At 69.1% G+C, this 111,399-nt stretch carries 116 protein-coding genes and 2 riboswitches (2 of these 118 only partly in view); of the genes, 56 read left to right on the top strand and 60 right to left on the bottom strand.

Annotated elements, in window-relative coordinates:
• Nucleotides 1-116 carry the 3' portion of a response regulator transcription factor gene (locus AB0H76_RS22310; RefSeq protein WP_357327081.1) on the top strand. 535 nt of this gene lie to the left of the window's left edge, so 116 of the gene's 651 nt are visible here — the last part of the coding sequence; the start codon falls outside the window, past its left edge; the stop codon is at nt 114-116.
• Here the strand turns inward: AB0H76_RS22310 and AB0H76_RS22315 are convergent.
• The 6 genes from AB0H76_RS22315 to AB0H76_RS22340 all read right to left on the bottom strand — a co-directional run bounded on the left by AB0H76_RS22315 (nt 113) and on the right by AB0H76_RS22340 (nt 4,698).
• Entirely contained in the window at nt 113-907 is a 795-nt protein-coding gene (locus tag AB0H76_RS22315) for a class I SAM-dependent methyltransferase (RefSeq protein WP_357327083.1), read from the bottom strand. The two genes, AB0H76_RS22310 and AB0H76_RS22315, sit on opposite strands and share 4 nt — an antisense overlap.
• A complete protein-coding gene (locus tag AB0H76_RS22320) occupies nt 904-1,629 on the bottom strand; it encodes a Clp protease N-terminal domain-containing protein (protein ID WP_357327085.1) in 726 nt (241 codons plus the stop codon). Before AB0H76_RS22320 ends, AB0H76_RS22315 begins: the two co-directional genes overlap by 4 nt.
• Nucleotides 1,630-1,687: 58 nt before the next feature.
• Nucleotides 1,688-2,566, bottom strand: coding sequence for a sigma factor (locus tag AB0H76_RS22325; RefSeq protein WP_357327088.1), 879 nt, complete (start codon nt 2,564-2,566; stop codon nt 1,688-1,690).
• A gap of 114 nt (nt 2,567-2,680) precedes the next feature.
• Entirely contained in the window at nt 2,681-3,586 is a 906-nt protein-coding gene (locus tag AB0H76_RS22330; protein ID WP_357329812.1) for a phosphatidylcholine/phosphatidylserine synthase, read from the bottom strand.
• Nucleotides 3,586-4,305, bottom strand: coding sequence for a phosphatidylserine decarboxylase (locus AB0H76_RS22335; RefSeq protein ID WP_357327091.1), 720 nt, complete (start codon nt 4,303-4,305; stop codon nt 3,586-3,588). The genes AB0H76_RS22330 and AB0H76_RS22335 overlap by 1 nt, the downstream gene beginning before the upstream one ends.
• 120 nt (nt 4,306-4,425) lie before the next feature.
• A complete protein-coding gene (locus AB0H76_RS22340; protein ID WP_357327094.1) occupies nt 4,426-4,698 on the bottom strand; it encodes a GlsB/YeaQ/YmgE family stress response membrane protein in 273 nt (90 codons plus the stop codon).
• A 183-nt stretch (nt 4,699-4,881) separates the two neighbouring features.
• On the opposite strand from AB0H76_RS22340, the gene AB0H76_RS22345 reads away from it, so the two are divergent.
• Nucleotides 4,882-5,910, top strand: a complete 1,029-nt coding sequence (locus AB0H76_RS22345; protein ID WP_357327097.1) for a beta-ketoacyl-ACP synthase III — start codon at nt 4,882-4,884, stop codon at nt 5,908-5,910.
• Here the strand turns inward: AB0H76_RS22345 and AB0H76_RS22350 are convergent, their stop codons facing one another.
• Nucleotides 5,911-6,366, bottom strand: coding sequence for an SRPBCC family protein (locus AB0H76_RS22350; RefSeq protein WP_357327100.1), 456 nt, complete (start codon nt 6,364-6,366; stop codon nt 5,911-5,913).
• A gap of 187 nt (nt 6,367-6,553) precedes the next feature.
• Between AB0H76_RS22350 and AB0H76_RS22355 the strand changes: the two genes are divergently transcribed.
• The 13 genes from AB0H76_RS22355 to mnhG all read left to right on the top strand — a co-directional run bounded on the left by AB0H76_RS22355 (nt 6,554) and on the right by mnhG (nt 20,569).
• Complete coding sequence (locus tag AB0H76_RS22355; RefSeq protein ID WP_357327103.1) at nt 6,554-6,721, top strand: hypothetical protein; 168 nt, start codon at nt 6,554-6,556, stop codon at nt 6,719-6,721.
• A 52-nt stretch (nt 6,722-6,773) separates the two neighbouring features.
• A complete protein-coding gene (locus AB0H76_RS22360; RefSeq protein ID WP_357327106.1) occupies nt 6,774-8,441 on the top strand; it encodes an FAD-dependent oxidoreductase in 1,668 nt (555 codons plus the stop codon).
• A gap of 11 nt (nt 8,442-8,452) precedes the next feature.
• Nucleotides 8,453-9,928, top strand: coding sequence for an ATP-binding protein (locus AB0H76_RS22365; RefSeq protein ID WP_357327109.1), 1,476 nt, complete (start codon nt 8,453-8,455; stop codon nt 9,926-9,928).
• Nucleotides 9,921-10,274: a UBP-type zinc finger domain-containing protein gene (locus AB0H76_RS22370; RefSeq protein ID WP_357327112.1), complete on the top strand. Its 354-nt coding sequence runs from the start codon at nt 9,921-9,923 to the stop codon at nt 10,272-10,274. Before AB0H76_RS22365 ends, AB0H76_RS22370 begins: the two co-directional genes overlap by 8 nt.
• Nucleotides 10,275-10,353: 79 nt before the next feature.
• Complete coding sequence (locus AB0H76_RS22375) at nt 10,354-10,776, top strand: hypothetical protein (protein ID WP_357327115.1); 423 nt, start codon at nt 10,354-10,356, stop codon at nt 10,774-10,776.
• 45 nt (nt 10,777-10,821) lie between these two features.
• A complete protein-coding gene (locus tag AB0H76_RS22380) occupies nt 10,822-13,056 on the top strand; it encodes an AAA family ATPase (RefSeq protein ID WP_357327119.1) in 2,235 nt (744 codons plus the stop codon).
• 49 nt (nt 13,057-13,105) lie between these two features.
• Nucleotides 13,106-14,410 (top strand): hypothetical protein, encoded by a 1,305-nt coding sequence (locus tag AB0H76_RS22385; protein ID WP_357327122.1) that lies wholly within the window; start codon nt 13,106-13,108, stop codon nt 14,408-14,410.
• A gap of 60 nt (nt 14,411-14,470) precedes the next feature.
• Nucleotides 14,471-17,386, top strand: a complete 2,916-nt coding sequence (locus AB0H76_RS22390) for a Na+/H+ antiporter subunit A (protein ID WP_357327125.1) — start codon at nt 14,471-14,473, stop codon at nt 17,384-17,386.
• A gap of 73 nt (nt 17,387-17,459) precedes the next feature.
• Complete coding sequence (locus tag AB0H76_RS22395; protein WP_357327128.1) at nt 17,460-17,843, top strand: Na(+)/H(+) antiporter subunit C; 384 nt, start codon at nt 17,460-17,462, stop codon at nt 17,841-17,843.
• On the top strand, nt 17,840-19,447 hold the full coding sequence (locus AB0H76_RS22400; protein WP_357327131.1) for a Na+/H+ antiporter subunit D: 1,608 nt from the start codon (nt 17,840-17,842) through the stop codon (nt 19,445-19,447). The genes AB0H76_RS22395 and AB0H76_RS22400 overlap by 4 nt, the downstream gene beginning before the upstream one ends.
• The gene (locus AB0H76_RS22405; protein ID WP_357327134.1) at nt 19,444-19,974 is read left to right on the top strand and encodes a Na+/H+ antiporter subunit E; all 531 of its coding nucleotides are present in this window, start codon (nt 19,444-19,446) and stop codon (nt 19,972-19,974) included. The genes AB0H76_RS22400 and AB0H76_RS22405 overlap by 4 nt, the downstream gene beginning before the upstream one ends.
• On the top strand, nt 19,971-20,231 hold the full coding sequence (locus AB0H76_RS22410) for a monovalent cation/H+ antiporter complex subunit F (protein WP_357327137.1): 261 nt from the start codon (nt 19,971-19,973) through the stop codon (nt 20,229-20,231). Before AB0H76_RS22405 ends, AB0H76_RS22410 begins: the two co-directional genes overlap by 4 nt.
• The gene (gene mnhG / locus AB0H76_RS22415; protein ID WP_357327140.1) at nt 20,228-20,569 is read left to right on the top strand and encodes a monovalent cation/H(+) antiporter subunit G; all 342 of its coding nucleotides are present in this window, start codon (nt 20,228-20,230) and stop codon (nt 20,567-20,569) included. The genes AB0H76_RS22410 and mnhG overlap by 4 nt, the downstream gene beginning before the upstream one ends.
• Nucleotides 20,570-20,576: 7 nt before the next feature.
• On the opposite strand, the gene AB0H76_RS22420 is transcribed toward mnhG, so the two are convergent.
• Nucleotides 20,577-21,203, bottom strand: a complete 627-nt coding sequence (locus AB0H76_RS22420) for a TetR/AcrR family transcriptional regulator (protein WP_357327143.1) — start codon at nt 21,201-21,203, stop codon at nt 20,577-20,579.
• A 145-nt stretch (nt 21,204-21,348) separates the two neighbouring features.
• Here AB0H76_RS22420 and AB0H76_RS22425 point away from each other — a divergent pair, with 145 nt between their 5' ends.
• From AB0H76_RS22425 to AB0H76_RS22435, 3 genes are all read left to right on the top strand, one after another.
• Nucleotides 21,349-23,265 (top strand): acyl-CoA dehydrogenase family protein, encoded by a 1,917-nt coding sequence (locus AB0H76_RS22425; RefSeq protein WP_357327146.1) that lies wholly within the window; start codon nt 21,349-21,351, stop codon nt 23,263-23,265.
• A 43-nt stretch (nt 23,266-23,308) separates the two neighbouring features.
• Nucleotides 23,309-24,247 carry an oxygenase MpaB family protein gene (locus tag AB0H76_RS22430; RefSeq protein WP_357327149.1) on the top strand — a complete coding sequence of 313 codons (939 nt, stop codon included), beginning with the start codon at nt 23,309-23,311 and terminating at the stop codon, nt 24,245-24,247.
• A gap of 115 nt (nt 24,248-24,362) precedes the next feature.
• A complete protein-coding gene (locus tag AB0H76_RS22435) occupies nt 24,363-24,944 on the top strand; it encodes a Uma2 family endonuclease (RefSeq protein WP_357327152.1) in 582 nt (193 codons plus the stop codon).
• Between the two features lie 27 nt (nt 24,945-24,971).
• On the opposite strand, the gene AB0H76_RS22440 is transcribed toward AB0H76_RS22435, so the two are convergent.
• The 5 genes from AB0H76_RS22440 to AB0H76_RS22460 all read right to left on the bottom strand — a co-directional run bounded on the left by AB0H76_RS22440 (nt 24,972) and on the right by AB0H76_RS22460 (nt 29,387).
• Complete coding sequence (locus AB0H76_RS22440; protein WP_357327155.1) at nt 24,972-26,327, bottom strand: DUF5933 domain-containing protein; 1,356 nt, start codon at nt 26,325-26,327, stop codon at nt 24,972-24,974.
• A 53-nt stretch (nt 26,328-26,380) separates the two neighbouring features.
• Complete coding sequence (locus tag AB0H76_RS22445; RefSeq protein ID WP_357327158.1) at nt 26,381-27,526, bottom strand: glutamate--cysteine ligase; 1,146 nt, start codon at nt 27,524-27,526, stop codon at nt 26,381-26,383.
• A 13-nt stretch (nt 27,527-27,539) separates the two neighbouring features.
• Nucleotides 27,540-28,226 (bottom strand): superoxide dismutase family protein, encoded by a 687-nt coding sequence (locus AB0H76_RS22450; RefSeq protein ID WP_357327161.1) that lies wholly within the window; start codon nt 28,224-28,226, stop codon nt 27,540-27,542.
• A gap of 144 nt (nt 28,227-28,370) precedes the next feature.
• Nucleotides 28,371-28,961 (bottom strand): LytR C-terminal domain-containing protein, encoded by a 591-nt coding sequence (locus AB0H76_RS22455; RefSeq protein ID WP_357327163.1) that lies wholly within the window; start codon nt 28,959-28,961, stop codon nt 28,371-28,373.
• A gap of 126 nt (nt 28,962-29,087) precedes the next feature.
• Nucleotides 29,088-29,387, bottom strand: coding sequence for a DUF3263 domain-containing protein (locus tag AB0H76_RS22460; RefSeq protein WP_357327166.1), 300 nt, complete (start codon nt 29,385-29,387; stop codon nt 29,088-29,090).
• A 186-nt stretch (nt 29,388-29,573) separates the two neighbouring features.
• Between AB0H76_RS22460 and AB0H76_RS22465 the strand changes: the two genes are divergently transcribed.
• The 6 genes from AB0H76_RS22465 to AB0H76_RS22490 all read left to right on the top strand — a co-directional run bounded on the left by AB0H76_RS22465 (nt 29,574) and on the right by AB0H76_RS22490 (nt 34,785).
• Nucleotides 29,574-30,164 (top strand): peptide deformylase, encoded by a 591-nt coding sequence (locus AB0H76_RS22465; protein WP_357327169.1) that lies wholly within the window; start codon nt 29,574-29,576, stop codon nt 30,162-30,164.
• Between the two features lie 10 nt (nt 30,165-30,174).
• A complete protein-coding gene (locus AB0H76_RS22470; RefSeq protein WP_357327172.1) occupies nt 30,175-31,137 on the top strand; it encodes a GNAT family N-acetyltransferase in 963 nt (320 codons plus the stop codon).
• A 32-nt stretch (nt 31,138-31,169) separates the two neighbouring features.
• Nucleotides 31,170-31,985, top strand: coding sequence for an exodeoxyribonuclease III (locus AB0H76_RS22475; RefSeq protein ID WP_357327175.1), 816 nt, complete (start codon nt 31,170-31,172; stop codon nt 31,983-31,985).
• Between the two features lie 107 nt (nt 31,986-32,092).
• Complete coding sequence (locus AB0H76_RS22480) at nt 32,093-33,289, top strand: cupin domain-containing protein (RefSeq protein WP_357327178.1); 1,197 nt, start codon at nt 32,093-32,095, stop codon at nt 33,287-33,289.
• A complete protein-coding gene (gene fahA, locus AB0H76_RS22485; protein ID WP_357327181.1) occupies nt 33,286-34,464 on the top strand; it encodes a fumarylacetoacetase in 1,179 nt (392 codons plus the stop codon). The genes AB0H76_RS22480 and fahA overlap by 4 nt, the downstream gene beginning before the upstream one ends.
• A gap of 105 nt (nt 34,465-34,569) precedes the next feature.
• On the top strand, nt 34,570-34,785 hold the full coding sequence (locus AB0H76_RS22490) for a hypothetical protein (RefSeq protein WP_357327184.1): 216 nt from the start codon (nt 34,570-34,572) through the stop codon (nt 34,783-34,785).
• Here the strand turns inward: AB0H76_RS22490 and AB0H76_RS22495 are convergent, their stop codons facing one another.
• Nucleotides 34,786-35,472: a TetR/AcrR family transcriptional regulator gene (locus tag AB0H76_RS22495; protein ID WP_357327186.1), complete on the bottom strand. Its 687-nt coding sequence runs from the start codon at nt 35,470-35,472 to the stop codon at nt 34,786-34,788.
• 96 nt (nt 35,473-35,568) lie between these two features.
• Between AB0H76_RS22495 and AB0H76_RS22500 the strand changes: the two genes are divergently transcribed.
• The 3 genes from AB0H76_RS22500 to thiC all read left to right on the top strand — a co-directional run bounded on the left by AB0H76_RS22500 (nt 35,569) and on the right by thiC (nt 39,407).
• Nucleotides 35,569-36,966, top strand: coding sequence for a lipase family protein (locus tag AB0H76_RS22500; protein ID WP_357327189.1), 1,398 nt, complete (start codon nt 35,569-35,571; stop codon nt 36,964-36,966).
• A gap of 72 nt (nt 36,967-37,038) precedes the next feature.
• A complete protein-coding gene (locus AB0H76_RS22505; RefSeq protein WP_357327192.1) occupies nt 37,039-37,518 on the top strand; it encodes a VOC family protein in 480 nt (159 codons plus the stop codon).
• Nucleotides 37,519-37,656: 138 nt separating this feature from the next.
• Nucleotides 37,657-37,781, top strand: a riboswitch (TPP riboswitch).
• The gene (gene thiC, locus AB0H76_RS22510) at nt 37,770-39,407 is read left to right on the top strand and encodes a phosphomethylpyrimidine synthase ThiC (RefSeq protein ID WP_357327195.1); all 1,638 of its coding nucleotides are present in this window, start codon (nt 37,770-37,772) and stop codon (nt 39,405-39,407) included. It overlaps the preceding riboswitch by 12 nt.
• A gap of 84 nt (nt 39,408-39,491) precedes the next feature.
• Here thiC and AB0H76_RS22515 read toward each other — a convergent pair whose 3' ends face one another.
• The 3 genes from AB0H76_RS22515 to AB0H76_RS22525 form a co-directional block, all read right to left on the bottom strand.
• Complete coding sequence (locus AB0H76_RS22515) at nt 39,492-40,553, bottom strand: hypothetical protein (RefSeq protein WP_357327197.1); 1,062 nt, start codon at nt 40,551-40,553, stop codon at nt 39,492-39,494.
• A 178-nt stretch (nt 40,554-40,731) separates the two neighbouring features.
• Entirely contained in the window at nt 40,732-42,255 is a 1,524-nt protein-coding gene (locus AB0H76_RS22520) for an MFS transporter (protein ID WP_357327199.1), read from the bottom strand.
• Nucleotides 42,256-42,357: 102 nt separating this feature from the next.
• Nucleotides 42,358-42,915 carry a TetR/AcrR family transcriptional regulator gene (locus tag AB0H76_RS22525; protein ID WP_357327202.1) on the bottom strand — a complete coding sequence of 186 codons (558 nt, stop codon included), beginning with the start codon at nt 42,913-42,915 and terminating at the stop codon, nt 42,358-42,360.
• Between the two features lie 40 nt (nt 42,916-42,955).
• Between AB0H76_RS22525 and AB0H76_RS22530 the strand changes: the two genes are divergently transcribed.
• Entirely contained in the window at nt 42,956-44,197 is a 1,242-nt protein-coding gene (locus AB0H76_RS22530) for a KasA/KasB family beta-ketoacyl-ACP synthase (protein ID WP_357327203.1), read from the top strand.
• Nucleotide 44,198: 1 nt separating this feature from the next.
• Here the strand turns inward: AB0H76_RS22530 and thiD are convergent, their stop codons facing one another.
• A complete protein-coding gene (gene thiD / locus AB0H76_RS22535; RefSeq protein ID WP_357327204.1) occupies nt 44,199-45,044 on the bottom strand; it encodes a bifunctional hydroxymethylpyrimidine kinase/phosphomethylpyrimidine kinase in 846 nt (281 codons plus the stop codon).
• 108 nt (nt 45,045-45,152) lie between these two features.
• On the opposite strand from thiD, the gene AB0H76_RS22540 reads away from it, so the two are divergent.
• The gene (locus AB0H76_RS22540) at nt 45,153-46,295 is read left to right on the top strand and encodes a GTP-binding protein (protein WP_357327206.1); all 1,143 of its coding nucleotides are present in this window, start codon (nt 45,153-45,155) and stop codon (nt 46,293-46,295) included.
• 71 nt (nt 46,296-46,366) lie between these two features.
• Here AB0H76_RS22540 and AB0H76_RS22545 read toward each other — a convergent pair whose 3' ends face one another.
• Nucleotides 46,367-46,990 carry an SDR family oxidoreductase gene (locus tag AB0H76_RS22545; RefSeq protein ID WP_357327208.1) on the bottom strand — a complete coding sequence of 208 codons (624 nt, stop codon included), beginning with the start codon at nt 46,988-46,990 and terminating at the stop codon, nt 46,367-46,369.
• Between the two features lie 106 nt (nt 46,991-47,096).
• Entirely contained in the window at nt 47,097-48,185 is a 1,089-nt protein-coding gene (locus tag AB0H76_RS22550) for an epoxide hydrolase family protein (protein ID WP_357327210.1), read from the bottom strand.
• An 88-nt stretch (nt 48,186-48,273) separates the two neighbouring features.
• Here AB0H76_RS22550 and AB0H76_RS22555 point away from each other — a divergent pair, with 88 nt between their 5' ends.
• Nucleotides 48,274-48,957: a TetR family transcriptional regulator gene (locus AB0H76_RS22555; RefSeq protein WP_357327212.1), complete on the top strand. Its 684-nt coding sequence runs from the start codon at nt 48,274-48,276 to the stop codon at nt 48,955-48,957.
• Between the two features lie 7 nt (nt 48,958-48,964).
• On the opposite strand, the gene AB0H76_RS22560 is transcribed toward AB0H76_RS22555, so the two are convergent.
• A complete protein-coding gene (locus tag AB0H76_RS22560) occupies nt 48,965-49,711 on the bottom strand; it encodes a TetR/AcrR family transcriptional regulator (RefSeq protein ID WP_357327214.1) in 747 nt (248 codons plus the stop codon).
• Between the two features lie 48 nt (nt 49,712-49,759).
• Nucleotides 49,760-49,885, bottom strand: coding sequence for a hypothetical protein (locus AB0H76_RS22565; RefSeq protein WP_357327215.1), 126 nt, complete (start codon nt 49,883-49,885; stop codon nt 49,760-49,762).
• 191 nt (nt 49,886-50,076) lie between these two features.
• Between AB0H76_RS22565 and AB0H76_RS22570 the strand changes: the two genes are divergently transcribed.
• Together AB0H76_RS22570 and AB0H76_RS22575 are read left to right on the top strand one after the other, a co-directional pair.
• Nucleotides 50,077-50,730 (top strand): class I SAM-dependent methyltransferase, encoded by a 654-nt coding sequence (locus tag AB0H76_RS22570; RefSeq protein ID WP_357327218.1) that lies wholly within the window; start codon nt 50,077-50,079, stop codon nt 50,728-50,730.
• A 123-nt stretch (nt 50,731-50,853) separates the two neighbouring features.
• Nucleotides 50,854-51,195 (top strand): hypothetical protein, encoded by a 342-nt coding sequence (locus AB0H76_RS22575; protein WP_357327221.1) that lies wholly within the window; start codon nt 50,854-50,856, stop codon nt 51,193-51,195.
• Between the two features lie 4 nt (nt 51,196-51,199).
• Here the strand turns inward: AB0H76_RS22575 and AB0H76_RS22580 are convergent, their stop codons facing one another.
• The 7 genes from AB0H76_RS22580 to AB0H76_RS22610 are packed head-to-tail and all read right to left on the bottom strand — an operon-like array spanning nt 51,200 to nt 60,243.
• Nucleotides 51,200-51,814 carry a TetR/AcrR family transcriptional regulator gene (locus AB0H76_RS22580; RefSeq protein WP_357327224.1) on the bottom strand — a complete coding sequence of 205 codons (615 nt, stop codon included), beginning with the start codon at nt 51,812-51,814 and terminating at the stop codon, nt 51,200-51,202.
• A gap of 5 nt (nt 51,815-51,819) precedes the next feature.
• Nucleotides 51,820-52,602, bottom strand: coding sequence for an enoyl-CoA hydratase family protein (locus AB0H76_RS22585; protein ID WP_357327226.1), 783 nt, complete (start codon nt 52,600-52,602; stop codon nt 51,820-51,822).
• 27 nt (nt 52,603-52,629) lie between these two features.
• Entirely contained in the window at nt 52,630-53,790 is a 1,161-nt protein-coding gene (locus AB0H76_RS22590) for an acyl-CoA dehydrogenase family protein (protein WP_357327229.1), read from the bottom strand.
• 3 nt (nt 53,791-53,793) lie between these two features.
• On the bottom strand, nt 53,794-55,782 hold the full coding sequence (locus AB0H76_RS22595; protein WP_357327232.1) for a biotin carboxylase N-terminal domain-containing protein: 1,989 nt from the start codon (nt 55,780-55,782) through the stop codon (nt 53,794-53,796).
• Between the two features lie 8 nt (nt 55,783-55,790).
• Complete coding sequence (locus tag AB0H76_RS22600) at nt 55,791-57,389, bottom strand: carboxyl transferase domain-containing protein (protein WP_357327235.1); 1,599 nt, start codon at nt 57,387-57,389, stop codon at nt 55,791-55,793.
• Nucleotides 57,386-58,534: an acyl-CoA dehydrogenase family protein gene (locus AB0H76_RS22605; RefSeq protein WP_357327238.1), complete on the bottom strand. Its 1,149-nt coding sequence runs from the start codon at nt 58,532-58,534 to the stop codon at nt 57,386-57,388. The genes AB0H76_RS22600 and AB0H76_RS22605 overlap by 4 nt, the downstream gene beginning before the upstream one ends.
• Complete coding sequence (locus AB0H76_RS22610; protein WP_357327241.1) at nt 58,531-60,243, bottom strand: acyclic terpene utilization AtuA family protein; 1,713 nt, start codon at nt 60,241-60,243, stop codon at nt 58,531-58,533. The genes AB0H76_RS22605 and AB0H76_RS22610 overlap by 4 nt, the downstream gene beginning before the upstream one ends.
• Before the next feature lie 176 nt (nt 60,244-60,419).
• Here AB0H76_RS22610 and AB0H76_RS22615 point away from each other — a divergent pair, with 176 nt between their 5' ends.
• Nucleotides 60,420-60,578 carry a hypothetical protein gene (locus AB0H76_RS22615; protein ID WP_357327243.1) on the top strand — a complete coding sequence of 53 codons (159 nt, stop codon included), beginning with the start codon at nt 60,420-60,422 and terminating at the stop codon, nt 60,576-60,578.
• Here the strand turns inward: AB0H76_RS22615 and AB0H76_RS22620 are convergent.
• The 6 genes from AB0H76_RS22620 to thiO all read right to left on the bottom strand — a co-directional run bounded on the left by AB0H76_RS22620 (nt 60,575) and on the right by thiO (nt 65,575).
• The gene (locus AB0H76_RS22620) at nt 60,575-61,339 is read right to left on the bottom strand and encodes an adenylate/guanylate cyclase domain-containing protein (RefSeq protein WP_357329813.1); all 765 of its coding nucleotides are present in this window, start codon (nt 61,337-61,339) and stop codon (nt 60,575-60,577) included. The two genes, AB0H76_RS22615 and AB0H76_RS22620, sit on opposite strands and share 4 nt — an antisense overlap.
• 351 nt (nt 61,340-61,690) lie before the next feature.
• Nucleotides 61,691-62,464 (bottom strand): ABC transporter permease, encoded by a 774-nt coding sequence (locus tag AB0H76_RS22625; protein WP_357327246.1) that lies wholly within the window; start codon nt 62,462-62,464, stop codon nt 61,691-61,693.
• A complete protein-coding gene (locus tag AB0H76_RS22630) occupies nt 62,464-63,396 on the bottom strand; it encodes an ATP-binding cassette domain-containing protein (RefSeq protein ID WP_357327249.1) in 933 nt (310 codons plus the stop codon). The genes AB0H76_RS22625 and AB0H76_RS22630 overlap by 1 nt, the downstream gene beginning before the upstream one ends.
• A 94-nt stretch (nt 63,397-63,490) precedes the next feature.
• A complete protein-coding gene (locus AB0H76_RS22635) occupies nt 63,491-64,243 on the bottom strand; it encodes a thiazole synthase (RefSeq protein ID WP_357327251.1) in 753 nt (250 codons plus the stop codon).
• A 1-nt stretch (nt 64,244) separates the two neighbouring features.
• Nucleotides 64,245-64,463 carry a sulfur carrier protein ThiS gene (gene thiS, locus AB0H76_RS22640; RefSeq protein ID WP_357327254.1) on the bottom strand — a complete coding sequence of 73 codons (219 nt, stop codon included), beginning with the start codon at nt 64,461-64,463 and terminating at the stop codon, nt 64,245-64,247.
• The gene (thiO, locus tag AB0H76_RS22645; protein WP_357329815.1) at nt 64,460-65,575 is read right to left on the bottom strand and encodes a glycine oxidase ThiO; all 1,116 of its coding nucleotides are present in this window, start codon (nt 65,573-65,575) and stop codon (nt 64,460-64,462) included. Before thiO ends, thiS begins: the two co-directional genes overlap by 4 nt.
• Before the next feature lie 88 nt (nt 65,576-65,663).
• Here thiO and thiE point away from each other — a divergent pair, with 88 nt between their 5' ends.
• The gene (gene thiE, locus AB0H76_RS22650; protein ID WP_357327257.1) at nt 65,664-66,362 is read left to right on the top strand and encodes a thiamine phosphate synthase; all 699 of its coding nucleotides are present in this window, start codon (nt 65,664-65,666) and stop codon (nt 66,360-66,362) included.
• Between the two features lie 5 nt (nt 66,363-66,367).
• On the opposite strand, the gene AB0H76_RS22655 is transcribed toward thiE, so the two are convergent.
• Entirely contained in the window at nt 66,368-67,057 is a 690-nt protein-coding gene (locus AB0H76_RS22655) for an NUDIX hydrolase (protein WP_357327260.1), read from the bottom strand.
• A 139-nt stretch (nt 67,058-67,196) separates the two neighbouring features.
• On the opposite strand from AB0H76_RS22655, the gene AB0H76_RS22660 reads away from it, so the two are divergent.
• Genes AB0H76_RS22660 through AB0H76_RS22670 form a run of 3 tightly spaced genes read left to right on the top strand, consistent with a single transcriptional unit; the run spans nt 67,197 to nt 71,882 of the window.
• Complete coding sequence (locus AB0H76_RS22660; protein WP_357327262.1) at nt 67,197-68,543, top strand: hypothetical protein; 1,347 nt, start codon at nt 67,197-67,199, stop codon at nt 68,541-68,543.
• The gene (locus AB0H76_RS22665; protein ID WP_357327265.1) at nt 68,540-69,508 is read left to right on the top strand and encodes a glutamate ABC transporter substrate-binding protein; all 969 of its coding nucleotides are present in this window, start codon (nt 68,540-68,542) and stop codon (nt 69,506-69,508) included. Before AB0H76_RS22660 ends, AB0H76_RS22665 begins: the two co-directional genes overlap by 4 nt.
• 4 nt (nt 69,509-69,512) lie before the next feature.
• Nucleotides 69,513-71,882, top strand: coding sequence for a serine/threonine-protein kinase PknG (locus AB0H76_RS22670; RefSeq protein ID WP_357327268.1), 2,370 nt, complete (start codon nt 69,513-69,515; stop codon nt 71,880-71,882).
• A gap of 272 nt (nt 71,883-72,154) precedes the next feature.
• Here the strand turns inward: AB0H76_RS22670 and AB0H76_RS22675 are convergent, their stop codons facing one another.
• Both AB0H76_RS22675 and pta read right to left on the bottom strand, forming a co-directional pair.
• Nucleotides 72,155-73,369: an acetate kinase gene (locus AB0H76_RS22675; protein WP_357327271.1), complete on the bottom strand. Its 1,215-nt coding sequence runs from the start codon at nt 73,367-73,369 to the stop codon at nt 72,155-72,157.
• 19 nt (nt 73,370-73,388) lie between these two features.
• A complete protein-coding gene (gene pta / locus AB0H76_RS22680; protein ID WP_357327274.1) occupies nt 73,389-75,461 on the bottom strand; it encodes a phosphate acetyltransferase in 2,073 nt (690 codons plus the stop codon).
• A gap of 94 nt (nt 75,462-75,555) precedes the next feature.
• On the opposite strand from pta, the gene AB0H76_RS22685 reads away from it, so the two are divergent.
• The 3 genes from AB0H76_RS22685 (at nt 75,556) to AB0H76_RS22695 (ending at nt 77,224) form a co-directional block, all read left to right on the top strand.
• On the top strand, nt 75,556-76,062 hold the full coding sequence (locus AB0H76_RS22685) for a nitroreductase/quinone reductase family protein (RefSeq protein ID WP_357327277.1): 507 nt from the start codon (nt 75,556-75,558) through the stop codon (nt 76,060-76,062).
• Between the two features lie 80 nt (nt 76,063-76,142).
• Complete coding sequence (locus AB0H76_RS22690; protein WP_357327280.1) at nt 76,143-76,778, top strand: type 1 glutamine amidotransferase family protein; 636 nt, start codon at nt 76,143-76,145, stop codon at nt 76,776-76,778.
• Nucleotides 76,775-77,224, top strand: coding sequence for a MarR family winged helix-turn-helix transcriptional regulator (locus AB0H76_RS22695; protein WP_357327283.1), 450 nt, complete (start codon nt 76,775-76,777; stop codon nt 77,222-77,224). The genes AB0H76_RS22690 and AB0H76_RS22695 overlap by 4 nt, the downstream gene beginning before the upstream one ends.
• Here AB0H76_RS22695 and AB0H76_RS22700 read toward each other — a convergent pair.
• Nucleotides 77,217-78,014 carry an HAD-IIA family hydrolase gene (locus AB0H76_RS22700; RefSeq protein ID WP_357327285.1) on the bottom strand — a complete coding sequence of 266 codons (798 nt, stop codon included), beginning with the start codon at nt 78,012-78,014 and terminating at the stop codon, nt 77,217-77,219. The genes AB0H76_RS22695 and AB0H76_RS22700 overlap by 8 nt on opposite strands.
• Before the next feature lie 86 nt (nt 78,015-78,100).
• Here AB0H76_RS22700 and fgd point away from each other — a divergent pair, with 86 nt between their 5' ends.
• The gene (fgd, locus tag AB0H76_RS22705) at nt 78,101-79,111 is read left to right on the top strand and encodes a glucose-6-phosphate dehydrogenase (coenzyme-F420) (RefSeq protein ID WP_357327288.1); all 1,011 of its coding nucleotides are present in this window, start codon (nt 78,101-78,103) and stop codon (nt 79,109-79,111) included.
• A gap of 153 nt (nt 79,112-79,264) precedes the next feature.
• Nucleotides 79,265-79,561 carry a hypothetical protein gene (locus AB0H76_RS22710; protein ID WP_357327290.1) on the top strand — a complete coding sequence of 99 codons (297 nt, stop codon included), beginning with the start codon at nt 79,265-79,267 and terminating at the stop codon, nt 79,559-79,561.
• Nucleotides 79,562-79,569: 8 nt separating this feature from the next.
• Here AB0H76_RS22710 and AB0H76_RS22715 read toward each other — a convergent pair whose 3' ends face one another.
• The 3 genes from AB0H76_RS22715 to AB0H76_RS22725 form a co-directional block, all read right to left on the bottom strand.
• The gene (locus tag AB0H76_RS22715; protein WP_357327293.1) at nt 79,570-80,784 is read right to left on the bottom strand and encodes an O-succinylhomoserine sulfhydrylase; all 1,215 of its coding nucleotides are present in this window, start codon (nt 80,782-80,784) and stop codon (nt 79,570-79,572) included.
• A 25-nt stretch (nt 80,785-80,809) separates the two neighbouring features.
• A complete protein-coding gene (locus AB0H76_RS22720) occupies nt 80,810-81,226 on the bottom strand; it encodes a rhodanese-like domain-containing protein (RefSeq protein WP_357327296.1) in 417 nt (138 codons plus the stop codon).
• A gap of 15 nt (nt 81,227-81,241) precedes the next feature.
• A riboswitch (SAM riboswitch) is annotated at nt 81,242-81,357 on the bottom strand.
• A 51-nt stretch (nt 81,358-81,408) separates the two neighbouring features.
• Nucleotides 81,409-81,861 carry a hypothetical protein gene (locus tag AB0H76_RS22725; protein WP_357327299.1) on the bottom strand — a complete coding sequence of 151 codons (453 nt, stop codon included), beginning with the start codon at nt 81,859-81,861 and terminating at the stop codon, nt 81,409-81,411.
• Nucleotides 81,862-82,108: 247 nt separating this feature from the next.
• On the opposite strand from AB0H76_RS22725, the gene AB0H76_RS22730 reads away from it, so the two are divergent.
• On the top strand, nt 82,109-83,497 hold the full coding sequence (locus AB0H76_RS22730) for an FAD-dependent oxidoreductase (protein ID WP_357327301.1): 1,389 nt from the start codon (nt 82,109-82,111) through the stop codon (nt 83,495-83,497).
• A gap of 53 nt (nt 83,498-83,550) precedes the next feature.
• The gene (locus tag AB0H76_RS22735; RefSeq protein ID WP_357327304.1) at nt 83,551-84,408 is read left to right on the top strand and encodes an amidohydrolase family protein; all 858 of its coding nucleotides are present in this window, start codon (nt 83,551-83,553) and stop codon (nt 84,406-84,408) included.
• Between the two features lie 3 nt (nt 84,409-84,411).
• On the opposite strand, the gene AB0H76_RS22740 is transcribed toward AB0H76_RS22735, so the two are convergent.
• Nucleotides 84,412-84,885, bottom strand: coding sequence for an NUDIX domain-containing protein (locus AB0H76_RS22740; RefSeq protein ID WP_357327307.1), 474 nt, complete (start codon nt 84,883-84,885; stop codon nt 84,412-84,414).
• Entirely contained in the window at nt 84,869-85,546 is a 678-nt protein-coding gene (locus AB0H76_RS22745) for a helix-turn-helix transcriptional regulator (RefSeq protein ID WP_357327310.1), read from the bottom strand. Before AB0H76_RS22745 ends, AB0H76_RS22740 begins: the two co-directional genes overlap by 17 nt.
• A gap of 135 nt (nt 85,547-85,681) precedes the next feature.
• Between AB0H76_RS22745 and AB0H76_RS22750 the strand changes: the two genes are divergently transcribed.
• Entirely contained in the window at nt 85,682-85,957 is a 276-nt protein-coding gene (locus AB0H76_RS22750; RefSeq protein WP_357327313.1) for a hypothetical protein, read from the top strand.
• An 8-nt stretch (nt 85,958-85,965) separates the two neighbouring features.
• Entirely contained in the window at nt 85,966-86,286 is a 321-nt protein-coding gene (locus AB0H76_RS22755) for a hypothetical protein (protein WP_357327315.1), read from the top strand.
• On the opposite strand, the gene AB0H76_RS22760 is transcribed toward AB0H76_RS22755, so the two are convergent.
• Nucleotides 86,283-86,765, bottom strand: coding sequence for a DUF456 domain-containing protein (locus AB0H76_RS22760; protein ID WP_357327318.1), 483 nt, complete (start codon nt 86,763-86,765; stop codon nt 86,283-86,285). The genes AB0H76_RS22755 and AB0H76_RS22760 overlap by 4 nt on opposite strands.
• 141 nt (nt 86,766-86,906) lie before the next feature.
• Here AB0H76_RS22760 and AB0H76_RS22765 point away from each other — a divergent pair, with 141 nt between their 5' ends.
• The gene (locus tag AB0H76_RS22765; RefSeq protein WP_357327321.1) at nt 86,907-88,004 is read left to right on the top strand and encodes a CaiB/BaiF CoA-transferase family protein; all 1,098 of its coding nucleotides are present in this window, start codon (nt 86,907-86,909) and stop codon (nt 88,002-88,004) included.
• 46 nt (nt 88,005-88,050) lie between these two features.
• Here the strand turns inward: AB0H76_RS22765 and AB0H76_RS22770 are convergent, their stop codons facing one another.
• Nucleotides 88,051-89,553: a PLP-dependent aminotransferase family protein gene (locus AB0H76_RS22770; protein ID WP_357327324.1), complete on the bottom strand. Its 1,503-nt coding sequence runs from the start codon at nt 89,551-89,553 to the stop codon at nt 88,051-88,053.
• Nucleotides 89,554-89,615: 62 nt separating this feature from the next.
• Between AB0H76_RS22770 and AB0H76_RS22775 the strand changes: the two genes are divergently transcribed.
• Nucleotides 89,616-89,915, top strand: a complete 300-nt coding sequence (locus tag AB0H76_RS22775; RefSeq protein ID WP_357327327.1) for a hypothetical protein — start codon at nt 89,616-89,618, stop codon at nt 89,913-89,915.
• A gap of 50 nt (nt 89,916-89,965) precedes the next feature.
• Complete coding sequence (locus AB0H76_RS22780; RefSeq protein ID WP_357327330.1) at nt 89,966-90,532, top strand: methylated-DNA--[protein]-cysteine S-methyltransferase; 567 nt, start codon at nt 89,966-89,968, stop codon at nt 90,530-90,532.
• A 7-nt stretch (nt 90,533-90,539) separates the two neighbouring features.
• Here AB0H76_RS22780 and AB0H76_RS22785 read toward each other — a convergent pair whose 3' ends face one another.
• The 5 genes from AB0H76_RS22785 to AB0H76_RS22805 form a co-directional block, all read right to left on the bottom strand.
• Nucleotides 90,540-90,827 carry a hypothetical protein gene (locus AB0H76_RS22785; protein ID WP_357327333.1) on the bottom strand — a complete coding sequence of 96 codons (288 nt, stop codon included), beginning with the start codon at nt 90,825-90,827 and terminating at the stop codon, nt 90,540-90,542.
• Nucleotides 90,828-91,003: 176 nt separating this feature from the next.
• Nucleotides 91,004-91,849, bottom strand: a complete 846-nt coding sequence (locus AB0H76_RS22790; RefSeq protein WP_357327336.1) for a hypothetical protein — start codon at nt 91,847-91,849, stop codon at nt 91,004-91,006.
• 149 nt (nt 91,850-91,998) lie between these two features.
• Nucleotides 91,999-94,599 carry a LuxR C-terminal-related transcriptional regulator gene (locus AB0H76_RS22795; protein WP_357327339.1) on the bottom strand — a complete coding sequence of 867 codons (2,601 nt, stop codon included), beginning with the start codon at nt 94,597-94,599 and terminating at the stop codon, nt 91,999-92,001.
• 174 nt (nt 94,600-94,773) lie between these two features.
• Nucleotides 94,774-95,136 carry a hypothetical protein gene (locus tag AB0H76_RS22800; protein ID WP_357327342.1) on the bottom strand — a complete coding sequence of 121 codons (363 nt, stop codon included), beginning with the start codon at nt 95,134-95,136 and terminating at the stop codon, nt 94,774-94,776.
• Nucleotides 95,137-95,284: 148 nt separating this feature from the next.
• The gene (locus AB0H76_RS22805; protein ID WP_357327345.1) at nt 95,285-96,574 is read right to left on the bottom strand and encodes an adenylosuccinate synthase; all 1,290 of its coding nucleotides are present in this window, start codon (nt 96,572-96,574) and stop codon (nt 95,285-95,287) included.
• 221 nt (nt 96,575-96,795) lie between these two features.
• Between AB0H76_RS22805 and AB0H76_RS22810 the strand changes: the two genes are divergently transcribed.
• Both AB0H76_RS22810 and AB0H76_RS22815 read left to right on the top strand, forming a co-directional pair.
• A complete protein-coding gene (locus tag AB0H76_RS22810; protein WP_357327348.1) occupies nt 96,796-97,458 on the top strand; it encodes a hypothetical protein in 663 nt (220 codons plus the stop codon).
• Nucleotides 97,455-98,234, top strand: a complete 780-nt coding sequence (locus AB0H76_RS22815; RefSeq protein ID WP_357327350.1) for a site-2 protease family protein — start codon at nt 97,455-97,457, stop codon at nt 98,232-98,234. Before AB0H76_RS22810 ends, AB0H76_RS22815 begins: the two co-directional genes overlap by 4 nt.
• On the opposite strand, the gene AB0H76_RS22820 is transcribed toward AB0H76_RS22815, so the two are convergent.
• Both AB0H76_RS22820 and AB0H76_RS22825 read right to left on the bottom strand, forming a co-directional pair.
• On the bottom strand, nt 98,231-99,379 hold the full coding sequence (locus AB0H76_RS22820) for an FUSC family protein (protein WP_357329817.1): 1,149 nt from the start codon (nt 99,377-99,379) through the stop codon (nt 98,231-98,233). The genes AB0H76_RS22815 and AB0H76_RS22820 overlap by 4 nt on opposite strands.
• Before the next feature lie 53 nt (nt 99,380-99,432).
• On the bottom strand, nt 99,433-99,882 hold the full coding sequence (locus AB0H76_RS22825; protein WP_357327353.1) for a DUF3151 domain-containing protein: 450 nt from the start codon (nt 99,880-99,882) through the stop codon (nt 99,433-99,435).
• Nucleotides 99,883-99,966: 84 nt separating this feature from the next.
• Here AB0H76_RS22825 and AB0H76_RS22830 point away from each other — a divergent pair, with 84 nt between their 5' ends.
• Together AB0H76_RS22830 and AB0H76_RS22835 are read left to right on the top strand one after the other, a co-directional pair.
• Complete coding sequence (locus AB0H76_RS22830) at nt 99,967-101,745, top strand: hypothetical protein (RefSeq protein ID WP_357327355.1); 1,779 nt, start codon at nt 99,967-99,969, stop codon at nt 101,743-101,745.
• Nucleotides 101,746-101,888: 143 nt separating this feature from the next.
• The gene (locus tag AB0H76_RS22835; RefSeq protein WP_357327358.1) at nt 101,889-102,926 is read left to right on the top strand and encodes a fused (3R)-hydroxyacyl-ACP dehydratase subunits HadA/HadB; all 1,038 of its coding nucleotides are present in this window, start codon (nt 101,889-101,891) and stop codon (nt 102,924-102,926) included.
• On the opposite strand, the gene AB0H76_RS22840 is transcribed toward AB0H76_RS22835, so the two are convergent.
• Entirely contained in the window at nt 102,923-104,326 is a 1,404-nt protein-coding gene (locus tag AB0H76_RS22840) for a DUF4185 domain-containing protein (protein WP_357329818.1), read from the bottom strand. The genes AB0H76_RS22835 and AB0H76_RS22840 overlap by 4 nt on opposite strands.
• Before the next feature lie 164 nt (nt 104,327-104,490).
• On the opposite strand from AB0H76_RS22840, the gene AB0H76_RS22845 reads away from it, so the two are divergent.
• Nucleotides 104,491-104,796: an excalibur calcium-binding domain-containing protein gene (locus AB0H76_RS22845; protein ID WP_357327362.1), complete on the top strand. Its 306-nt coding sequence runs from the start codon at nt 104,491-104,493 to the stop codon at nt 104,794-104,796.
• A gap of 10 nt (nt 104,797-104,806) precedes the next feature.
• On the opposite strand, the gene AB0H76_RS22850 is transcribed toward AB0H76_RS22845, so the two are convergent.
• Together AB0H76_RS22850 and fbaA are read right to left on the bottom strand one after the other, a co-directional pair.
• A complete protein-coding gene (locus AB0H76_RS22850) occupies nt 104,807-105,925 on the bottom strand; it encodes a BTAD domain-containing putative transcriptional regulator (protein WP_357327364.1) in 1,119 nt (372 codons plus the stop codon).
• Nucleotides 105,926-105,984: 59 nt separating this feature from the next.
• Complete coding sequence (fbaA, locus tag AB0H76_RS22855; protein WP_357327367.1) at nt 105,985-107,061, bottom strand: class II fructose-bisphosphate aldolase; 1,077 nt, start codon at nt 107,059-107,061, stop codon at nt 105,985-105,987.
• Between the two features lie 241 nt (nt 107,062-107,302).
• Between fbaA and AB0H76_RS22860 the strand changes: the two genes are divergently transcribed.
• Both AB0H76_RS22860 and AB0H76_RS22865 read left to right on the top strand, forming a co-directional pair.
• The gene (locus AB0H76_RS22860; protein WP_357329820.1) at nt 107,303-107,989 is read left to right on the top strand and encodes a VTT domain-containing protein; all 687 of its coding nucleotides are present in this window, start codon (nt 107,303-107,305) and stop codon (nt 107,987-107,989) included.
• A 40-nt stretch (nt 107,990-108,029) separates the two neighbouring features.
• On the top strand, nt 108,030-108,692 hold the full coding sequence (locus tag AB0H76_RS22865; protein ID WP_357327370.1) for a DedA family protein: 663 nt from the start codon (nt 108,030-108,032) through the stop codon (nt 108,690-108,692).
• Nucleotides 108,693-108,695: 3 nt separating this feature from the next.
• On the opposite strand, the gene AB0H76_RS22870 is transcribed toward AB0H76_RS22865, so the two are convergent.
• From AB0H76_RS22870 to AB0H76_RS22885, 4 genes are all read right to left on the bottom strand, one after another.
• A complete protein-coding gene (locus AB0H76_RS22870; protein WP_357327373.1) occupies nt 108,696-109,784 on the bottom strand; it encodes a glycoside hydrolase family 76 protein in 1,089 nt (362 codons plus the stop codon).
• Between the two features lie 138 nt (nt 109,785-109,922).
• On the bottom strand, nt 109,923-110,606 hold the full coding sequence (locus AB0H76_RS22875) for a TrmH family RNA methyltransferase (protein ID WP_357327376.1): 684 nt from the start codon (nt 110,604-110,606) through the stop codon (nt 109,923-109,925).
• A 28-nt stretch (nt 110,607-110,634) separates the two neighbouring features.
• On the bottom strand, nt 110,635-111,168 hold the full coding sequence (locus AB0H76_RS22880; RefSeq protein ID WP_357327379.1) for a DUF4190 domain-containing protein: 534 nt from the start codon (nt 111,166-111,168) through the stop codon (nt 110,635-110,637).
• A gap of 47 nt (nt 111,169-111,215) precedes the next feature.
• Nucleotides 111,216-111,399: the 3' portion of a DUF4190 domain-containing protein gene (locus AB0H76_RS22885; protein WP_357327382.1), read on the bottom strand. It continues 140 nt past the right edge of the window; 184 of the gene's 324 nt are visible here — the last part of the coding sequence; its start codon lies beyond the right edge, outside the window; it ends in the stop codon at nt 111,216-111,218.

Consider the following 111,399-nt stretch of genomic DNA (forward strand, 5'->3'; position numbering starts at 1 on the left):
CCGCGGCGCTGCACGTCGGCGTCACCACCGTGAAGACGCACGTCACCAATCTGATGGCGAAAACCGGCGCCACCAACCGGGTACGACTGGCCGCGGTGTCCCGCGCACCCGGCTAGTCCCGGGCCGCCACCACAGCCAAGGTGGTGTAGCGCATCGTGACACCCTCGATCGGATCGATCGCCGCCCCTAGGCTGTCGAGCACCTCGGCCAGCTGATCCGGCGAAAGCTGGGTCAGCGCACCGGTGGTGGGCGCCAGGTCCAGCCATTCCGCGCGGGTGTAGGCCTGCTCCCAGTCGAAGCGCCAGTGCGCCGGTTCGCCGAACCCGCCCGCCCGGCGGATCCCGTCCGCGGCCGTGTCGAACATCGACCGGTAGCCCGCGACGACGGCCTCGGCCGACGGCGCGCTCTCGAAAGCCTTGTGCAACGGCGAATCCGGCGCCACCTCCCGAACGGCGGCCGACAACGCCGCCGCCACCGGTGCCGGCGGCGCGTAGGCGTGACCGAATACGGCCAGCCGGCCGCGCGGGCGCAGCACCCGCGCCGCTTTGGCGGCGCCTGCGACCGGATCCACCCAGTGCCAGGCCTGCGCGGCGGTGACCACGTCGAACTCCCGGCCCGCGGGATCCCAGGACTCGAAGGTGCCGTCCGCCACCTCGACGCCGGTGCCGCGCGCGAATTCCGCCATGCGCGAGTCGGGTTCGACGCCGAGCACGGTCGCGCCGGCGGCCTGGAACTGGCGGGCGGCGATACCGGTGCCGGTACCGACATCGAGTACCTCGCGGCCAGGAGCCTCGGCGAGCACCCGCGCCACCAGAGCATCGGGATAGCGCGGCCGGGCCCGGTCATAGCGCGCGGCGTCGACCCCGAACGACTCGGCCAGCTTCCGGTGCCGATGCGGCGCGGTCATGGCTGCTTCTGACTCAGGTACACCGAAAGCAGTTCTTGCAGATGGGCTTCGGACTTGGCCTTGTCCACGCCCAGGCCGGAGAGCAGGCCCGCGCCGTTCTCCTGTTCGAGCAGGGCGAGCAGCAGGTGCTCGGTGCCGATGTAGTTGTGGCCCAGGCGAAGTGCCTCGCGGAAGGTGAGCTCGAGCGCCTTTCGGGCTTCGGCGTCGAACGGGATCAGCGGCGGGAGTTCGGCGCCGTCGGGTGCGGGCAGTGCGGCCCGGGCCGCGTCGGTGACGGCTTCCAGGGTGACGCCGTTGGCGATGATCTCCTGTGCGCCCAGGCCTTCCGGCTCCGTCAGCAGGGCGAGCACGAGGTGGGCGGTGGTGATCTGGGCGTTGCCCGCGGATCGCGCCGCCTCCTGCGCGGCGACCACGACCTGGCGGGCGCGGGGCGTGAACTTGGCGAAGCCGGCATTCGGGTCCAGCGCGGCGGCGTCACCCGGATGCTTCGGCACGAAACGCTTCTGGGCCGCCTGCTTGGTGACGCCCATGCTGGCGCCGATGTCGGTCCAGGAGGCGCCGGAGTGCCGGGCCTGGTCCACGAAGTGGCCGATCAGGTGGTCGGCGAGTTCGCCGAGGTGATTGGCCGCGACGACCGCGTCGGAGAGCTGGTCCAGGGGGTTGTCGGGGCGGGCCTTCTTGATGCCGGAAATCATGTCGTCGAGACGGATCGGAGGAGTCATGTCGTCAACGATAGGTTGACGATCCGATGCCGTCAACCATGAGTTGACGATTAATTGTTCAGCTGGTCAGACCCGCGAAATAGGCCAGTTTGGCCGGGCTGAGCACGACCCGCACCGCGTGCAGCCCGCCCTCGCCCGCGTCGACATCGAGGACGAGCATCGGCCGCCGCCGCAATCGGGCGACCACCGCGAACGCCCCGTTGATCTCTTCGACGGCGACCTCCAGCCCGTCGGCCGGGGGCGGAATCAACCCCGCCAGATAGCAGGCCGCGGGTTCGGCTCCGGTGATCGGCCGCGCGGCCGCGGGCTCCCGGCCGCCGCTGTCGGCCGTCACCACGACGTCCTCGGCCAGCAGGCGGGCCACCTCGTCGGCGTCGCCGGTGCGCGCGGCCTTCAGCAGCCGCTCGGCCGGCATCCGGCTATCGCCGGGAAAGACGAAGCGCCCCTTGCTCTCTCGCACCCACGCACAGGCCCGGCGATAGGACCGCAGAATATCGGCCTCGGTGAGCGCGAGCATGTCGGCGATCTCGCGGTGCGCGTAGGCGAAACTCTCGCGCAGCACGAAGGCCGCCCGCTCCTCCGGTTCGAGCCGCTCCAGCACGGTCAGCACCGCGAGCGAAACCTGGGCGCGCTCTTCCGCGGACTCCAGCGGGCCGAGCGCACCACCCGCGGTCGGAACCGGCTCCGGCAGCCACGGCCCGGCGTAGGCCGCCCGGTGCGTGCGCGCCGAAACCAGCCGCGCGCGACACAGATTCACCACCGTGGCGGTCAGCCAGACCTCGGCGGCGCGGATCGTGCCGCGGCCGGTGCCGTTCCAGCGCAGCGCGGTCTCGCGCACCGTGTCCTCGGCCTCACGCGCCGAGCCGAGCATGCGATAGGCCAGGGCGAACAAGCGCGGGCGATGCGCCTGGAATTCGTGCAGCCCGTCGGATTCCACCGCCACCCCTCCTGTGCTCGTCGCCGGATGCGGCTCGATCGCCAGGTGTGACAGTACCTTTCGGGGCTTGCGGAAACCTGCGGAGAACCTCGGGCAGGGGCCGAGGTCGTCCGGTTACGGGCGCTTCGCGCCGGGGCGGCGCAGGCGCAGGCGCGCGCTGGAGCCGCGAATCGCGGGACGCCGCAGCGGCAGTCGCCGCCGCTGCGCCCGGCGCTGGGCCCGGCGTTCGGCCGGCTTGTGCTGCCAGGTCTCCGGCCGCGCCGCCACCCAGCGCTGGGAATGCCAGGCGAACGGGATGTGGCACAGGTAGAGCCCCACCAGAATCAGCAGCAGCACAATCGGATACGTCACCAGCAGCGCCGCGGCGACCGCGACCAGCACCAGCAGCCCGGCGGCGGCCTGCGGCGCCACCGACACCGACTTCATGGCCAGCGTCGGAATCGTGCTGACCGCCAACGCGGCCGCAAACACCGTCCAGGCCGCGACCGGCCAGAACCCGATCCACCAGGGATCATCGAACTGCACGAACAACGCGATCGGCACCAGCGCGATCAAGGCGGCGGCGGGCGCGGGCACACCGACGAAGTACTCCCGCGACCACTCCGGGCGGGTGTCGTCGTCGAGCAGGGTGTTGAACCGGGCCAGGCGCAGCACCAGGCTGACCGCGTACAGCAGGGCGACGATCCAGCCGATGCTGCTCTCGTCCAGCAGGGTGATGTAGAGGACCAGGGCCGGCGCCACACCGAAGGAGATGGCGTCGGAGAGCGAATCCAGCTCCGCGCCGATCTTGGTGGTGGCGTCCAGCATCCGGGCCAGCCGTCCGTCCAGGGTGTCCAGCACGGCCGCCGCGCCGATCATGGCCAGCGAGATGTCGAGCCGGCCGTCCAGCGCGAACTTCACCGCCGACAGCCCGGCGCACAGCGCCAGGATCGTGACGACGCTCGGCAGCAGCCGGATGGAGCGCCGGCGCTGCTTGGGCGCCGGCGTGGACCGAGAGGAACTGGACAGGACGGCCTCCATCATGAACCGGCCAGCACGGCCAGGACGGTTTCGCCCCCGATCGTGCGCTGCCCGGGCTGCACGAGCAGCTCGGTGCCGGCCGGGAAGTAGGTGTCGACCCGAGATCCGAAGCGGATCAGGCCGTAGGTGTCACCGATGGTGAGCACATCGCCCTTCTGGGCGTCGCAGATGATGCGGCGCGCGAGCAGACCGGCGATCTGCACCACGACCAGCTGCGCGCCGGACGGCGTGTCCAGCACCAGGCTGTTGCGCTCGTTGACGGCGCTGGCGTCGGCCAGATCGGCCGATTTGAACTGACCGGGCTGGTGCAGGACCTCGCGCACGGTGCCGGAGACCGGTACCCGCTGCACGTGTACATCCAGGACGGACAGGAAGATGCTGACCCGGGGCACCGGCTGATCGCCCAGACCCAGTTCGGCGGGCGGCGCGGCGGTGTCGACCAGGGCGATCTCACCGTCGGCGGGCGCTACGACCACGCCCGGCCGATTCGGCGGCACCCGGTGCGGGTGACGGAAGAATCCGGCGATCGCGGCCGCGCTCAGCAGACCGGTACGGCGGACCCACTTGCGCTTGCCGCCGAGCACCGCGACCGCGAGCGGAACGGCGACGAACGGCAGCCCGGCGGGGTGCAGCGGGGGAATCGCGGACCGAACCAGGTCGACCACATGGCCGACGGCGGTGGTATCGGGCGTGCCGGGCGGGGTAGGACGGCGTGCCACAGGCTCCTCTTTCGTGCTCGGTGCAAAGGTTACAGCCGCCCTCAACGATAGGGCCGACGCAAGCGATCACACCTTACGGGAAGCGGAGCCTGTGGCACGTGCCAACGGTTGTCGCGCCGGTCAGCGCACTGATCGTCGACCGGTCACGAGCTTCACCAGGAACAGCAGGATTGCCGCGCCGGCGAGGCAGGTCAGGAAACTGAAGATGAGGCCGCCGCCTTCGACGTCGACGCCCACCAGCTTGAGGAGGAATCCGCCGAGGAGACCTCCGACGATCCCAACGACGATATTGAGGACGATGCCCTGCTGGGCGTCCGTCCCCATGAACTTGCTCGCGATCCATCCGGCAAGACCGCCGATGATGATCCATCCGATAATCCCAAGACCCAGCATGGAAACCTCGCATCCACTAGTTGGGGTACGCACGTCTGTACCAAATGACGTGCTCAGCTCGGTATACCCGGGGATTGTCGGAATACGCGCTTCCGCCACGCCGAATTCCGGCTAATATGAGGGGGCCTCATGTCTGTGCAGGGGCATTTTGGATGAGGCAGCGCCAGGTACAAGGAGACGCATATGTCTGCTCGATTCGCCCAGACCACTGGAGCAGAGCACACCGCGATTCTCGGGCTCGGCGTATATCGCCCCGCTCGAGTCGTGACCAACGAGGAAGTCGCGGGGCCGATCAATTCCAGCGATGAGTGGATCCGTACCCGATCGGGCATCAAGACCAGGCGCTTCGCCGACGACACCGAGACCATCCAGTCGATGAGCGTCGCCGCCGCGCGCGCGGCCATCGAGGCCGCCGAGATCGAGGTCGACCAGGTCGACTGCGTCATCGTGGCGACCTCCACGCACCTGTTACTCACCCCGGCGGCCGCCCCGCGCATCGCCACCGAGCTCGGCATGAACGGCGCCGCGGCCTTCGATATCTCGGCCGGCTGCGCCGGTTTCTGCCACGCGCTGGCCGTGGCCTCGGATCTGGTGCGCTGCGGCACCGCCAAGAACGTGCTGGTGATCGGCGTCGAAAAGCTGACCGACGCGATCAACCCGGCCGACCGCTCCACCGCCTTCCTGTTCGCCGACGGCGCGGGCGCGGTGGTGGTCGGCCCCGCCGCGGAGCCCGGCATCGGCCCCACGGTGTGGGGTTCGGACGGCACCCAGCATCACGCGATCCGCCAGGACAAGGACTGGGTCGAGTTCTTCACCGAGATCGAGGAGAAGGGCCTGGACGCGGTCCGCCCCTACCTGGCGATGGAGGGCACGGCGGTCTTCCGCTGGGCCGCGCACTCACTGGAGAAGGTGTGCCGCGACGCGATCGATCGCGCGGGGCTGTCCACCGACGACATGGAGGCGATGATCCCGCACCAGGCCAACGGCCGGATCATCGAGATCATGGCGCGGGTGCTCAAGCTGCCGGAGAACTGCGCGCTGGCCAACGACATCGAGGAGACCGGCAATACGTCGGCCGCCTCGATCCCGCTGGCGATGGAGGCGATGCTGCGCAAGGGCGAGGCCAAGCCCGGCGCCACCGCGCTGCTGATCGCGTTCGGCGCGGGGCTGTCCTATGCGGCGCAGGTCGTCACGCTCCCGAACTGGAAATAGCTAGCGGCCGGCTTCGACGGCGGTCTTGATGCCCTGCAACGTGCGGTTCATGCCGTCGACCAGGACACCGTCGAAGCGGTCGTAGCCACCCATCCCGAGCTCGATGGCCTTGCGGGAGAACGTGGTGGTGCCGTTCGGGGAATCCCGGCGCTGGATCAGCCGCGTGCCGGTGCCGGCGGGCTCCAGGGTGAAGCTCCAGACCGCGCGGTTCTCGAGCACCTTGAACGCGAAGGCGGAATTGGGCTCGAAACGCACGACACGGGCGGTGGTGGGCCAGAACAATTTGCCGTCGCGGTTCAGGCTCAGGGCGAAGGTGCCGACCTTGACCTTGCCGAACGGGATCGTGCGCACGGTCTGCGGACTGAACTCCGGAATACGCTTGAGATCGGCGACAACGCGCCAGACCTGCTCGGGGGCAGCGGCGATGTCGATCGACGCTTCGAGATTCTTCGGCAACGTTGCCTCCGTATTGTGAGTGACGAGATGTCACACATAGTAGTGGGAGCCAATTGGAATACAACCGGGTCACATTTTGGCCTTCTGATCACCGTCCGATGTAATCCCGGGCGCAGAATGGCGGATAGACGTAGCACCAACAGACGCACTGCCACCAACTTTCCCATCCAGCGTGAGGTGATCGGCTGTGAAACTGCGCTCGCTCCTACCCCGTCGCCGTACCAACGAACTTCCGCTGCTGCCTTCGATCGAACCGGAGGATGGACGACCGGTGAAGGCACGGCCGACCGAGGAGAAGCTCGAACGCCTGCTGACACCCACCGAACTCGATCTGGTCCTGCACCATCAGCTCTGATCGCACGCCACCGGGCACGACAGCCGGTCGCCAGGCGCGAGATACTGACCAGGTGACTGCTCCAGCTGCTTCGAAGCCGGCCATTCTCAGCGTCGACGACGACCCGGGTGTTTCCCGGGCGGTCGTCCGCGACCTGCGCCGCCGCTACGGCGCCGACTACCGGATCCTGCGCGCCGAGTCCGGCCCCGCCGCGCTGGATGCCCTGCGCGAGATGAAACTGCGCGGCCAGCCCGTCGCGGTGCTGATCGCCGACTTCCGGATGCCCGGCATGGACGGCATCGAATTCCTCGAGCAGGCCATGGACCTGCATCCCTACGCCCGGCGCGTACTGCTGACCGCCTACGCCGACACCTCGGCCGCCATCGACGCGATCAACGTCGTCGACCTGGACCACTATCTGCTCAAGCCCTGGGATCCGCCGGAGGAGAAGCTCTACCCGGTGCTGGACGGCCTGCTGGAAGCCTGGCGCAGCAGCGCGAACCGGCCGGTCACCGAGACCAAGGTGATCGGCAACCGCTGGTCCCCGCGATGTTCGGAGCTGCGCGAGTTCCTGGCCCGCAACCAGCTGCCCTACCGCTGGTACCTGGCCGAGGAGGCCGAGGGCGGGCGCCTGCTGGAAGCCGCGGGTGTCGGGCCCGATCGCTGCCCGGTCGTGATCACCTCCGACGGGCAGGCGCTGATCGAGCCGACCGACAGCGAGCTGGCCGAGCACGTCGGCCTGACGGTCAACCCAGCGGGCGATTTCTACGACCTCATCGTGGTCGGCGGCGGCCCGGCCGGCCTGGGCGCGGCGGTCTACGGCGCGTCCGAGGGCCTGCGCACCGTGCTGGTGGAGCGCACCGCGACCGGCGGGCAGGCCGGGCAGAGCTCCCGGATCGAGAACTACCTGGGCTTTCCGGACGGTGTGTCCGGCGGGCAGCTGGCCGACCGCGCGCGCCGCCAGGCCGCGAAGTTCGGGGCCGAGGTCATCACCACCCGCGAGGTGGTGAGCCTGGAGGTGAACGGGTCGGCGCGCACCGTCACCTTCGCCGACGGCGGGCGGCTGTGCGCGCACACGGTGATCATCGCGACCGGCGTCGACTACCGCCGCCATCCCGCCGCGGGCGTGGACGAATTCACCGGGCGCGGCGTGTATTACGGCTCGGCGATGACCGAGGCCACCGAATGCGCCGACCACGACGTCTACATCGTCGGCGGCGCCAATTCGGCGGGTCAGGCGGCGGTGTTCCTGTCCCGCAACGCCCGCGCGGTGCACCTGGTGGTGCGGGGCGATTCGCTGGACAAGTCGATGTCGCACTATCTGGTCCAGCAGATCGCGCAGATCCCGAATATCGAGGTGCACACCGAGACCGAGGTGGTCGGCGCCGACGGCGAGGACCATCTGCAGTACATCGTGCTGCGCAACAACGCGACCGGCGTCGAGGAGAAGGCCGAGGCCGAGCGGCTGTTCCTGTTCATCGGCGCCGCACCGCAGACCGACTGGCTCGACGGCGTCGTCAAACGCGACCCGGCGGGCTATGTGCTGGCCGGCCCGGATCTGACCGTGGACGGCGCGCGCCCCGGCGGCTGGGAGCTACCCCGCCCGCCCCATCATCTGGAGACCAACGTGCCCGGTGTGTTCGTGGCCGGTGACGTGCACGCCGAATCGGCCAAGCGGGTGGCGTCCGCGGTCGGTGAGGGCGCCATGGCCGTCATGTTCGTGCACCGGTACCTCGCGTAGGAGCAAGGAAAATGACCGAAGAAACCGCGACCCGCACCAGCCACGGCGTCTGTGATCCCGCCGAGCTGCGCACCCTGTTCCTGTTCGAGAGCCTGAACGACGAGCAGCTGGCCTGGCTGTGCGCCGACGGCCGGATCGAATACCTCGACCCCGGCCCGGTTTTCCACGAGGGCGAGCCGGCCACCTGCTTCTACGTGCTGATGGACGGCGAGGTGCGCATCACCAAGATGTCCGGCGGCACCGAACTCGAGGTGAACCGGACCGATCACAAGGGCGTCTACTCCGGCGCCTGGACCGCCTATCTGGGCGACGCGGTCGAGCAGAACTACACCGGCTCGATGTATGTGACCCGCAAGTCCCGGTTCTTCGTGCTGGACGCGGGCACCTTCGCGCGGATGATGCGCGAGTGGTTCCCGATGGCGGTGCATCTGCTGGAGGGCGCGTTCTACGGCAACCGCACCACCAATCAGCGGGTGGCCGAACGGGAACGGCTGCTCGCGCTCGGTTCGCTGTCGGCGGGCCTGACCCACGAGCTGAACAATCCGGCGGCGGCCGCCGTGCGCGCCACCGTCGGGCTGCGCGACCGGGTCGCGGGGATGCGGCACAAGCTGGCGATGCTGGCCCAGGGCAAGTTCTCCCCGGAGGTCCTGCTCACCCTGGTGCGTTTGCAGGAGGAGGCGGCCGACAAGGTGGCCAAGGCCCCGGAGCTGACCACCATGGAGGCCAGCGATCGGGAGGACACGCTCGGCGAGTGGTTCGAGAACCACGACATCTCCGGCGGCTGGGATCTGGCGCCCAACTTCGTGCAGGCCGGTATCGACGAGGACTGGCTGGAGACGGTGCACGGCACCCTGGAGGGCTGCGAGGACAAGGTCTTCGAGGGCGCGATCCGCTGGCTCAACTACACCATCGAGACCGAGCTGCTGATGAACGAGATCGCCGACTCGACCACGCGCATCTCCACGCTCGTCGGTGCGGCCAAACAGTATTCGCAGATGGACCGGGCGCCGTTCCAGGTGGTGGATCTGCACGAGCTGCTGGACAGCACGCTGGTGATGATGGGCCGCAAGATCGGCGACTCGATCAAGGTGGTCAAGGACTACGACCGCACCCTCCCCCAGATCCCCTGCTACGCGGCGGAACTGAACCAGGTGTGGACCAACCTGATCGACAACGCGGTCTACGCCATGGGCGGCGAGGGCACGCTCACCGTGCGCACCTACAAGGAAAGCGACTGCGCCGCAATCGAGATCGGCGACACCGGCCCCGGGGTGCCGGACGAGGTGCTGCGCCGTATCTTCGAACCGTTCTTCACCACCAAGCCGGTGGGTGAAGGCACCGGCCTCGGCCTGGACATCTCGTTCCGGATCGTGGTGAACAAGCACAACGGCGACATCCGCGTCGAATCCGAGCCGGGCAACACCCGATTCATCGTCCGGCTACCGTTGCACAGCGACAATCCAGCACCGGAGGCAACTGATGTCTGAGGCAATCGAAGGTATCGATCCCACCGCCGCGCCGAGTGGTCCCGGCTGCGTGGAATGCGAAGCGGACCAGGGCTGGTGGGTGCATCTGCGGCGCTGCGCGCAGTGCGGGCACATCGGCTGCTGTGATTCCTCGCCCGCCCAGCACGCGTCCAAGCACGCGACCCAGGGCGGTCACCCGTTCATCCAGAGTTACGAGCCGGGCGAGGACTGGTTCTGGAACTACGAGACCGAGGAAATGTACGGTGACGGCCCGGAATTGGCCGCGCCGCACAGTCATCCGGCCGATCAGGGCGTGCCCGGACCGCGCGGTCGGGTACCGGCCGACTGGCAGTCGCACGTGCACTGACAGGCTCTTGATCACACCCGGTACGCTGCACCGAACGCGCCGGAGGTTCCGGCGCCCGGAGCACCGGGGAAAGCAAGGCATGAAGCGAATTTCCGTCATGGTTCTGACCGCCGGCGCGGTGGCACTGACACTGACCGCCTGTGGCGGGTCCGACGATTCCAGCGATGCGAGCGGCCTGCGCAAGGGCGGCTCCGTGACGTCGGCGGCGAGCACCAGCGCGTCGTCCGGCAATGCGAGCGCGCCGACCAGCGCCGCGGCCCCGACCAGCGCGATCGACACCTCCAAGCTGGGTACCGCCTCGCGCACCACCTGCGGCGACTTCAAGCTGCTCGACGCCGAGTCGCAGAAGTCGCTGGTGGAGGAGATCCTGTCGGAGAATCCGGAGAGCAGCTTCGCGGGCAGCCCGAATGTCGCGCTGGGCACCGCGAAGCTGGTGTGCCTGGCGGGCAGCAACGCGAACAAGCCGGTCGCCGTCGCCGCGAACATCGTCACCCAGAAGTAGACGAAGTCAGCGGCAGATAGGCGGCGGCGCGGGCAGAATGGCACGGTGGCCGAACTTCCGCTCACCGCGCGCCTGAATCCGTCCGCCGCCGATGCCCGGCGCGGGGTGGTGCGGCTGCATCCGGAAGCGCTGGCCGCCCTCGGTCTCCGGGAGTGGGACGGCATCGCCCTGTTCGGTTCCCGGCGCACCGCCGCCGTGGCGGGGATCGCGCCGGCCGGCACGCCCGCCGGGGTGGCCCTGCTCGACGATGTCACGCTGTCCAACGCCGGTCTGCGGGAGAGCACCACCGTGGTGGTCTCCCCCGCGACCGTGTATGGCGCCAAGCAGATTTCGGTGAGCGGATCGGTGCACGCCACCCGGACCATTCCGGCGGCGACGCTGCGGCAGGCGCTGCTCGGCAAGGTCGTCACGATCGGCGACACGGTCTCGCTGCTGCCCCGCGACCTCGGCCCCGATCTGCCGTCTTCGGCTGCCAGCCAAGCCCTTTCGCGCACCTTCGGGATCGCCTGGACCACCGAGTTGCTCACCGTGACCGCGACCGATCCCGGGCCCGGCCCGGTGAGCGTGCAGCCGAATACCGCGGTGGTGTGGGGTGCGGGCGCGGTCTCCCGGCTCGATATCGCCGATGTCGGCACGCCGTTGCCCGTCGGCGCCGCACCGGGTTCGGTCGCCACCACGGACGGTGGCCGGCTGGGCCGCAGCGCCGTCGGCGGCTCGGTCCCGGCTGTCCCGGTCGAGGAGCTGGCGGGCGTGCACACCCAGGCGGCCAAACTCGACGAGTGGCTCACCCTGGCGCTGGACGAGCCGGAACTGCTCAAGGTCCTCGGGGCCGCACCGCATCTCGGCGTGCTGATCACCGGCCCCGCCGGTGTCGGCAAGTCCACACTGGCCCGCGCGGTGGCCGCGCCGCGGCGGGTGGTGGAGCTCGACGGCCCGACCGTCGGCGCCGAGGAGGGCGGTAACCGGCTGCGCCACGTCGCGGCCGCGGTCGCGGAGGTGGGCTCGGGGCAAGGCGGGATCCTGCTGATCACCGATATCGACGCGTTGCTGCCGGTGCAGGCCGAGCCGGTCGCCACCCTCATCCTCGATCAGCTGCGGGCCGCGGTGGCCTCGCCGTGTATCGCGTTCCTGGCGACCACCGCGCATCCGAGCCGGGTGGACGCCCGGCTGCGCGCCCCGGATCTGTGCGACCGCGAGCTCGCCGTCGCCCTGCCGACCGCGGCGGTGCGCCGGGCACTGCTGGAGCAGTTGCTGCGCAAGGTGCCCACCGGCGTGCTGAAGCTCGACGAAGTCGCCGCGCGCACACCGGGTTTCGTGGTCGCCGATCTCGCGGCGCTGTGCCGGGAGGCGGCGCTGCGCGCGGCCTCGCGCAGCACCAAGGAGCAGACGCCGCCGCAGTTGTCCCAGGAGGATCTGCTGGGCGCGCTGAAAGTGATCCGGCCGCTGTCCCGTTCGGGCATGGAGGAACTGGCCATCGGCAGCCTCGGCCTCGACGACGTCGGCGATATGGTCGAAACCAAGCAGGCGCTGACCGAATCGGTGCTGTGGCCGCTGCGCCATCCGGATTCCTTCGCCCGCCTGGGCGTCGAGCCGCCGCGCGGTGTGCTGCTCTACGGTCCGCCCGGCTGCGGCAAGACCTTCCTGGTGCGGGCGCTCGCGGGCAGCGGCCAGCTCAGCGTGCACGCGGTGAAGGGCGCCGAGCTGATGGACAAGTGGGTCGGCTCCTCGGAGCGCGCGGTCCGCGAATTGTTCCAGCGCGCCCGGGATTCGGCGCCGTCGCTGATCTTCCTGGACGAGGTGGACGCGCTCGCCCCGCGCCGCGGCCAGAGCAGCGACTCCGGCGTCGGTGACCGGGTGGTGGCGGCGCTGCTCACCGAACTGGACGGCGTCGAGCCGCTGCGCGATGTGGTGGTGCTGGCCGCGACGAACCGGCCGGAGCTGATCGATCCGGCGCTGCTGCGGCCGGGCCGGCTGGAGCGTTCGATCTTCGTGCCGCCGCCGGATGGTGCGGCGCGGCTGGAGATCCTGCGCACGGCCGGTCGCTCGGTGCCGCTGGCCGCCGATGTCGACCTGAGCACGCTGGCCAAGGAACTGGACGGCTACTCCGCGGCCGATTGCGCGGCACTGCTGCGCGAGGCCGCGCTCTCGGCGATGCGCCGGGATGTCGACGCGGCCGATGTCAGCGCCGCGGATGTCGCCGCGGCGCGCGCGGTGGTGCGCCCGTCCCTGGATCCGGTTCAGGTGGAAGCGCTGCGGCGCTACGCCGACACCAGTAGCTAACTAGCAGCAATCAGCTGTAACCAGCACTATCGGGGGTATGTTCGGCTGCGTGCGAAGGCGCGGCGAACTATTGGACGCGACCACGGCCTATGTCGGGGCCGCGGTCGCGGGTGTCACGCTGTTCCTGCCGATCACCTTCTCCTGGACCCTGAACAGCACGCCCTACCGCATCGCCAGCCTGATCAACAGCGTCCCGCGGGGAGCCGCCATCGGCGTGATCGTGGCCGTGGCCGTCGCGGTCTTGATGCGGACCTTCGCCGGACCGGCCGCCGCCTGGTGGTGGGCCTTCGGCGGGGCGATCGCGCTGCTCGTGAACCACTTTGTCGGCCGCCAGGTTTCCGCGCCGGAGTTGCTCACCACCCAGAACTATGTGGACGCGGTGTGCGGCGGCATCCTGCTGGGCGCGCTCGGCGCGGCGGCCCTGCGCTGCTGGCAATCCGGCCGCCAAGGGCCGGGATTCGGTTTCGCGCTAGGTGGTGCGGGCACCTTCGTGATCGGCGACCTCGCCGAGGTCCTCGACATCCGCGACCATGATCCCTACGCGGTGCTGGAAACCCCGCCGCGCACCCTCATCGCCCTCGCGGTCGTACTCCTGTTCTTCAGCGCGTGGCGCCATCGCACCCGGATCGGCAGCACGCCGCCGCCCGGCATCGCGGTGGAACTGCCGATCACCCCGATCCTCGGGGCCACGCTGCTCGCACTGGTCGTGCTCGCCATGACCGAGTGGCTCTCACGGCAGTACACCGACGTCGCGAACGCCGAAGGGCACGGCACCGAGATCGGCATGGCGATCGTCGTGATCGGAGTGGCGGCGACGGCCGCGGCCATGCTGCTGCCCGGCCGGGATGGAGTGGGCGTCTTCCTGGCGGTGGCGCTGGTCGCCGCCGCGGACGCGCTGGGTGCGACGCCGAGACCGGCGTGGCTGGTACTGACCCTGCTCGCGGTGACCGCCGCGGGCATTCTGCTGGGCGCCCGGCTACCGTCGGCCGCGCTGGCCATCCTGGCGATCCTCGGGCTGTCGTTGTTCGGCTTGTTCAGCGCGAACGACGACAGCTCGCTGCTGTATGCGATCGGCAGCGTCGCACTGGGTTTGATCACCGGATACTGCTGCGGCACCGCGCATCCGCACTACCCGCCGAGCGGGGTGCTGGCCGTCGCGGCGCTGTTCCTGCCGTCGCTGATCACCGCGCTGCCGGATCAGGATCCGACCTGGCCGGACCGGCCGGGCCTGCCCGATCCGGCGACTCCCGGGCGGGTCGCGGTCTTCACGGCGATCTGCTGTGCGGGCGGGTTGCTGGTGCTGCACCGCGTGCGCCCGCGGCACAGACACAGACCCGAGCCGGCGGCGGCTTAGCCGACCGCCGGACCGCACCCGTACCGCCCACCGCCTCGCCGACCTTCTGGAGCCCCCGGCTTGCTCGCCATCCTGATCGCACACGCCTTCGCCGCGCTGCTGGCGCCGGCGTGCGTACGCGTCTGGGGGCGCAACGCTTTCCTGGGACTCGCGCTGGTGCCGTTCGGCTCGCTGCTGTGGGTGATCTCGAATTGGGGTGTCACCCAGGAGGTCCGGCTCGCGTGGGCGCCCTCGATCGAGATGAACATCGATCTGCGCCTGGACACCCTGGCGGCGATCATGGCGCTGCTGGTGCTCGGCATCGGCGCGCTGATCCTGGTCTATTGCGCTCGATACTTCGCCGACGACGAACCCCGGCTCGGCGTGTTCGCGGCCCAGCTGGTCGGCTTCGCGGGCGCCATGTTCGGGCTGATCACCAGCGATAACATGCTGCTGCTCTTCGTCTTCTGGGAAACCACGACGGTGCTGTCGTTCCTGCTGGTCGGCCACAACGGGGAGCGCCCCGCGAGCCGGCGCGCCGCGATCCAGGCGCTGCTGGTGACCGCCGCGGGCGGGCTGAGCATGCTGGTCGGGATCATCATCCTGGGGCAACGCACCGGCAGCTATCTGCTCTCGGATCTCTTGGCCGCCGAGCATCCGCCCGAGGGGATCGCGGTGCAGGTGGCGGTGGTGCTGGTGCTGATCGGGGCGCTGAGCAAGTCGGCCATTGTGCCGCTGCACTTCTGGTTGCCCGGCGCGATGGCCGCGCCGACGCCGGTCAGCGCGTATCTGCATGCCGCGGCCATGGTCAAGGCCGGGGTCTATCTCGTGGCGCGGCTGTCGCCGGTGTTCGCGTCGAGTCCGGTGTGGCATCCGCTGGTGCTCACGCTCGGGGTGTTCTCGATGCTGCTGGCCGGCCTGCGCGCGCTGCAGGTGACGGACCTGAAGCTGGTGCTGGCCTTCGGGACGGTGAGCCAGCTGGGCTTCCTGATCGTGCTGGTCGGGCTCGGCTCGCCGGACGCGGCGCTGGCCGGCGTGGCGATGATCATCGCGCACGCGCTGTTCAAGGGGTGCCTGTTCATGGTGGTCGGGATCGTCGACCACTGTTCCGGCACCAGGGATTTGCGCCGGCTGTCCGGCCTGGGCCGCAAGGCGCCGGTGCTGGCCGGCATCGCCGGACTCGCCGCGGCCAGCATGGCGGGGCTGCCGCCGCTGCTCGGGTTCGCGGGCAAGGAGAGCGCGCTGACCGCGATCATGCACGCGGACCTACCCGGGCCGGCGCGCAACGCTCTGCTGGTCGGCGTGGTCGTCGCCTCCGCCCTGACGGTCGCCTACAGTGCCCGGTTCGTCTGGGGCGCGTTCGGCGAAAAACCTTGGCGGCCAACGCAGGAGCCCGTCGCGGATACCGGGCCGGTGCTGTGGCATCCGATCGATGTGTCGCGGCATCTGGACGAACCGCGGGAAAAACCCCGGCGCGTGCGCATTCCCGCGAACGGGGACGATCGGATCGGGGTGCACTGGCACGAGCCCGGCACCCTGTTCGTCGCCGCGCCCGCGATTCTCGCGATCGCCGGTGTGGTGGGCGGGTGCACCACACCGTGGCTGGGGCACGCGATCGAGCCGTACGCGCTGACGCTGCCGGGAGTCCAGTCCACGAGCCTGGCGCTGTGGCACGGCGTGAACATCGAATTGATCCTCACCGCGGGCATTCTGCTCGCGGGCGCGACACTGTTCGCGTTCCGGCACGAGATCGCCGCCGCGGCGCACCACCGCCTCGGCAACGCCGACCGCGCCTACGACGCCACCCTGCGCGCCATGGATCGGCTGTCGCGGCGGATGACAGCGACGGTGCAGCGCGGTTCGCTGCCGCTGAGCCAGGCCACCATTCTCGGCACGCTCATCGTCCTGCCGATCGCGATGCTGGTGCTGGGCGCGCGGCAGGAGGTGCGGCTGCGGATCTGGGACACCCCGCTGCAACTGGCCGTCGGCGCGATCATGGCGGCGATGGCGCTGGGCGCCACCGTATTACGCAATCGCCTGGCCAGCGTGCTGGTCGTCGGCGTCACCGGCTACGGCTGCGGCGTGATCTTCGCGCTGCACGGCGCGCCCGATCTGGCGCTCACCCAATTTCTGGTCGAGACCCTGACCCTGGTCATCTTCGTGCTGGTGCTGCGGGCCTTCCCGGCCGAGATCGAGGACAGCCGGACCGCCGCGTATCGCCCGCACCGCGCGGTGTTCGCGGTCGCCGTCGGCGCGACCGTGGCGGTGCTCGCGGCCTTCGCGACCGCCGCCCGCAGCACCGAGCCGATCTGGCAGCTGATCCCGGAGGCCGCCTACACCTTCGGCGGCGGCAAGAACGCGGTCAACGTGCTGCTGGTGGACATCCGCGCCTGGGACACCCTGGGCGAGATCTCGGTGCTCATCGTCGCCGCCACCGGTGTCGCGTCGCTGGTGTTCCGCACCCGCCGTTTCGGCAGCGCGCCGCGCGCGGTGGACGCGCCGAACTACGACCCGGACGCGGTGAGCTGGCTGCCGGCCGGACGACTGGTGGACCGGCGCGAGCGCTCCATGGTCTTGCAGATCACCACCCGGCTGGTGTTCCCGACCATCATGGTGCTGTCGGTGTACTTCTTCTTCGCCGGTCACAACGCGCCCGGCGGCGGCTTCGCGGGCGGCCTCACCGCGGGGCTCGCGCTGACCCTGCGCTATTTGGCCGGTGGCCCTTACGAACTCGGCGAGGCGCTGCCGGTGGACGCCGGGCACCTGCTGGGCGCGGGGCTCACCCTGGCCGCGGGCACCGCCGTCGGCTCGCTGCTGCTGGGCGCGCCGCCGCTGTCCTCGGCGATCCTCGAGGTGACGCTGCCGGAGCTGGGCCACATCAAGCTGGTCACCGCGATGTTCTTCGACCTCGGCGTCTACCTGATCGTGGTGGGTCTGGTGCTGGACGTGCTGCGCAGTCTCGGTGCGCGCCTGGATAAGGAGCTCGAGGAGGCGTGAGCGAGCGCAGCGAGCGAATCATGTGCCAGCCCGCCGAGGGCATGCCGGAGCCGAGCGCCAGCGAGGCGCAGGCATGACCTCCAATCTGACTCTGCTGGTTCTTATAGGCGTGCTCGTCGCGTGCGGGGTGTATCTGATCCTGGAGCGCGCCGTGTCGAAGATGCTGCTCGGCCTGATCCTGTTCGGCAACGCGGTGAACCTGCTCATCCTCACCGTCGGCGGGCGGGACGGCGCGCCACCGATCCTGGGCGCCAAGGATGTTCAGCATTCGGAGATGGCCGATCCACTCGCGCAGGCGATGGTGCTCACCGCGATCGTGATCACCATGGGGCTGGCCGCTTTCGTGCTCGCGCTCGCCTACCGGTCCTACATCCTGACCACCTCCGAAGAGGTGGAAAACGATCCGGACGACATCCAGGTGGCCACGCGCCGCGAGGTCGAGGAGCCGGAAGAATGAACGATCATCTGTCGCCCGGCCTGCTGCCTGTGCTGATTCCGCTGCCCGTGCTGATCCCCTTGCTGGGCGCGGCCGGGACGCTGATCTTCGGGCAGCATCGCCGGATCCAGGGCTATCTCACGCTGCTCGCGCTGACCTCGGGCGTGGTGATCAGCGCGCTGATGCTGTACCTGACCGACCACCACGGCACCGCGGCGCTGCAGGTCGGCGGTTGGCAGACGCCGATCGGGATCAGCCTGGTGGCGGATCGGCTCTCGGCGGCGATGCTGCTGGTCTCCTACATCGTGCTGCTGTGCGTCTCGGTCTACGGCTCCGGCCAGAACATCCGCGACGGCGGCGACAAGCAGCCGACCTCGATCTTCCGGCCGACGTATCTCGTACTGACGGCCGGGGTTTCGGCGGCGTTCCTGGCCGGTGACCTGTTCAACCTGTTCGTGGGCTTCGAGTTGCTACTGGCCGCGTCGTTCGTGCTGCTCACCATCGGCGCGACCGCGGAGCGCATCCGGGCGGGCGTCTCCTACGTCATGGTGTCGATGCTGTCCTCGCTGATCTTCCTGACCGGCATCGCGCTGGCCTACGCGACTACCGGGACCTTGAATCTCGCGCAGCTGTCCGTGCGGCTCGGTGACGCGCCGGAGGGTGTCCGCACCGCGATCTACGCGGTGCTGCTGGTGGCGTTCGGGATCAAGGCCGCGGTGTTCCCGCTGTCGAACTGGCTGCCCGACTCCTATCCCACCGCACCCGCGCCGGTGACCGCGGTGTTCGCCGGCCTGCTGACGAAAGTCGGTGTGTACGCGATCATCCGGACCCATTCGCTGCTCGCGCCGGACGGCCGGTTCGACACCGTGCTGCTGGTCTGCGGCCTGCTCACCATGCTGATCGGCATCTTCGGTGCAGTCGCGCAGAGCGACCTGCGCCGGTTGCTCTCCTTCACCCTGGTCAGCCACATCGGGTACATGGTGTTCGGCATCGGGCTGGCCAGCGCGGCCGGGCTGGCGGGCGCGGTGTTCTATGTGGCGCACCACATTCTGGTGCAGACCACGCTGTTCCTGGTGGTCGGCATCATCGAACGACAAGCCGGGTCGACCTCGATGCGCCGGCTCGGCGGGCTGGCCGCGGCGAGTCCGCTGCTGGGCGTCCTGTTCCTGATACCGGCCCTGAATCTCGCTGGTATTCCACCGTTCTCGGGGTTCATCGGGAAGGTGGCGCTGCTCCAGGCGGGCGCGATGGACGGCAGCGCGCTGGCCTGGATCCTGGTCGGCGGCGCGGTGCTGACCAGCCTGCTGACGCTGTACGTGGTGGCGATCGTGTGGGCGAAAGCGTTCTGGCGGGACCGATCCGACGCGCCGGAGGGGCATCTGGCCGCCGCGAAGCCGCCGTCGCTGATCGAGGAGGACGACGACGTGCTCTACGACGAGCGCAGCGATCCCGGCCGGATCCCGGTGCTGATGGTCGGCGCGACCGTGGTGCTGGGCGTGGCGGGGCTGGCGCTCACCGTGTTCGCCGGGCCGATCCTGGGCATCGCCGATCGCGCGGCGGCCGATCTGTACGACTCGGCCATCTATGTCGGTGCGGTGCTGGGTGATCCGGCGGCCTTCCGATGAACTCCTGGGCGCTGCGGATCCGCCGGTCCACCACGCTGCGGGGTGCGCTGCTGGTCTGGCTGGCGCTGGTCTACACGGCGCTGTGGGGCGACCTCAGTGTCGCCAATCTGCTTGCGGGACTGGTGATCGGCGCGATCATCATCTTCGCGCTGCCGCTGCCGCGCATCCCGGTCAACGGCCGGCTCTATCTGCCCGCGCTGGCCGAATTGTTCGTGACGAGTGTGTATTACGCGCTGGAGTCGAGTTTCCAGATCGCCTGGTTCGCCGTCCGGCCCGCGCCGCCGCCGGTGTCGGGTGTGCTGCGGGTGAATCTGAGCACCCGCTCGGATCTGGTGCTGGTGCTGTGCACCGATCTGCTGAACCTGATCCCGGGCACCATGGTGCTCGAGATCAATCGACCGCGCTGCGTGGTGTACGTGCACGTCCTGGACGTGAGCAGCGATCGCGCGGTGGAGAAGTTCTACCTGACCACGCGGCGGCTGGAACGGCTGCTGATCTCGGCATTCGAACGGGAGGTGCCACGATGATGGTCGTCTTCGTGATCGCGGGCGTGCTGCTCGTCGCGGCCGCCGGCATCACCAGTTTCCGCATCCTGGCGGGCCCGAGCACGCTGGACCGGGTCGTCGGGATCGACTCGCTCACCGCCATCGCCGCCTCCGGCCTGGCGGTCTGGGCGGCCTACGACCTGGACACCACCGATGTGCCCGCGATCGTCGCGCTGGCGCTGGTCGGCTTCCTCGGGTCGGCGGCCGTGACCCGCTTCCGAGTCCGGGACGACCGATGACCGTTGTCTACGAGGTACTTTCGGCCGTGCTCATCCTCACGGGCGCGCTGCTGGCGTGCACCGCGGCCATCGCCATCGTGCGCTTCCCCGACACCCTGACCCGCATGCACGCCGCCACCAAGCCGCAGGTGATCGGCCTGATCCTGATCCTGACCGGCACCGCCATCGAACTGCGCGACGACGGCCAGGCCTGGATGCTGGCCCTGACCGCGCTGTTCACCATGCTGACCGCGCCGGTGATCGCGCACCTGCTCGGGCGCACCGCCTATCGCGAGCAGAGCACGCGCGACGGCCTGCTCCGCATCGACGAGCTCGGCGACGAAATCGAACACCCCTGAGGGCTTTTCAGGCCTGGCGCAGCGCGCGGTAGACGGCGGCCCCGACGAACGCGCCGAGCGTCTGCGGAGTCCAGGTGCCGTCGTCGGCCAGCTGGGTGCGCACCGCACCCTCACCGGCCGATACCCACAGCTCGACGAGCACCGGCAGTTTGCGCTCGGCGTCCGCGGTGCCCCAGGCCCGCAGCGTCGGCCGCAGCAATTCGGTGCAGCGGGTGACGGCCAGATCGCGGCCGCGCCCGAACGAATCCGCCACGGCCGGATCGGGATTGCCGTACAGCAGCCGCCAGGCGTCCGGCCGGTCGGCGGCGATCTCCAGCAGCGCCTGGAAGCCCTCGACGAAGACGGTCTCCCCGGCGTCGACCGCGCGCCGCGGCGTGGCTTGCAGCAGGCCGCTGATGAGGTGGTCTTCCTCGCGCTGGATGAGTTCGTGGATCAGCTCGACCCGATCGGCGAAGCAGGCGTAGACCACCGGCCGGGTGACCTGCATCCGCTCGGCGACGGCGGCGATGGTCACCGCGGCGATGCCGTGCTCGACGGCGATCCGCAGCGCGGTGTCGAGCACCTGCGGGCGGCGCCGCTGCGGCCCGAGATGCTGCGCCCGCTGCCGCGGCGCCACGGCCTGATCGCTACCCATGCGGACCAACATAGCAGCGTCGTAGCCGGGTTCTCCCAGGTCGTGCCAGGCCTGGTGCGATTTCCTACAGAGGTGAACAATAATGCTACAGTCGCGAATGAAGTCGCTCCCGGAGCGGCTGGACGACGCACCAGGGAGGCCACCGATGACCTTGTTCAACCCCAAGACCTGTGAGTTCGGCGAGTTCGACGCCGAGACCCGCCGCCTGCTGCGCGCCACGGTCGACTGGTTCGAAACCCGCGGCAAGGCGGCGCTCAAGGCCGACGACCGGGACCGCGTCTGGTACTCCGACTTCCTCGATTTCGTGAAGCGCGAGCGGGTGTTCGCCACCTTCCTCACCCCGGCCGCGCAGGCCGCCGGCGATCCGAACAAGCGCTGGGACACCGGCCGGATCGCGATGCTGAGCAAGATCCTCGGCTTCTACGGCATGTCCTACTGGTACGTCTGGCAGGTCACCATCCTGGGCCTCGGCCCGATCTGGCAGAGCGAGAACGCCACCGCCAAGGCCAAGGCCGCGGCCCTGCTCGATTCCGGCGAGATCTTCGCCTTCGGCCTGTCCGAGAAGGAGCACGGCGCCGACGTCTACTCCACCGACATGGTGCTCGAACCCCAGGAGACCGGCGGATACACCGCCACCGGCGCCAAGCACTACATCGGCAACGGCAACCTGGCCGCCATGGTCTCGGTGTTCGGCCGGCGCGCCGACAAGCCGATCATCGACAGCGCGACCGCACTGGACAGCAAGCCGACGCAGGAAGATTACGAGGGGTATCTGTTCTTCGTCGCCGACAGCCGGCACCAGAACTACAAGCTGGGCCGCAACGTCGTGGATGCCCAGATGTATGTCGCCGCTTTCGATCTGGAGCAGTACCCGGTCGCCGAGGACGACATCCTGCACCGCGGCGAGGCCGCGTTCCACGCCGCGATGAACACCGTCAACGTGGGCAAGTTCAACCTCGGCTTCGGCGCGATCGGCGCCTGCGAGCACGCCTTCCACGAGGCCATCAACCACGCCGAGAACCGAGTCCTGTTCGGGCACAAGGTCACCGAGTTCCCGCAGGTGCAGTCGCTGGTCACCGACTCATACGCGCGCCTGATCGCGATGAAGCTCTACAGCGAGCGGGCCATCGACTACCTGCGCACCGCCTCCCCCGAAGACCGGCGCTACCTGCTGTTCAACGCGATCGAGAAGATGAGCGTCACCCGGCAGGGCCAGCGCATCATCGAGGATCTCGCGGACGTGATCGCCGCGCGCGGATTCGAGAACGACATGTACTTCCCGATGGCGATGCTCGGCCTGTTCGGCCTGCCGCGGCTCGAGGGCACGGTGCACGTGAACATGGCGCTGTCGCTGAAGTTCATGGCCAACTACATGTTCCATCCCAGCGACGCCGGCCTGGCCGCGCTGCGCTACCTGCCCGGCGCCGGCGCCGCGCCCAAGGGTGCGGTGCGCGCGGTGTCCGGTGCGCTGAGCTGGTCCAGCCGCAAGCTCACCCCGCGCGCGAGTGCCGCTGTGCCGCAGCTGCGTTCGGAGTTCGCGGGGGCGCGGTACCCGGCCGTGCCGACGCGCCGCGACGCCGCCGACGACGAGTTCCTGTTCCGGCAGGGGCCGAGCAGCGGCCTGGGCCGGATCCGGTTCCAGGACTGGCGGCCGGTTTTCGAGCAGTTCGCGCACGTGCCGAACGTGGCGGTCTTCCTGGAGCAGGCGCAGGCCTTCCAGACGCTGCTGGCCGCCGCGGCCCCGACCGCCGCGCAGCAGCGCGACGTCGACTTCCTGTTCGCGATCGGCGAGCTGTTCACCGCGCTGCCCTACGCGCAGCTGGTGCTCGAGCAGGCCGCGATCGAGCACACCGATATCGCGGTGCTGGATCAGATCTTCGACGGCTTCGTGCGCGAGTTCTCCAAGAACGCGTTGACCTTGCACACCAAGCCCGCCGCCACCAAGGCCCAGCAGACCCGTGCCCTGGACCTGGTGCGCCGCCCCGCGGTCTCGCGGGTCCGCTTCGAGCAGGTGCTCGAGCAGGCCCGGGCGCACGCGGGCGCGTACCAGATGAACCCCTGATTCCCCCGGCTCGGCCGGACCCATCGGTGCAAAGGAGCAGACGATGACGCGTCCACAGTTCGACGCACCCGCCCGGACCATCCGGGAGGTCGACTACGGGTTCTTCGGGCCCGACTCGCCCACCTGGAAGGTCTGGACCGCGCCGACCGCGGTGATCGGTTTCCAGCGGGCCGTGGTGCTCGAGCACTTCGACCCCGACCTGACCGCCGCCGTCGCCGACGTCCAGGGCATCTACAAAGATCCCAAGGGCCGTCTCGATCACACCTTCGCCTACTTCCTGATCGCGGCCGTCGCGGACAGCCGCATGGCGATCGAGGCCTCCGAGCATCTGATGCAGGTGCACGCGCAGGCCACCGGTATCGAGCCGATCAGCGGGAAGCGCTACAGCGCCAACAATCCCGCCTCCCAGCTCTGGATCCACGTCACCGGCTGGCATTCGGTGCTCAAGTGCTACGAGAGGTACGGCCCCGGCCCGCTCAGCCCCGCGGAGGAGCGGCGCTACTGGGCCGAGTGCGTCATCGCGGCCGAATTGCAGACCTGCAAACCAGCCGACGTGCCGTCCTCGCGCGCCGAGGTCCGCGAGTACTTCGCGGCCGTACGCCCGAAGCTGTGCACCTCCGAACGCGCGCACCGGGGCATGCACTACCTTCTGCACACCCCGCGCGACCGGGGCGTCAAACTCTGGGCCGGCAGCCGCCTGGTCGCACCCGCCGCCATCGCCACCCTTCCCCGATGGATGCGCGTCACCGGCGGTTTCGACCACCCGTCCCTCGTCGACACCGCCTACCGCCTCCCCGTCCGCCTGGCAGTCGAATCCCTCACCAACGAGACCGCCAAAACCGCCGTCCTCGGCAACTTCCTGGGCCCCATGACCGCCCGCCTCTACGCCGAGCACATCGCCGCGGGCACCCCCGAGAACCCGATCACCGTCACCCCCGGCGAAGCCCGCGCCCGCTACGGCCGCGCCACCCGCACCGGCTGAGCAACAATTCGGGCACCACAGACCCTCGCCGGGCGTCCGGCGGGGGTCTCGGTCGTACCCTCGAGGTGTCTGTTGATCTCTTTTGCCGACCCGAATCTATTGATACCGTAAGGACATGACTGCTGTGAGTGAGTCGCTCATGACGACTGAGGAGTTCGAGGAACTCGCTCGCGCGGCCGATCGTGTCGGAGAAGGTGTGCGGCTGGAGTTCATCGACGGGCAACTGGGGGCCAAAGCAATGCCGGACGGGGATCATGGCTGCATCATCCAGTGGCTGATTCGCACATTCCTCTTGGTCCGACCGGAGCTGTTTCTAACCCCCGAGCAAGGCTTGAAAGTCGGGCAGTACCGAAAAGGCAGAGCCCGTCCGGACGGCGTACTAGCCGCCGCCACAGCCTTTGCTGGTCATGGCGAATGGGCCGATCCCGGCCTGGTGCTACTCGCAGTCGAAGTGACGTCGAGCGATCAAGACACCGAACGGCGTGACCGCCAAGAGAAGCCCCTTGCCTACGCGGCGACTGGAATACCGATCTACCTTTTGATCGATCGTGAACTCGGGGAGCTTACGGTTTACAGCGAACCGACGCCGAGTCGCTACACCAAGAAACTCACGATCCCGTTCGGCGCAACGGTCACGCTGCCTGCCCCGGTGAATGTCGAGCTGGATACCGAGCCCCTGAAAGACTGGGTGCGTTAGCCGACTCCCGGCCTGACGAACGATGGTTCAGCTCGCGACAGCATCCGTTGTCACTGGGGTCTCGCGGTGGGCGAACCAGGTGGCGTGGAAGGCGGCGGCTATGCCGGCGAGGGCGGCCAGGACGACGGTGCCGGCCAGGACCGGGTACTGGGCCATGGGGACGGCCAGGAAGCGGTAGGACAGGAGCAGGGCGGCGAAGACGGTGGTGCCGGCGGCGACCAGGCGGATGCGGAACCAGGCCCAGCCGCGCTCGGGCTCGCGCAGGGCGGATTCGACAGTCAGGCACAGGACGGCGCCGGCGACCAGATCGACGCCGTAGTGGTAGCCGAAGCCGAGGGTGGCGGCGAGAGTGCCGAACAGCCAGAACGTGCCCATCCAGCGCAACCAGGCGGGTGCCCGCGCGCCGCTGAGATCGCGGCGGGTATGCAGGAAGACCGACAGTGCCCAGGCGGTGTGCATCGACGGCATGCAGTTGCGGGGGGTGTAGTTGTCGAAGGGCAGTGCCGCGGGATTGCGATCGATCGGCGGGAGCACGCCGGGCCAGTAGTTGCCGAGCTGCAAGCCGTGGCCGTCGGCGCCGAACGCGAACATCGGCCCGACCACCGGAAACAGGACGTAGAACAGCGGCCCGACGAGACCGAGCACGAGGAAAGTCCGCACGAGATAGTGCGACGGCCAGCTCCCGCTGCCGGCCACCCGGCGCAACTGCCACACCGCGACCACGATCGCCGCGACCGGCAATTCGATGTAGACCCAGTGCAATACGGCCGAGACGGCGGGCCCGAGCGTGTCCAGCACCCGGCCCATCACCCAGGACGGATCGCCCAGCGCGTGGTCGGCCAGGATGACGTACTCATCCAGCACCGAGGGCTGGGCCATGGTCGTGACGTGCAGCCAGACATCCCCGACCTTGGTGGCGAGAATGAGCAGCGCGCCCAGCGCCGCGGCATGCAGCGCGTTGCGCTTGACCACCCCGTCCCAGCGCCAGAACGCCAGCACCGCGATCGCGGTGAGCACGATCACCGGCCCGTTCCCGATGCCGAACGGCGAACCGGCGAGCAGCCGCACCCCCGCGCATACGGCGTCGATGGCGACGGCGGCGCCGACCGCGATGATCCGGCGGCGCGTCGGCAACCCGACCAGCGCCAGCACCAGACCGGCCCACGGCAGGGTCATCGACTTGGGCGTCCCGGCGTAGTCCTGCCAGATGCTCTGCAACGGCCCCTGGAAACCCTGCCGCGACGCGATCACCTGCAATGTGATCAGCAACACGGGAACGGCGAAAACGCCTGCGGTGACCCAGATCCGGGTCAGCGGCACAGCAGACCGCTGCGCCACACTTCCCGCACCGGAACCTGGATCTTCGACTAGCACGTCGACCATAGTAAACGGCGGATGAACGCCGCCCCCCTGGCCGACTGAACGGGAGGCCCGAGTTAGGTGTCCAGCTCCTTGACGAGCGAGTCGACGACCGCCACCAGATCGCCCTGCGCGGCGGCCGCGACCTTGCGCTGCCGCTGGTAGGACGCCCCGCGTGCGGGGATCTCGGCGACCGAGGCCAGCTCGGCCGAGCAGCCCAGCTGCTTGGCGGTCGGCTCCAGCCGGTTCAGCAGTTCGTTCAGATCGTCGGTGACCAACCGCTCATTGCTGTCCGAGTCCACGATGATGATCGCGTCCAGCCCGTAGCGCGCGGCCCGCCACTTGTTCTCCTGCACATGCCACGGCGGCAGGGTGGGTAGCTCCTCGCCGGCCTCGACGCGCCGGTCCAGGTCGACGATCAGGCAGTGGATCAGCGCGGCCATCGCGGCCAGCTCGGTCTTGGTGGAGATGCCGTCGCAGACCCGGACCTCGATGGTGCCCCACTTGGGCGCGGGCCGGATGTCCCAGTGCATGCCGCCGAGCTGTTCGAACACCCCGGTCTTGAGCTGGTCGGCCACGAAACCCTCGAACTGCGGCCAGTTCTCGAACTGGAACGGCAGCCCGGCGGTGGGCAGCTGCTGGAACATCAGCGTCCGATTACTGGCGTAGCCGGTATCGGAGCCCGCCCACATGGGCGAGGACGCGGACAGCGCGAGCAGATGCGGATACGACAGCAGCAGCGAGTTCAGGATCGGCAGCACCTTGTCCCGGTGCGAGACCCCGACGTGCACGTGCACGCCCCAGATCATCATCTGCCGGCCCCACCACTGGGTGCGCTCGATCAGCTCGTCGTAGTGCTCGGAGCGGGTCAGCTGCTGGGCCGACCACTGCGCGAACGGATGGGTGCCCGCGCAGAACAGATCGACGCCGAGCGGGTCGGCGGCGCGGCGCACGGCATCCATGGTGCCGCGCAGATCGTCCACCGCGCTCGCCACGTTCTCGTGCACACCGGTGACGAGTTCGACGGTGTTGCGCAGCAACTCCTTGGTGATCTGCGGGGTCCCGTCGTGGGCATGCAGTTCACCGACCGCGTCGAACACATCCGCGGCGGTGTTGGAGAGATCGCGCGTCACCTTGTCGACGAGGGCGATCTCCCATTCGATCCCGATCGTCGGCCGGGGTGAACCTTTGAACGGTACGTTCGCGCCCTGTGCCCCGGCCATAGTGCCACCTTCGTTACTGGATCACGCCGCAGGCGACGCGGTCGCCCGCATCGCCGGTGGCGAGCGTGGTCTGGTCCGGTCCAGCGGCGCCGTTGGCCTGGAGATAACGGTTGGGGATGTTCCCGAAGTTGTCGGCGTCGGCGTGGATCATCAGGGCCTTGCCCTTGATGTCTTCCAGCGTGACGGCGTCGGTGGTGGTGACGAGCTTGGCCGAGCCATCCGAGCGCACCTCGAGCGAGGTGAGGTCGCCGCTGGCCGGGTGCGAGTTCGCGCTGCCGACCTGCAGGTGGCCGCCCGCGGACAGGAACGCGCCCGCCGGGCCGCCGGTCGGGGCGACCGAGTTCGGCTCGCACTTGCCGACCGAGTGGATGTGCAGGCCGTGGAAGCCGGGCTTCAGGCCGCGGGCCTCGATGGTGATCTGCAGGTGGTTCCCGTCCTTGGCGATGGACGCGGTGCCGACCGAGGCGCCCGAGGCGTCCTTCAGGTCGATCTTGGAACCCGGGTTCGCGTGCGCGCTACCGGTTTCCTCGCCCGGGTCGCCCTGCGCCGGGGCGTCCGCACCGGTCCACACCGGCGGGGTCGTGCCCTTGACGTCACTCGATTCCTGGCTGTTCGTACAGGCAGCGAGGCCGAAGACCGCGACCGCAAGCACCGGGGTCACAGTCCGCCAGGACGGGCGACGAGTTGTGGACGGGGCCATTGGGGGAACTCCTTTACGAGTACCGAAATTTTACGAGTAAAGCTGGGTGGACACGTTCGTTACCGGACAAGATGATGCCACGCCCGTCGTGTCTTGCCGTGCAGGGGCCGTGTCACCCGCGCTTCGTCTTTGCTGCCTGCTTGTTCAGTTACCCGTCAGGATGACGACCACACCCGCGTCGGAGATTCCCCCCGATTTGGGCTCGGCGCTGACGCCCAGCTCGTTCGCGATCTGCAGGGCGGCTTCTTTCTCGCCGGCCGTATTGCCGTAGTACACGGTGCTTTTGGCGATGGTCCCGCCCGCGTAGTTGGCGGCCGAGACGTTCGTCCACCCGTTGGCGGTGAGCTCCGCGGCGGTCTTGGAGGCCAAGCCCGCGACCATGCTGTTGTTCAGAACTTGCACGGGCACAGCGCGATTCACCGTGGCGGCGGGCGCGGGGGCCGGCGTCTCGGGGGGCGGGGTCGTGCTGGCCGGCGCGCTGCTGGTCGGCACTGTGGTGGAAATCGCACCGGTGGTCGGGACCGGCGGTGCGGACGGCGCGGTCGTGCGCGGCGCCGCCGAGGTGGCGGGCGGCACCGGTTTCGGTGTGCTGGACGGCGTTTCGGCCACGGTGCCGGAGTCGGAATTCGACAGCGACATCGCCCCGAGCCCGGCGAACACGATGGCCAACGCGATCAACACCATCGCCAGCGCGCGCAACGGCGGCCCGCCGGAGGTGGGACTGGGGGAACTCACGCCGCCACCTCGCTGACGCTCGGCGCCGGCGCGCGTTCCGCACACTGGCACACGGTTCGGTCGCTGCGCTCTCTCACGCCACCGACCCTAGCCGCAGTTCACCTTTGACGAACGCAACTGGGAGTGTCATACCTGAAATCCGAGGCGGCGGGCGGCTCTGGCCTTCTGCCGGCTCGCTCGCAAGCGGCGCAGACGCTTCACCAGCATGGGGTCGGCGGCCAGCGCCTCGGGGCGATCCACGACCGCGTTGAGCACCTGGTAGTAGCGGGTCGGCGAGAGCGAGAACAGCTCGCGGATGGCCTCTTCCTTGGCGCCCGCGTACTTCCACCACTGCCGCTCGAAAGCCAGGATGTCCAGCTCACGGCGGCTCAGGCCGCTGCTTTCCTCGGTTACCGTCTCGATATTCCGAGCCGCTGCGCCGTCCATCTTGCTCCCTCGCCGAGTTGTCACCAGACGAAAAATGGTGCCTGTACGTCGCGGATCATTCAACCACGCATGAGTGGGCTGGTTCAGCTCCAGCTCGGCGTGTTTCGGTTACTGCAGATTAGCGGCGTGTCATGGACCGGCCTCCGGACCGGAGTGGGCGCGGCGCACACGTTAGGCTTGTTTCTCATGGCTGTCCTCCCCATCGTGATCGTCGGTGACCCCGTTCTGCACAACCGGACCGAACCGGTAACCCAGACACCGGAGGAACTGGCGCAACTGATCGCGGACATGTACGAGACCCTCGAGGTCTCCAACGGTGTCGGGCTGGCCGCGAACCAGGTCGGCGTGCCGCTGCGGCTGTTCGTCTACGACTGCCCCGACATCGCCCCGGACGGCACCGCCACCCGGCGCAAGGGCGCGGTGCTCAATCCGGTGCTGGAGACCTCCGCGATTCCCGAGACCATGCCGGACCCGGATGACGACGACGAGGGCTGCCTGTCGGTCCCGGGCTACCAGTACCCGACCGGCCGCGCGGAGTGGGCCCGGGTCACCGGCACCGATGAGCACGGCGAGCCCGTCGACATCGAGGGCAAGGATTTCTTCGCCCGCATGCTGCAGCACGAGGTCGGCCACCTCGACGGCTTCCTGTACCTGGATGTGCTGATCGGCCGGCACGCGCGGGCCGCCAAGAAGGCGGTCAAGCGCGAGGGCTGGGGCACTCCGGGCCTCAGCTGGGTCCCCGGCACCGTGCCGGATCCGTTCGGCCACGACGACTGAATATGGGTAGATGACAACTGAACCTTCGATCCCGCTCGGCGCCCGGGTGGTCATGCGCTACCAGCTGCCCGCCGGATCGACGCCGCCACTGACCGACGTGATCGGCGAGCTGGTGTCACTGGCGCCGCCGACCGTGCGGGTCGGCGGCGAACAGCTGGTCTCGGTCGAGGCCGACCAGGTGGTGGCGCTGAAGGCGCTGGGCCCCAGGCCGATTCGCACCCGCGACATCCGCGCGCTGGAGACGGCCGCGGCCGACGGCTGGCCGGGCGTGGAGCAGGCCTGGCTGGACGGCTGGCTGCTGCGAGCCGGGCACGGTTACACCAATCGCGCCAATTCCGCTGTGCCGCTCGGTCGTTCCGGGGAGCCGGCGGTGCTGGCGGCGGAGCCGTTGCAGCGCATCGCCGCCTGGTACGCCGAGCGCGGCCTGCCGTTCCAGCTGCTGCTGCCCGATCGGCTGGCGCCGGTGCCGCAGGGCTGGCGCACCTGGAACGAGACCGTGGTGCTCGGCCTGGATATCGACAATTTCGTCCTCCCCCAGGGCCCGCCGATGGTGCGGACGGCGGCCGAACCGGACGCCGCCTGGCTGCAGTTGCACCGCTATCGCGGCGAGAACCCGGCCTTGCTGGCGGTACCGCAGCCGCCGGTGCCCGGGGTGCTGACCGCCGTGCGGGACGGAAAAGTGGGTTTCGCCTCGCTCGGCGTGCCGGAGCCGATCGCCATCGGCCGTGCCGCCCTGACCACCGCGCCGGATCTGCGCCGCTGGGTCGGGCTGAGCTGCATCGCTGTGCAGGCGGCGCACCGGCGCCACGGGCTCGGCGCGCTCGTCTGCGCGGAGCTGATCCGCTGGGGCCACGCCCGCGGCGCGACCCACGCCTACGTCCAGGTGGAGGCCGCCAACGCCGCGGCGCTGGAGCTGTATCGCGATCTGGGCTTCCTCGACCACCACTCCTACCGCTACGCGGCACCCAGCTGATTCCCGAATCCGATTCCGAAAGAAGGCATTTCGTGCGTCTGGCGACCTGGAACGTCAACTCCATCCGCTCCCGCATCGATCGGGTGGCGCAGTTCCTGGACCGCCAGGACATCGACGTGCTCGCGATGCAGGAAACCAAATGCCGCGATGACCAGTTCCCGTTCGAACGGTTCGACGAACTCGGCTACGAGGTCGCGCACCTGGGCGTGAACCAGTGGAACGGGGTGGCGATCGCCTCCCGGGTCGGGCTCGACGATGTCGAGTCGGCCTTCCCCGGTCAGCCCGGCTTCGACAAGGAGGCGGGCGAGTCGCTGATCAGCGCGCCGGTGGTGGAATCGCGCGCGCTCGGCGCCACCTGCGGCGGCGTGCGGGTGTGGAGCCTCTACGTGCCCAACGGGCGCGCGCTGGCCGATCCGCACTACGTCTACAAGCTGGAATGGCTTGCCGCCCTGCGCACTACCGCCACCGACTGGCTGGCCGCGGATCCACAGGCCAAGGTCGCCCTGGTCGGCGACTGGAATATCGCGCCGCAGGACGAGGACGTCTGGTCGATGGATTTCTTCGCGGGCAAAACCCATGTCTCGCCACCGGAACGCGAGGCCTTCCAGTCCTTCCTGGACGGCGGCTTCGCCGATGTCATGCGACCCTTCGCGCCCGGGCCCGGGGTGTACACCTACTGGGATTACACCCAGTTGCGCTTCCCGCGCCGCGAAGGCATGCGCATCGATTTCATCCTGGCCTCGCAGGCGCTGGCCGCGGCGGCCAAGGACGCGTCCGTCGACCGCGAGGAGCGCAAGGGCAAGGCGCCGAGCGACCACGCGCCGGTCATCGCGGAGTTCACTCTGTAGACAAATTGCTCGGTCATATCGCCGGTCGACCGGCCGATCACCGTGCAGAATGCCTACCATCCGACAGCTTTGCTTCCATTCGCCGCGCTGCGGATTAGCATGCGGACATGGCGTTCTATCGGCAGGTCGGCGCGGTGCCGCCGAAGCGGCACACCCAGCACCGAGATGAGTACGGCGCCCTCTATTACGAGGAGCTGATGGGCGAGGAGGGCTTCTCCGGGGACTCCTCGCTGCTCTATCACCGCGGCCTGCCACCGGCCATCGTCGATTCGACGGTGTGGGAGCTGCCGGACCAGCGCACGACGCCGAATCATCCGCTGCGGCACCGGCATCTGCGCCTGCACGAGCTGTTCCCGGCGGACACCCCCGCCGTGACCGACGCGGTGACCGGGCGGCGGCTCGTCCTCGGCAACGCCGACGTGCGGATCTCCTACGTGGTCGCCGGGCAGCCATCGCCGCTGTACCGCAACGCGATCGGCGACGAGCTGGTCTATGTGGAGTCCGGCGCGGCGGTGGTGGAAACGGTCTTCGGACCGGTGCCGGCCCGGCCGGGTGATCAGGTGCTCATTCCCCGCGCCACCACGCACCGGTGGCGGCCCACCGGGCCGGAACCGTTGCGGGCGTACATGATCGAAGCTTCCGGCCACATCACGCCGCCGAAGCGCTACCTCTCCAAATTCGGTCAGCTGCTGGAACACTCGCCGTACTGCGAGCGAGATCTGCACGGGCCCGGCGAGGTTCTGCTCGAGACCGGCACCGAGGTTGAGGTGCTGGTCAAGCATCGCCCCGGCGGGCAGGTCGCGGGCACCCGGATGGTGTACGCGACCCATCCCTTCGACGTGGTCGGCTGGGACGGGTGCCTGTACCCGCTCACCTTCAACATCGCGGATTTCGAACCGCTCACCGGGCGCGTGCATCAGCCGCCGCCCGCGCACCAGGCTTTCGAGGGAAGCAACTTCGTGATCTGTAACTTCGTGCCGCGCAAGGTGGATTACCACCCGCTGTCCATCCCGGTGCCCTACTACCACTCCAATGTCGACTCCGACGAGATCATGTTCTACTGCGGCGGAAACTACGAGGCGCGCAAGGGATCCGGGATCGGGCAGGGTTCGGTGTCGGTACATCCGGGCGGTTACGCGCACGGTCCGCAGCCGGGCGCCTACGAGCGCAGCATCGGGCTGGAGTACTTCGACGAACTGGCCGTCATGGTCGACACCTTCCGGCCGCTCGAACTCGGGGAGGGCGCGCTGGCCTGCGAAGACCCGGCCTACGCGTGGACCTGGTCGGGCCGGGGCCCCGCATGAGGACGCGGATCGAGGTGGCGCCGGATTCCCTGTTCGGGCCGGACAATCTGCCCTACGGTGTCTTCGCCCCGCAGCGCGGCCCCTATCGCGTCGGCGTGCGGCTCGGCGAGGCCGTCATCGATCTTGCGGTGGCGCTGGACGATCCGATCTTCGCCGCGCCGAGCCTGAATCCGTTCCTGGCGCAGGGCCCGGCCCGCTGGCGCGAAGTGCGCGAACGAGTACGGCAGCTCGCCGACACCGAAATACCGGACGAGGCAGTGCATTCGCTGGCCGAAGTGGACCTGCGGCTGCCGATCGAGGTGGGCGACTACGTCGACTTCTACGCCAGCATCGACCACGCGACGAATCTGGGCCGGCTGTTCCGCCCCGATGCCGAACCGCTGCTGCCGAATTGGCGGCATCTGCCGGTCGGCTACCACGGCCGCGCGGGCACCGTCGTGGTGTCCGGCACCGATATCGTCCGGCCCCGGGGTCAGCGCCGGACCGATTCGGGGGCACCGGATTTCGGTCCGTCCAAGCGCCTGGACATCGAGGCCGAGCTGGGTTTCGTGGTAGGCGTCGGCTCCGATCTCGCGCACCCGATCGAGATCGACGACTTCGCCGAGCACGTCTTCGGCGTCGCCCTGGTCAACGACTGGTCGGCCCGCGACATCCAGGCCTGGGAGTATCAGCCGCTCGGCCCGTTCCTGGGCAAGTCCTTCGCCACCTCGCTGTCGGCGTGGATAACCCCCATGGCCGCACTGGAATCCGCGCGGATCGCGCTGCCCGCCCAGGACCCGGAACCACTCCCCTATCTGCGCGCGGCGGATCCCTGGGGGCTGGATGTCGCCCTGACCGTGCACTGGGACGGCGCGGCGGTCTCCTACCCGCCGTACTCGCGCATGTACTGGTCACCGGCGCAGATGCTGGCCCACCTCACCGCCAACGGCGCCGCCACCCGCACCGGCGATCTCTACGCCTCGGGCACCATCTCCGGCCCCGACCCGGACCAGCGCGGCTCCTTCATCGAACTGTCCTGGGGCGGCAGCGAACCCATCCACGTCAACGGCCAGAAGCGCACCTTCCTGGAAGACGGCGACGAGATCGTCATCACCGCCTCCTCCCCCGGCCGCCCGGACGTGCGGCGTATCGGCCTGGGCGAGGTGCGTGGCCGCGTCTGGCCCGCCCGCGACTGAGCACCCCACGACGCTGCGGGCCCCGTAACCAGGGGCTGTCGCTGATCATTCGCCGGCCGTAGCGTCCCTGGGGCGCGGGGGGCCGATTCAAGGAGAGACCGAATTATGAAACGTCGTATCGCCGCCGCTGCCTTCGCGAGCGCCCTGCTGATCTCGGGCCCGGTGGCCGCTACCGCGAACGCCGCGCCGACGACAGGCTCCTCGGACATCGGCTGCACAAGTACCCCGAACCCCTCCTGCCCGGCGCCGGTGAAGTTGCTCCTGGACCTGCTGACCGCGCTCACCACCGGTTCCGCCGGCGGCGGCAAGCCTGCCGCCTGATCACCCGCCGGTCGCGGTGCGACCGGCTGCCACGACGGCGACGAATCGGATCAGATCCGCGATCAGCAGATCGACCTCATCCGGTTCGTCGCCGTCGTCGTGATGGTGCAGCCAGTCGGCGACCAGTTCGAACATGCCGCCGATGGTGGCCAGCGCGAGGGTCTCGCGGGCGCGGTCGGGGGGTGTCCCCGGCGACCACTGCCGATCCAGGAAGGCGGCGGCCCAGCGGCGGTTGCCGCGCCGCTGTTTCTCCACGGCCGGTGAGATGCCACCGGCCTCACCGAAGGTGACCTTGGCCAGGCGCGGATCGTCGGCGATGGCGTGCACGAATTCGGCCAGCACCGCCGCGATGCGCTCCGGCAGCGGGCGGTCCGCGACCGCGTCGGCCGCGGCGGCGACGCGCTGCTGGATCTGGACGGTGATCTGCTCGAGCAGGGCCGTGTAGCACGCTTCCTTGCTGTCGAAATGATCGTAGAAGCCCTTGGTCCCGACGAACGCGTGCTGGCAGATCTGTTCGATCGAGGTACCGGAAAAGCTCTGGGTCGCAAAGAGTTCGGTGGCGGCGTCGAGTAGTTGACTGCGCCGTTGCGCGCTGCGCTGATCGGCGTCGAGGCCGCGGATCCGGCGCCGCGCCGGGGCGGGGGCCGGGCTGGGGTCGGGCCGCGCGGCGGGTTTGCTGCGGGTCATGGCTTCGAGATTAGCGGGCGCATTTCAACAAGGCATCTTGTTCCTAACTGGCCACCGTGCTGTAATCACTGGCACGTTGATGAGAAGAGGGACAACGTGTCGGTGATCAAGGGAGATCAGGCGCGGCGCGGGCGATCCCGCGTCGTCGCGGCCATGCTGGGGGTGGCCGTGACCGTGGCGGCGACATTGCTCACCGGCGGGATCACCGCCGCGCCCGCCGCGGCGGTGCCGCCGCCGTCGCAGGACGCGTTCTATCAGCCACCGGATGGCTTCGAGGCCAGCGCGCCGGGCACGGTGTTGAAGTCCCGGGAAGTGCGGCTGGCGGTGGTCACCGTGCTGCCGCTGAACGTGCGCTCCTGGCAGCTGATGTACCGCACGACAGACCTTTTCGAGCAGCCGGCGGTCGCGGTCAGCACCGTGGTCCTGCCCGCGGGCGCCGATCCGAACCGGTCCCGGCCCCTGGTCTCGCTCCAGTTCTATTACGACAGCGCCAATCCCGATTGCTCGCCCTCGTTCGTCCTGCGACAGGGGGCGGGGCTGCCCGGCCTCGAGGGCATCCACTCCCAGAGCGAACTGATCGCCCTGGCCGCGCTGATCAGCCAGGGCTGGGCCGTCTCGATCCCGGATTACGAAGGGCTGCAAGGACATCTGGCGGTCGAGAAAGAGCCCGGATATCTGACGCTGGACGGGATCCGGGCCGCCCAGCGGTTCGAGCCGCTCGGCTTGGACGGCGCGAACACGCCGGTCGCGATGTGGGGCTACTCGGGCGGCGGCATGGGCTCGGGCTGGGCCGCCGAGATGCAGCCGTCCTACGCGCCGGAGCTGAACGTCAAGGGCATCGCGCTCGGGGCGCCGACCTCGGATGTGGTCTCGCTGCTGCACGTCAACGGTTCGATGTTCTCCAGCCTGGTCGGCATCGGCATGGCCTCGCTGGCCAAGGCCTACCCGAAATTCAAAGAGGTCACCTACCGGCACCTGACGCCCGAGGGCGAGGCCTACATGGACCGGGTTAATGCCCAGTGCCTGCCGCGCAACGCCCTGACCTCGATGTTCATCGACTATCAGCGGATGCTCGACCTGCCGATCGCGGACTTCCTGGCCCTGCCGGAGATCAAGGAGGTCTTCGACTCCACGGTGCTGGGCCGCCACATCCCCACCGCGCCGATCTTCCTGTACCAGGGCGTCTTCGACGAGGCCGTGCCGGTCTGGAGCAATGACCGGCTGGCCCAGCAGTGGTGCGCCGGCGGCGCCGCGGTGACCTACAAGCGCGATCACCTCAGCGAACACCTGTCGCTGCCCACGCTGGGCATGCCGGACACGGTCAACTGGTTGAAGGCCCGGCTCGCCCCGAACGCGCCCGACCAGGCCGGGTGCCGCACCGAGAACGTGGTGTCCATGCTGGCCGACGTCAACGCGCTGATCACCCAGATCGAGATCAACCTGAACGCCGGTTTCGGCGCGCTCGGCTTCCCGATCGGGCCACGCGAGCGGTAAGCCGATCATTTCCTCCGGGCCGTGCCGTCAGTACCGTTACAGGCACATGCACTCGACCGGGAGGACCCCGTCATGCAGAAAATCGTCACCAATCTCTGGTACGACACCCAGGCCGAAGAGGCCGCCGAGTTCTACTGTTCGCTGTTTCCCGATTCCAAGATCACCGATGTGCAGCGCTACCGCGAGGCCGGGCCCCGCGAGGCCGGCCTCGTCATGACCGTCGACTTCGAACTGGCCGGTCAGCGCTTCACCGCCATCAACGGCGGCGGCGACTACAGCTACACCCACGCCATGTCGCTGCTGATCAACTGCGACAGCCAGGCCGAGGTCGACCGGCTCTGGGCGGCCCTGCTCGCCGACGGCGGCCAAGAGGTCGAATGTGGCTGGCTCAACGACAAATACGGCGTGCCGTGGCAGGTCTGGCCCGCCGAGGCCAACGAGTTGCTGGTCGGCGAGCCGGACGCCGTCAACCGCGCCATGCAGGCCATGCTCGGCATGCGCAAGATCGATGTCGGCGGCATGCGCGACGCCTACGAGAACAAGCCGAGCTGACCCGGTAGCCGAGATGGCGGATCCTCCGAGTGGCCCTCGGGGATCCGCCGGCGTGGTTGTGTGGATCGACCGGAATCCGGCATTCGGTGCCTGCCGGGCGGTAGCGGACAGGTATGGTCGGGCCGAAAACTGCACAGCACACCGAACGGGGGCTCGCACCAGCGGGCTGAGAGGACGGCTAGCCCATTTCCGGGCGTTCAGGGCCGTCGACCGTATGAACCTGACCGGGTAATGCCGGCGTAGGGAGAATCATGGGCACAACCAGGTCCGAAACCGTCGACACCGTCACCACGGGGCCGATCGAAGGCAGCGTCAAGCACTATCTCGAGGTCGATGACCTGCGGGTTCCGGTGCGGCGCATCAACCTCACCAATGGTGAGCACTTCGATGTGTACGACACCTCCGGCCCGTACACCGACGACAACGCCACCATCGATCTGGAGGCGGGACTCGCGAAGCTGCGCGACACCTGGACCAAGCCCGACATCGCGGGACCGCCCACCCAGCTGGCCTGGGCGCGGCAGGGCATCACCACCCCAGAAATGCGTTTTATCGCTGCGCGCGAAGGGGTTTCGGCGGAACTGGTGCGCACGGAAGTCGCCGCCGGCCGCGCGGTCATCCCGGCCAACCACCGCCACCCCGAGCTCGAGCCGACCATCATCGGCAAGAAGTTCCTGGTGAAGATCAACGCCAATATCGGCAACTCGGCGGTGTCCTCCTCGATCGCCGAGGAGGTGGAGAAGATGGTGTGGGCGACCCGCTGGGGCGCGGACACCATCATGGACCTGTCCACCGGCAAGAACATCCACGAAACCCGCGAGTGGATCCTGCGCAACTCCCCGGTGCCGGTCGGCACCGTGCCGATCTATCAGGCGCTGGAGAAGGTGAACGGCGATCCGACCGCGCTCACCTGGGAGATCTACCGCGACACCGTGATCGAGCAGGCCGAGCAGGGTGTGGACTACATGACCGTGCACGCCGGCGTGCTGCTGCGCTACGTGCCGCTCACCGCCAAGCGGGTCACCGGCATCGTCTCGCGCGGCGGCTCCATCATGGCCGCGTGGTGCCTGGCCCATCACCAGGAATCGTTCCTGTACACGCACTTCGAGGAACTCTGCGAGATCCTGGCGCGCTACGACATCACCTTCTCCCTGGGTGACGGCCTGCGCCCCGGCTCCATCGCCGACGCCAACGACGCGGCCCAGTTCGCCGAACTCCGCACCCTCGGCGAGCTCACCAAGATCGCGAAATCCCATGGCGTGCAGGTGATGATCGAGGGCCCCGGCCACGTGCCGATGCACAAGATCGTGGAGAACGTGCGCCTGGAGGAGGAACTCTGCGAGGAGGCCCCGTTCTACACCCTGGGCCCGCTCGCCACCGATATCGCCCCGGCCTACGACCACATCACCTCGGCCATCGGCGCCGCCATCATCGCCCAGGCCGGCACCGCGATGCTCTGCTACGTCACCCCGAAAGAGCATCTGGGACTGCCGAATCGGGACGACGTGAAGGTCGGCGTCATCACCTACAAGATCGCCGCGCACGCCGCCGACCTGGCCAAGGCACACCCGCACGCGCAGGACCGGGACAACGAATTGTCCAAGGCCCGTTTCGAATTCCGCTGGCGCGACCAGTTCGCGCTGTCGCTGGATCCGGACACCGCGCGTGAGTACCACGACGAGACGATGCCCGCCGAACCCGCCAAGACGGCGCACTTCTGCTCCATGTGCGGCCCCAAGTTCTGCTCCATGCGCATCTCCGCGGATGTGCGGGAATACGCTGAGCGGCAGGGGCTTACCGATGTCGAGGCGATCGAGGCGGGGATGGCGGAGAAGTCCGCCGAGTTCGCCGACGCCGGGGCCAAGGTGTATCTGCCGATCGTTTCCTGACCGCGGCGGCGCGCGACACCAGGGGGCGGTGGCGATTCCGAGGGGCGCCGGAATGCGCCACCGCCGTCGGTGACCCGGCGCAGGCTAGCGTGCGCGCCTGCGCCGGTCGTTCTCGTCGATCCAGTAGTCGCCGTCCCAGGGTTCCGGGACGCCGAGCGGGCTGCCCAGCAGTCCGCCCAGCGGCGGCTCGGCCGGGCGGTCGTGGTGGCCGACCATGGGCTCCACCGCCTGTTCCACGACGGGAGCGGCCGGACGCGGCACGGTCTGCTCGAGCGGGTTGCTCCGGGTGGCGCGCCGCACGGCGCGCGGCCGCTCGACCAGCTTGTCGACCACCCAGTCGACATTGCTGGTGACGGTCCGCTCCTTGATCCGCGGCTTGTCCACCAGCTTGTGCACCACGTGCTCGACCGGGCGCGAGATCACCTTCTCCTTGATCCGGGGCTTCTCGACGATCTTGTCGACTTCCCAGTTCACGGACTTGGTGATGGTCTTCTGCACGATCTTCGGCTGCTCGACCACCTTGTCGACGGTCTTGGTGACGACCTTCACGACCGGCTTGATCACGACCTTCTCGTGCACCACCCGGCGCGGCACCTTCACAATCTTGATGACCGGCTTGTCCTCGTAGATCGTGATGACCTTCTCCACCGGCCGCCGCACGACCTTGTAGACGATCTTCTCGACCGGCACCTCGATGATCTTCTCGACGATCTTGATCACCGGTTTCTGCACGACCTTCTCGACCACCTGCTGCACCGGCTTGGTGACCACGCGCTCCCGGATCTGCTGCACCGGCACCTCGACGACCTTGTCGACGATCTTCACCACCGGCTTGTGCGTGCGGCGCTCCACGGTGACGTGCTTGCGAATCACCTTGTCCTGGATCTCCACGACCGGCTTCTCGACCATGCGCTGCACCCGAATCGGCTTGCGCTCGATCCGGTCCACGATCCGGACGACGGGCTGCCGCACCCGCCGGGGGATCTCCACGACCCGCGGTTCGACCTTGTCCACGATTCTGATGTCCGGCTGCGGTGTCACCCGTTCGCGGGTGACCGGCTGCTCCACCACCTCGTCCACGACCTTCAACTTGCGCTGCGCTGTGGTTGTTCTGCGGTGGGACTTTCCGTTCGCACTGCTGGCCATCATGCCTCCAATGGAATTGATCGCTCCCTGTCCCCCATTCGAATTACTGGCTGGAACCCCTGGCCATTCAACCAGGAATAAAATGGCATGCGGAAACAATTCGGCAAATACTCGATAACCGTTGACAATTATTCCGCGCGTTACCGGGGAAATTACACCGGCGAAATTCATCGATTTATCAATGACCGCCGGTGATCCGGAAACCACGCGGCACCAGATAGACCGCGACCACGGCGACCACCGCGACAATCGCCGCGGAGACATAGGAGGTGACGGTGAGCGCGACATCGAAGGCGTGCCCGGCCTCGGTGAGCACCTGGGAGCGCGCCGCCGGGTCCAGCTCGGAGGCCACCTCCACCGCCCCGCCGACCGACCCCCGCGCTTGCTCGAGCAGGTCGCCGCGCAGCGGGATCTCGGTCATGTTCTCGCTGAAGATGCGCGCGTGGATGCTGCCGAGCAGTGCCACACCCAGGCCGATACCCAGCTCGTAGTTGGTCTCCGAGACCGCGCCCGCCTGTCCCGCCCGCTCCGGCGGCACCGCCGAGACCAGCACCGCCGCCGCGGCGGTGACCGCGAGCCCGTCGCCGAGGCCGAAGGTGGCCAGCACCAGCGCCACCACCGGATAGGTGGTGGGTTCCGGGCTCAGCGCCAGAGCGAGAAAACCCAGGGCGAGTGCGCCCAGGCCGATGGCCAGGACCGCGCGCACCCCGAGGCGCTGCATCAGCCAGGGCGTGGACAGCGAGGCGGCGAGCAGGGTGATGGCCGAGGGCATGGTGCGCAGGCCGGCCTCGGACGGCGAATAGCCGTGAATGTATTGCAGCCACAGGGAGATCAGGAACAGCGCGGCGCCGATGGCGAGCATGGCCAGCAGGGTGGCCAGCGCGGCGGCCAGGAACGGGCCGTTGCGGAACAGCCGGACATCCAGCAGCGGGTCGGCCGAGCGCAATTGGCGGCGCGCGAACCAGGCCAGCAGCGCCAGTCCGAGCAAGAAGACGGCCCAATCCAGGGCGCCCGCGGAACCTTTCGCGATGTGCTTGATCCCCCACGCCAGACCGACGATGCCCGCGATGGACAGGGCGGCCGACAGCCAATCCAAGGCCCCGGATTGCGGCGACCGGTATTCGGGCAGCAACCACGCGCCCGCCACGACGGTGATCAGGACGACCGGCACATTCAGCCAGAAGGCCGACGCCCAGCCGAAGGATTCCACCATGATGCCGCCCACGATCGGGCCGATGGTGGCGCCCGCGCCGGCCACCGCCGCCCAGATGCCGATAGCGAGGGTGCGTTCCTTCGGATCGGCGAAGATGTTGCGGATCAGCGAGAGCGTGGAGGGCATCACCATGGCGCCGCCCAGTGCGAGCAGGACTCGCCCCGCGATCAGCTGGCCCGAACTCTGCGCGGTCGCCGCCACCACCGAGGCGATGCCGAAGAGTACGAAACCGCTGAGGAACAGCAGTTTCCGGCCTACTCGGTCGCCGACCGCGCCGGTGGTGATGAGCAGGCCGCCCAGCACCAGGCCGTAGATGTCGATGATCCAGAGTTGTTCGAGCTGGCCGACATGCAGATCGTCGATCAGCGAGGGTAGGGCGACATTGAGAATGGTGGCGTCCATGGCGACCAGGAGCAGGCTCGCGCACAGCACGGCGAGCATCAACCACCGCGTGGCCCCGAAGGTGCGCTCTGGCAGATCCGCAGTCACATCGACCCTTCCCTAGCCCGGTTGCGTCGATGCCAGCATTGACCCAGTCTCAGCAAACGGCAAGTTACCCACGCGCCAGGTCGGCCGCCGCGCGGCCGGGGTCTAGATGTTCTGCGCGATCAGACGCCGCGCCGCCCGGGCGGTGCGGTCGATGTCGCCGGTGATCAGCCGATCCTGGATGATGCCGCGCAGTCCGGAGATCAGCAGTGTCGCAACGGCTTCCGGATCCTCGACGGTGTCGATCCGGCCCAGCGCGGCGGCCAGCGTGCCGACGAAGACCGCGATCGCCTCGTTGGCGTAGCGCGCGTACGGGCCGGCGGGTGCGCAGGCCGCGCCGAGCACCTGCAGCAGCACGCGCACGCTGCGCGAGCCCTCCCGGTCGAGCACATTGGCCTCGAAGAAGGCGGTCAGCCGGGCGCGCAGCGCCGCGGCGTCGGACACGCCGGCGAAGACCGCCGCGATGTCCGGGCGCTGCGTCGCCAGCGCCTGGACCAGCAGCTCCTCCTTGGTCCCGAAATAGTGGATGAGCATCCGGGAGCTGGTGCCGAGCTCGGCGGCGAGCGGGCGCAGCGACAGCTCGGCGAGGCCGTGGTCGGCGATGTAGGCGACGACGCCGGCCAGCAGCTCGGCGCGTTTGTCGTGATCGAGAGGGCGGGCCATGGGGTTGACTGTAGCGAGTGCTACAGGTATCCATGTCCTCGTGACTGTAACAATCGCTTCAGAAACTCGGGATGTCGTCGTCACCGGCTACGCCGCGACCACCGCCCTGGCCGACAATGCCGCGGCGACCTGGGCCGGATTGCTCGCCGGGCGCAGCGGAATCGGCCCGCTGCACGGCGATTTCGTCGCCGAATACGACCTCCCGGTGCGGATCGGCGGCACCCTGACCGCGCATCCCGGCGCGGGGCTGACGCGGATCGAGCAGCGCCGGCTGTCCTACGTCGAACAGCTGGCACTGATGCTCGGCCGCCAGGTGTGGCAGCACGCGGGCACACCCGAACTGGACGGCGAACGGCTCGCGGTGGCTATCGGCACCGGCCTCGGCGGGGCCGACGCGCTGATCACCGCGGTGGACGCGATGCGCGCGGGCGGCTACCGGAAGGTGTCACCGATGGCCGTGCCGATGGTGATGCCGAACGGCCCGGCCGCCACCGTCGGCCTCGAAATCGGCGCCGAGGCCGGGGTTTTCGCGCCGGTGTCGGCGTGCTCGTCGGGTTCGGAGGCGATCGCGCACGCCTGGCGGCTGATCCGCACCGGCGAGGCGGACGTGGTGGTCGCCGGCGGCGTGGAGGGCCACATCGACGCTGTGCCGATCGCGAGTTTCGCCATGATGCGGGCCATGAGCACCCACAACGACGAGCCCGAACGCGCCTCGCGGCCCTTCGATCGGGACCGCGACGGTTTCGTCTTCGGCGAGGCGGGCGCGCTGCTGGTGCTGGAATCCGAGGCACACGCCAAGGCCCGCGGCGCGGCGATCCACGGCCGGGTGCTGGGCGCGGGAATCACCTCGGACGCCTATCACATCGTGGCCTCCGAGCCCGGCGGCCGCGGTGCCGCGCGGGCCATGCGCAAGGCGATACACACGGCGGGACTTCAGATTTCGGAGATCCAGCACGTCAACGCGCACGCCACCTCGACCTCGATCGGCGACGCCTCCGAGGCCGCGGCCATCGCCGCGACCACCCCGCACGCCTCGGTCTACGCACCGAAATCGGCACTGGGGCACTCGATCGGCGCGGTCGGCGCGCTGGAATCGATCCTGACCCTGCTCACGCTGCGCGACCAGATCGTCCCGCCCACACTGAATCTCGACAACCTGGATCCGGCGATCGAGCTCGACATCGTCGCGGGAACAGCCCGCGCCCAGCGCATCGACTACGCGGTGAACAACTCCTTCGGCTTCGGCGGCCACAATGTCGCGCTCGCCTTCGGAAAAGCCTGAATCAGGAGAAGTTCAACCGCCACAGCGGGGACACCGGGCCGTGGCCCGCACCCAGATCGTAGGACGCCTCGAGGCAGCGGCGAGTCCACTCCTTGGCGAACTCGACAGCGTCGGGCACCTCGTAGCCGTTGGCCAGGGCGCAGGCGATGGCCGCGGCCATGGTGTCGCCGCCACCGTGATCGTTGCCGGTCTCGATGCGCGGCGCGGTGAACTCCAGGAACCGCTCGCCGTCGAAGAGCAGGTCGGTGCTCACCCGCGAGGTGCGCAGGTGGCCGCCCTTGACGATGGCCCAGCGCGGGCCGAACGCGTGCAGCGCCTCGGCGGCGCGGCGCGCGGTGGCGTCGTCGACGACCTCGATGCCGGTCAGCAGCCGGACTTCGTCCAAGTTCGGGGTGACCACGGTGGCCAGCGGGAACAGCGTGTGCCGCAACGCGTCCAGAGCCGATTCGTGCAGCAGCGGGTCGCCGTGCATGGAGGCCGCGACCGGGTCCACCACCAGCGGAATGCCGCCGTCACGGCCGATGCCGACCTCGCGGCACACCCCGGCCACCGCCTCGATGATGGCGGTGGAGGCGAGCATGCCGGTCTTGACCGCGCCGACGCCGATATCGCCGGCCACCGAACGCACCTGGTCGGCCACGATATTCGGCGGGATCTCGTGGAAGCCGCTCACACCCACCGAGTTCTGCACCGTCACCGCGGCCACCGCCACCAAGGCGTGCACGCCGCACAGGGCCATGGTCCGGGTGTCGGCCTGGATGCCGGCGCCGCCGCCGGAGTCGGTGCCGGCAATGGTGAGTACTCGAACAGGGGTCTGCCCGTCGGCGGGAATCGGCAGCAATTTCACATATCAGACCCTACGACCAGATGCCGGGGCCGACACCCCCGCGTCCCCCGATTTCCGCCGGTTCCTGGCCGGGTGCGCCGCCTAAATGAAAACGATTATCATTACGGTATGACTGCTTCCCTCGACACCCGCCTGCCCGTCACCGTGCTGTCCGGCTTCCTCGGCGCCGGCAAGACCACGCTGCTCAACCACATCCTGGCCAACCGGGCAGGCCGCCGGGTGGCGGTGATCGTCAACGACATGAGCGAGATCAACATCGATGCCGCGCTGGTCGCCGGACAGGGCCACCTCGATCGGACCGAGGAGAAGCTGGTCGAACTCACCAACGGCTGCATCTGCTGCACGCTGCGCGAGGACCTGATGGAGGCGGTCGCGCGGCTGGCCCGCGCGGGCCGATTCGACCAGCTGGTCATCGAGTCGACCGGGATCTCCGAGCCGATGCCGGTCGCGGCCACCTTCGACTGGGAATTCGAGGACGGGTTCTCCCTCGGCGATATCGCCCGGCTCGACACCATGGTCACCGTGATCGACGCGTCCACCTTCCTGGCCGAGGTGGTGCGGGGCGAGGCGCTGGCCGACCGCGCGCTACAGGCCGGCGCGGGCGACGAGCGCGGCATCGCGGACCTGCTGGTCGATCAGGTCGAATTCGCCGACGTGCTGCTGATCAACAAGACGGACCTGGTGAGCGCGAACGCGGCCGGGACCGTGGAAGCGACAGTGCGGCGGCTCAATCCGCGCGCGCACATACTGCGCACCAGCAAGGGCGCGGTCGATCTGGCCGAGGTCCTCGAGACCGGGCGCTACGACCCCGTGCTGGCGGCGACGGCCGAGGGGTGGGCCGAGGAGCTCGCGGGCGGACATGTTCCCGAGACCGAGGAGTACGGCATCCGCAGCATCGCCTACACCGCGGATCGCCCGTTCCATCCCGAACGGCTCGCCGCGGCGCTGAACGAACTCCGGGGCATGTTGCGCAGCAAAGGTTTCTGCTGGCTCGCCAGCCGGCCTGACCTCGCCGCGGTGTGGTCCCAGGCCGGTCCGAACCTCACCTTCGAGCCCGCCGCCTGGTGGTCCGCACTGGAAGTGCCCGCGGGACAGGAGATCGTCTTCATCGGCGTGCATCTGGACGGCGGCAAGGTCCGCGCACTCCTCGACGACGCCCTGCTCTCCGATCCGGAATTCGCCGCGGGGCCATCGGAATGGACCACCTACCCGGATCCGTTTCCCGCCTGGGCGGCACTGCACGAGCACTGAAAACACCTGTGACCCACACCCTTCCGGGTCGTGGGTCACAGGTGGTCCGTGTGCGGTCACGGCCGTGCCGCTCAGTTCGAGATGCTCACGGCGCGGCGCACGTAGGTCGGGTCGGTCAGCTGCTCGAGGTAGAAGGCCGCGATGTCGGCGCGGGCGATCTTCAACTTCAGGCCCTTCTCGTTCGGCCCGAACCCGCGGCGGTAGGCGCCGGTGCGCGGGCCGTCGGCGAAGGCGCCGGGCCGCACGATGGTCCAGTCGACCGCGCTGGCCTGCACCAGCTCCTCCTGCCGGCCGTGGTCGATGTAGGCCTTGCGCAGCACGATCCCGAACAGGATGTACTTCCACAGGAAGTTCAGATTCGGCCGGCTGTCGCCGACACCCAGGCTGGACTGCACGATCAGGCGCTTGACCCCGGTCCGGTTCATCGCCTCGATGACCGACTTGGTGCCGCCGAACCGGACCTGACCCGTGCGGTCGTCGCCGAGCGCGACGATCACCGCGTCCTGCCCGGCGACCGCCCGCTCGGCCGAGTTCGTGTCGTAGACATCGCCTTCGACGACGCGCAGCCGGTCGTGCTGCTGGGTGACATTCGCCGCGTTCCGGGTGAACGCGGTGACCTCGTGGCCCTGTTCCAGCGCCTGCTCGACGACGACCCGGCCGACGGTTCCGGTGGCTCCGAAGACTGCGATTCGCATTTCGTTTCTCCTTGTGTTGAAAGCTGTTGTGCTGTTGATGAATTAATTACAACAGCGGAGAACGAGACGAACCATGGTCCGGAGTCTCGGCTACATAAGCGACTGTCTACCGGTATTGCCCGAAGAATTCGGTGATCTCGCCGGCCATCAGATCGGGTGCGACGTGGTGCAGGTAGTGGGTGTACACATCGTGGGTCCGCCAGGACACGATGTCGCGGTGATCGCGGTCGGCGAAGCGCCGGATGCCGTGGAAATCGCCGTTCGAACCGGAGAGCCCCAGCGGCACGGTGGTCGGCTCGGCCGGCTGCTCGGCCTGGGCCTTCTCGAAATAGTGCCGGATGGCCGAGCCGGCGGTGCCGGTGAGCCAGTGGATCGCGATATTGGTGAGCACGAAATCGTCGTCCAGGTCCGGGCCGAGCAGCTGACTGTTCCAGCCGAGCAGGCCGGCCGGGGAATCCATCAGCGCGTGCGCCAGGGTCTGCGGCTGCTGGGACTGCAGGATATTGAAGCCCATCTTGTTCTTCACGAACCAGTCCAGCGTGGCCAGTGACTGCTGCTCGTCGGCGGTCAGATCGGCGAATTCGCTCGGATCACCCGAGGGGAACGAGTACACCTGCGAGACCTGCACGGCGACAACGCTGTCCGGTGCGACCCGGCCCAGCTCCGGGGAGATCTGCGCGCCGCCGTCGTTGCCGACCGCGCCGTACTTCGCGTACCCCAGCCGCGCCATCAGCTCGGCCCAGGCCTTGGCGATGCGCTGATCGTTCCAACCGGATTCGGTGGTCACACCGGAGAATCCGTAACCTGGCACGGACGGGATCACCAGGTCGTACCCCGCGGCGGTGAGCGGCTCGATGACGCCGAGGAATTCGACGAAGGTGCCCGGCCAGCCGTGCGTGAGGATCAGCGGGAAGCTGTCCGCCCGTTGCGACTTCACGTGCAGGAAGTGAATGTTCTGCCCGTCGATCTCGGTGGTGAACTGCGGGTAGGCGTTGAGCTGCTCTTCGACCTTGCGCCAGTCGAACCCGTCGCGCCAGTAGTCGGCCAGGTGGCGCACCCGGTCGACGCTCACGCCGTAGGCATCACCCGAACCGGGAATCTGATCGGCCCAGCGGGTGCGAGCCAGGCGGGCTTGCAGGTCGTCGAGGTCGGCCTGGTCGATGGCGATCCGGAAGGGGGTGATGGTGAAGGTCATCGGAGTGCTCCTTTTGAAACGGAATGCTTCGTTCTGTTTTGAACAGTATCAGAACGGATTGTTCCGTTTCAAGTGGTAGCCTGAAGTCATGCCGAACACCACCGACACCCCCGCCCCCAAGGGCCTGCCCGGCCGCAAGGCACAGGCCGCCCGCAACGACGGACTCATCCTGGAGGCCGCCCGCACCGTCTTCCTCGCCGACGCCACCGCCCCGATCGCCGCCGTGGCCACCGCGGCCGGCGTGGGTATCAGCGCCCTCTATCGCCGCTATCCCAGCAAGGACGCACTGCTGCGCAAGCTCTGTCACGACGGGCTGCGCCGCTACAACGCCGAAGCCGATGCCGCGCTGGCGGATTCGGACGGGTGGCGGGCCCTGGTCGGGTTCCTGGAGCGCGTTGTCGAGGCCGACGTGCACTCGCTGACGGTGCATCTGGCGGGCACCTTCACCCCCGACGAGGCGATGCTGCCCGACGTCACCCACTCCGGCGAGGTCACCACCGAACTGGTGCGCCGCGCGCACGAAGCCGGGCGGCTGCGCCCGGAGGTGAATGCACTGGATCTCGGCCTGGTGCTGGAGGCCTGCTCGGCGATCACCATGCCGGATGCCGAGCGCACCGCGCAGTTGCGTCAGCGCACGCTGGCCATGCTCATCGCCGGTATCGCGGTCCCCCGCACCGACAACGAACTTCCCGGCCCGGCACCGCAACCCGGCGAATTCGCCTGGCGCTGGCAGCGCGAGCGCAACGCCCGCGGCCGTATCGTCGAGGCCTGAACCGGAGCTAGCCGGCCGAGAAAGCCTGGTGCAAAGGCAGATCGGCGTTGATGGTGATGCCGTTCAGGCGCGCGTTGGCCTCGGCGAGTGCGGAGATGCTCTCGGCGAGGTAGGCGACGAAGTTCTCGACCGGCATGGATTGTTCCTGGGCGCGGCTCGCGCCGATCCACCAGTCGGTGGCCGAGGCGACCGCCCCGAAGATCGAATAGGTGACCAGTTCGATGCCGGCCACGTCGATCCGGTCGTCGAGCAGGCCCGCGAACAGCTCGGCCGCGCGCCGGGCCGACTGCCGCGCGGATTGCAGCGCCCGCTCGGATTCGTCGGCCTGCTGGGTGAAGTGGCTGTGCAACATGAAGCGGAAGACGTTGGGGTGCTCGGTCACCACCCGCATGTACTCGTCCGCCCCGCGGCGCACCAGCTCGCGCGCCGAATCGTGGGTCAGGTCGATGCCGGCGGTGATCCGCTCCCAGAGCAGGTCGCGCACGCGGTCGACGATCGCGTTGTAGAGATCGGTCTTGTCCTCGAAATGCCGGTACAGCTTGGGTTTCGCCGCACCGGCCTCCTTGGCGATATCGCCCATGCTGACCTCGGGCCCGAACTTGCCGAGCGCGCGGAAGGCCGCGTCCACGAACTCCGCGCGCACCTTCAGCCGGTGCGCGCGCCACCGCTCGGTCCGGGCGTCGACCCGCTTGGGCACCGCACCCGGGGCGGAACCGCTCGCCCGGTCGCTACGCTGCTGCCCGCCGTGTCTCACGAATCCGACCGTACCAAGCAGGAGCCCAGGCTCGGTCGGCTGCGCTCATCACCGCTTCTTCGGTGCGACTTCCAGCACCGGATCGGCCGGCTTGGACCGCTTCTCCGCTCGCTTTTCCTTCAGGGACTTCCCGGATTTCTTGGACATGGCGCTGCGCGGAGATTTATCGGACATACGCGTCCTTTGCTTGGAGACCTGAACGGTCCCGTTGCCACGACCGTACGCTACGGCCGGGGCACAGGGACCCGAACCGGCAGGTCGGGGCCGACCTGCGTTGCTGAAACAGCAAGAAAAGTGGCGCGATCGTGCGGAGTCGGCGCACCATGGCCGGGCACACCGACGATCACCGGTGATAGGAGAACCGCATGACCGACAGCACCGAGCCCCAGTCCGCACAGGACTTCTGGGAGAGCTTCTACCAGGAGCGCGACCAGATCTGGACCGGCGACCCCAATCCCCTGCTGGTCCGTGAGGCCGCGGGCCTGACTCCCGGCACCGCCCTGGACCTGGGCTCCGGCGAGGGCGGCGACGCGATCTGGCTGGCCCAGCAGGGCTGGACCGTCACCGCCGCCGACATTTCCGCGACCGCGCTCGGACGCGCCGCGGGCCACGCCGCGTCCGCCGGTGTCGGCGACCGCATCACCTGGACGAAACACGATCTGTCGCAATCGTTTCCGGACGGCGCCTTCGATCTGGTCTCGGCCCAGTTCCTGCATTCGCCGGTCGAGCTGGAGGGCGAGCGCAACGGCATCCTGCGCCGCGCCGCCGAGGCGGTCGCACCGGGCGGCGTCCTGCTGATCGGCAGCCACGCGGGCTGGGCCTCGAACCAGCATGAGCACCAGCACAAGCACGCCGATGTGCACTTCCCGACGCTGGCGGAGATGCTCGAGGCGATCGCGCCCGCACCCGGTGAATGGCAGGTCGAGACCAAGGACGAGGTCAGCCGGGAGTGGACCGGTCCCGACGGCAGCACCGGCGTCCGCACCGACACCGTGCTGCGGGTGCGCCGCCTGAGCTAGCGGCGTTCCGCTGCCCGGTCGGAAATATTCGAAATCGAAGACTACTCAAACGAATTGGGTAAGGATGGTGCGCGCATCGGAATCTCCGGTGCGCACAACGCTTTCGAATGATCAGGGACCTGCGTGAACACGATCAAGAGATTGGCCTGCACCCTGCTCGGCGCCGTTGTCGCCGTGCTGCTCATCGTCGGGGTCGGGGGCATCGCCGCGGCCGAACCGCTGCCCGCGCCCACCCCGGTGACCGCACCGGCCGCGCCCATCGCGGCCTGCATGGCGCCGGGTGACAGCATCGAACTGCGGACGGGGCTGGGCGTGGTGCTGGGCACGACGCTGGGCGCCATCGCCGGTCTGCCGATCTTCCTGTTCGGCGCGATTCCGGGCGCGGTCATCGGCGGGCTGGTCGGCGCCATGGTCGGGTCGACCTCCTACGGGCTCGACGCCGGCCGGGCGCCGCAGGACTGCTGAGCGGTCAGCGCGCCGCGTGCAACGCGTAATGCAAAGTGGCCGACCACTGTTCGACGATCTGCTTGCGCCGCGCCGAGTCGTCGGTGAGCACGTCGGCCAGGCCGAGGCCGCGGGCCAGGTCGAGCGTGGCCTGAACGAGGTGATGGGTAACGGGATCGGAGTCGTCGACGCCGAGCGCCTCCACGGCGCGGCGATGCGCGATCCGGCCGAACTTGGCCTCCAGCGGCACTATTCGCTCCCGGAGCACCGGATCGGCGGCGGCGTGCGTCCACACCTGTAGCGCCGCCTTGAACAGCACCGTGGTGTAGGAGTCGACCAGGCCCGCCACCACCGCCTGGGTGCGGGTCGCGCCCTCGGCGACCTCGGCCAGCGCGATCGCCTCGGACTTGGACAGCGCCATCCGGGTGTCGAACATGTACTCCAGGGCCGCGGTGATCAGATCTTCCCGGGTCGGAAAGTGATGCTGGGCCGCGCCGCGCGACACCCCGGCCCGTTCGGCGACCACCGACACGGTGGCTGCTGCCCAGCCGCGCTCGGCCAGGCAGTCGATGGTCGCCTCGAGCAGCCGCTGCCGGGTGGCCCGGCTGCGGTCCTGCTTGGGTTCGTGCGGTGTCGCCATAGTCCTTATTGTGCCCAGCTCGGCGGACGGCGCTGCAGGAAGGCCAGCATGCCCTCCTGCACCTCGGGGGTGCCGAAGAAGCTCGCCGAACGCTTGGCCAGTTCCTCGGCCGAGTCGTCGAACGCCGCGAGGATGCCGCCGTTCACCAGGCTCTTGGCCTCGGCCAAGCCCTGCGGCGCGCCCTTGCGGAGCTCGCCGCACAGGCGCGCGACCTCGGCCGCGGGATCCTCGGCGGTGATCGAGACGAGCCCGATCTCCCGTGCGGTGGCCGCGTCGAACTTCTCGCCGGTGAGATAGAACCGGCTGGCCGCGCGCGGATCCAGGCGCGGCAGCAGGGTCAGCGAGATCATGAACGGCGCCAACCCGATGCGCACCTCGGTGAGGGCGAACGAGCTGGCCGGACCCGCGACCACGAGATCGCAGGCGGCGACGATGCCCATGCCGCCGGCCCGGACATTGCCGTCGATCTGCGCGATCACCGGCTTCGGGATCTCCACCAGGCGGCGCAGCACACCGATCATGACGCGGGTGCGCTCGTCGGCGGCCGCGGCCGGGTCGGCGTTGCTGGCCTCGCTGAGGTCGGCGCCCGCGCAGAAGGTGTTGCCGGTGTGGGTCAGGACGATGCCGCGGACCGCGGCATCCTCCCAGGCCCGGTCTAAGCCCTGAAGCAGCTCGGCCACCAAGCGCGCGGACAGGGCGTTGCGGTTGTGCGGCGAGTCCAAGGTGAGGACCGCGAAACCGTCGCGCAGTTCATAGCGCACGTAGGGTGCGGGCGAGGACTCGCTCATCACGCCTCCTTTGTTGCTCTGGGTTGGTCAGTAGGACTTCGGCAGGCCCAGCGAGAACTGGGCGACGAAGTTGAGCACCATCTCCCGGCTGACCGGGGCGATCCGGCCGATGCGCGCGGCGGCGAGCATGGCGGCCAGGCCGACCTCGCGGGTCAGGCCCGCACCACCGTGGGTCTGGATGGCCTGATCGAGCGCCTTGATATTCGCCTCGGCCGCAGCGTATTTCGCCATGTTCGCGGCCTCGGCCGCGCCCATCTCGTCGCCCGCGTCGTAGAGGGTGGCGGCCTTCTGCATCATCAGCCGGGCCAGTTCGGTCTCGATCTTGACCTGGGCCAGCGGATGCGAGAGGCCCTGGTGCGCACCGATCGGCGTCTTCCAGACGGTGCGCTCCTTGGCGTACTCGACCGCGCGATCGATGGCGTAGCGCGCCCCGCCGACGGCCATCGCGGCGCCCATGATGCGCTCGGGGTTCAGACCCGCGAACAACTGCATCAGCGCGGCGTCCTCGGAACCGACCAGGGCGGTCGAGGGCAGCCGGACATCGTCGAGGAACAGCGTGTACTGATGATCCGGCTCGATGATGTCCATTTCCTGGGCGGTCTTCTGGAAGCCCTCGGCATCGGTCGGCACGATGAACAGCGCCGGCTTGAGCTTGCCGGACTTGTGATCCTCGGTCCGGCCGACGATGAGCACCGCCTCGGCCTGATCCACGCCGGAGATGAAGATCTTGCGGCCGTTGAGGATCCAGTCGTCACCGTCGCGGCGCGCGGTGGTGGTGATCTGGTGCGAGTTGGAGCCGGCGTCGGGCTCGGTGATGCCGAAGACCATCTTGCCGGTGCCGTCGGCCAGCTTGGTCAGCCACTCCGACTTCTGCGCGTCGGTGCCGTACTTGGTGATGATGGTGCCGCAGATAGCCGGGGACACCACCATGAGCAGCAGGCCCGCGCCCTGGGCGGAGAGCTCCTCCTGCACCAGCGCGAGCTCGTACATGCCGGCGCCACCGCCGCCGTACTCCTCCGGCAGATTCACCCCGAGGAAGCCGAGTTTGCCCGCCTCGTCCCACAATTCGTCGAGCGGCTCGCCCTTGCGGGCCTTGGGCAGCACATAGTCGCGGTAGTTGTACTTGGCCGCCAGCGCGGCCACCGCCGCGCGCAGTGCCTTCTGCTCTTCGGTTTCGATGAAACTCATGACCTACTCCTGCTCTTCCGCGGGCTCGACCACCGCGAGAACGGTTCCGACGTCGACCTGCTGGCCGACGCTGACGTTGAGGGCGCTCAGCACACCGGCGGCGGGGGCGGCGATGGTGTGCTCCATCTTCATCGCCTCCAGCCACAGGATCGGCTGACCTTGCACGACCTGGCTGCCGACCTCGGCGCCGAGCCGGATCACGCTGCCCGGCATGGGCGCCAGCAGCGAGCCGGTGGCCACCTGGTCGGCCGGGTCGCTGAAGCGCGGCAGTCTGCGCACGGCGACCGGGCCCAGCGGCGAGTCGACGCAGATCAGATCGCCGTAGCGGGCGACGGAGAACTGCCGGCGCACCGGGCCGCGTTCGCCCGGGATCGCCAGCACCACCCGGTCCGGGGTGACCTCGAGGACGCCGAGCCCGTCGTGGCCCTCGACGGTGACGCTGTTGCGCCCGAATCGGTAGGCGACCTCGTGGATTCCGCTGATCCGGCTCTCGTAGGACTTGCGCTGCGACTGCGCGGGCAGATTGCGCCACCCGCTGGGCAGGCCACCGGCGACCTTGGCGGCCTTGCGATTCGCGGCCGCGTCGGCGAGGGCCGCGGCCACGATGGACAGCGCCTCGTCCGCCTCGGACGCCAACGGCGCGGCGAGGGTGTCCAAGCCGTGCGTCGCGAAGAACGCCGTGTCGGTGTCACCGGCCAGGAACGCCGGGTGCCGCAGCACCCGCACCAGCAGATCACGGTTGGTCACCAGGCCGTGGATCTCGGCCCGCTGTAGCGCGGCGGCGAGCAAACGCGCTGCCTCACCGCGGTTTTCGCCGTAGGAGATGACCTTGGCCAGCATCGGGTCGTAGTGCACGCCGACGACCGAACCGTCGACCACGCCGGTGTCCAGCCGTACGCCCGGACGGACCAGCAGGTCGAATTCCGCGGCCACCGAAGGGATGTCGATGCGGTGCACCGGACCGCTCTGCGGCTGCCAGTCCTGCGCCGGATCCTCGGCGTAGAGCCGGACCTCGATCGAATGCCCGTGCATGAGCGGCGGTTCGGCCGCGAGGTGGCCGCCCGCGGCGACATCCAGTTGCAGCCGGACCAGATCCAGGCCGGTGGTCTGCTCGGTGACCGGATGCTCCACCTGCAGACGGGTGTTCATCTCCAGGAAGAAGAACTCGCCGGCCTCGTCGGCCAGGAATTCCACGGTGCCCGCGCCGGTGTAACCGATCGCGCCCGCGGCCAGCCGCGAAGCCTCGAACAGGCGCTTGCGCATGCCCGGAATCCGTTGCACCAGTGGCGAAGGCGCCTCTTCGACGACCTTCTGATGCCGCCGCTGAATCGAGCACTCGCGCTCGCCGACCGCCCAGATGACGCCGTGCTCGTCGGCCATCACCTGCACTTCGATGTGGCGGCCGGTCTCCAGGTAGCGCTCGCAGAACACGGTCGGATCGCCGAAGGCCGACTCGGCCTCGCGCCGCGCCGCCTCGATCTGCGGTTGCAGGTCGGCCAGCTCGCGCACCACCCGCATGCCGCGACCGCCGCCACCGGCGGAGGCCTTGATCAGCACCGGCAGGTGCGCGTCGGTGACCTCGGCCGGGTCCAGCTCGGCCAGCACCGGGACCCCGGCGGCGTCCATCAGCTTCTTGGACGCGACCTTGGAGCCCATCTGCTCGATCGCCTCGACCGGCGGACCGATCCAGACCAGGCCCGCGGCCAGCACGGCCTGGGCGAAATCGGCGTTCTCGGAGAGGAATCCGTAGCCGGGGTGCACGGCGTCGGCACCGGCGGCCAGGGCGGCCTCGATGATCAGCTCGCTGCGCAGGTAGGTCTCGGCGGGCGTATTGCCCGGCAGGCGCACCGCCGCATCGGCCTCGGCCACATGCGGAGCGGCGGCGTCGGCATCGGAGTACACGGCGACCGTGCCCAGGCCCATGCGCCGGCAGGTGGCGAAGACGCGGCGGGCGATCTCGCCACGGTTTGCGACCAGAACATTCGTAACCACGGGCGGCCTCACATCCGGAAGACGCCGAAGCCCTCGGCGCCCTTGATCGGGGCATTGTGGATGGCGGACAACGCCATTCCCAACACCGTGCGGGTATCGCGCGGATCGATCACGCCGTCGTCGTAGAGCCGGCCGGACATGAACATCGGCAGCGACTCGGCCTCGATCTGCGCCTCCACCATGGCGCGCATCCCGGCGTCGGCCTCCTCGTTGAACGGCATGCCCTTGGCCTCGGCCGAGGCCCGCCCCACGATGGAGATGACACCGGCCAGCTGCGCACCGCCCATGACGGCGGATTTCGCACTCGGCCAGGCGAACACGAAGCGCGGATCGTAGGCGCGCCCGCACATGCCGTAGTGCCCGGCACCGTAGGAGGCGCCCATCAGCAGCGAGATATGCGGCACCTTCGAATTGGAGACCGCGTTGATCATCATCGCGCCGTGCTTGATGATGCCCTTCTGCTCGAACTCCTTGCCGACCATGTAGCCGGTGGTGTTGTGCAGGAACAGCAGTGGCGTGTTCTTCTGGTTCGCCAGCTGGATGAACTGGGTCGCCTTCTGCGACTCCTCGGAGAACAGCACGCCGCGCGCGTTGGCGAGGATGCCGACCGGGTAGCCGTGCAGCTCGGCCCAGCCGGTGACCAGGCTGCCGCCGTAGAGCGGCTTGAACTCGTCGAAATCGGAGCCGTCGACCACGCGGGCGATGACCTCGCGCGGATCGAACGGGATCTTCAGATCCGAGGGCACGATGCCGAGTAGTTCCTCGGTGTCGAACAGCGGCTCGATGACCTCCGCACGCGCCCGCGGGCCCTTCTTCTCCCAGTTCAGCCGCTTGATGATGGAGCGGCCGATACGGATCGCGTCCTGCTCGTCGGCGGCCAAGTAGTCGGCCAGGCCCGAGACCCGGGCGTGCATGTCGGCGCCGCCCAGGGATTCGTCGTCGGATTCCTCACCGGTGGCCATCTTCACCAGCGGCGGTCCGCCGAGGAACACCTTGGAGCGCTCCTTGATCATCACCGTGTAGTCGGACATGCCGGGGATGTAGGCGCCGCCCGCGGTGGAGTTACCGAAAACCAGGGCGATGGTGGGGATTCCGGCGGCGGAGAGCCGGGTCAGATCCCGGAACATGCGCCCGCCGGGCACGAAGACTTCCTTCTGCGTGGGCAGATCGGCGCCGCCGGACTCGACCAGGCCGATCACCGGCAGCCGGTTCTCCATCGCGATGTCGTTGATGCGCAGGTTCTTGCGCAGCGTCCACGGGTTGGAGGTACCACCGCGGACCGTGGGATCCGGTGCCACGATGATGCATTCGACGCCCTCGACCACGCCGATCCCGGCGATGACGCTCGCGCCGACGTGGAAGTCGCTGCCCCACGCGGCAAGTGGGCACAGCTCCAGGAACGGCGAGTCCTCGTCGATGAGCAGTTCGATGCGCTCGCGCGCGGTCAACTTGCCGCGCTTGCGATGCCGGGCCAGCTTGTCCGGGCCGCCGCCGTCGATCGCCTTGGCGAACTCGGCTTCGATCTCGGTGAGCTTGCCGCTCATGGCCGCCGCGGCCGCGGCGTACTCCGGCGAACCGCTGTCGAGGGTGCTGCGCAATGTGGTCAAGACTGGTACCCCAATCGTTTCGCCGCCAATCCGGTCAGAATTTCGGTGGTGCCGCCGCCGATGCCGATGATCCGGATGTCGCGGTACTGCCGCTCCACCTCGGATTCGCGCATGTAGCCCAGGCCGCCGAAGAGCTGCACGGCCTGATTGGCCACCCACTCGCCCGCTTCCACGGCGGTGTTCTTGGCGAAACACACCTCCGCGATCAGATCGGGATCGCCGGCGGCCGCGCGCTCCACCACATTCCGGGTGTAGACCCGGGCCACATCGGTGCGGCGGTGCATCTCGGTGACGGTGTTCTGCACGGCTTGGCGGCTGATCAGCGGGCGGCCGAAGGTTTCCCGGTTGCGCACCCACTCCAGGGTGAGATCCAGGCAGCGCTGCGCCTGCGCGTAGGCCTGCACGGCCAGGCCGACGCGCTCGCTGACGAACGCGCCCGCGATCTGGAAGAAGCCCGAGTTCTCCGGCCCCACCAGGTTTTCCACCGGCACCCGGACATCCACATAGGACAGTTCGGCGGTGTCGGAGGCCAGCCAGCCCATCTTCTCCAGCTTGCGGCTGACCGTGAAGCCCGGCGTGCCCTTCTCCACCACCAGCAGCGAAATGCCGCTCGCGCCGGGGCCGCCCGTGCGGACCGCGGTGACCACGAAGTCGGCGCGCACGCCGGAGGTGATGAAGGTCTTCGCGCCGTTGACGATGTAGTGATCGCCGTCGCGGCGGGCGGTCGTGGTCAGGTGGCCGACATCGGAGCCGCCGCCCGGCTCGGTGATCGCCAGCGACCCGATCTTCTCCCCCGCCAGCGTCGGCCGGGCGAAACGCTCGATCAGATCCTCGTTGCCCGAGGCGATGATGTGCGGCACCGCGATACCGCAGGTGAACAGCGAGGCGAACAGGCCACCGGAGGCGCCGGCCTGATGCAGCTCCTCGCAGACGATCATCGCGTCGATGCCGTCACCGCCGGAACCGCCGACGGCCTCGGGGAATTGGATGCCGAGCAGGCCGAGCGCGCCCGCCTTCTTGTGCAGCTCGCGCGGCAGCTCGCCGTCGCGCTCCCAGGCGTCCATATTGGGCAGGATCTCGCGCTCGACGAAACCGCGTACGGTGGCGCGCAATTCGCGCCGCTCGGGTGAATTCCACGGACTCACAGCAACTCCACGGGGATCTCGACGTGACGGGAGCGCAGCCATTCGCCGAGCCCCTTGGCCTGCGGGTCGAAACGGGCCTGATAGGCCACGCCCTTGCCGAGCAGACCGGAAATGATGAAGTTCACGGCGCGCAGGTTCGGCAGCACATGGCGGCTGACCTCGAACGACGCGGTTTCCGGCAGTAGTTCCCGCAACCGGTCGGCGGTCAGCGTGTGCACCAGCCAGCGCCACTGCTCCGCGGTGCGCACCCAGACGCCGATGTTCGCGTCGCCGCCCTTGTCACCGCTGCGCGCCAGCGCGATCGTGCCGAGCGGTGCGGTGCGAGTTGCACCGGCGGGCCACGCTTCCGGCAGTCCCGGCTCCGGAACCTGCGCCAGCGCAAGGGTTTCCGAGGCCGGGTCGACCTCGGTCCGGGTGCCGTCCGGCAGCACCGCGACGTGCGGCACCTCGGCGGCGTCGACGAAACCGGGCGTGTACACGCCGTAGGGCGATCCATTGCCCGGCAGCGTCGTAAAGCTGCAACCCGGGTAGCTGGCCAGCGCCAGCTCGACCGCGACGCTGGAGAACGCGCGCCCGACCTTGTTCGGATCCGGATCCCGCACCACGCAGCGCAGCAGCGCGCTGGCCCGCTCCTCGGTCTCGGCATCCGGCCGGTCCAGGCGGGCCAGGGTCCAGTCCAGCTCGGCGGGCCGCTCCGGCAGCCAGGACTCCAGCTGTCGTTGCGCCAGCGCGGCTTTCGCCTCGATGTCGAGGCCGGTCAGAATGAATTCCATCTCGTTGCGGAACCCGCCGAGGGTGTTCAGCGACACCTTCAACCGCGGCGGCGGCGCCTCACCGGTCACCCCGCTGATCAGCACCCGGTCCGGCGCCTCCTGGCGCAGCACGATGCTGTCGAGCCGGGTCGTGACGTCGGGGCCCGCGTAGCGCGTGCCCTGGATCTCGTACATGAGCTGGGCCTGCACCGTGTCCACGGTGACCGCGCCGCCGGTGCCGTCGTGCTTGGTGATGACGCTGCTGCCGTCGGCCCGGATCTCGGCGATCGGGAAGCCGGGCCGGCCGAGATCGGCGAGTTCGGTGAAGAACGCGAAGTTGCCGCCGGTGGCCTGGGTGCTGCATTCGATGACGTGCCCCGCCGCCACGGCGCCGGCCAGCCGGTCGTAATCGGTACGGGCCCAGCCGAAGTGGGCCGCCGCGGGGCCGACGACCACCGAGGCGTCGGTGACCCGGCCGGTGACCACGATGTCCGCGCCCGCGTTCAGGCACTCCACGATGCCCCAGGCACCGAGGTAGGCGTTGGCGGTCAGCGGCTGACCCAGGCCGAGCTCGCCGGCCCGGCCGAGCAGATCATCGCCCTCGACGTGCGCGATCTTCGCGTCCAAGCCGAGATCGGCGGCGACCTTGCGCAGTTTCGCGGCCAGCCCGGCGGGGTTGAGCCCGCCGGCGTTGGTGACGATCTGCACGTTGCGCTCCAGCGCCAGCCCCAGACACTCCTGCACCTGGCGCACGAAGGTCTTGGCGTAGCCGAGGTCCGGATCCTTCATCCGGTCCCGGCCCAGGATCAGCATGGTCAGCTCGGCGAGATAGTCGCCGGTGAGCACATCGAGCTGCCCGCCCTCGAGCATCTCGCGCATGGCGCCGAGCCGATCACCGTAGAACCCGGAACAGTTGCCGATCCGGATGACCTCCGGACTCGCGGCCAGCATTCCCATCTCCGCAGGAGCCTCCTCGCTCGGCGAACCCCGCCCGGTTCGCTGTCGCAAACCAGCATCACATCCGATCAAGAAAAAAGCAAGCACGCGTGCTTGTTAACGATCTACGCAGGTCGGAGCATGGTTATCCGACCCCTCGCGCGGCCCATTCCGGCGAACCGGGCAGAATCGGAGCAATGTCCACCGACGTCACCGTGATCCTGCTGCTCGCCCTGTCCGGGTTCCTCGCCGGCGGGGCCTACTCGCTCTGGAAGACCACCCGTCCCCTGGCCATCTCGCTGGGCGTGCTGGCCGTGCTGGCGGCGGGCGGCGCGATCGCCTGGGGCCTGGGCTAGCTGCCCGACAACCGATAGATGCGCAGGTCCTCGGGCACGCCGCTGAGCGGCGCCGCGAAGAAACTGCGCCGGTAGGGCTTCACCGCGAAACCCAGCTCGGCCAGCGTCTCCGGGTGCAGCGACTTCAGGGTCGCCTCCGAGAGCATGGTGTTGCCGTTGCCGCCGGCCTCCATCACCCGGGCCGCGATCGTCACATCGACACCGAGCCAGTCGCCGCCGATCTCGCGCGGCGAACCGGTGTGCAGACCGATCCGCATCTGCGGGCGGTAGCCGTGAATGCTGACGTTCTCCAGATTTCGCTTGGCCTGCACCGACGCCCGCAGGGCGCGGTCGGCGGAGGTGAACACGGCCATCACGCCGTCACCCATGCGCTTGACCACCTGACCGCCGCGATCCGCGATCGGCGGCTCGATGGCCTTGGCCACGCCGCGCAGCAGCTCCAGGGTGGCCTCGTCGCCGGCCGAAAGCGACCAGCGCGAGAACGCGACCAGGTCGGTGAACATGACGGTCACCTCGGCGTTGCCCTTGCCGCGCCCGACCCGCTCCAGCATCGCCTGCCAGACCTGCAGGGCGCCGAAGCCGATCTCGCGAGCCGCGCTGGGGGTGTCGCCCACCAGCTTGTCCGCGGCCCGGGCCACCGCGCGCGCACCACCGGGACCCGAAACCGACAGCGGGTCACCGAAAGACGGGTCACCGGGCAGCTGCTCGCGGGCCCGGCGCAGCGCCCCGATGAAATCCGGGCGCTGATTCGCGGCGGTCATCAGCGTGGACAGCTGCGCCTTGCGCACGCCACGGCGCGGGGGGCGCGGCGAACTGGACGGCTCGAGCGGTATGACGACCTCGGGCGGCACGTTCCGCTTGGCTTCCCGCTCCGGCACGGGTTCGCGACCGCCGGAAGGTGTATCCCTCACGCCCCGAGCGTAGCCCAGGAGATCAGGCGTCGGCAGGTCCGGAAAACACCACGACCCGGGGCGGGGAATCCCGCACCGGGTCGTGATAGGCACATCGGCCACCGGGCAGTGGCAGCCGATGTGATCGGAGTTCGCGGACCTCCCGACAAGGTCGCGAACCCCTACCCGAGTGGCGAGGGAAGCTACCCGGGTGGAATCTGGTCAGGCGTCGCGCTTGTTCACCATGAACAGCGCGGCCGCGAACACCACCGCGACGAACGCGGTGAAGTAGATCAGGCTGCCCCACGGGCCCCAGTGGTAGTTGGCGTTGGTCTCCCCCAGCTCGGAGAAGAACCGCTGGCCGTTGCCGAAGGGCAGAAACGGAGCCACGTGCTCCGAGACCCAGGGCAGACTGCCGATCAAGCCCTCGATCAGCAGCGGCCACAGCACCAGCAGCGAGATCGCCGCGGCGGACTGCCGGACCAGCACACCCACCGCGATGGCGAGCACCACACAGAGCAGCGCGTAGATCGGCACGCCGTAGAGCTGGCGCCAGGAATCGGCGTCCGGCATCGAAAGCAGCGGCTTGAGTTCCGGTTTGGCGATCGCCTTCACCAGCACGTAGGCCAGCGCCACCAGCACCGCGGTCAGCACCGCGCCGTACACGCCGAGCAGGCCGGCCTTGGTGAAGATCACCCGGCCCCGATGCGGCGTGGCCTGGAAGGTGGTGCGGATGATGCCGAACCGGTACTCGTTGGTCACCGCGAGCGCCGCCATGATGGTCAGCACCATGACGCCAAGTCCGGCGACACCGCTGGCCGCCAGCGACGGGGACATCCCGGGCGCGCCCTCGTTGCCCTCCTTGCCGTAGGTCGCGTTGGTGATCAGCGTGAACAGCAGGGGCAGGCCCAGGCCGATCGCGACGATGATCACCGTGCACCACCACGGCGAGCGGGTGGAGGTGAGTTTGATGCGTTCCGCTGTCAACACGCCCATCAGAGCGCACCTCCCATCACTTCGTCGAAGCCTTCACCGTGGTACTGCACCGCACCGCCGGTCATCCGCATGAACGCCTCCTCCAGCGAGGCACGCTGCGGCGAGAGCTCGTAGAGCGTGATCTCGTTCGCGGCGGCCAGCTTTCCGACGGCGTCACTGATCACGTCCACCGCGATCAGCGCGTCCGACCCTTCCTCCCGCACGGTCATGCCGTTGGAGGTGAGCAGGCTGCGCAACTGATCCAGCTGCGGGCTGCGCACGCGCACCGTCGATTCCGAGGCCTTCTCGATGAATTCCTTGGTGCTGGAATCCGAGATGAGCTGGCCCCGGCCGATCACCACGAGTTGCTCGGCGGTCTGCGCCATTTCGGAGAGCAGATGGCTCGACACCAGCACGGTGCGGCCCTCGCCGGCCAGCCGCTGCATGAAGCGCCGGATCCACAGGATGCCCTCCGGGTCCAGCCCGTTGACCGGCTCGTCGAACAGCAGCACCTGCGGATCGCCGAGCAGCGCGCCGGCCAGGCCGAGCCGCTGCGACATGCCCAGCGAGAAGCCGCCCGCGGGCTTGCCGGAGACCTCGGCCAGGCCGACCAGCTTGAGCACCTCGTCGACCCGGGACACCGGGATGTTGTTGGTCGCGGCCATCCAGCGCAGATGCGAACGCGCCGAACGATTGGGATGCACCCACTTCGCGTCCAGCAGCGCGCCGACCTCGGTCAGCGGCTTGTCCAGTTCGTGGTACGGCTTGCCGTTGATCAGCGCCGTTCCCGCGGTGGGCGTGTCCAAGCCCAGGATCATCCGCATGGTGGTGGATTTACCAGCGCCGTTCGGTCCGAGGAAGCCGGTCACCTGTCCTGGTTGGACGGTGAACGAGAGATCCTGAACCGCGACGGTCTGGCCATAGTGTTTGGTCAGGCCCCTCAGTTCGATCATGGGCCCAAGTTTTCCGCAAAAAGCCCGCGACCGCGTCAGCAGAAGGTGCCGACTCGTCTCATCCCTGAGGATGAGATAAACCCTGGGTGCGGGCTCAGCGGGCTGGGGAAGAAGCCTGAGCCCAGAAGCGCTTCGGGATGCGGCCCGCGTGCCGGGCCCCGTAACCGGCGCGCACCGCGTCGGCCATGGCGGCCGCCATCAGGGCCGGCTGCTGGGCGCGGGTGACCGCGGTGGCCAGCAGGACCGCCGAGCAGCCGAGCTCCATCGCCAGGGCCGCGTCGCTGGCGGTGCCGATGCCCGCGTCCAGGATGACCGGGACGCCCGCGGCGGCCACGATCATCTCGATATTGTGCGGATTGCCGATGCCGAGACCGGTGCCGATCGGGGCGCCCAGCGGCATGACCGCGACGCAGCCCGCGTCCTCCAGGCGGCGCGCCAGCACCGGATCGTCGTTGGTGTAGGGCAGCACGTGGAAGCCGTCGTCCACCAGTTGCTCGGCGGCGGTGAGCAGTTCGATCGGGTCGGGCAGCAGGGTGCGCTCGTCGAACACCACCTCGAGCTTCACCCAGTTGGTGTCCAGGGCCTCCCGGGCCAGCTGCGCGGTGAGCACCGCCTCGGCGCCGGTGCGGCAGCCCGCGGTGTTCGGCAGCGGCATGATCTTCAGGCGCTCGAGCAGATCCAGCACCCCGGTGCCGCCCGCCGCGTCCACCCGGCGCATCGCGACCGTGGTCAGCTCGGTACCGGAGGCCAGCAGCGCCTCCTCCAGCACCGACAGGCTCTCCGCCCCACCGGTGCCCATGATCAGGCGGGAACCGAACTCGCGGCCGGCAATGCGTAAGGGCTCCATCTCAGCCACCCTGAACCGCCGTGAGCACCTCGATATTCCAGCCGCGCCCGACCGGCTCGTCCCAGCGGGACTTCGGGAACACGGCGCCGTCGACCGCCAGTGCCACGCCCTGACACGGCAACTCCAGCCGGGCCAGCAGCTCGCGCACCGTGAGCGAAGCGGCGAACTCGTGGTCCTGCCCGTTCACGGTGACGCCGATCGGGACCGAGGTCACGCTCATCGAATACCTCCTGGAGATGATGGGACAGCCGGCGCGGCCGGCGTCGAGAAGCGCCGCGGGTCCGCGGATCGCGCGGCCGGCAGCGGGGTTCCGGCCAGCTCGCCCAGCACCGCGTCGACGGTGAGCGGCGTGGTGAGCATGCCGTTGCGGCCGTGGCCGGTGGCGACCACGATCCGGTCGGTGTGCCTGCCGATCAGCGGCAGGTTGTCCGGGGTGCCCGGCCGGGAGCCGGCGCTCGCCTCGGACAGTTCGTATTCGGCGATGCCGGGCAGGATCGCCTCGGCGTCGGCGATCAGGTCGCGCACGCCGCCGACGGTCACGGTGGTGTCGAACCCGGCCTCGTACTGGGTCGCCCCGACCACGAGGCCGTCGCCGCGCGGCACCAGGTAGACGGCCCGGCCGTGCACCCGGGCGCGAATCACCCGGTGCGGCACCGGCGTCGCGCCCGGCCGATGGCGCAGCCGCAGGATCTCACCCTTGACCGGGCGGACCGGAAGCCCCGGCAGCAGGCGCGCGGAGGCGGCGCCCGCGGCCAGCACGATCTGATCGAAGTCGAGGTCGTCGAGGTGCGCGACGGCTTCGGAACGCAGCCGGACCCCGGCCTCGGCACCGGCCTTGCGCAGTCCATCGAGTAGACGGCGGTTGTCGATGGCGGGTTCCGCGGCGGCGAGCAAGCCCGCGCGCACGGTGCGGGCCAGGGCGGGTTCCAGGGCGCGCACTCCGGCCCGGTCCAGCACCCGCAGGTCGTGGTCGACCGCGGTCGCCAGCGCGCGGCCGCCGACCCAGTCGGCGATGGTGCGCAGATCCGCGGCGTCGGCGGCGTCCAGGGCGACGGTCAGCGTCTCGGCGGCGACCAGCACGTCGACACCGGTCGCGGCCTGCAAGCGGGCGGCGAATTCGGGCCAGCGGGCCAGCGCGGCCGCACCGAACTCCAGCACCCGATCCTCACCGGGCCAGCCCTCCGACAGCGGCGCGAGCATCCCACCGGCCACCCAGGAGGCGCCGGAACCGGGAGCGGGATCGAACAGGGTGACCGACCAGCCCGCCTCGGCGGCCCGCCAGGCCACCCCCTGCCCGATGGCGCCGCCACCAACGACGGCCAGCGTGCCCATGCCGTTCACCGCCTCCTGTGCCTTTCCCTGTGCTTTTTCAACCCCCACCATCTCGCATCCCAACGGTAGCGCGGCTACGGTCGGAGGAGTGCAACCCTCCCATCAGAAAAGATCACTTTCCCCTAGAGAAAGGCTGGCGAGCGCGCGGCTGTATCTGTGCACCGACGCCCGCCGGGAGAAAGGGGATCTGGCCAAGTTCGCCGACGCGGCGCTGGCCGGTGGGGTCGACATCATCCAGCTCCGGGACAAAGGCTCACCGGGCGAAGCGAAGTACGGGCCGCTCGAGGCCAAAGCCGAATTGGGTGCGCTGGCCGAGCTGAAGGCCGCGGCCCGCCGGCACGGCGCGCTGTTCGCGGTCAACGACCGCGCCGATATCGCGCTGGCCGCGGGGGCTGACGTCCTGCACCTAGGCCAGGGCGACCTACCGCCCTGGTACGCACGGAGAATTCTCGGCCCCGACGTAGTGATCGGGCGCTCCACCCACAATCGGGCGCAGGCCGGACTGGCCGCGATCGACGAGCACATCGACTACTTCTGCACCGGGCCGGTCTGGGCCACACCGACCAAGCCGGGCCGCACCCCCTCCAGCATCGACCTGATCCGTTCCACCTACGACGCGCATCCGACGCGCCCGTGGTTCGCGATCGGCGGCATCGACGCGCCCCGCATCCCGGAACTGCTCGACGCGGGCGCCGACCGCGTCGTCGTGGTCCGCGCAATCACCGACGCCCGGGATCCCGAGGCCGCGGCCCGCGAACTGAAGGCCGCGCTGCTCGCCAACGTGTGACGCAATCAGTTCAGCAGCTGCCCGCGCGTGAGTGCCAGGACCGCGTCGGCCACTTCGCCGTTCGCATGCTGCTCCGCCGAATTCGTGCCGACGATGCGGGCATGCGTGCCCGGGCCGTCCGGCTCGGTGTGCAACCAGTAGAAGCCCTGGTCGGCCAGGTCGACGGTGCGTGGAAGAGCCGCGGCGACCTGCCGGGCCTCGTCGAGGTCGGGCAGGTCGTCCAGGCTGACCCGCGCCGGGGCGGCCCGCAGCGCGGGCCAGGACAGCGCGAAACCGGGATGCAGGGGACGCGCGTCGACCTCGGCCTCGGGGACCCACGCCAGGGCGGTGCTCTCCCGGTTGAGGCTGGTCGGCAGCGCCATCACGGCGTCGGCGACGACCGTCGTGTAGGTCCAGCCGCCGACAGTCGATGCGGTCACGCGTTCGCTGCGTACTCGCACGTCGGCCGGATTGATGCCGGCCTCCTCCCAGGCCTCGCGTACCGCCGCGTGCACGGGTGTCTCGTGGCTGTCCCGGGCGCCGCCGGGCAGCGCCCAGGTGCCGCCCTGATGACTCCACAGCGCGCGGTGCTGCAGCAGGACCGCCGAGCCGCCGCCGGGCAGCGGGGCGCGCAACAGCAGTCCGGCGGCGCCGAAACGGCCCCAGTGCTTAACGCCGCTGGGGTCTTTGGACCACCCGTCACCGTCACCACGCATCGCCAACCATCCTCGCGCCACCGCCGGTGACCTGCGTCTCCCACTGGTTTTCCAGGGTCGTTTCACATCCATGGCACCGGTACGCCCACAATAAACTGCGAGACAGGCGCACAGGAGGCGCGGACCCGGGGAGGTGAACATGGCTCGGACCGAGCAGTTGTCCGTACGCCGGCAGCTCCGCGGTGTCCCGGTCGCCAAGGTCCGCGAGCAGCTGGACCCGGCGAACGTGCGGTCCTTCGCCGAGTCCTCCCCCGGTCGCCTGATCGCCTTCGGGCTGTTGCTGATCGCGCTGTGCCTGTCGGCCGGGTGGGTCACCGCGAGCGCGGTCGGCGACCGGCAGCACGCCCTGGACGTGCTGCTCGACGACACCGAACCCGACGCGCATTCCGCGCACCGCCTCTACACCTCGCTCTCGATCGCCGACGCCGCCGCGGCCACCGCGTTCATCGCGGGCGGGCTGGAGCCGGAACCGGTGCGCAACCGCTACAACCAGGCAGTGAACGCGGCCGCCGCGGAACTGGTGACCCAGTCGGGGCAGGGCGCGGGGCCCGCCGCTGACGGCGCGCCCGACACCCGGCTGCGCACCGGCATCGCGACCGGGCTGCCGGTCTATACAGGCGTGATCGAGACCGCGCGCACCAACAACCGCATCGGCTATCCGGTCGGCGCGGCGTATCTGAGCGAGGCGTCGCACCAGATGCAGACCTCACTGCTGCCGATGGCCCAGGAATTACAGAGCCATCGCTCCGACGCGGTCGACGCCGCGCAGAGCCGGCACGTGCGGCCGCCGTGGCTGTCCATCGCGCTGCTGCTGGTGACGCTGGGCGTGCTCGGCTGGGTGCAGCGGGATCTGGCGCGGCGCTGGCGGCGCACCCTCAACGCCGGACTGCTGCTGGCCACGGGTTCGGTGCTGATCCTGCTGGCCTGGACGGTGATCGCCGGTTCGATCTCCGCCGCGGCGGTGATCCAGGGTCGCGACGAGGGCGCGGGGCCCGGCTCCCGGCTCACCGAGACCCGCATCCTGGCCCAGCAGGCCCGCTCCGCCGAAACGCTCAAGCTGGTGAACCGCGACGCCACCGGCGACTACGACCGGACCTACAACAACGGCATGACCCGGATGAACGAACTGCTCACCGGCTACCCGAAGGACGCGCCCGCCGCCGACCACCTCGCCGAAGCCCGGTCGGCCCTGGACCGCTGGCGGGTGGCCCATCAGCGGATGAACGAAACCCTGGACCGCGGCGACTTCACCGGGGCCGCCGTGGTGGCCACCGGCGCGGGCGCCGCCGACGTCGCCGCCCAGGTCGATGCCTTGGATCGGGCCCTGGAGCTGAGCCTGAACGAGACCCGGAGCGCGTTGCGCGGCAACATCTCCCAGTCCGCCCGGGTGCTCGACTTCCTGGGGCCCGGCGCGCTGGCATTGAGCATCGCGGCGGCCGGGTATGTGGGACTGGGCATTTGGCCCCGACTACGGGAGTACCGATGAGAACCCGACCGGGCCTGCTGGCGGCCCTGCTCGCGGCCACCACCCTGCTCGGCGGCTGCGTCAGCGACAACGAACCCGCACCGCCCAGCCGCTCCAGCAGCTATGCCGAACCGCCTCTGCCCGCCAAAGCCGTTCCCGTGCACACGGATACGCCGGTCGCCCCCGAACCCGGGCAGAAGTGCGGCGATCCCACCGCGAGCCTGCGCCCCGACGGCGCCCGCGGCGCCACCCTGGACGCGATCCGGGCCCGCGGCCGCCTGGTCGTCGGATTGGACACCGGCAGTAATCTTTTCAGCTTCCGCGACCCGATCACCGGCAGCATCGTCGGCTTCGACGCCGATATCGCCCGCGAGGTCGCCAAGGATCTGCTCGGCAGTCCCGAGCTCGTCGAGTTCCGCAGTCTCAGCTCCGCCGACCGGGAACGGGCGCTGCAGAACCACACCGTCGACCTGGTGGTCAAAACCATGACGATCACCTGCGAGCGCCGCCAGAAGGTCGACTTCTCCACCGTCTACCTGCTGGCCAACCAGCGGGTCCTGACGATGAAGGCCTCCGGCATCACCGGTCTGTCCGATCTGGCGGGCAAGCGGGTGTGCGTGGTCAGCGGCACCACCTCGCTGGATCGCATCCGCCGCGAACAGCCCGCCGCCACCATCCTGTCCGTGCCCACCTGGGCCGACTGCCTGGTGGTGCTGCAGCAGCGGCAGGTGGACGCGGTGAGCACCGACGACTCCATCCTGGCCGGGCTGGCCGCGCAGGACCCCTACACCCAGGTGGTCGGCGAGAGCATCAGCGTCGAGCCCTACGGCATCGGAATCCCCAAGGGCGCCGAGGATCTGGTGCGTTTCGTGAACGGCACCCTGGACCGGATCCGCGGCGACGGCAGCTGGGAGCGGCTGTACCGGCAATGGCTCCCGGGGCTCGGCGCCTCCCCCGGCCCACCGGCCCCGACCTATCAGGACTGAGCCGATGATCGACGACCAGTCCGACCACGAGCGCACCCAGCCGATCTTCGCCCCGCAGACCTTCGAGCCGACGGTCGCGGTGCCGCAGGCGCCACCGCCGCCACCGCCGGAACCGGAGCAGCCGGGAACCATGGCGGCCGCGCGCGCCGACACCGGGCAGCCCGATTCCGGCGTGCAGACCGGCGCGCAGTCCGGCATCGACACCGGCGCGAATTCCGGTGCGGCGCATCGCACCTCGGGGCGCAGCGTGCGAACGGCGCGGTCCCGGCCCGCGGTGCGGCGGCTCGGCGCCGGACTGGTACCGATCCCGAATGTGCCGCCCGCGGATCCGCTCGCGGCCGTCCTGTCCGATCCCGTCGTCGCCGAGGCGAAACGGTTCTGCTGGCGCTGCGGCGACCCGGTCGGCCGGGCCACCGGCGGCCGGGCCGCCTCCACCACCGGGGTCTGCCACACCTGCGAGGCCCCGTACGACTTCCGGCCCTCGCTGCACCCCGGCGACATGGTCTCCAACCAGTACGAGATCCAGGGCTGTCTCGCACACGGCGGCCTCGGCTGGATCTATCTGGCCATCGACCGCAATGTCAGCGACCGCTGGGTGGTGCTCAAGGGCCTGCTGCACTCGGGTGACGCCGAGGCGCAGGCCGTGGCGGTGGCCGAACGCCAATTCCTCGCCGAGGTAGCGCAGCCCAGCATCGTCAAGATCCACAACTTCGTCGAGCATCCGGGCCCGGACGGCGACGCCATCGGCTACATCGTGATGGAGTACGTGGGCGGGCGCTCACTGCGCACCATCCTCGATTCCTACGAGCGACCGCAGCGGATGCCGGTGGCCGAGGCGATCGCCTATGTGCTGGAAGTGCTTCCGGCCCTGGAGTATCTGCATTCGATCGGGCTCACCTACAACGACCTCAAGCCAGACAACGTCATGATCACCGAGGACCAGGTCAAACTGATCGACCTCGGTGCCGTGGCGACCATCGAGGCCTACGGAAATCTATACGGCACCAGGGGTTTCCAGGCGCCCGAGATCGCCAAGACCGGCCCGACCGTGGCCTCGGACATCTACACCGTCGGCCGCACCCTGGCCGTGCTGACCCTGAACATGCGCATGGAGCAGGGCCGCTACGCCGACGGCATCCCGGACCCGGCCGAGCATCCGGTGCTGGCCCGCTACGAGTTCTTCCATCGCCTGCTGCTGTGCGCGACCGAACCCGATCCGGCACAGCGGTTTCCGTCGGCCCGCGCGATGTACGCGCAGCTGGCCGGGGTGCTGCGGGAGATCCTGGCGCTGGACACCGGTGTGGAACATCCCCAGTTGTCCACAGTGTTCAGTCCACAGCGGGCCAGCTTCGGCACCGAGGAACTGCTCAGCCAGACCGACGCCTACGCCGACGGCATCGGCCGCAGCAAACTGCTGCAAGCGCGCGATATCGCGGCGGCGCTGCCGATTCCGGTGATCGACCCCGCGGATCCCTCCGCGCCGATGCTCGCCGCGGCCATGCAACCGGATCCACGCCAGGCGCTGGAGGCCTTGCAGGAGGCGCGGGAGCGGGCCACCAATGATCCCGGCAACGCCCCGGAGACCTTGCCGACGGAGCTGGCGCTGGCCGAAGCCCGGGCCCGGCTCGATCTCGGCGAAACCGCGGCGGCCCGGCACCTGCTGGGCCAGCTGCCCGGCACGGACTGGCGCATCGACTGGTACCTCGGGCGCACCGAGCTGGTGGAGCAGAACTTCGAGCAGGCCTTCGGGCATTTCGACGCCGTGCTGCGGCACCTGCCCGGCGAGATCGCCCCCAAACTGGCCCTCGCCGCGACCGCGGAACTGGTGCTGCACCACTGGGACGCACAGGATCCCGGGCAGTGGCGGTCCTACGCCGAGCGGATGTACGCCACGGTGTGGCGCACCGACCGCGCGGTGGTGAGCGCCGCGTTCGGCCTGGCCCGGCAGCTGGCCGAGGCGGGGCGCGTCGAGGAGGCCGTGCGCGCCCTGGACGAGGTTCCCGCCACCTCGCGCGGATACACCGTGGCCCGGATGACGGCGGTACTCCTGCTGCTCACCGCGGCGCCGGTCGACCGGCTCGACGAGGCGACCCTGCACATCGCCGCCGCCCGGGTGCAGGCCGTGCCCGCGGGCGAGCGCCGGGCGGTGCAGTTGCGCGTCCTGGTACTCGGCTCCGCGCTGGCCTGGCTGCAGGCGGGCAACCGGCCACGACTCTCCGATGCCACCCTGTTCGGCCGGCCGTTCACCGAGCGCGAGCTGCGCGACGGAACCGAGGCGGGCCTGCGCACCCTGGCTCGTTCCGCCCCGGGCCGCGGGCACCGCTACGCGCTGATCGACCTGGCCAACACCATTCGCGCGAAATCCTGGTTCTGACCCCGCAAAAGCAGAGCCCGGCCGGGGAAGGCTCCGGCCGGGCGCGGATCAGGTCACTGGTAATCGGCACCGCCGGACCTCGGCCACGCGGTGCCGCGCCCGGGGGCAGCCGGGAGCGGCGCTTCGGGGTTCGCGGCGAGGGAGGCGGCGACCCGATCGTCAACGTGGTCCGAGTCCGGCGGTGCCGGCTGAAACCTGATCCGCCACACATACTGCCGTGCGAATCATGAGGATTCCGTGAGGTTTCCTTGGAGTCTCCTGGGAATGCGGCGCTAGGCGGCCGATTCCACGACCACCTCGTGTGCCGCGCGGGCGATGGCCAGCTCCTCGTTGGTCGGGACCACCAGCACCGCGACCTCGGCATCATCCGGCGAAATCCGCCGGGCCGCAAGATCTTTCGCGGTATTGCGAGCCGGGTCGACCTGGATGCCGAAGCGCTCCAGACCGGCCAGCGCGTCGGCGCGCACCTGCGGGCTGTTCTCCCCCACACCCGCGGTGAAGGTGATGGCGTCGACCCGGCCGAGTTCGACCAGGTAGGCGCCGAGGTAGCGACGCAGCCGGTGGATGTAGACGTCGTAGGCGAGCTGCGCCGCCGCGTCACCCGCGTCGATGAGGCGCTGCAATTCCCGGAAATCGTTCACCCCGGACAGGCCCTTGATCCCGGAGTTGCGATTGAGCAGCTGGTCGACGCCGTCGACGTCGAGCTGGGCCGAGCGCATCAGATGCAGCAGGATGCCCGGATCGATATCGCCGCCCCGGGTGCCCATGACCAGGCCCTCCAGCGGGGTCAGGCCCATCGTCGTGTCGACCGGCCGGCCGCCACGCACGGCCGAGGCCGAAGCACCGTTGCCCAGGTGGAACACGATCTGGTTCACCTCGGCCGGAGCACGGCCGAGCACCTCGGCGACCCGGGCGGACACGTATTCGTGCGAGGTGCCGTGGAAGCCGTAGCGCCGGATGCCATGCGCCGCCGCCACTTCTGCGTCGATCGCGTAGGTCTTGGCGGCGGCGGGCAGGCCGTGGAAGAACGCGGTATCGAAGACCGCGACCTGCGGCACCCCGGGCAGCAGCTCCCGGGTGCTCTCGATGCCGGTGACGTTCGCCGGATTGTGCAGCGGCGCCAGCTCGGACAGGCTCGCGATGGCCGCGACCACCTCGTCGGTGATCAGCGTCGGCCGGTAGAAGACCTCACCGCCGTGCACCACCCGGTGCCCGACCGCGCGCAGGCCGGCGCCGGCCAGGTCGTAGCCGGTGTCGGCGAACATCTCGAAGACCAGTCGCAGCCCGGCCTTGTGATCGGCGATCGGCCCCTCGTGCTCGACCACCCGATCGCCGGCCTTGTGCTCGATGGCGCCGTTGGCCTCGCCGATCCGCTCCACCAGGCCGGACGCGGCCACCGCGCCCGAATCCGGGTCCACCAGCTGGTATTTGATCGAGGACGACCCCGAATTGAGTACCAGCACCAGCTCGCTCGTCTGGCCGGACATCATGCCTCCTGATCGATTGTCACTGGCCCTGGGCCTGGATCGCGGTGATGGCGACGGTGTTCACGATGTCGGCGACCAGCGCACCGCGCGACAGATCGTTGACCGGCTTGCGCAGACCCTGCAGCACCGGCCCGATCGCGATGGCGCCGGCGCTGCGCTGCACCGCCTTGTAGGTGTTGTTGCCGGTGTTGAGATCCGGGAAGATGAAAACCGTTGCGCGCCCGGCCACCTCGGAATCGGGCAGCTTGGTGTCGGCGACGGTGGGCTCGATCGCCGCGTCGTACTGGATCGGGCCCTCCACCAGCAGCTCCGGCTCGCGGTCGCGCACCAGCCGGGTGGCCACCCGCACCTTGTCCACATCGGCGCCGCTGCCCGACTCCCCTGTGGAGTACGACAGCATGGCGATCCGCGGATCGATGCCGAACTGGGCCGCGGTGCGGGCCGAGGAGATCGCGATATCGGCCAGCTGCTCCGAGCTCGGGTCCGGCACCACCGCGCAGTCGCCGTAGGCCAGCACCCGATCGGACAGGCACATCAGGAACACACTCGACACCGTGGAGACCCCGGGCACGGTCTTGATGATCTCGAAGGACGGGCGGATGGTGTGCGCCGTGGTGTGCGCGGCGCCGGAGACCATGCCGTCGGCGATTCCCTTGTACACCATCATGGTTCCGAAGTAGGAGATGTCGGACATGGTCTCGCGGGCCCGCTCGACGGTCATGCCCTTGTGCTTGCGCAGCTCGGTGTACTCGGCGGCGAAATCGTCGAGGTAGCCGGAGGTGCGCGGATCCAGCACCTGCGCGTCGGTGATGTCGACGCCCAGTTCGGTGGCGCGGGCCCGGATGCTCGTCTCGTCGCCGAGGATGACCAGATCGGCGATCTTGCGCTGCAACACCCGGCCGGCGGCGCGCAGGATGCGGTCGTCGGTGCCCTCGGGCAGCACGATCCGCTTGCGATTGTCGCGCGCCCGCTCGATCAGCTGGTATTCGAACATCTGCGGCGTGATCACCGCGGTGCGCTCGACCTTGATGCGCTGCAACAGTTCCGGAGCGTCCACATGGTCTTCCATGAGCGCGAGCGCGGTGTCGACCTTGCGCGGATTGCCCGCCGACATCCGGCCGCGGGTGTGGTGCACGGCGTTGGCGGTGTCGTAGGTGCCCAGCTCGGTGGCCAGGATCGGCAGCCGCGGCTTCAGGCCCGCCATCAGCCGCGCCACCGCCGGATGCGGCAGCATGCCGCCGTTCATGATGATGCCCGCCAGCGACGGAAAGCCTTCCGCCTCATGCGCGTTCACCAGGCTGAGCAGCACCTCGGACCGGTCGCCCGGCGCGATCACCACGACACCGTCGGACAGGCGCTCCAGGATGTGCTCGGCCGTCATGCCGCCGACCATCACCGACAGCGCCTCGCGCTGCAGCAATTCCGGGTCACCGCTGTACATTTCGCCGTCGATCGAGCCGCACAGCTCGGCCATGGTCGGCGCGATCAGCAGCGGCACCTCCGGCAGCGTCCAGGACGGGACGTGGAAGCCCTTGAGCTCCGCGGCAATATCCGCCAGGCGCGCCGGATCGCAGCGGTTCGCGACGATCGCCGCCAGCTGCGCGTGCTCGGTGGCGAGTTCGCTGGCGCACAGCTCGGCCAGCTGGCGCACCTCGTCGGGGGTGCGCTCGGAGCCGCGGACCACCAGCAGCACCGGCGCGCCCAGATTCACCGCGATGCGCGCGTTGAACCGCAGCTCGCTGGGGCTGGCGACATCGGTGTAGTCGGTACCGACCACGACCACGGCGTCACAGGCCCGCGCGACCTCGTGGAACCGCATCACGATCTCGCTGATCGCGGCGTCCGGATCGGCGTGCACCTGCTCGTAGGTGACGCCGACGGCCTGCTCGTAGTCGATATCGGCGGTGCTGTGCTCGAGCAGCAGCTCCAGGATGTAATCGGGCTCGGCGGTCGACCGGGTGATCGGGCGGAACACCCCGACGCGGGCGGTGGTGGCGCACAGCATCTGCAGTACGCCCAACGCCACCGTCGACTTACCAGTGTCGCCCTCGGGCGAGGCGATGTAGACGGTGCTCGGCGCGGTTTCGACCATGATCAGAGCTTAGTGAATCCGGGGCAATTGCAGCCGTTGGCGAGACAGTCATCACCGAAGGGGGTAACTCGCCCAGGTAGATATAGTCGCCCCTATGGCTGAGCAGTTCCCGGACCGGCAGTGGGGTTCGCGCACGAATGTCCTTTCCCGAGCCGCGAATCGGTTCGCCGCCACCAAACCCGGGTCGTGGTTCATCCGCACGATCACGCCGCTGGACCGCGCCGTCCTGGAGCGCACCGACGCCAAGTACACCGTGCTCGGCCCGATCGGCGCGCCGGTCATCCTGCTGACCACCACGGGGCGCAAGTCCGGTCAGCCGCGCACCCAGCCGCTGCTGTACGTGCACGACGGCGACGTCCTCTACGTGATCGGCAGTAATTTCGGCCAGGCCAAGCATCCGGCGTGGACGGCGAACCTGCTGGCCCAGCCGGCGGCCACGGTCGCCATCGCGGGCGAGCGCCTCCCGGTAACCGCCGCCCCGGTCCCCGACGCCGACAAGGAGCGCGTCTTCGCCCGCTTCGTCGAGGTCACCGGCGCCTACGCCGCCTACCGCGACCGCACCACCCGCGACCTGCGCATCTTCGCCCTGCGGCGGACGTAAAGCCCTAGCTCTCGACGTAGCGGCGGTCGCTGCCGATCCAGGTATTGACAGTATCCTGTCAAATATGACAGGATACTGTCATGACCACGAAGACAGTTCACGCAGCCGTTTACGACACCCTCGCCGACTGGGAGATCGGTGCGGCCACCGCGCACATCAACAATCCGGAATGGCAGCTCGCACCCGGCACGTTCGAGGTCCGCACGGTCGGCCTGACCAAGGATCCGATCGTCACCAAGGGCGGGATGCGGATCGTGCCGGACCTCGCGATCGCGGAGCTCTCCCCCGCCGAGAGCGCGATGCTGATCCTGCCGGGCGCCGATACCTGGATGGGCGATGAACTCGAGCCGTTCGCCCGCAAGGCGAGCGAGTTCGTCGCCGCCGGGGTGCCCGTCGCGGCGATCTGCGGCGCCACCTTCGGGCTGGCCAAGGCGGGTCTGCTCGACGACCGCAAGCACACCAGCAATGTCGCGGAATTCCTTGTCTACAGCGGCTATTCGGGCGCAGACCACTATGTGGAGCAGCCCGCGGTGACCGACGGGCAGGTCGTCACGGCCTCGGGCACCGCGCCGTTCGAGTTCGCACGCGAGGTGCTCGGCGTGCTCGGCGTCTACGAACCGCACATCCTCGACGCCTGGTACCGGCTCTTCGCGTACCGCGAGCCCGCGGCCTACGCCGAACTCGATGCCTACGAGCAGACAAAATCGCAGGCATGACTCCGGAACAGGAACTCTTCAGCACGGCGGCGATCACGTCATTTCGGCTGAACGGCCAATTCCTCGCCATCGCCGAGGAATTGGCCGCACCCGCCGGGCTGACCGCGGCTTGGTGGCAGGTGCTGGGCGCGGTGCTGCGGGAGCCGCTCCCGGTGTCGGGCATCGCGCGCGCGATGGGCATTACTCGCCAGAGTGTGCAGCGCATCGCGGATCTGCTGGTGGACAAGGGGCTTGCCGAATACCGGCCGAACCCGGCGCATCGGCGCGCGAAGCTCGTCGCGGTCACCGCGGCGGGCCGGGCCGCCGTCGAACGGATCGGCCCCCGGCACGAGGTGATCGCGGACCGGCTGATCAGCGAATTGGGTCAGGCGGAGTTCGCCCGCACCGTCGAGGCGCTGACCCGGCTCTCGGCGGTGCTCGACAAACTCGCCGGCGACGCTAGCTGAACGGCTTGTCGGTCCGGCCGACCAGCTCGGCCACCGAATCCAGCACCGCGGTCGGGCGGTACGGGTACTGCTCCACCGACTTGCGGGTGGAGATACCGGTGGTCACCAGGATGGTGCGCATGCCCGCCTCCAGCCCGGCGATCACATCGGTGTCCATCCGATCGCCGATCATCACCGTCGACTGCGAGTGCGCGCCGATCCGGCGCAGCGCCGACCGCATCATCAGCGGATTCGGCTTGCCCACGTAGTACGGCTCCTTGCCGGTGGCCCGCGTGATCAGCGCGGCCACCGACCCGGTGGCGGGCAGCAGGCCGTCGCGGGACGGGCCGGTGGCGTCCGGATTGGTGGCGATGAACCGCGCGCCCTTCTCCACCAGGCGGATCGCGGTGGTGATCGCCTCGAACGAGTAGGTGCGGGTCTCACCGAGCACCACGTAGTCGGGGGCGCTGTCGGTCAGCACGTAGCCGATCTCGTGCAGGGCGGTGGTCAGGCCGGATTCGCCGACCACGTACGCGGTGCCGCCCGGGCGCTGATCGTTGAGGAAGGTGGCGGTGGCCAGGGCGGAGGTCCAGATCGCCTCCTCCGGGATGTCGAGGCCGGTGTGGCGCAGCCGGGCCTGCAGATCGCGCGGGGTGCGGATGGAGTTGTTGGTGAGCACCAGGAACGGCGTGTTGTTGGCGCGCAGCTCCGCGAGGAACTCGTCGGCGCCGGGAATCAACTGATCCTCGTGCACCAGCACCCCGTCCATATCGGTGAGGTAGGAGAGGATCGGCTCGTTGTCTTGGGTCACGGAGCCAATTATCCGCTACCGCTCGCCCGCGCGCGCCGTTGAGACACTTCGCACACGATCCAATCCTCGTGACTATGGTCGGAACAATGGGTGATCTAAAGCTCGGATACAAAGCGTCGGCCGAACAGTTCGGACCGCGCGAACTCGTAGAAATCGCGGTGCTCGCCGAGGAGCACGGTCTCGACAGCGCGACTGTCAGCGACCATTTCCAGCCGTGGCGGCACAAGGGCGGGCACGCGCCGTTCTCGCTGGCCTGGATGGCGGCCGTCGGTGAGCGCACCAAGCGCATCCAGCTCGGCACGTCGGTGCTCACCCCGACCTTCCGGTACAACCCGGCGGTGATCGCGCAGGCGTTCGCCACCATGGGCTGCCTGTACCCCGATCGGATCATGCTCGGCGTCGGCACCGGTGAGGCGCTCAACGAGATCGCCACGGGTTACACCGGCGAGTGGCCCGAGTTCAAGGAGCGCTTCGCCCGGCTCCGCGAATCCGTCGATCTGATGCGCGCGCTGTGGAGCGGTGACCGCACCGACTTCGAGGGCCAGTACTACAAGACCGTCGGCGCCTCCATCTACGACGTGCCCAAGGGCGGCATCCCGATCTACGTCGCCGCCGGCGGGCCGCTGGTCGCGCGGTACGCGGGCCGCGCGGGTGACGGTTTCATCTGCACCTCGGGCAAGGGCATGGAGCTCTACACCGACAAGCTGATGCCCGCCGTCGCCGAGGGCGCCGCCAAGGCCGGCCGCACCGTCGAGGACATCGACCGGATGATCGAGATCAAGATCTCCTACGACACCGATCCCGAACTGGCGCTGGAGAACACGCGCTTCTGGGCACCGCTGTCGCTGACGCCGGAGCAGAAGCACTCCATCACCGATCCGATCGAGATGGAGACCGCCGCCGACGAACTGCCGATCGAGCAGATCGCCAAGCGCTGGATCGTGGCCAGCGACCCGGACCAGGCCGTCGACCTGATCAAGCCGTACCTGGACGCGGGCCTGAACCACCTGGTCTTCCACGCCCCCGGGCACGACCAGCGCCGCTTCCTGGACCTGTTCCAGCGCGACCTGGCCCCGCGCCTGCGCGCCCTCGCCTAGGTCCCCCGGCCAGAAGTTATCCACACCCCCCGACTTATCCACATTCGGAGCCTCGGGGGGTGTTTTCTGTCCTGGGAACGGCCAAGATCGGCGGAGAAGTCAGCGCCTCGGGGCTGTTCCGCTTGTACGATCAGGGAAAGGAATCTCGACATCATGGCCGACCTCGAAGACCGCGTAGCAACCCTGGAGTCGCAAATGGAAATCCAAGGCGCTAGAGATTCCGCGACCCTGACCGTGGTCTCCGGCAAACTGGTGAAGCTGGATCGTCGGCTCGGCCGCGTCCAGGAGGCTGTCACGAATCTCGCGCTGAAGCACGAGGAGTTGGCCGCCACCGTTGAACAACTCGGCACCACCGTCGAGCAACTCGGCACCACCGTCGAGCAAGGCTTCGAACGCGTCGATACCAAACTCGACGAGGTCCTGCGGCGGTTGCCGCCGCCGCAGGAGTAGCCAGCCGGTCAGCTGAGGGCGTGGTCCAAATCGTCGAGGAGGTCTTCGACGTCTTCGAGGCCGATGGAGATGCGGACTACGCCGTCGGTGAGGCCGATGGTGGCGCGGCCTTCGGGGCCCATGGCGCGGTGGGTGGTGGTGGCGGGGTGGGTGATCAGGGTTTTGGCGTCGCCGAGGTTGTTGGAGATGTCGACGATGCGCAGGCGGTTCAGTACTTCGAAGGCGCGCTTCTTGGCTTCGTCGGCGGGTGCGTTCAGTTCGAAGGTGACGACGGTGCCGCCCGCGCTCATCTGGCTCTTGGCCAGGTCGAACTGCGGGTGTGATTCGAGGTACGGGAAGCGCACCCAGTTCACGGACTTGTTGTCCTCCAGGAACTTCGCGACGCGCAGGGCCGAGGCGGCCGAGTGGTTCACTCGCAGCGGCATCGTTTCCAGGCCCTTGAGCAGGGTCCAGGCGTTGAACGGGCTCAGCGCGGGGCCGGTGTGGCGCATCAGGTTCTTCACCGGGCCGTCGATGTAGTCCTGCGGGCCGAGGATGGCGCCGCCGAGCACCCGGCCCTGCCCGTCGATGTGCTTGGTGCCCGAGTAGACGAGCACGTCGGCGCCGAGCTCGAAGCCGCGCTGCAGCAGCGGAGTGGCGAAGACGTTGTCCAGCACCACCTTCGCGCCCGCGGCGTGCGCGAGCTCGGTGACGCGGCGCACGTCGACCAGGGTCTGCATGGGGTTGGCTGGTGTCTCGAAGAACACCGCCTGGGTCGGCACCGACAGCGCCTGCTCCCACTGGTCCAGGTCGTCGCCGTCGACGAAGACGGTCTCCACGCCCCAGCGCGGCAGGATCTCGTTGCACACCACGAAACAGGACCCGAACAGGCTGCGCGCGGCCACCAGTCGATCCCCGGCGCCCAGCAGCGCGCCGAGCGCGGTGAACACCGCGGACATGCCGCTGGCCGTCGCGAAGCAGGCTTCGGCGCCGTCGAGCAGCCGCATCCGCTCCTCGAACATGGCCACCGTCGGGTTGCCGTAGCGGGAGTAGACGAAGTGCTCGATCTCGCCGGTGAAGGAGGCCTCGGCCGCCTCGGCGCTCTCGTAGACGAAGCCGGAGCTCAGGTACAGCGCCTCGGAGGTTTCCTCGAAACCGCTGCGCCGCAGGCCACCGCGCACGCCGAGGGTTGCCGGGCCGACGCCCTCGGGCAGCGGCTTGTCGAACGCGCCACCGGTGATCATGACTGCTCCTTCACAGAAGTCGGGCTCACGACTGCTTCCACGGCAACCCGCGGGCGCGCCAGCCGGAGCCGCCGCGGTGACCGTCCGCGTCGAGCGGGCCTTCGAAGCCCTCGTCCACGTTGTAGGCCGGCGCGATGCCGAGCTGGGTGGCCACCGTCGCGGCGTGCGCGGAGCGCTGACCGGAGCGGCACAGGAACACCACGGGTGCTTCCGGCGCGCGGCCGTCGAGGGCCTTGCTCAGCTGGTCGGCGAAGGCTTGATTGCGCGTGCCGGTGCCGTCGACCCATTCGATGAGCACGGTGGGGCGCTCGATCGCGGTGGTGTCGGGGACGCCGACGAAGCGCCATTCGGCTTCGGTGCGCACGTCGATCAGCACGGCTTCGGGGTTGTCGCGCAACAGGTCCCACGCTTGCTGCGGGGTGATGTCACCGGCGTAAGTCATGTCGATCCTCCTGAGAATCCGCACTTGCCGCATCGGGGTTCGGATGCGTGCCAGGTCGTCACCCGGAGCACCCCACCGCGGAGGAGGGTTGCCGACCAGCGAGCCGGGGCTTGGCGCTGGTGCTCATGACCTGGACTGAGATTGCCTGGACAGGGGCCGGGCTGTCAAACACCGAAATCGGGTCAGTTGCAGACCAGCCATTTGCCGTCGGTCCGGACCAGATTCCAGGTTTCGGTGGTCTCTTTGCCGTCGGCCTCGGTGGTGACGGTGGCCTTGGCGCGGTCCCCGTTCACGGTCTGCCCCTCGATCCTGGCGAGTTCCACCGACTTTCGGCCGCCGGCCCCGAACTGGGCGCCCAGCGGGGTTTTGGCCTCGTCGAATCCGGTGCACGCGGTGCCCGGCGCGGGCACCGCGTCGCTCTGCGCGCGGCCGCCGACGTAATTGCTGACGGCCGCGGAGATCCGGTCGGCTTCTGTGACATTTTTCTCAGCCGGGGACAGCAGCCCGCCCGCGAACACCGCGACCAGCACAATCGCGGCGAAGATCGCCGCGGCGATGAACGGGGTCATCGATCGCTTGTCGGTCTGGTCGACCAGGATCGGCTCGTCCTCTGGCGTGGGCTGCTGCTCGGTCATGGTGTCGATGATTCCTTATGCCTGGTGGACGGCACCCGTGCAGGCGGCCGAGGGCGTCCCGATAGAATCGCGAGACCGTGGTCGGCCGCCATCACCATGTGGCAGTGCGGCACGGAGCGACCTGGGGGCTTTGCAGTTACGAGCCAGCAGCACCAGCCGCATCGTCAGGGGCAACCGCAGCGGCCGCTCGACTTAGCCTAGGCTAAGAAGGACGCCATTATTTTTCGACCGAAGGTGCGCGTAAGAGATGACCGAACAGAGTGCAGCCACTCGCCCGCTCCGCATCGCGATCGTGGGCGCAGGACCGGCCGGTATCTACGCCGCCGACGCGTTGATGAAATCCGACGCCGAGGTGAGCATCGACCTGTATGAGCGCATGCCCGCGCCGTTCGGTCTGATCCGCTACGGCGTCGCGCCGGACCATCCGCGCATCAAGGGCATCATCACCGCCCTGCACAAGGTGCTCGACAAGGAGCAGGTGCGCCTGCTCGGCAATATCGACTACGGCACCGACATCACCCTGGACGACCTGCGGCGCTTCTACGACGCGGTGATCTTCTCCACCGGCGCGAACGCCGACCGCGCGCTCGACATCCCGGGCATCGATCTGGACGGCTCCTACGGCGCCGCCGACTTCGTCTCCTGGTACGACGGCCACCCGGACGTGCCGCGCGAATGGCCGCTGCACGCGGAGAAGGTCGCGGTGCTCGGCGTCGGCAACGTCGCCCTCGATGTCGCGCGCGTGCTCGCCAAGACCGGCGACGAACTGCTGCCGACCGAGATCCCGCCGAACGTCTACAACGGCCTCAAGGAGAACAAGGCCGTCGAGGTGCACGTCTTCGGCCGCCGCGGCCCGGCGCAGGCCAAGTTCACGCCGCTGGAGCTGCGCGAACTGGACCACTCGCCGACCATCGAGGTCATCGTCGACCCCGAGGACATCGACTACGACGCCGGTTCCGAGGCCGCGCGCCGCCACTCCAAGCAGGTCGACATGGTCGCCAACACCTTGGAGCAGTGGGCGATTCGCGATCAGGGCACCCGCCCGCACAAGCTGTTCCTGCACTTCTTCGAGTCGCCGTCCGAGGTGCTCGGCGCGGACGGCAAGGTCGTCGGCCTGCGCACCGAGCGCACCCAGCTCGACGGCACCGGAAACGTCAAGGGCACCGGCACCTTCCGCGAGTGGGACGTGCAGTCGATCTACCGCGCGGTGGGTTACCTCTCGCAGAACATCAACAACCTGCCCTTCGACGAGCAGGCCGGCACCGTGCCGAACGAGGCCGGCCGCGTGCTGGCCGACGAGGACGCCGACGGTCCCGCCCGCTACCTGCCGGCCACCTATGTCACCGGCTGGATCAAGCGCGGCCCGGTCGGCCTGATCGGCCACACCAAGGGCGACGCCAACGAGACCGTGGCCTGCCTGCTCGACGACAGCACGAACTTCACCCCGGCCCCGGAGCCGGAACTGGACGCCGTCACCACCTTCCTGGAGGGCAAGGGCATCCCGTTCACCACCTGGCAGGGCTGGTACCGCCTGGACGCGCACGAGCGCGCCCTGGGCGAGCCGGAGGGCCGCGAGCGGGTCAAGGTTGTCGAGCGCGAGGACATGTTGCGCGCCAGCGAACCCAACAAGGTGTAGTTCTTGGTCCTGCGACGGCAGCGAAAACTCGCTAACTGAGGCATTCTGTACAAGTGTTCGATGCCCATGTCCACATCATCGATCCGCGGTTCCCGCTGATCGAGAACGAGGGCTACCTGCCCGACCCCTACACCATCGCCGATTATCGAAAGCGCATGGCGCGCTTCGATGTCGGCGGTGGCGCGGTGGTCAGCGCGTCCTTCCAGGGCACCGACCAGACCTGGATGAAGGCGGCCCTGGCCGAGCTCGGCCCGGGCTGGGTCGGCGTGACGACGCTGAACCTGGAGACCTCCGACGCCGACATCGTCGAATTGGATCGAATCGGCGTGCGCGCCTTGCGTTTCAATCTCAAGCGCGCCGCCGCCGACATCACCGGCATGACCCTGCAGGCGCTGCGGGCGCACGATCTGGTCGGCTGGCATGTCGAGGTCTATATCGACGGTTCGATGCTGGCCTCGCTGCAACCGGTGATCTCCAAGCTGCCCGCGCTGTCCATCGACCATCTCGGCATGTCCGAGGAGAGCCTGCCGTATCTGCTGGATCTGGTGGATCGCGGCGCCCGGGTCAAGGCCACCGGTTTCGGCCGGGTGTCGATGCACGTCGCCGACACCATCCGCCGCATCCACGCGGTGAACCCGCGCGCCCTGATGTTCGGCTCCGATCTGCCGGGTACCCGCGCCGGTCGCCCCTTCCAGGACCCCGACGTCGACCTGATCTGCGACGTCGTCGGCACCGACATGTTCGCCGTCCTGGAGGACAACGCCCGCGAGTTCTACCGCCTGCCCTCGCACGCCCGCTCGGCCCTGCCGCCGCTCCCCCGCACCGAGCAGCCCACCCTGCCCCTGCACCGCGACCAGCTCCCCCGCCTGGACCCCAACGCCACGCTCCCGCTCCCCATCATCGAGCGCTAGGAATCAGCCCAGATACGGATGTGCACGACCTGCGGCGTGATGCCCTAGGCGTAATCGCACTGTGTCGTGCACGGGCAATTCTTCCAGTTCGTCCAGCTGGATGAACCGGACCTCGGTCGACTCCGAGCTGACCTCTAATTGGCCGGCACAGACCCGGCCATAGAAGGTGATGTTGAATTCCTGACGGACTTCACCGTCGGCGTATTCGATGATGTGCTCCGGATCGGTATAGATGCCGAGCAGCCCGGTGATCTCGATGTCCAGTCCGGTCTCCTCTCTCGTTTCCCGAATCACGCACTCTTCGAGCGTTTCCCCGATCTCCATGACACCGCCCGGGAACGACCAATTGCCCGAGTCGCTGCGGCGCTGCATGAGAACAGCACCCCACTCATCCACGACCAGGGCGGATCCACCCGGAACGAGACTGTTCGCCCTGGGGGCCGTCGGATCTCGGTAGTAGTCACGCCGTTTTCCCATGAGTAACCCCTTGCTGATAGGGAGCCACACTGCCCCAAAGTTGCTCAACCTGGTCTGCGAACGACGAAAAGATGCCGTGCGAGGAAAGTCGCCGTAGATGAAAAGCCGTGTGCTGGTATCCACGGGCGCGAATGAGGTACGGGGTGACGATCATCTGATCGTCGAACCGAAACACCGAGTTGTAGAGGTGAACAGAATGCAATCCGACCTGACAGCCGGAGACGCTGTCCAGCTCACCCAACATGCTGAGAGCGTTCTGGATTCGACCGGCAAGCGTGCCGTTCATCTGCTCCAGGGCATCGCGCTCAGCGACGTGTGCGCTGTCGGGATCGGCAAATGCCAAACGAACTTGGGCACCGTTCCGACATTTTTGAGCGATGATCTCCGCGGCGTCAGGGAGCAGCTCGAAGACGAACGGATATGCATACCCGACGATGTCTATCTTCTCTTTCGCGCCGGCCGCAAGGTCGGGGCGGGTCTGCGGCCACAACGCCTCCTCGGACTCGTTCAATACCCGCGCCACTTCGAGTCTCGTCCGTCGGTGCGGAACGCGCCCAGCACGCCAACGATTCACTGTCTTCACGTCTACGCCGACGGCGGCGGCAAGCATCGCGGAGTCCAGTTGTGCACGCAGCATTGCCGATTCGAGGCGCTGGCTCATACCGCAACACTACGAGACAAACGCGGGACGTTTTGGGGATTCACGGTGTCCGTAGAAACGTCCCCTGCGCAGTTCAAGCGTCCAAAGCTTGGTCATAGCGTCATTGCAGTCCAACAACGAAAGCAGGGAGCGGCAATGGCGATCACCTTTACCCGGGCCAAGGTGCTCGCCGCGCTGGCGGCCCTCGAGCCGACGGAGACCCTCACGGTCGAACAGCTGGGCGCGAAAACAGGTTTCGCCAAAGGAACGATCCGACAGGGCCTGCAAGAGAGTGCGTACGAGGGCTTCGCGGCTCTTGTGCACCAGCACCCGCCGCGCTGGAGATTGACCCGAGAGGGCAGATGCCTAATGCATACGAGCGGGCTCCGGGACTTGATTCCCGCCATACCCGACAGCGGCGCAGTGCTGTGATGGCCCGGGTGACCGCGATCGGGTTTCTGCGCCGGGACATTTCGGGCATCTCACAAGGCTGGGATGAGACTCAGATGCGGAGTCTCGCGAAGCGACTCGGGTATGACCTGGCAAAGATCGTAGTGTTCGGCTCAGCGACGCACGACCCATTGGGGCGGTTACTCGGTGTCATCCACCGAACCGACGCGGTTGCCATATTCGTGCCGAAGGCAACGCATTTCGATGATGCCGACATACCGGCCGCGCTCGTCCGGGTGTGCGACGTGATCACCGTGACACCAGAGGCGACCTACGCTAGGCCGGTGGCGCCACGCACCATCGAGCGTTAGGCGACGAAGGCGCCGATCAGCCAGATGCCGGTGGCGAGCAGGGCGCCGAACAGTTCGATCAGCATGGACAGGCCGACGCCCTTGAGGGCGTGTTTGGTTGTCTGCCAGGCGGGTTCGCCCTGCTTCAGGCGCTGGTACTCCGAAAGGTAGACGCCGAGCACGAAGCCGATGATCAGGCCGACGATCGGGATGATGAAGAAGCCGGCGATGCCCAGGATGGCGCCGATGATCAGGGCGCGGTTGGAGACGCCCGCTTCTTTCATCTTGCGGCCGGGCCAGGTGTATTTGATGACGCCGGACAGGACCAGAAAGACCGTGGCGATCGCGAAGACGATCCAGGCGGTGGCGCCGCCGGTGATGATCGCCCAGGTCAGGATGGCGGCGAAGATCAGGATGACGCCGGGCAGGATCGGGACGATGATCCCGAGTAGGCCGATCAGAATTGCGAGGCCGACGAGAACCTCACCCCACACAGTCACGCAACGGCCCTCCGGCTCTTGTTCAGTTGCTTCGAATTCTCGCCTACTTGCTGGTTACGTGCACAGGGGAGGTTACGAGAACGGCACCGGGAGTTATTGTCGTACTGTCAATACTGCATCAACGAAGAACCGAGGTAGGGCGTGAGCACTCCATCCACCGCCAAGCAGGGTCCGCTCGCGGGCGTCAAGGTTGTCGAGCTGGCCGGTATCGGCCCGGGGCCGCACGCGGCGCTGCTGCTGGCCGACCTCGGCGCCGACGTGGTGCGCGTGCAGCGCCCGAACCTGCTGCCGGGATTCATGGAGCGCCCGCAGTGGCGTGGCCGCACCATTGTCGAGGCGAACCTGAAGGATCCCGCCGACATCGAGAAGGTGCTCGGCCTGATCGAGAAGGCCGACGTGCTGCTCGAGGGCTTCCGGCCGGGCGTCACCGAGCGGATGGGCCTGGGCCCGGACGCCGCGCTGGCGCGTAATCCGCGGCTGGTCTACGGCCGGATGACCGGCTGGGGGCAGGACGGCCCGCTGGCCGAGCGCGCCGGCCACGACATCAACTACATCTCCCTCACCGGCGTGCTGAACGCGATCGGCCGCAAGGGCGAGCGCCCGGTGCCGCCGCTGAACATGGTCGGCGACTTCGGCGGCGGTTCGATGTTCCTGGTGTTCGGCGTGCTCGCCGCGCTGGTGGAGCGGCAGAACTCGGGCAAGGGTCAGGTCATCGACGCGGCCATGGTCGATGGCGCACTGGCGCTCTCGCACATGATCTGGGGCATGCGCGGCGTGGGCCTGTGGTCCGACGAGCGCGGCACCAACCTGCTCGACACCGGCATGGCCTTCTACGACACCTACGAGACCTCCGACGGCAAGTACATGGCGGTCGGCGCGATCGAGCCGCAGTTCTACGCCGAGTTGCTGAAGGGCCTGGAGATCGATCCGGCGGGCCTGCCGATGCAGATCGACCCGAACGGCCAGGACCAGCTGAAGAAGCTGTTCACCGAGAAGTTCAAGTCCAAGACCCGGGACGAGTGGACCGCGATCTTCGACGGCACCGACGCCTGCACCACCCCGGTGCTCACCCTCACCGAGGCCACCGCGAACGAGCACATCGTGGCCCGCACCGGGCTCATCGACATCGACGGCGTCGTCCAGCACGCGCCGGCGCCGCGCTTCTCGCGCACCCCGGCCGGCACCCCGACCCCGCCGCCGAACGAGGCGACCCCGATCGAATCCGTCTGGGCCGACTAGCTTTTCGATGAAAGGCCGTGCCCCGCCGGGCACGGCCTTTCGCGTGTCAGTAGAGGGTGAGCGACTGCAACGGCTCCGCGGCCCGCGGCGTGAGCGCCTCGTAGGTCGCGGCCAGTCCCTTGACCGCCAAGCGCAGGTCCGCCTCCGGATGGGTGAACGGCAGGCGGAGGAAACGCTCGAACGCGCCCTGCACACCGAAACGCGGTCCGGCGGCGAGCAAGACGCCGTGGTTGGGCGCGGTGGCGGCGAGCGCGGTGGAGACCGGGGCCGGCAGCTGCGCCCACAGCGACATCCCGCCCGCACCCGGACTGACCCGCCACTCGGGCAGTTCGTCCGCCAGCGCGGTGATGAGTGTCGCGCGCTGGGAACGCAATTGGTCGCGGCGACGGTCCAGGATGACCCCCGCGTTCTCGAGCAGGTGCACGGTGGCCAGCTGATCCATCACCGGCGTGCCGAGGTCGACGGTGGAGCGGATGCCGAGCAGCTTGGTGATCAGCGCCTGGTTGGTGCGGACCCAGCCGACGCGCAGGCCACCCCAGAACGACTTGGAAGCCGAACCGATGGTGACGATTTCGCTGCCCTTGGCGAAGGCGGCCACCGGCGGCGGCATGGACGCGCCGGTCAGGCTCAGATCGACCATGGATTCGTCCACCACGATGGTCATCCGGGTCTCCCGGGCGATGGCGGCGAGTTCGGCGCGGCCCTCGGCGTCGAGCAGCTGGCCGGTCGGGTTGTTGAAGTCGGGCACCAGGTAGGCCAGGGTGGCCGCGGTTTGCCGTGCGGCACTGCGGATCCCGTCGAGATCCCAGCCGCCGCCCACCGGTTCGGGCAGCAGCGGCACCGGGACCGGGCGCGCGCCGACATCGCGGATCGCCTCGATCGCGTTCGGGTAGGTGGGGTGGTCGATGAGCACCCGGGCGGCGGGCGCGGTGAGCACGTTGAGCAGCAGGCGCAGCCCGTGCTGGGCGCCGAGGGTGATCAGGATCTGGTCCGGATCGGTGGGCAGGCCACGTTCGGTGTACCGGCGGGCCACCGCTTCGCGCAGCGCGAGCACGCCGACCGGATCCATGCCGTGCGTGCCCAGGTAGGGCGCGATCCCTTCCAGCGCGGTCGCATACGCCTCCTGCATCTCCAGCGGGGCGGCCATCGCGGCGTAGGTCATGTCGACGGTGGCCAGTTCCGGCTGCGCCATCATCGCCAGGATGCTGCGGGCCGGCCGGGTGCCGTCGTGCGGCACCGTCGGCGGCAGGGCCACGGTGCTGCGGGAGCCCTGCCGGCTGATCAGGTAGCCGTGCTCGCGCAGCAGCGTGTAGGTGGAGGTGATGGTGGTGCGGCTGACGCCGAGCGTGGTGGCCAGATCGCGTTCACTGGGCAGCGCGACGCCCAGCGGGGCGCGGCCGTCGTGGATGAGCAGGCGGATGCCCTCGGCGAGGGCCAGATACGCCGGGCGGGCCGAGCGGCGGCTGCCCGCCTCCTCGTCCGTGCCCACACTGCGCCAGTTGCCCAGATCCCGGGCCAGGCTGCCCGCGCCGATCACTCTCGTAGCCATACAGGCCAGTATTCCCGAATTGGCTCTTTCTTGGCAAGGCCAGTTGGGCGCACTCTTGGCCTATGACCGCCTTGCTGACCGTCCTCGTCGTCGCCGCCTTCTCGTACTCGATCTACCACTTCGCACCCCAGCGCCGGAAGGACCTGTTCCGGCTCGAACGCTTCACCGGACCCGGGCCGCTCTTCGAATCCACCCTGGTCACCGACTATGAAGCGCAGCGCCAGTATTCGGATCTCGCCGCGATCTACGGCCGCCGCGACGTCCCGGACGCCGACGCGCCGGCCTTGGCCGGAGCGCCGCGGGTGCTGCGCATGACCAACCCGAATCCGAGCTGCGGCACGGTCCAGGCCAGTTTTCGGTGACTGGACTGGTCTGTACTGACTTGTCGCACCCCGGGTGCACACTGAACGCCATGAGTGCGTCCACTCGGCTGCCCGGCGAGGCAGCGCTTTTCGAGACCGCCATCGGCATCTGCGCCATCGCGTGGAGCGGCGGCCGGGTCATCCGGTTCCAACTACCCGAATCGAGCCCGGCCGCCACCCGCGCCCGCATCACGCGTGCCCGCACCGCCGATACCGGTGATCTGCCCGAGTCCGACCCGGCCGACGCCATCGCCGAGGCGGTCGCGGGCATCCGCGCCCACCTGGCCGGCGAGCTGGACGACCTGTGCTGGATCCCGGTGGATCTCGGCGGGCTGCCGGAATTCCACCGGGCCGTCTACGAGGTCACCCGCGCCATCGGCCCCGGCCACACCCTGAGCTACGGCCAGGTCGCCGATCGCATCGGCGCACCGGGCGCCGCCCAGGCCGTCGGGCAGGCGCTGGGCCGCAATCCCATTCCGCTGATCATCCCCTGCCACCGCGTGCTCGCGGCCGACCACGCGCTGCACGGCTTCTCCGCTCCGGGCGGCCTCGTCACCAAGCAGCGACTGCTGGAGATCGAGCGGACCCCCGGCTTCGGTGAGCCCACCCTGTTCTGAGTGCCGCTCAGCTCAGTGGATGCTTGTGGAAGAACTCGCAGGGCTCGCCGGTGATCTGGCCGTCCATGCACGCGAAGTAGGTCTGGATGCAGCTGTTGCTGTCGCAGCCGAGTTCCAGCAGCTGCTTGTGGATCCGGATATTGCGCTCCTGTTCGGGGCTGAGCGTCGCCGTGCGCACCGCGGAGGTCAGCTGCCCGGTGCTCGACTTCTCCGACCCCGGCTCCGACCCGCACCCGGCCAGCATGCCGAGCGCCACCAGCGCCGCACCAACCCGAACCGGCCACCTCAAATCCATCCACAACCTTCCACATCAACAGTTTTCGACGGTATTCGAGCACGTCAACCAGTCCACGAGCACCGGACCAGCGGCGTCATGTCCAGGGTGCACCGACGGTAACGCACGCCGCCGTTTGTTGACGGTCCGACCTGTTGCCCGGTCCAGTCACGACCGCGCCGACCCCCGATTCGGAGCTAGAGCGTGCTGGCGGCGAGACCACCCACGACGGCGCCCGCGGCCGCGGCCGGGATACCGATGACAGCGGCACCGGCGGCGGCACCGATGGCGCCGCCGATCAGCGCGCCGGCGCCCGTGCTGGCGGCCGCGATCGGCCAGCCCGCCACGAAGCCGCCGACGATCGCCGGGATCGCGGCCGCGCCGGCGGTGGGAACGGCGGTAACGCCGGAGATGATCGCGGTCGCCGCGGCGGTGCCCGCGACGCCGACGGCGAAGCCGGCCGCGGCGCCGACGCCCGCACCGAGGAGTCCGCCGCCCACGCCACCGGCCACCGCGCCGGGGACACCGGCCAGGACGGCGCCGCCGAGCGCGCCCGCGGCGATCTTGTCCGAGCGGCTCGGGTTGATGCCGACCGAGCGGCCCTGAGTGGCGAGGAAGGCCTCCGCGTCGGCCGCGAAGGTATTCACACCGTGCAGCACCTCGCGCGGCAGCTCATCGGGGACGGTCGTGCTGAAGTCGCCGACCCGGAGCATGTCCGGCGGCGGCGCGATCGGCGCGACCGGCTCGACCGGAGCGGGCCAGTGCAGTTCGGTGTCGACCGGCGGGGCGGCGGAGGTGTCCGGGGCCGGGCGCCGGCGCTGCATCATCAGGTCGTCGTCGGCCGGCGGGGTGTTCCGGGTGAGGGCGCTCTGGCCCTCGTCGGCGACACCGGGCTGCGCGGGCCGGACGACGCCGGGCTGGACGGGTGCGGCGAAGGCCGGGGCGGCACAGGCCAGCGCGACGGCCAGCGGCAGGAGACCGGCGACCGGGCGGGCCAACCGTCGCGCCGTCGAATTGTTCGTTGCACCGTTTCGACGTGCCACGTCGAACCACCCCCATCAGGAATTGACCACAGCGCGGCACTTCCATCCGTACCGGCGCACGCACAATATCCGTTGCCGAACAGTTGCTGTCAATTCGAGGTGATCATCCATCGATGTAAATCGGTAGCTGAAAGGTCACCAGTGCGGGCTCAGTTCGGGGATTCCCCGCGGATCAGCGCGCCGAGCGATTCGCGATCGGTGACATCCATCTTGCTGCACGCGCGGTACAGGTGGCCCTCGACGGTGCGCACCGAGACGGTGAGGCGATCGGCGATCTGCCGGTTGGACAGCCCTGCCGCGACCAGGTTCGCGATCTCGCGCTCGCGCACGGTGAGCGGCAACGGCTGCGCGGCCTGCCGCAGCGACGGGGTGTTGGCGCCGCCGCAGGCCGCGGCGAGCCGGTTCGCGGTCGCGGCGGATTCGTGCAGGCGCCGGCGATCGCCCGCGCGGTCGTGCGCCAGCGCGGCCTGGGCGGCGGCGTCGGCGGCCGAGAGCAGCGCCCCGATCTGCTCGAATTCGGCTGCGGCGGCGTCCAACCCGGGCCCGTCGTGTGCCGCCAGCGCGACCGCGTGCCGGGACTGGACCTGCACCAGCCGCCCGTCCACCCGGGCCGCGAGATCGGCGAGCCGGCCGGCCACCGACTGCTCGCCGAAGCGGGCGGCGGCGTGCAAGGCCATCGCCTCGATGGCGTGCTGCTGCGAGCGCGCGGCGGCGTCGGCGGCGCCCATGGCCAGCCGGATGGCCGGGGTGACAGCGCCTTCCGCGGCCGCCAGGCAGGCGCGGGCGATCTCCAGCTGGGGGTCGTAGATCGCGCTGTGCCGGCCACCGCGCCGGATGGTCTCGGCGATCGTCTCCGCGGCCTCGGCGGTGCGGCCGAGCGCCGAATAGGCCTCGGCCAGGCGGATTCTCGCCGGGGTCATCCAGGCCGCCGCGCCTTCGGCGGCGAGTGCGGCCAGCGCCTGTTCCAGGTGCTCGATCCCGTCGTGGAAACGGCCCTGCGCGACGTCGACGGTGCCCTGCAGAATCTTCGACATGCCCCAGGCCAGGTACTGGCCGGGCGCGGAATAGCCGAAATACGCTGCGGCGCAGCGCCGCGCGGCGTCGAACTCACCGGTGAAGGTCAGCGCGAGCACTTCCGCGTGCGTCGACATGAACCGGTTCAGCCCGTCGATCTCGCCCTCGACCTGCCGGCCGCGCGCCGCGTACTGCCCGGCGGCCTCGCTCTTGCCCATCAGCGCCAGCGCGAGCCCGCCGCCGAACGCGGCCCACCACACCGCCCACGGCGGCGCGTTCTTGGCCGACATCACGCCGTCGGCGGCGGTGATGGCATCTTCGATCCGGTTCTCGTTGACCGCGACGGCGGAGGACAACCCGGTCAGCGTGGCCGCGCAGGCCGGATGCGACACCTTGCCCTGCACCAGCGCGAGCACCTCGTCGGCACGATCGGCATCGCCGGTGGCCCACAACAGATTCGACACCCGGGTGCTGCCCCAGCGCACCAGCTGCACCTCGTTCAGCTCGTCCGGGTCGAAGCTGGCGAGTGTGCGTTCGGCCTCGATGGGATGGCCCTGCCACAGCAGTGCGCGCGCGAGTAGATCGGCGGCCTCCACGCCGCCGCGGCGTTCCACCGCCGCCCGGGCGAAGCGCTCGCCCAGGGGCAGGTTGGCCAGCGCGATGGCATCGGCCGCGGCCGCCTCGAACAGCTCCAGATCCGCGGATTTGTCGCTGTCCAAAGCCAATTCGGCCAGCCGGATCCGGTCGGCGGCGGACTTGATGGGCCGTTCCTTCAACGCCGAGTAGAGCTTTCCGCGTAATCGGCGCGCCGAGGCGATCCCGAGCCGGCGCCGGATCACCTCACCGAAGAGCGGATGGTTGTAGCGCACGATCAACTGGTGCGCGTTCTCGACAACCCGGATGACGCCCCGGGTTTCGGCCGCCTCCACCGCTTCCTCACCGGTGATCTCGGCGAGCACGTCGAGATCGATCGGCTCGCAGAAGGTGAGCAGCTCCAGGACCCGCAGCACCTCCTCGGGCAGCTGCTCGACCCGATCCTCCAGCAGCGCAGCCAGTTCCGAGGTGACGGCGGCGCGCCCGCGCAGCTGCCAGACCCCGTTCACCTGGCGCAGCGTGCCCGCCTCCAGCGCGCCCTCGACCAAATGCCGTAGGAACAAGGCGTTTCCGCCCGAGGACTCCCACATCAGGTTGGCGGTGAAGCCCTCGAGCTGCCCGCCGAGCATGGATTCGACCAGATCGACGCTCTGGCGCTGGGTGAACGGATTCAGATCGATGCGCAGCAGGTGCCCGTCTTTCCAGAGCGAGGTCACCGCGTCGGGCACCGAGACGCCGCTGCGCACGGTCGCGACGATGTGCGCGGCCTTGTCGATGGCCAGTTGCAGCAGCAGGGTGGCCGAAAGCTGGTCCAGCAGATGGGCGTCGTCGACGCCGATGATGGTGTGCCCGTCGGCGAGCAGGGCTTCGCGCGCCGCCGACATGAACGTCACCGGGTCGTGCGCGGTGTAGACGCCGACCATGTGGGCGAACACCCCCAGCGGGATGCTGCGCGCCGATTCCGTGCCCGCGACCCAGCGAATATTGCCGCCCACCGCCGCCGTCGCCTGGCGGGCCAGCGTCGTCTTGCCCACCCCGGCGTCGCCGGTAAGCACGGTACCGACATATGTGGAGCCAGTGAGCGCGGACCGGATCGCCTCGAACTCGGTCTCGCGCTCGATCATCGGCCAATTCCGAGCCATAGTACTAACTGTAGTTCTTTACAAGAACACGATCGAACCCAACCCGTGAACTGGCATGCGCGCCACTCGGATTGAGAGATTCACACAAATATCGTGGGCACAGCACTGGGCGCGGCGTACCTCGTAGACGGTCGCCGCCGCTGAGGAGAAGCGATAGAGCCGAGTCTACGCGGCTCAGGGTCGCGGTTGGCCGCCGTTGAGCGCCGAGTTCACCGAATCGACGACGTCGGCGGGCACCTCGGTGGGGACCGGGACCGTGACGTCGCCGAACTGCACGGCATGCGGCTTGGGTTCCGGGGCCGGTTCCGGCTTCGGGCTGGTCCGGGGCGCGCGCGGCGGCGGAGCGGCCTGCGGATTGGCCGCCTTCAGATCCGCCGGTTCCTCGACAGCGGGCGGCGCCGGGTCCGCGGGTTCCGCGCGCGGGGTGGGCGAGGTCACGCCGGGTTGCGCGGGCTGCGCCAGCGCCACACCGGCCAGACCGGTCGCGAGTGCGATCGACACCGCGCCGAGCGCGATCCGGAACGTGCTCCGCGACAACCCATTCCGTAATTTCAGGTTTCGAGCCGACACGTCGACAACACCATCCTCATGAAAAACCGCCCACCGCACACCGATTCCGGACATGTGCTCGCCACATGTTATCCGGAACCGGTGCCCAGGCCCAGTGGAAGATGGTGCGAAATGCTCAGCCGAGGACGTCGTGCCGGACAATCGTCTGATCGCGGCCCGGGCCGACGCCGATGCAGGAGATCCGCGCGCCCGAAAGTTCTTCCAGCCGAAGCACATACGCCTGCGCGTTCGCCGGGAGTTCCTCGAAGGTCTTGGCGGCGGAGATGTCCTCCCACCAGCCCGGCATCTCCTCGTAGATGGGCTTGGCGTGATGGAAGTCGGTCTGGGTGGTCGGCATCTGCTCGACCCGCTTGCCGTCGACCTCGTAGGCCACGCAGATCGGCACCGTGTCCAGCCCGGACAGCACGTCCAGCTTGGTGAGGAAGTAGTCGGTGACGCCGTTCACCCGGGTCGCGTAGCGGGCGATGACCGCGTCGAACCAGCCGCAGCGGCGGGCGCGACCGGTGGTGACGCCGACCTCGCCGCCGTTCTTGGCCAGGAACTCACCGAAATTGTCGAACAGCTCGGTCGGGAACGGGCCGGAGCCGACGCGGGTGGTGTAGCACTTGAGGATGCCGAGCACCGTAGCGATCTTGTTCGGGCCGACGCCCGAGCCCACCGCCGCGCCGCCCGAGGTCGGGTTGGACGAGGTGACGTACGGGTAGGTGCCGTGATCGACATCGAGCAGCGTGCCCTGCGAACCCTCGAGCAGCACGGTCTCGCCGCGCTCCAGGGCCTCGTTGAGCTGCAGGCGGGTGTCGGCGATGCGGTGCTTGAAGCCCTCGGCCTTCTCCAGCACCTCGTCCACCACCTGCTGCGGATCCAGCGCGCGGCGGTTGTAGATCTTGACCAGCACCTGGTTCTTGAATTCCAGTGCGGCCTCGACCTTCTGGGTGAGGATCTTCTCGTCCAGCACGTCGGCCACGCGGACGCCGACGCGGGCGACCTTGTCCTGGTAGCAGGGGCCGATACCGCGGCCGGTGGTGCCGATCTTCTTGTTGCCGAGGAAGCGCTCGGTGACCTTATCGATGGCCACGTGGTACGGCATGATCAGGTGCGCGTCGGCGGAGAGCAGCAGGCCGGAGGTGTCCACGCCACGCTCTTCCAGGCCGGCCAGCTCCGCGAGCAGCACACCGGGATCGACGACGACGCCGTTGCCGATGACATTGGTGACGCCCGGGGTGAGGATGCCGGAGGGGATGAGGTGCAAGGCGAACTTGTCGCCGTTGGGCAGCACGACGGTATGACCGGCGTTGTTTCCACCCTGGTAGCGGACCACCCATTGCAACCGGCCACCCAGTAGATCGGTGGCCTTGCCCTTACCTTCGTCGCCCCACTGGGCGCCGATCAGGACGATCGCCGGCATCGTTGTCTCCTACGGTTCGAGGCGCGACACACACGTGTCGCAGCTACCTGCCCGTCTGGAGGAGGTGGCCGGTAACTCATTTTAGCCGACGCCCTATCGCCAGCCTGGTCGCAGGGCAGGACAAACCGGAATCGGCCGGTATGGTTGGGCGGAATGCGGCCACTGTCGTCCACCTGTCCCCCGGGTGTGTCGGCCCGGAACGAGGAGGGGTGTACGGCAGTTTGAGTACCCACGTTCTCCGCTGCGACGGCGCACCGGTTCCCATCGCGCTCGCGGCACTGCCCACTACCCCGACGGCCGCCCTGCCGGCCACCACCGTCATCGACGAACTGCTGCCGGTGCTGGCCGCCGACAGTCTCCCCCGCCTGATCGTGCTCGGTGAGGACGCCGCGCTGGCCGCGGTGCTGACCCACCTGATGAAGACCGAGCGGCTGCACGTCGAGATCGGCTACGTGCCGATCGACAAGACCTACGGTTCCCGCGCTTACCAAACCGGCACCGGCAATGCCGCGGCCAAGCGCGCGATCGAGGGCCGGGCCACCGAAACGCCCCTGATCCGCGACGACACCGGCACCGTGCTGGTCGGCCGCGCGACCATCACCGGCGTGGACGGCGCGAAACTGGAGGGCGAGGCGTACGTGGACGAGAACCAGCTGTTCTCCGGCATCGTCGCCGCCATGCAGATCTCACCCAGCCTGCACCTGCCCGGTGTCCGCGCGACGGTCAAGCGCGGCCGCTTCCGCAGACGGCTCTGGTTGCAGGGGCGGGCCGCACAGCTCGGCACCCCCGGCGCGGTCGTGACGCGGGACGGCATCCGCTCGGAGCGGACCGTGCCGCGTTCGAGTTTCTACCGCCATGCCGACCCGTGGCTGCTGGTCCGATGACGTACTCGTTCCCGCGCAAGCGGACCGGTGCGGTGCGCCCGAGCCCGGTGTTCCTGGGCGTGGTGGCGCTGGCCGTCGCGGGCGGCGTCCTGGCCTGGATCTCGGATTTCGACTCCAATATGGCCAAGCTCGGCGTCTTCGTGCTGGTGGTGGCCGGGTGGGTGGTCACGCTGTGCCTGCACGAGTTCGCGCACGCCTTCACCGCGTGGCGAGCCGGCGACCAAGACGTGGAGATGCGTGGCTACCTGACGCTGAACCCGCTGAAGTACTCCCATCCGCTGCTGTCGATCGTGCTGCCGATGGTGTTCATCGCCCTGGGCGGCATCGGCCTGCCCGGCGGCGCGGTGTACGTGCACAGCCACAACTTCAGCCCGCGGATCCAGCGGCTGATCAGCTTCGCGGGCCCGGCGGTGAACCTGCTCTGCGGCATCGTGCTGCTGCTGGTCATCCGCGTGTTCGCCGATATCGAGGCGCACCCGGCGTTCTGGTTCGGGCTCAGCTTCCTGGCGTTCCTGCAGATCACCGCGTTCCTGCTGAACATCCTGCCGATTCCGGGCCTGGACGGCTACGGGATTCTGGAGCCGTCGCTGAGCTACAAGACCCGCCAGATGCTCGATCAGTTCAAGCCGTTCGGCATGCTGATCCTGTTCGCGCTCATCTTCACCCCGCAGCTGAACCGGGTGTTCTTCGACGCGGTGTACTGGATCTACGAGCTGTCCGGCGTGCCCCAGAGTTGGAGCCAGTGGGGCTCCAGCCTGACTCGCTTCTGGACCTAATCCGCGGGCTTCACATACGGGTGCGGCACCGTCGGCGGTAGCAGCGCCATCGCCGAGATCCGCTGCATGCCGCAGGCCTGCATGAGATCGACCACGATGGAGCGCACCTGCGCGAACACCACGTGCGCGGACAGCCCCGCGCCCTGCACCATTTCCGGTTTCGCGCCCTTGGCCACCACGCGCAGCACCCGGGTCGCCTCGACCTGATCCGGCGGGTCGCCGGGGTCGGCGAGCATCATCTGGCGCACCACCTCGACCGCCTCGGCCAGCTTGCGCACCTCCTCGACCAGGCGCGCGTCCAGGATCTCGTCGTCGCGGACCAGGGTCAGCGAACGGCGCAGCAGGACACGGGTATTGCGGATGGCGTTGTCGAGCGGATCGGCGGTGGCGCGGATGTTCTCCAGCCGGGCCCGCGAGTTCCAGTACAGCGGGGAGATCCGGCTGATCTCGCGGCCGCCCTCCAGCGAGGCCCGCAACCCGTCGATCTGGGCCTGGGTGGCGCGCGCGGAATCGAGCGCGGCCTGGATCTTGTCCTGATCCTGTTCCAGCAGGCCGTCGGCGCAGTCGGCCAGCGATTTACCCATCACCGCAAGCACTTCCGCGGCCTGCTCGCGCGCCCGGCGCACCGGATGCAACGGGATCGCGGCCACGATCACCACCCCGACCAGGCCGCCGACCAGGGCGTCGATCATGCGGGGGAAACCGCTGCCGGTCGAGGGCGGCATCAGGGTCGCGACCAGCACCGCCGAGCCCGCGGCCTGCATGGTGATGATCGAGCCGCCGTCGACGAAGACCGCCAGCGCCATCGCCACCACGACAACGAGCGCGATCTGCCAGATGCCGGTTCCGGCACGGGAAATGAAGAGGTCACCGATGCCGATGCCGACCGCGACGCCGACCACGAGCTCCACCGAACGGCGCAGCCGCGCGCCGAAGGAGACGCCGATGGACACCACCGCGGCCGTCGGCGCGAAGAACGGCTGCGGGTGCCCGATGATGTAGTGCGCCACCGACCAGGCCAGTGCGGCGCCGAGCGCGCACTGCACGATCGGCAACCAGGACAACCGCAACCGCGCCCAGGATTTCCGCAGCCGATCCGCGCTGCTGTCCCGGGCGGTGACGATCCGCGCGCCCGGGTCCAGCATGGTCACCCGGCGCCCGAGGGCCGCGCCGAGAGGTAGCGCGTCGCGACGCCGGATCAATTAAGACCGAGCTCCGCCGCGGCCCGCGGGTCGCAGTCCTCGAGCAGATCCAGGCAGCGGGCGTACTCCTCGGTCTCGCCGATCACCTGGGCCGCACGGGCCAGCGCGCCGACGCAGCGCAGGAAACCCTGGTTCGGCTCGTGGCTCCACGGCACCGGGCCGAAACCCTTCCAGCCGTTGCGGCGCAACAGGTCCAGGCCGCGGTGGTAGCCGGTGCGCGCGAAGGCGTAGGCGGCGACGATGTCGTGACTCACCGCGGCATCGGCGCCGTCGGCGCCGCCGCTGGTCAGCGCGGCCTCGGCGAGGTAGGCCCAGGCGATCGAGGCCGCCGGGTGATCGGCCGCCACCTGCACCGGATCGGCCTTGTTGAGCAGGGCCTCCTCCGCTTCCAAGTTTTCCGGCAGGAGTACCGGCTGCGGTCCGAGCAAGTCACCGAAGGAGGTCATGCGGTTCATTCTGCATGTAGGACCGATATGCCCACTAGGCTGGCCGTCGAGTTCCACATGTTCCGCCTGAGCGAGGGGTATTAGGTGTCCGACCCGAACGACGAGAAGAAGCCGGCCCCGGAATCCGCCGGTCCGCAGGACGCGCGCCCCGACGCCGCCGTGGAACCGGCCGCCGACGCACCCACCGTCAAGCACGCGACCGCCGCGCCGACGGTGCCGATGGCCGCGGCCGAGCCGAAGGACGACCGGCCCGCCGCCGTGAGCTCGCAGGCGCCGACGACCGAGATCGCCACCGGTGGCGCCGAGAGCGCGCCGCCCGCGCCGAAGACGAGCGAGTGGAAGACCGAGGAGCCCGCGGCCGAAAAGCCCAGTGCCCCGGCGATCAGCCGGCCGGGCGCAAAGCCCAGCGCGCCCGCGATCAGTCAGCCGTCCGGCAAGGGCGAGGCGGCGACCCCCGCCGTCAGCCAGGCACCGGGTAAGGGCAACGCGGCCACCTCCGCCGTCAGCCAGGAACCAAGCAAGGACGAGGCGGCGGCCCCGGCCGACAGCCAGGCACCGGGGAAGACCGACGCGGCGACTCCGGCCGCCGCGAAAGCCGACAGGCCTGCCGCGGCAGCCCCCGCCGTCGATCCGGCCTCCGACAAGTCCACTCCGGACCAGGCATCCGGCAAAACCGATCAGCCCGCCACCGCAGCTCCGGCCGTCGATCAGGCACCGGCCGACCAGCCCGGCGCAGCGGCGGACGCCCCCGCACCGGTCGACGCCGAGCCGGGCGCGACCGCCGTCATCCGCCGGGATACGCCCGCCGATCAACCGGTCAAGACCGAAACCGGCGGCGACACAGCGAAATCCGACGATCCGCCCGCCGGCGCGGACGCGCAGACCGTCGTCATGAAGGTGCAGCAACGCCCGAAGCCGACCGGGCAGTCCGACGCCGACGTGGACACCGTCGCGATGCGCAACGACGAACCGGCCGACGTGCCACCGCCGCCGCCCGCGCCGAATGTGGCCGCCGACGACGCCGCGACCGTCGCCATGAAGATCGTGCCGAAACCGCAGGAAGACGACGCGAAGACCGCCGTGTTCCCGGTGCAGCGGCCGGATCCGCAAGCCACCCAGAAGTTCCGGACCGAGGCCCCGAAGCCGGAGGGCGGCGACCGGGTCGCTCCCCCGCGCGCGGCCCCGATGAGCAAGCCGCCGATGACCCCGCGTCCCGCGCCGGGCCCGAAGCAGCCCGGTAAGCAGGGCCCCGCGCCGCAGCAGCAGCAACCGCGCCGGGTGCCGCAGGCGCAGTCCCCGGCCGATGTGCAGATGACGCTGCCGGTGCAGTCGGTGTTCCAGCCCGCGGGCCAGCAGCAGCGGCCGCAGCCGATGGCCGCGCCGCAGCGGGTGGAACCCACCGCACCGGACGCCGCGGCGGACGCGGGCAAGTCCAAGCGCCTGCTGATCGGTGTCGGAGCCGGGGCGGTGCTGCTGCTCGCGCTGGTCGCGGGCGGCATCGCCTTCAGCAATCGCGGGGACAGTTCGCCGCAGGCCCAGGTCCGCTCGGCCATCGGCGATTACACCAGCGCGCTGCGCGACGGTGATCTCGCGGCGCTGCGCGACAGCACCTGCGGCGCGCTGCACGACTACTACGCGGGTATCCCCGAGGCCGACTTCTCGGGTGTGCACAAACTGTCGGTGGATCAGAAGACCATCCCGGTGATCGATGACGTGGACGCCATCCAGATCACCGATGGGACGGCGCTGGCGCAGGCCACCGTCTACACCGCGGCGGACCCGTCGAAGAAGTCGGCGCGCACCTTCGATCTGGAGCGCACCGGCGACGGCTGGAAGGTCTGCGACAAGCCCGCCGGCAGCTGATCAGCGGCGCCGCCGGCCTCCGTCAATCGGGATAAATACCCGGTCGGCGGAGGCCCAGGTCACCCGTAGCCCGCATCACACTCACCTGGTCATCGGTCCGGTCCGCCAGTAGCATGGCCCGGATCATGATGAGGGAACAAACGATGGCGCAGCCGGAAACCGCCGCCGTCGCACAGCAGACCGAGCTGGCCGGACGGCGCTTCCAGGTCCGCGACCACTACGAGGTCGGCCGCGAGAAGGTGCGCGAATTCGCCCGGGCCATCCAGAACGATCATCCCGCGCATCGGCGCGAAACCGAGGCACGCAGGCTCGGCTACGAGGGCCTGATCGCACCGCCGACCTTCTCCTCGGTGATCGGCATGACGAGCACCCAGGCCCTGCTGGATTCGGTACTCACCGACTACGACCTATCCCAGGTGCTGCAGACCGACCAGGTCTTCGAGCTACATCAGCCGATTCTGGCGGGCGACCGGATCCAGACCGAGATCGTCATCGATTCGCTCCGCCAGTTCGGCGACAACGACTTCATCCACATCAAGTTCGTGCTGCGCAACCAGCGCGGCGAGATCGTGCAGATCGGCTCCAGCACCATCGTGGCGCGCCGCGGCGCCGAGGTCGACTCGAACCTGGTGCAGGCGGTGGACAGCATCTTCATGTACGTCCGGCCCGCCGACCTGGACGAGACCTCCGCGCTGATCGAGCTGCCCGCCGACCCGAACGCGCTGACCGTCCCGCCGCGCGAGACCGTCCCGGTGCACACCGTGCTCGACTTCGACGCCCTCACCCCCGGCACCGCGCTCCCCGCCGGCTCGGCCCGGCTGACCCGCGGCGACCTGGCCAACTACGCCGGCGTCTCGGGCGACCCGAACCCGATCCACTTCAGCGACCGCGCCGCCGAGCTGGTCGGCCTGCCGACCGTGGTCGCGCACGGCATGCTCACCATGGGCCTGGCCGCCGAATACCTGACCTCCTGGCTGGGCGATCCGACCGCCATCGAGAAGTTCAGCGTGCGGTTCTCCGGTTTCGTCCCGGTCGCCGCAGATGCCGCGACCACCGTCGAGTTCAGCGGCAAGCTCAAGTCGCTGGATGCCGAAACCCGCACCGGGACAATCATGTTGAGCGGTTCCGCCGAGGGCCGCAAACTGTTCGGCCGGGCGCTGGCCGAGGTCCGCTTCGCCTAATCGCCCAGCGTCGCCCGCATCAGGTAGACGTTGTAGTCGTTCCAGGTGGACAGCGTGAAGTAGAGCTCGCGCCCGCTCGACCAGGGATGGATGAATCCGCCGTAGAGCTCGGCGTGGTCGGCCACCGACACCGTCGGCGTGCCGCCGGACCACACCCCCTGCGGCGAATCCGCTTCGCGCACAACCAGTGCCGCCTGTGCCGTGTCCAGGTAGCTGAGCTGCCAGACCTTGCGCCCGGCGTCGTAGCGCACCGACAGCTCCGCGGCGGGCGCGTCCACGATCGGCGTGGCCTGTGCCGAACCCACCGGGCGCCAGCTGCCCTCACTCCAATACTGGTAGGCGCTGGTGTTGAGCAGCTGATCCGTGGCCACCCGCGCCAACCCCACCGCGCCGAGCCGGGTGTTGGGCGTACCGAACATATAGACGTGCTCACCGTGCGGAACCATCGCCGACACTTGGAAATTCGCGAGCCCGAAGATGTTGTCCCAGCGGGCGTGCGGGTCCTTGGTCCAGGTCTGGCCGTGGTCCTCGGAGTAGGCGATGCCGCCGTAGTTGGTATAGAAGGTGCCGGGCACGCTGTTCCAGGTGCGAATCGACATGTAGCTCATGTACTGCCGGTCGCCGAGCGCGAAACCCGAAGTGGGAATGGTGGTTATCTCGACATTGTCGAGTTTGCGGCTGGAGAGCACCTCCGCGGCGTGGCAGCGATCGTCGGTGACCATGGCGTCGTAGGTGACGCCGTCGGACAGGTCGCGGTCGGTGCTGAAGGCCAGCACATTGCTGCGCCAGTCCCCACCCATGCCGCCCGGCGGATGGAAACCGCGCCCGACCGTGTCACCGAAGGCGGTGATGATCTCCCCCGGCGCGCTCTCCCACATGATGCCGAGGTCGGTGCCGTCGACCTGCCAGCGCTTGTCGGTGCGATTGATCGAGTGCGCACCGGTCAGCTTGGCCACCTCGCGGACCTCGGTGATGCGCGGCGCGGCCCGGCCCGGCGCCTGCGGGGCGCGCTCGGTGGGCGGCTCGACGCGCGGCGGCGGGGGCGGCACCGGTCCGGGATCCGGGCCGGGCCCGGGTACGCCGAAGTGAAAAGGCTGGGGGCTCAACCGGATTTCCGGGACGCCGAGCTGGTTCGCCGCACTCGGCGGCGGCGCCGGAACGTCGGTCAGGTCCGGGCATGGATTCACGCAGGGATCGAGCGGCAACTGCATGCGGGTGCGCACCGGCGCCGGCTCGGCCCGCGGCGGCAGCACGGTGACCACCGGATACGGGATCGGCACCTCGAGGGTCTTCGGGACCAGCCCCTCGTGCACCGGCTCCGGGTCGCTCGGGCACGGGCCGACGCCCGGGAGCACCTGCGCCGGTTCGGGTTTCGGCGCCGCGGCGGCCCCCGGGTGCACAGCGCTGCACAGCACCGCGGCACCCGCCGCGGCCAGCAGTTGCCTGGCCTTGGACACAGCGGTCGACCATACCCGGCAACCCGCGTTTTCCCGGCGCGACTTTCCGATCAAGCCGCTATCAGCGCTGATAGCACCGGATTCGAAGTCGGCGCACGATGGAGACCGTGAACCAGAATGTGCAATCGCCCCGCCTGGCCGCGGCCCTCGGCGCCGCCTGCCTGGTGGCCGGCTTCGGGCTCGCGCCCGCGGCCGCCATCCTCGGGCCGGCGCCCGCCCCGGCACAGGCCGGCGAGCTCCGCGACCAGGATCCGAGACCGACCAGCAACGACAAACCGAAGAAACAGTTCTACCGCAACTGCGCCGAGGCCCGGCGCGACGGCAACTGGCATCCGCAGCGCGGCGAACCCGGCTACTGGTCCTACCTGGATCGCGACGGCGACGGCGTGGCCTGCGAACTCAGCGACGACTAGGCGCGGGCGATCAGTTGATCGCCTGGAACACCAGCGCGGTCGAGCCGATCCGGATGACATCGCCGTCGGCGAGCAGCGCGCCGTTGTCGATCGCCTCCTCGTTGACGTAGACCCCGTTGGCCGAGCCCAGATCCTTGATCAGCAGACCGGCCCGGCTCGGCATGATGTGCGCGTGGTACCGGCTGGCCTTGGGATCGTCGAGGATCAGGTCGTTGTCGGTCATCCGGCCGATCCGCAGACCGGCCGGCGGGATGACCTGCGCCCGGCCGTCGGGCATCCGCAACTGCCCGTTGCGGACCGTGCGCGGCATCTCGGTGACCGTCTCGGTCATGTACTTGTGCAGGTCCTCGACCCGGCGGAACTCATTGGTGCTCAACGACTCCTGGCGCAGCACCCGCTGTTCCAGCTCGACCAGCGCCGGGCCGGGATCGATGCCGAGTTCCTCGGCGAGGACGTCTTTCACCCGCCGGGCGGCCGCGAGCGCGTCGGCTTGGCGGCCGGACAGGTACAGCGCGGTGATCAGCTGACCCCACAGCGGTTCCCGCAGCGGATGCTCGGCCGTCATCGAGCGCAGCTCACCGATCACCGAAGAATGCCGCCCACAGGCGATTTCGGCGTCGATCCGGGCCGCGGCGGCGACCAGGCGCTCCTCGTCCATGGCGGTGGCGAAACCGTCGGCGAAACCCAGGCCCGCCAGATCGGCGAGCGCGCGACCGCTCCACTCCTGCAGCGCGGTGGCGTAGAGCCGCGAGGCGCCTTCGTTGTCGCCGGCGCCGGCGGCTTTGCCCGCGGCTTCCCGGGCCGCCTCGAAACGGCCGATATCGCAGGCTTCCTCGGGAATCTCGAGCCGATACCCCGAGGATTCCGTGCGCAGCACCGCGGCCGGGTCCACGCCCGAATTACGCAGCGCCTTACGGATATTCGAGACGAATACCTGCAGGCTGGCGGCGTAGGAGTCGGGCGGGTCCTCGTTCCAGACCATGTCGGCCAGCACCGCCGAGGACACCGCGCGCCGTCGATTGACGATCAGCGCCGCCAGCAACGCACGCGGCTTGGGCCCGCCGACCGCCACCGGTGTACCACCGACGAACAACCGGACGGGCCCGAGCACGCGCACATCCAAACTCATGAACTTCCCTAATGCTCCCGCATCGGCGGCAAAACCCTTGCCCCCGAGAGGCAGAAGGGTCAGGCGCTGATCGACCGTCCCGCAGACTTCAGATCATTGCACGCCTCGAGAACGCGCGCCGCCATGGCCGCCTCCGCCTTCTTGAGGTAGCTGCGCGGATCGTAGACCTTCTTGTTGCCGACCTCGCCGTCGATCTTGAGCACGCCCTCGTAGTTGGCGAACATGTGACCGGCGACCGGGCGGGTGAAGGCGTACTGGGTGTCGGTGTCGACATTCATCTTCACCACGCCGTACCGCAGCGAATCCTCGATCTCGGACTTCAGCGAGCCCGAACCACCGTGGAAGACGAAATCGAACGGCTGTGCGTCCGTGCCCAGGCCCAGCTTGGCGGCGGCCACGCGCTGACCCTCGGCCAGCACCTCCGGCCGCAGCTTCACATTGCCCGGCTTGTAGACGCCGTGCACGTTGCCGAAGGTGGCGGCCAGCAGGTACTTGCCGTTCTCGCCGTGGCCGAGCGCGTCGATCGTCTTCTGGAAATCCTCGGGCGAGGTGTAGAGCTTGTCGTTGATCTCGGCCTCGACGCCGTCCTCTTCGCCGCCGACGACGCCGATCTCGACCTCGAGGATGATGTTGGCCGCGTGCGTGGCCTTCAACAGCTCCTTCGCGATCTCCAGGTTCTCGTCGATCGGGATCGCGGAACCGTCCCACATGTGCGACTGGAACAGCGGGTTGCGGCCCGCGTTCACCCGCTCCTGGGAGATGGCGATAAGCGGACGCACGAAGCTGTCCAGCTTGTCCTTGGGGCAGTGATCGGTGTGCAGCGCGATCGTCACGTCGTACTTCGCGGCGATGACGTGCGCGAACTCGGCCAGCGCCACGGAACCGGTGACCATATCCTTCACACCCAGGCCGGAACCGAATTCCGCGCCGCCGGTGGAGAACTGGATGATGCCGTCGCTACCGGCGTCCGCGAAGCCCTTGATGGCCGCGTTGATCGTTTCCGACGAGGTGACGTTGATGGCGGGGAAGGCGAAGGAGTTCGCCTTGGCCCGACCCAGCATCTCGGCGTAGACCTCCGGAGTCGCGATGGGCACAGTGACAACCTCCGTGTAGTTCCATGTCTCGGCGTGCGGCAAAAGACAATTCTGTCAGGCACACCCTAAGCCAGAGGCGTTTCGGTCCGTACCCGGGTTGTTGACCGATCGGTAGTTTCCGGCGCGACACGGGCATTTCCGGTCACACCCGGTACTGTGGGCCGGGTAATCGGGCCGGCCCGCACTCGAACGGTGCTCCGCGACGCGCGCCGGCCGTCCCCGAACAGGAGGCCGCGTGAATCTGCTGGCAGCGACCGATCTACTGGCGGTTGCCGATGAATCGGTGTGGAGCAATCTGCTCAAGCCGCTGGATCTGCTGACCAAGACCTGGCTGGCGAATGCGGTGCTGCCCGCGATCCTGATCATCGTCTTCATCGAGACCGGCCTGCTGTTCCCGATTCTGCCCGGCGATTCGCTGCTGTTCACCGGCGGCATGCTCGCGGCCCAATCCGATCCGCCGGTATCGATCTGGGTGCTGCTGCCCGCGGTCATCGCGGTCGCCTTCCTCGGCGACCAGTGCGGCTACTGGATCGGCCGGGCCATCGGCCCGAAGATCTTCCAGAAGGAAGACACCCGCTTCTTCAAGAAGCACTACGTGACCGAAACGCACGAATTCTTCGAGAAGCACGGCCCGAAGACGATCATCCTGGCCCGGTTCGTGCCGATCGTGCGTACCTTCATGCCGGTCCTCGCGGGCGTCTCGCAGATGACCTACCGCAAGTTCGTCGCCTTCGACATCGTCGGCGCGATCCTGTGGGGTGGCGGCGTCACGGTCATCGGCTACTTCCTCGGCAATGTCGCCTTCGTGCGCGACCACATCGAGTCGATCTTCCTGCTGATCGTGTTCGTGTCGATCCTGCCGGCCATCATCACGGTCGCGAAGAAGCTGCGTAGTCGCGGTAATACCCCGGTCAAGGACGTGCTCGAGGCCGAGCTGACCTCGACCTCGCCGAACGAGTCGACCCGCTGAGCCGGTGGCTACGGAGCCTTCTCTTCTAGCGGCCCAGCCCATGGCGGTGGGCTCGTTCGACCCGCTGCTGTCCGCGGGCCCCACGCTCGTCTGGACGGTGGTGCTGACCTTCGTCTTCCTGGAGTGCGCGCTGATCGTCGGCCTGTTCTTGCCCGGCGATTCGATGTTGATCACCGCGGGCATCGTGATGGCCGCGCACGCCTCGGGCGAGGCGCAGGTGTGGGCGCTCTCGGTGGGCGCGATGATCGCCGCGATCGCGGGCAACCAGGTCGGCTATGTGATCGGGCAACGCACCGGTCACCACCTGGTGGCCCGCAAGAACGGGCGCTATATCAACACCCGGAACCTGGCCCGGGTCTCGGAGTTGTTGCAGCGCCACGGTTTTCTCGCGGTGCTGGTGGCGCGCTGGATTCCCTGGGTGCGCACGCTGTGCCCGATGGTCGCGGGCGCGGCCGGGATGGATCACCGCAAATACACCGTGGCCAGCACCATCGGCGCGATCATCTGGGCGCCGGTGCTGCTGCTGATCGGCTACTACGCGGGCGGTTTCCTGCAGCAGGTGCCATGGCTGATGCCGATGGTGATCGGCACGCTGGTCGTCGGGCTGATCGTGGGCACCGTGCTCGGTATCCGGCACTATCGGCAGGAAATGGCCAAGCCCGCCGAGGATTTCGACGTCGATCCGGCCCCGGCCGAACGCTGAGCCCTACATTCCCGCGGCGCTGACCTGGTAGGCCGCTTCCATCAGCAGCCAGCCCGACAGCTGCACCGACAGGTCGCGTTCGGGAATCGCCGACGCGGTCACCGAGCCGCCTGCGGTGAAAAAGCCCGCCCCCGCGCTGCCCCCGGGCACCCGCGCCGGCTTGCACCAATCGGCGCCGAACAGCGGCTCACCCTCGACCTCGAGCCGATTCGACCAGGCCGCGGCCGCCGATTTCCGGACCAGGGTGGCCGCCAGCTGCCGATCCTCGACCTGCTCGCGCTCCTCGCCCGGCAGCATCAGCGCCACCACCGCCAGATATCGGGCCAGAATGCCGTTGAACAGGCCGCCGTCCCCGCCGCCGCCACCGTGGATGACACCACCCGTGGTCAGCTGCGCGTCGACGGCGTGCAGCAGCCGGTGCGCGCGCTGCGCATGCCGCGGTGCGCCGGTGTGCACCGCGAGTTCGGTCTCCAAGCCCAGCACCACGCCCTGGCAGTAGCTGAAGATGGGCCGCTCGATCACGCCGCCCGGCAAGTGGATGCCGTCCAGGATCAGCCCCGTGTCGGCGTCGCGCAGGTTCGCCTCCAGCCAGTCCGCGATCTCCTGCGCCCGGCCGTACCGGCCGAGTCTGGACAGCGCGATCCCGGCCGGGCCGTTGGCGGGCGCGTTGTAGAAGTCCGAACCGAGCCGCCACGGGATACCGCCGCCGGCGGCCGGATTCCAGGCGTCGTAGAGCTTGTTCTCCAGTGCGATCAGCGCGCCGCGCACCTCGGTGACGCCCAGGGTGCGCTCGGCGCGTTCCAGGGCGATGGCCAGCCAGGCCATGTCGTCGTAGTACTTGTTGGTCCAGCCGGTGAGGTTGCGAACCCGGTGCGAGCGCACCAGTTCGCTGACGCGTTTGCGGCGGGCGGCGGTCGGCATCCGGTTGGCGGCGTCCACCGCGCACTCGATCAGATGCGCCTGCCACCAGTAGTGCCAGTTACCGAAGGCGCGTTCCCGTTTGGTCGCGGGCCAGCCGACCACGCCGAGTTCGGTGCCCGGAAACGCCCACAGTGCCCGCAGATGCCGGGAGATGATCGCGGATTCCGCCATATCGGCCCGCTCCGACCACAGTTCGGGCGTCGATGCAGCGTCCTGCCCAGTGTTTGGGCTTCGCGATGTCATATCCCAATGGTGCCAGCTCGGCGGGGTATTACGTGGCCTATTTGTTACACGGCGCAGTTGGCCTGCTCACCAGGACTCGGACAGATCGGCGTGCCGGCGCACCCAGGCGTGCATCGCGATACCCGCGGCGACACCGGCGTTGATGCTGCGAGTCGAGCCGAACTGGGCGATCGAGACGGTCATCGCGGCCGCGACCTTGGCGGACTCGGTGACGCCCGGCCCCTCCTGCCCGAACAGCAGCAGGCAATCGCGCGGCAGCTCGGCGGTTTCCAGCGGTACCGCGCCCGGCACGTTGTCCACGGCGACCACGGTCAGCCCGTTGCGGGTGGCGTAGGCGAGCAGTTCGTCGAGATCGGCGTGATGCTCGAGATGCTGATAGCGGTCGGTCACCATGGCGCCGCGGCGATTCCAGCGGCGGCGGCCGACGATGTGCACCGCGGCGGCGGCGAAGGCATTGGCGGTGCGCACGACCGTGCCGATATTGGCGTCGTGCTCGAAGTTCTCGATGGCGACGTGGAACGGGTGCCGGCGCCGATCGATGTCGGCGACGATGGCCTCGCGCGTCCAGTACCGGTAGGCGTCCACCACGTTGCGGCGGTCGCCGGCCGCGAGCAACTCCGGGTCCAGGCGCGGATCATCGGGCGGCGGGGTGCCGAATTCGTCGGACCACGGCCCGACACCGTGCGGATGCTCGCCCCATTCGGTAGGTCCGGGTACGGGCTCGGCGGTGTCGGGCTGCGGGTGAGTCACTCCGACGATGCTAATTCCAGCCGAATTGTCAGTAGGTGCTGGTGGTGCTGGCGCTGAAGACGCCGAGCGCGATGGCCAGGATCGCGAACACGATGCCGAGCGCGATCAGCGCGGTGCCGATGATGCCCAGGATGAAGCCGGCCTGGGTCTTCCCGCGGCCGCCGATGGCGCCGCCGGAGGCATCGATCTCGTCGAGCGCCTTCTTGCCCATGAACCAGGCGAACGGCGCGCACAGGCCACACAGTGTGACGCCGAGGATGCCCAGGATCAGCACCAGCGTGGACTGGGGATGCTCCTGCTGACCGTAGGGGCTGCCGTAGGGCGCGGCGCCGTAGGGCTGCTGCCCGTACGGCTGCTGGCCGTAGGGCTGCTGACCATAAGGCTGCTGGCCGTAGGGCTGCTGCGGCTGCTGGGCGTAGGGGTCGGACTGCCCGTACGGCTGCTGCGGCGGGGGCTGCTGCGCGTGCGGATCGGATTGGCCGTACGGCTGCTGGCCGTACGGCTGTTGCCCATAGGGCTGGTCCGGCTGGCCGGACTTGTCCATCGACGGCGGAAAACTCATGAGGAGATGTTAGCCGTCAGCGTTCCGCTTCGGTGGTTGTGCGGCAATCAGGCGGTGATCGCCACACCGATGACGATCGAGAGGAACGCCGCCACCCCGAGGCTCAGCAGCACGGTCGCGATGATGCCGCAGATATAGCCCGCTTGCGCGCTCCCCCGCCCGCCCAGCGCACCCGCGGCCTCGTCGATCTCGTCCATGGCGCGCTTGCCCATCACCCAGGCGAACGGGCCG

The sequence above is a fragment of the Nocardia sp. NPDC050712 genome, from assembly GCF_040654295.1.
In the GTDB taxonomy this organism is placed as follows: Bacteria; Actinomycetota; Actinomycetes; order Mycobacteriales; family Mycobacteriaceae; genus Nocardia.

Bases quoted from the DNA above. Each gene is read 5' to 3' on its own strand.
- AB0H76_RS22315 (WP_357327083.1), bottom strand. From the start codon at position 907: ATGACCGCGCCGCATCGGCACCGGAAGCTGGCCGAGTCGTTCGGGGTC.
- AB0H76_RS22320 (WP_357327085.1), bottom strand. From the start codon at position 1,629: ATGACTCCTCCGATCCGTCTCGACGACATGATTTCCGGCATCAAGAAG.
- AB0H76_RS22330 (WP_357329812.1), bottom strand. From the start codon at position 3,586: ATGGAGGCCGTCCTGTCCAGTTCCTCTCGGTCCACGCCGGCGCCCAAG.
- AB0H76_RS22340 (WP_357327094.1), bottom strand. From the start codon at position 4,698: ATGCTGGGTCTTGGGATTATCGGATGGATCATCATCGGCGGTCTTGCC.
- AB0H76_RS22345 (WP_357327097.1), top strand. From the start codon at position 4,882: ATGTCTGCTCGATTCGCCCAGACCACTGGAGCAGAGCACACCGCGATT.
- AB0H76_RS22365 (WP_357327109.1), top strand. From the start codon at position 8,453: ATGACCGAAGAAACCGCGACCCGCACCAGCCACGGCGTCTGTGATCCC.
- AB0H76_RS22370 (WP_357327112.1), top strand. From the start codon at position 9,921: ATGTCTGAGGCAATCGAAGGTATCGATCCCACCGCCGCGCCGAGTGGT.
- AB0H76_RS22375 (WP_357327115.1), top strand. From the start codon at position 10,354: ATGAAGCGAATTTCCGTCATGGTTCTGACCGCCGGCGCGGTGGCACTG.
- AB0H76_RS22395 (WP_357327128.1), top strand. From the start codon at position 17,460: ATGACCTCCAATCTGACTCTGCTGGTTCTTATAGGCGTGCTCGTCGCG.
- AB0H76_RS22400 (WP_357327131.1), top strand. From the start codon at position 17,840: ATGAACGATCATCTGTCGCCCGGCCTGCTGCCTGTGCTGATTCCGCTG.
- AB0H76_RS22405 (WP_357327134.1), top strand. From the start codon at position 19,444: ATGAACTCCTGGGCGCTGCGGATCCGCCGGTCCACCACGCTGCGGGGT.
- AB0H76_RS22410 (WP_357327137.1), top strand. From the start codon at position 19,971: ATGATGGTCGTCTTCGTGATCGCGGGCGTGCTGCTCGTCGCGGCCGCC.
- mnhG (WP_357327140.1), top strand. From the start codon at position 20,228: ATGACCGTTGTCTACGAGGTACTTTCGGCCGTGCTCATCCTCACGGGC.
- AB0H76_RS22420 (WP_357327143.1), bottom strand. From the start codon at position 21,203: ATGGGTAGCGATCAGGCCGTGGCGCCGCGGCAGCGGGCGCAGCATCTC.
- AB0H76_RS22425 (WP_357327146.1), top strand. From the start codon at position 21,349: ATGACCTTGTTCAACCCCAAGACCTGTGAGTTCGGCGAGTTCGACGCC.
- AB0H76_RS22430 (WP_357327149.1), top strand. From the start codon at position 23,309: ATGACGCGTCCACAGTTCGACGCACCCGCCCGGACCATCCGGGAGGTC.
- AB0H76_RS22435 (WP_357327152.1), top strand. From the start codon at position 24,363: ATGACTGCTGTGAGTGAGTCGCTCATGACGACTGAGGAGTTCGAGGAA.
- AB0H76_RS22440 (WP_357327155.1), bottom strand. From the start codon at position 26,327: ATGGTCGACGTGCTAGTCGAAGATCCAGGTTCCGGTGCGGGAAGTGTG.
- AB0H76_RS22445 (WP_357327158.1), bottom strand. From the start codon at position 27,526: ATGGCCGGGGCACAGGGCGCGAACGTACCGTTCAAAGGTTCACCCCGG.
- AB0H76_RS22450 (WP_357327161.1), bottom strand. From the start codon at position 28,226: ATGGCCCCGTCCACAACTCGTCGCCCGTCCTGGCGGACTGTGACCCCG.
- AB0H76_RS22460 (WP_357327166.1), bottom strand. From the start codon at position 29,387: ATGGACGGCGCAGCGGCTCGGAATATCGAGACGGTAACCGAGGAAAGC.
- AB0H76_RS22465 (WP_357327169.1), top strand. From the start codon at position 29,574: ATGGCTGTCCTCCCCATCGTGATCGTCGGTGACCCCGTTCTGCACAAC.
- AB0H76_RS22470 (WP_357327172.1), top strand. From the start codon at position 30,175: ATGACAACTGAACCTTCGATCCCGCTCGGCGCCCGGGTGGTCATGCGC.
- AB0H76_RS22480 (WP_357327178.1), top strand. From the start codon at position 32,093: ATGGCGTTCTATCGGCAGGTCGGCGCGGTGCCGCCGAAGCGGCACACC.
- fahA (WP_357327181.1), top strand. From the start codon at position 33,286: ATGAGGACGCGGATCGAGGTGGCGCCGGATTCCCTGTTCGGGCCGGAC.
- AB0H76_RS22490 (WP_357327184.1), top strand. From the start codon at position 34,570: ATGAAACGTCGTATCGCCGCCGCTGCCTTCGCGAGCGCCCTGCTGATC.
- AB0H76_RS22495 (WP_357327186.1), bottom strand. From the start codon at position 35,472: ATGACCCGCAGCAAACCCGCCGCGCGGCCCGACCCCAGCCCGGCCCCC.
- AB0H76_RS22505 (WP_357327192.1), top strand. From the start codon at position 37,039: ATGCAGAAAATCGTCACCAATCTCTGGTACGACACCCAGGCCGAAGAG.
- thiC (WP_357327195.1), top strand. From the start codon at position 37,770: ATGGGCACAACCAGGTCCGAAACCGTCGACACCGTCACCACGGGGCCG.
- AB0H76_RS22515 (WP_357327197.1), bottom strand. From the start codon at position 40,553: ATGGCCAGCAGTGCGAACGGAAAGTCCCACCGCAGAACAACCACAGCG.
- AB0H76_RS22525 (WP_357327202.1), bottom strand. From the start codon at position 42,915: ATGGCCCGCCCTCTCGATCACGACAAACGCGCCGAGCTGCTGGCCGGC.
- AB0H76_RS22540 (WP_357327206.1), top strand. From the start codon at position 45,153: ATGACTGCTTCCCTCGACACCCGCCTGCCCGTCACCGTGCTGTCCGGC.
- AB0H76_RS22545 (WP_357327208.1), bottom strand. From the start codon at position 46,990: ATGCGAATCGCAGTCTTCGGAGCCACCGGAACCGTCGGCCGGGTCGTC.
- AB0H76_RS22550 (WP_357327210.1), bottom strand. From the start codon at position 48,185: ATGACCTTCACCATCACCCCCTTCCGGATCGCCATCGACCAGGCCGAC.
- AB0H76_RS22555 (WP_357327212.1), top strand. From the start codon at position 48,274: ATGCCGAACACCACCGACACCCCCGCCCCCAAGGGCCTGCCCGGCCGC.
- AB0H76_RS22565 (WP_357327215.1), bottom strand. From the start codon at position 49,885: ATGTCCGATAAATCTCCGCGCAGCGCCATGTCCAAGAAATCCGGGAAG.
- AB0H76_RS22570 (WP_357327218.1), top strand. From the start codon at position 50,077: ATGACCGACAGCACCGAGCCCCAGTCCGCACAGGACTTCTGGGAGAGC.
- AB0H76_RS22580 (WP_357327224.1), bottom strand. From the start codon at position 51,814: ATGGCGACACCGCACGAACCCAAGCAGGACCGCAGCCGGGCCACCCGG.
- AB0H76_RS22585 (WP_357327226.1), bottom strand. From the start codon at position 52,602: ATGAGCGAGTCCTCGCCCGCACCCTACGTGCGCTATGAACTGCGCGAC.
- AB0H76_RS22590 (WP_357327229.1), bottom strand. From the start codon at position 53,790: ATGAGTTTCATCGAAACCGAAGAGCAGAAGGCACTGCGCGCGGCGGTG.
- AB0H76_RS22610 (WP_357327241.1), bottom strand. From the start codon at position 60,243: ATGGGAATGCTGGCCGCGAGTCCGGAGGTCATCCGGATCGGCAACTGT.
- AB0H76_RS22615 (WP_357327243.1), top strand. From the start codon at position 60,420: ATGTCCACCGACGTCACCGTGATCCTGCTGCTCGCCCTGTCCGGGTTC.
- AB0H76_RS22620 (WP_357329813.1), bottom strand. From the start codon at position 61,339: ATGACCGCCGCGAATCAGCGCCCGGATTTCATCGGGGCGCTGCGCCGG.
- AB0H76_RS22625 (WP_357327246.1), bottom strand. From the start codon at position 62,464: ATGGGCGTGTTGACAGCGGAACGCATCAAACTCACCTCCACCCGCTCG.
- AB0H76_RS22630 (WP_357327249.1), bottom strand. From the start codon at position 63,396: ATGATCGAACTGAGGGGCCTGACCAAACACTATGGCCAGACCGTCGCG.
- AB0H76_RS22635 (WP_357327251.1), bottom strand. From the start codon at position 64,243: ATGGAGCCCTTACGCATTGCCGGCCGCGAGTTCGGTTCCCGCCTGATC.
- thiS (WP_357327254.1), bottom strand. From the start codon at position 64,463: ATGAGCGTGACCTCGGTCCCGATCGGCGTCACCGTGAACGGGCAGGAC.
- thiO (WP_357329815.1), bottom strand. From the start codon at position 65,575: ATGGGCACGCTGGCCGTCGTTGGTGGCGGCGCCATCGGGCAGGGGGTG.
- AB0H76_RS22655 (WP_357327260.1), bottom strand. From the start codon at position 67,057: ATGCGTGGTGACGGTGACGGGTGGTCCAAAGACCCCAGCGGCGTTAAG.
- AB0H76_RS22660 (WP_357327262.1), top strand. From the start codon at position 67,197: ATGGCTCGGACCGAGCAGTTGTCCGTACGCCGGCAGCTCCGCGGTGTC.
- AB0H76_RS22665 (WP_357327265.1), top strand. From the start codon at position 68,540: ATGAGAACCCGACCGGGCCTGCTGGCGGCCCTGCTCGCGGCCACCACC.
- AB0H76_RS22670 (WP_357327268.1), top strand. From the start codon at position 69,513: ATGATCGACGACCAGTCCGACCACGAGCGCACCCAGCCGATCTTCGCC.
- AB0H76_RS22675 (WP_357327271.1), bottom strand. From the start codon at position 73,369: ATGTCCGGCCAGACGAGCGAGCTGGTGCTGGTACTCAATTCGGGGTCG.
- pta (WP_357327274.1), bottom strand. From the start codon at position 75,461: ATGGTCGAAACCGCGCCGAGCACCGTCTACATCGCCTCGCCCGAGGGC.
- AB0H76_RS22685 (WP_357327277.1), top strand. From the start codon at position 75,556: ATGGCTGAGCAGTTCCCGGACCGGCAGTGGGGTTCGCGCACGAATGTC.
- AB0H76_RS22690 (WP_357327280.1), top strand. From the start codon at position 76,143: ATGACCACGAAGACAGTTCACGCAGCCGTTTACGACACCCTCGCCGAC.
- AB0H76_RS22695 (WP_357327283.1), top strand. From the start codon at position 76,775: ATGACTCCGGAACAGGAACTCTTCAGCACGGCGGCGATCACGTCATTT.
- fgd (WP_357327288.1), top strand. From the start codon at position 78,101: ATGGGTGATCTAAAGCTCGGATACAAAGCGTCGGCCGAACAGTTCGGA.
- AB0H76_RS22710 (WP_357327290.1), top strand. From the start codon at position 79,265: ATGGCCGACCTCGAAGACCGCGTAGCAACCCTGGAGTCGCAAATGGAA.
- AB0H76_RS22715 (WP_357327293.1), bottom strand. From the start codon at position 80,784: ATGATCACCGGTGGCGCGTTCGACAAGCCGCTGCCCGAGGGCGTCGGC.
- AB0H76_RS22720 (WP_357327296.1), bottom strand. From the start codon at position 81,226: ATGACTTACGCCGGTGACATCACCCCGCAGCAAGCGTGGGACCTGTTG.
- AB0H76_RS22725 (WP_357327299.1), bottom strand. From the start codon at position 81,861: ATGACCGAGCAGCAGCCCACGCCAGAGGACGAGCCGATCCTGGTCGAC.
- AB0H76_RS22730 (WP_357327301.1), top strand. From the start codon at position 82,109: ATGACCGAACAGAGTGCAGCCACTCGCCCGCTCCGCATCGCGATCGTG.
- AB0H76_RS22740 (WP_357327307.1), bottom strand. From the start codon at position 84,885: ATGGGAAAACGGCGTGACTACTACCGAGATCCGACGGCCCCCAGGGCG.
- AB0H76_RS22745 (WP_357327310.1), bottom strand. From the start codon at position 85,546: ATGAGCCAGCGCCTCGAATCGGCAATGCTGCGTGCACAACTGGACTCC.
- AB0H76_RS22750 (WP_357327313.1), top strand. From the start codon at position 85,682: ATGGCGATCACCTTTACCCGGGCCAAGGTGCTCGCCGCGCTGGCGGCC.
- AB0H76_RS22770 (WP_357327324.1), bottom strand. From the start codon at position 89,553: ATGGCTACGAGAGTGATCGGCGCGGGCAGCCTGGCCCGGGATCTGGGC.
- AB0H76_RS22775 (WP_357327327.1), top strand. From the start codon at position 89,616: ATGACCGCCTTGCTGACCGTCCTCGTCGTCGCCGCCTTCTCGTACTCG.
- AB0H76_RS22780 (WP_357327330.1), top strand. From the start codon at position 89,966: ATGAGTGCGTCCACTCGGCTGCCCGGCGAGGCAGCGCTTTTCGAGACC.
- AB0H76_RS22785 (WP_357327333.1), bottom strand. From the start codon at position 90,827: ATGGATTTGAGGTGGCCGGTTCGGGTTGGTGCGGCGCTGGTGGCGCTC.
- AB0H76_RS22795 (WP_357327339.1), bottom strand. From the start codon at position 94,599: ATGGCTCGGAATTGGCCGATGATCGAGCGCGAGACCGAGTTCGAGGCG.
- AB0H76_RS22805 (WP_357327345.1), bottom strand. From the start codon at position 96,574: ATGCCGGCGATCGTCCTGATCGGCGCCCAGTGGGGCGACGAAGGTAAG.
- AB0H76_RS22815 (WP_357327350.1), top strand. From the start codon at position 97,455: ATGACGTACTCGTTCCCGCGCAAGCGGACCGGTGCGGTGCGCCCGAGC.
- AB0H76_RS22820 (WP_357329817.1), bottom strand. From the start codon at position 99,379: ATGCTGGACCCGGGCGCGCGGATCGTCACCGCCCGGGACAGCAGCGCG.
- AB0H76_RS22825 (WP_357327353.1), bottom strand. From the start codon at position 99,882: ATGACCTCCTTCGGTGACTTGCTCGGACCGCAGCCGGTACTCCTGCCG.
- AB0H76_RS22835 (WP_357327358.1), top strand. From the start codon at position 101,889: ATGGCGCAGCCGGAAACCGCCGCCGTCGCACAGCAGACCGAGCTGGCC.
- AB0H76_RS22850 (WP_357327364.1), bottom strand. From the start codon at position 105,925: ATGAGTTTGGATGTGCGCGTGCTCGGGCCCGTCCGGTTGTTCGTCGGT.
- AB0H76_RS22865 (WP_357327370.1), top strand. From the start codon at position 108,030: ATGGCGGTGGGCTCGTTCGACCCGCTGCTGTCCGCGGGCCCCACGCTC.
- AB0H76_RS22870 (WP_357327373.1), bottom strand. From the start codon at position 109,784: ATGGCGGAATCCGCGATCATCTCCCGGCATCTGCGGGCACTGTGGGCG.
- AB0H76_RS22880 (WP_357327379.1), bottom strand. From the start codon at position 111,168: ATGAGTTTTCCGCCGTCGATGGACAAGTCCGGCCAGCCGGACCAGCCC.